This is a genomic window from Planococcus antarcticus DSM 14505 (genome assembly GCF_001687565.2).
GTDB classification, from domain to species: domain Bacteria; phylum Bacillota; class Bacilli; order Bacillales_A; family Planococcaceae; genus Planococcus; species Planococcus antarcticus.
The window spans coordinates 2,406,873-2,522,215 of the sequence record NZ_CP016534.2 but is presented as its reverse complement, the minus strand read 5'-3'; the positions used below and the strand labels follow the sequence as shown (position 1 = coordinate 2,522,215).

Annotated in this window: 118 protein-coding genes and 1 other annotated feature (2 of these 119 cut by a window edge); of the genes, 93 read left to right on the top strand and 25 right to left on the bottom strand. The window is 42.9% G+C overall.

From position 1 onward, the window contains the following. The 7 genes in view from BBH88_RS12645 to BBH88_RS12615 are tightly spaced (at most 14 nt apart) and all read left to right on the top strand, a layout consistent with a single transcriptional unit that may run on beyond the window. A protein-coding gene (locus tag BBH88_RS12645; RefSeq protein WP_065536728.1) for an ABC transporter ATP-binding protein crosses the window boundary here: on the top strand, positions 1-783 show its 3' portion. The gene continues 153 nt to the left of window position 1, outside the view; only the last 783 of its 936 coding nucleotides appear in the window; its start codon lies off the left edge, out of view; it ends in the stop codon at positions 781-783. Continuing rightward, positions 780-1,622 (top strand): ABC transporter permease, encoded by an 843-nt coding sequence (locus BBH88_RS12640; protein ID WP_006831029.1) that lies wholly within the window; start codon positions 780-782, stop codon positions 1,620-1,622. The genes BBH88_RS12645 and BBH88_RS12640 overlap by 4 nt, the downstream gene beginning before the upstream one ends. A gap of 12 nt (positions 1,623-1,634) precedes the next feature. After that, the gene (locus BBH88_RS19260) at positions 1,635-3,161 is read left to right on the top strand and encodes a hypothetical protein (protein WP_065536729.1); all 1,527 of its coding nucleotides are present in this window, start codon (positions 1,635-1,637) and stop codon (positions 3,159-3,161) included. 14 nt (positions 3,162-3,175) lie between these two features. Further along, on the top strand, positions 3,176-4,168 hold the full coding sequence (locus tag BBH88_RS12630; RefSeq protein ID WP_006831174.1) for an AAA family ATPase: 993 nt from the start codon (positions 3,176-3,178) through the stop codon (positions 4,166-4,168). Next, positions 4,165-5,025: a DUF58 domain-containing protein gene (locus BBH88_RS12625; RefSeq protein WP_006831175.1), complete on the top strand. Its 861-nt coding sequence runs from the start codon at positions 4,165-4,167 to the stop codon at positions 5,023-5,025. The genes BBH88_RS12630 and BBH88_RS12625 overlap by 4 nt, the downstream gene beginning before the upstream one ends. 11 nt (positions 5,026-5,036) lie before the next feature. Continuing rightward, on the top strand, positions 5,037-6,770 hold the full coding sequence (locus BBH88_RS12620) for a vWA domain-containing protein (RefSeq protein ID WP_065536730.1): 1,734 nt from the start codon (positions 5,037-5,039) through the stop codon (positions 6,768-6,770). Then, on the top strand, positions 6,751-9,324 hold the full coding sequence (locus BBH88_RS12615) for a VWA domain-containing protein (protein ID WP_065536731.1): 2,574 nt from the start codon (positions 6,751-6,753) through the stop codon (positions 9,322-9,324). Before BBH88_RS12620 ends, BBH88_RS12615 begins: the two co-directional genes overlap by 20 nt. 66 nt (positions 9,325-9,390) lie before the next feature. Here BBH88_RS12615 and BBH88_RS12610 read toward each other — a convergent pair whose 3' ends face one another. The 6 genes from BBH88_RS12610 to BBH88_RS12585 form a co-directional block, all read right to left on the bottom strand. Beyond that, entirely contained in the window at positions 9,391-10,581 is a 1,191-nt protein-coding gene (locus BBH88_RS12610) for an MFS transporter (RefSeq protein ID WP_006831178.1), read from the bottom strand. 106 nt (positions 10,582-10,687) lie between these two features. Further along, complete coding sequence (locus BBH88_RS12605) at positions 10,688-11,764, bottom strand: ABC transporter substrate-binding protein (RefSeq protein ID WP_006831179.1); 1,077 nt, start codon at positions 11,762-11,764, stop codon at positions 10,688-10,690. Next, on the bottom strand, positions 11,761-12,567 hold the full coding sequence (locus tag BBH88_RS12600) for an ABC transporter permease (protein WP_065536732.1): 807 nt from the start codon (positions 12,565-12,567) through the stop codon (positions 11,761-11,763). Before BBH88_RS12600 ends, BBH88_RS12605 begins: the two co-directional genes overlap by 4 nt. After that, complete coding sequence (locus BBH88_RS12595) at positions 12,551-13,375, bottom strand: ABC transporter permease (RefSeq protein ID WP_065536733.1); 825 nt, start codon at positions 13,373-13,375, stop codon at positions 12,551-12,553. Before BBH88_RS12595 ends, BBH88_RS12600 begins: the two co-directional genes overlap by 17 nt. Continuing rightward, the gene (locus tag BBH88_RS12590; RefSeq protein WP_006831182.1) at positions 13,365-14,471 is read right to left on the bottom strand and encodes an ABC transporter ATP-binding protein; all 1,107 of its coding nucleotides are present in this window, start codon (positions 14,469-14,471) and stop codon (positions 13,365-13,367) included. Before BBH88_RS12590 ends, BBH88_RS12595 begins: the two co-directional genes overlap by 11 nt. A gap of 15 nt (positions 14,472-14,486) precedes the next feature. Then, positions 14,487-15,026: a helix-turn-helix domain-containing protein gene (locus BBH88_RS12585; RefSeq protein ID WP_006831183.1), complete on the bottom strand. Its 540-nt coding sequence runs from the start codon at positions 15,024-15,026 to the stop codon at positions 14,487-14,489. A 444-nt stretch (positions 15,027-15,470) separates the two neighbouring features. Here BBH88_RS12585 and BBH88_RS12580 point away from each other — a divergent pair, with 444 nt between their 5' ends. Together BBH88_RS12580 and BBH88_RS12575 are read left to right on the top strand one after the other, a co-directional pair. Continuing rightward, positions 15,471-15,767 (top strand): hypothetical protein, encoded by a 297-nt coding sequence (locus tag BBH88_RS12580; RefSeq protein ID WP_006831184.1) that lies wholly within the window; start codon positions 15,471-15,473, stop codon positions 15,765-15,767. A gap of 184 nt (positions 15,768-15,951) precedes the next feature. Then, a complete protein-coding gene (locus BBH88_RS12575) occupies positions 15,952-16,611 on the top strand; it encodes a potassium channel family protein (protein ID WP_006831185.1) in 660 nt (219 codons plus the stop codon). A gap of 337 nt (positions 16,612-16,948) precedes the next feature. On the opposite strand, the gene rnjA is transcribed toward BBH88_RS12575, so the two are convergent. Further along, a complete protein-coding gene (gene rnjA / locus BBH88_RS12570; RefSeq protein WP_065536734.1) occupies positions 16,949-18,616 on the bottom strand; it encodes a ribonuclease J1 in 1,668 nt (555 codons plus the stop codon). Positions 18,617-18,618: 2 nt separating this feature from the next. Further along, positions 18,619-18,831, bottom strand: a complete 213-nt coding sequence (locus BBH88_RS12565; protein WP_006831187.1) for a DNA-dependent RNA polymerase subunit epsilon — start codon at positions 18,829-18,831, stop codon at positions 18,619-18,621. A gap of 284 nt (positions 18,832-19,115) precedes the next feature. Here BBH88_RS12565 and BBH88_RS12560 point away from each other — a divergent pair, with 284 nt between their 5' ends. After that, entirely contained in the window at positions 19,116-19,886 is a 771-nt protein-coding gene (locus tag BBH88_RS12560) for a Cof-type HAD-IIB family hydrolase (protein WP_006831188.1), read from the top strand. 315 nt (positions 19,887-20,201) lie between these two features. Here the strand turns inward: BBH88_RS12560 and def (BBH88_RS12555) are convergent, their stop codons facing one another. Then, a complete protein-coding gene (gene def / locus BBH88_RS12555; RefSeq protein ID WP_006828037.1) occupies positions 20,202-20,768 on the bottom strand; it encodes a peptide deformylase in 567 nt (188 codons plus the stop codon). A 146-nt stretch (positions 20,769-20,914) separates the two neighbouring features. Between def (BBH88_RS12555) and BBH88_RS12550 the strand changes: the two genes are divergently transcribed. From BBH88_RS12550 to BBH88_RS12525, 6 genes are all read left to right on the top strand, one after another. Beyond that, positions 20,915-21,559: a YkyA family protein gene (locus BBH88_RS12550; protein ID WP_006828036.1), complete on the top strand. Its 645-nt coding sequence runs from the start codon at positions 20,915-20,917 to the stop codon at positions 21,557-21,559. 254 nt (positions 21,560-21,813) lie between these two features. Then, complete coding sequence (gene pdhA / locus BBH88_RS12545) at positions 21,814-22,926, top strand: pyruvate dehydrogenase (acetyl-transferring) E1 component subunit alpha (protein ID WP_006828035.1); 1,113 nt, start codon at positions 21,814-21,816, stop codon at positions 22,924-22,926. A gap of 3 nt (positions 22,927-22,929) precedes the next feature. Next, complete coding sequence (locus BBH88_RS12540) at positions 22,930-23,907, top strand: alpha-ketoacid dehydrogenase subunit beta (RefSeq protein ID WP_006828034.1); 978 nt, start codon at positions 22,930-22,932, stop codon at positions 23,905-23,907. A 28-nt stretch (positions 23,908-23,935) separates the two neighbouring features. Then, the gene (locus BBH88_RS12535) at positions 23,936-25,318 is read left to right on the top strand and encodes a dihydrolipoamide acetyltransferase family protein (RefSeq protein ID WP_006828033.1); all 1,383 of its coding nucleotides are present in this window, start codon (positions 23,936-23,938) and stop codon (positions 25,316-25,318) included. A gap of 5 nt (positions 25,319-25,323) precedes the next feature. Then, the gene (gene lpdA, locus BBH88_RS12530) at positions 25,324-26,733 is read left to right on the top strand and encodes a dihydrolipoyl dehydrogenase (protein ID WP_006828032.1); all 1,410 of its coding nucleotides are present in this window, start codon (positions 25,324-25,326) and stop codon (positions 26,731-26,733) included. Between the two features lie 88 nt (positions 26,734-26,821). Then, positions 26,822-27,643, top strand: coding sequence for a polysaccharide deacetylase family protein (locus BBH88_RS12525; protein WP_006828031.1), 822 nt, complete (start codon positions 26,822-26,824; stop codon positions 27,641-27,643). Positions 27,644-27,989: 346 nt separating this feature from the next. Here BBH88_RS12525 and BBH88_RS12520 read toward each other — a convergent pair whose 3' ends face one another. Further along, on the bottom strand, positions 27,990-29,459 hold the full coding sequence (locus tag BBH88_RS12520) for an aminotransferase class I/II-fold pyridoxal phosphate-dependent enzyme (RefSeq protein ID WP_065536735.1): 1,470 nt from the start codon (positions 29,457-29,459) through the stop codon (positions 27,990-27,992). A gap of 135 nt (positions 29,460-29,594) precedes the next feature. Between BBH88_RS12520 and BBH88_RS12515 the strand changes: the two genes are divergently transcribed. Together BBH88_RS12515 and BBH88_RS12510 are read left to right on the top strand one after the other, a co-directional pair. Next, positions 29,595-30,560 carry an NAD(P)H-dependent flavin oxidoreductase gene (locus tag BBH88_RS12515; protein ID WP_065536736.1) on the top strand — a complete coding sequence of 322 codons (966 nt, stop codon included), beginning with the start codon at positions 29,595-29,597 and terminating at the stop codon, positions 30,558-30,560. Positions 30,561-30,575: 15 nt separating this feature from the next. Further along, complete coding sequence (locus BBH88_RS12510; protein ID WP_065536737.1) at positions 30,576-30,854, top strand: UPF0223 family protein; 279 nt, start codon at positions 30,576-30,578, stop codon at positions 30,852-30,854. A gap of 21 nt (positions 30,855-30,875) precedes the next feature. Here the strand turns inward: BBH88_RS12510 and BBH88_RS12505 are convergent, their stop codons facing one another. Then, a complete protein-coding gene (locus BBH88_RS12505) occupies positions 30,876-31,517 on the bottom strand; it encodes a YktB family protein (RefSeq protein ID WP_065536738.1) in 642 nt (213 codons plus the stop codon). 170 nt (positions 31,518-31,687) lie between these two features. Between BBH88_RS12505 and BBH88_RS12500 the strand changes: the two genes are divergently transcribed. Both BBH88_RS12500 and BBH88_RS12495 read left to right on the top strand, forming a co-directional pair. Next, the gene (locus BBH88_RS12500; RefSeq protein WP_006828879.1) at positions 31,688-31,882 is read left to right on the top strand and encodes a hypothetical protein; all 195 of its coding nucleotides are present in this window, start codon (positions 31,688-31,690) and stop codon (positions 31,880-31,882) included. A gap of 86 nt (positions 31,883-31,968) precedes the next feature. Continuing rightward, complete coding sequence (locus BBH88_RS12495; RefSeq protein WP_065536739.1) at positions 31,969-32,760, top strand: inositol monophosphatase family protein; 792 nt, start codon at positions 31,969-31,971, stop codon at positions 32,758-32,760. A gap of 34 nt (positions 32,761-32,794) precedes the next feature. Here the strand turns inward: BBH88_RS12495 and BBH88_RS12490 are convergent, their stop codons facing one another. Further along, positions 32,795-32,980, bottom strand: coding sequence for a YlaF family protein (locus tag BBH88_RS12490; protein ID WP_040851962.1), 186 nt, complete (start codon positions 32,978-32,980; stop codon positions 32,795-32,797). Between the two features lie 123 nt (positions 32,981-33,103). Here BBH88_RS12490 and typA point away from each other — a divergent pair, with 123 nt between their 5' ends. After that, on the top strand, positions 33,104-34,951 hold the full coding sequence (typA, locus tag BBH88_RS12485) for a translational GTPase TypA (protein ID WP_006828876.1): 1,848 nt from the start codon (positions 33,104-33,106) through the stop codon (positions 34,949-34,951). A 24-nt stretch (positions 34,952-34,975) separates the two neighbouring features. Next, complete coding sequence (locus BBH88_RS12480; RefSeq protein WP_006828875.1) at positions 34,976-35,305, top strand: YlaH-like family protein; 330 nt, start codon at positions 34,976-34,978, stop codon at positions 35,303-35,305. Here the strand turns inward: BBH88_RS12480 and BBH88_RS12475 are convergent. Genes BBH88_RS12475 through BBH88_RS12465 form a run of 3 tightly spaced genes read right to left on the bottom strand, consistent with a single transcriptional unit; the run spans position 35,299 to position 36,470 of the window. Beyond that, positions 35,299-35,748 carry a hypothetical protein gene (locus tag BBH88_RS12475; protein ID WP_006828874.1) on the bottom strand — a complete coding sequence of 150 codons (450 nt, stop codon included), beginning with the start codon at positions 35,746-35,748 and terminating at the stop codon, positions 35,299-35,301. The two genes, BBH88_RS12480 and BBH88_RS12475, sit on opposite strands and share 7 nt — an antisense overlap. Then, on the bottom strand, positions 35,748-35,951 hold the full coding sequence (locus BBH88_RS12470) for a YlaI family protein (protein ID WP_006828873.1): 204 nt from the start codon (positions 35,949-35,951) through the stop codon (positions 35,748-35,750). Before BBH88_RS12470 ends, BBH88_RS12475 begins: the two co-directional genes overlap by 1 nt. Before the next feature lie 12 nt (positions 35,952-35,963). After that, a complete protein-coding gene (locus BBH88_RS12465) occupies positions 35,964-36,470 on the bottom strand; it encodes a hypothetical protein (protein ID WP_006828872.1) in 507 nt (168 codons plus the stop codon). A gap of 169 nt (positions 36,471-36,639) precedes the next feature. Between BBH88_RS12465 and BBH88_RS12460 the strand changes: the two genes are divergently transcribed. From BBH88_RS12460 to pyc, 3 genes are all read left to right on the top strand, one after another. Then, positions 36,640-36,921, top strand: coding sequence for an Fpa/YlaN family protein (locus BBH88_RS12460; protein ID WP_006828871.1), 282 nt, complete (start codon positions 36,640-36,642; stop codon positions 36,919-36,921). A 72-nt stretch (positions 36,922-36,993) separates the two neighbouring features. Next, positions 36,994-38,160, top strand: a complete 1,167-nt coding sequence (locus BBH88_RS12455; protein WP_006828870.1) for an FtsW/RodA/SpoVE family cell cycle protein — start codon at positions 36,994-36,996, stop codon at positions 38,158-38,160. A 15-nt stretch (positions 38,161-38,175) separates the two neighbouring features. Then, positions 38,176-41,616 (top strand): pyruvate carboxylase, encoded by a 3,441-nt coding sequence (gene pyc, locus BBH88_RS12450; protein ID WP_065536740.1) that lies wholly within the window; start codon positions 38,176-38,178, stop codon positions 41,614-41,616. A gap of 37 nt (positions 41,617-41,653) precedes the next feature. Here pyc and BBH88_RS12445 read toward each other — a convergent pair whose 3' ends face one another. Then, positions 41,654-42,568: a COX15/CtaA family protein gene (locus BBH88_RS12445; protein ID WP_040851960.1), complete on the bottom strand. Its 915-nt coding sequence runs from the start codon at positions 42,566-42,568 to the stop codon at positions 41,654-41,656. Between the two features lie 345 nt (positions 42,569-42,913). Here BBH88_RS12445 and cyoE point away from each other — a divergent pair, with 345 nt between their 5' ends. The 7 genes from cyoE (at position 42,914) to BBH88_RS12410 (ending at position 49,674) form a co-directional block, all read left to right on the top strand. Continuing rightward, positions 42,914-43,831: a heme o synthase gene (gene cyoE, locus BBH88_RS12440; RefSeq protein WP_006828867.1), complete on the top strand. Its 918-nt coding sequence runs from the start codon at positions 42,914-42,916 to the stop codon at positions 43,829-43,831. 49 nt (positions 43,832-43,880) lie between these two features. Beyond that, entirely contained in the window at positions 43,881-44,975 is a 1,095-nt protein-coding gene (coxB, locus tag BBH88_RS12435; RefSeq protein WP_006828866.1) for a cytochrome c oxidase subunit II, read from the top strand. A gap of 30 nt (positions 44,976-45,005) precedes the next feature. Continuing rightward, positions 45,006-46,886 (top strand): cytochrome c oxidase subunit I, encoded by a 1,881-nt coding sequence (locus BBH88_RS12430; RefSeq protein WP_065536741.1) that lies wholly within the window; start codon positions 45,006-45,008, stop codon positions 46,884-46,886. Continuing rightward, positions 46,876-47,502, top strand: a complete 627-nt coding sequence (locus BBH88_RS12425; protein WP_065536742.1) for a cytochrome (ubi)quinol oxidase subunit III — start codon at positions 46,876-46,878, stop codon at positions 47,500-47,502. The genes BBH88_RS12430 and BBH88_RS12425 overlap by 11 nt, the downstream gene beginning before the upstream one ends. After that, positions 47,502-47,834 carry a cytochrome c oxidase subunit IVB gene (ctaF, locus tag BBH88_RS12420; protein WP_065536743.1) on the top strand — a complete coding sequence of 111 codons (333 nt, stop codon included), beginning with the start codon at positions 47,502-47,504 and terminating at the stop codon, positions 47,832-47,834. Before BBH88_RS12425 ends, ctaF begins: the two co-directional genes overlap by 1 nt. 429 nt (positions 47,835-48,263) lie before the next feature. After that, positions 48,264-49,187 carry a cytochrome c oxidase assembly factor CtaG gene (gene ctaG, locus BBH88_RS12415; protein WP_065536744.1) on the top strand — a complete coding sequence of 308 codons (924 nt, stop codon included), beginning with the start codon at positions 48,264-48,266 and terminating at the stop codon, positions 49,185-49,187. 25 nt (positions 49,188-49,212) lie between these two features. Next, positions 49,213-49,674, top strand: a complete 462-nt coding sequence (locus tag BBH88_RS12410; RefSeq protein ID WP_006828861.1) for a DUF420 domain-containing protein — start codon at positions 49,213-49,215, stop codon at positions 49,672-49,674. Between the two features lie 29 nt (positions 49,675-49,703). Here BBH88_RS12410 and ytvI read toward each other — a convergent pair whose 3' ends face one another. Beyond that, positions 49,704-50,759 carry a sporulation integral membrane protein YtvI gene (gene ytvI / locus BBH88_RS12405; RefSeq protein WP_006828860.1) on the bottom strand — a complete coding sequence of 352 codons (1,056 nt, stop codon included), beginning with the start codon at positions 50,757-50,759 and terminating at the stop codon, positions 49,704-49,706. A gap of 80 nt (positions 50,760-50,839) precedes the next feature. Next, entirely contained in the window at positions 50,840-51,205 is a 366-nt protein-coding gene (locus BBH88_RS12400) for a YugN family protein (protein WP_006828859.1), read from the bottom strand. A gap of 144 nt (positions 51,206-51,349) precedes the next feature. Between BBH88_RS12400 and BBH88_RS12395 the strand changes: the two genes are divergently transcribed. After that, on the top strand, positions 51,350-52,414 hold the full coding sequence (locus BBH88_RS12395) for a CAP domain-containing protein (RefSeq protein ID WP_006828858.1): 1,065 nt from the start codon (positions 51,350-51,352) through the stop codon (positions 52,412-52,414). On the opposite strand, the gene BBH88_RS12390 is transcribed toward BBH88_RS12395, so the two are convergent. Beyond that, positions 52,395-52,904 carry a PaaI family thioesterase gene (locus BBH88_RS12390; RefSeq protein WP_006828857.1) on the bottom strand — a complete coding sequence of 170 codons (510 nt, stop codon included), beginning with the start codon at positions 52,902-52,904 and terminating at the stop codon, positions 52,395-52,397. The genes BBH88_RS12395 and BBH88_RS12390 overlap by 20 nt on opposite strands. A 75-nt stretch (positions 52,905-52,979) precedes the next feature. On the opposite strand from BBH88_RS12390, the gene BBH88_RS12385 reads away from it, so the two are divergent. After that, positions 52,980-53,426, top strand: coding sequence for a YlbF/YmcA family competence regulator (locus BBH88_RS12385; RefSeq protein ID WP_006828856.1), 447 nt, complete (start codon positions 52,980-52,982; stop codon positions 53,424-53,426). Between the two features lie 65 nt (positions 53,427-53,491). On the opposite strand, the gene BBH88_RS12380 is transcribed toward BBH88_RS12385, so the two are convergent. Continuing rightward, a complete protein-coding gene (locus BBH88_RS12380; protein WP_006828855.1) occupies positions 53,492-54,400 on the bottom strand; it encodes a glycerophosphodiester phosphodiesterase family protein in 909 nt (302 codons plus the stop codon). Between the two features lie 131 nt (positions 54,401-54,531). Here BBH88_RS12380 and BBH88_RS12375 point away from each other — a divergent pair, with 131 nt between their 5' ends. Then, on the top strand, positions 54,532-54,804 hold the full coding sequence (locus tag BBH88_RS12375) for a YlbG family protein (RefSeq protein WP_006828854.1): 273 nt from the start codon (positions 54,532-54,534) through the stop codon (positions 54,802-54,804). Here BBH88_RS12375 and BBH88_RS12370 read toward each other — a convergent pair whose 3' ends face one another. Continuing rightward, positions 54,805-55,185 (bottom strand): DUF7147 family protein, encoded by a 381-nt coding sequence (locus tag BBH88_RS12370; RefSeq protein WP_006828853.1) that lies wholly within the window; start codon positions 55,183-55,185, stop codon positions 54,805-54,807. It abuts the gene before it with no gap. An 84-nt stretch (positions 55,186-55,269) separates the two neighbouring features. Here BBH88_RS12370 and rsmD point away from each other — a divergent pair, with 84 nt between their 5' ends. From rsmD to BBH88_RS12355, 3 genes are all read left to right on the top strand, one after another. Continuing rightward, positions 55,270-55,845, top strand: coding sequence for a 16S rRNA (guanine(966)-N(2))-methyltransferase RsmD (gene rsmD / locus BBH88_RS12365; protein ID WP_006828852.1), 576 nt, complete (start codon positions 55,270-55,272; stop codon positions 55,843-55,845). Continuing rightward, positions 55,838-56,317 carry a pantetheine-phosphate adenylyltransferase gene (gene coaD, locus BBH88_RS12360; RefSeq protein WP_006828851.1) on the top strand — a complete coding sequence of 160 codons (480 nt, stop codon included), beginning with the start codon at positions 55,838-55,840 and terminating at the stop codon, positions 56,315-56,317. Before rsmD ends, coaD begins: the two co-directional genes overlap by 8 nt. A 76-nt stretch (positions 56,318-56,393) precedes the next feature. Then, positions 56,394-57,419: a SepM family pheromone-processing serine protease gene (locus BBH88_RS12355; RefSeq protein ID WP_006828850.1), complete on the top strand. Its 1,026-nt coding sequence runs from the start codon at positions 56,394-56,396 to the stop codon at positions 57,417-57,419. On the opposite strand, the gene BBH88_RS12350 is transcribed toward BBH88_RS12355, so the two are convergent. Continuing rightward, the gene (locus BBH88_RS12350) at positions 57,407-58,606 is read right to left on the bottom strand and encodes a nucleotidyltransferase (RefSeq protein ID WP_006828849.1); all 1,200 of its coding nucleotides are present in this window, start codon (positions 58,604-58,606) and stop codon (positions 57,407-57,409) included. The genes BBH88_RS12355 and BBH88_RS12350 overlap by 13 nt on opposite strands. A gap of 126 nt (positions 58,607-58,732) precedes the next feature. Here BBH88_RS12350 and BBH88_RS12345 point away from each other — a divergent pair, with 126 nt between their 5' ends. The 45 genes from BBH88_RS12345 to BBH88_RS12130 all read left to right on the top strand — a co-directional run bounded on the left by BBH88_RS12345 (position 58,733) and on the right by BBH88_RS12130 (position 101,855). Then, complete coding sequence (locus BBH88_RS12345; RefSeq protein ID WP_006828848.1) at positions 58,733-59,266, top strand: YceD family protein; 534 nt, start codon at positions 58,733-58,735, stop codon at positions 59,264-59,266. 24 nt (positions 59,267-59,290) lie between these two features. After that, positions 59,291-59,467 carry a 50S ribosomal protein L32 gene (gene rpmF, locus BBH88_RS12340; protein WP_006828847.1) on the top strand — a complete coding sequence of 59 codons (177 nt, stop codon included), beginning with the start codon at positions 59,291-59,293 and terminating at the stop codon, positions 59,465-59,467. A gap of 283 nt (positions 59,468-59,750) precedes the next feature. After that, complete coding sequence (locus BBH88_RS12335; RefSeq protein WP_083387779.1) at positions 59,751-60,503, top strand: enoyl-CoA hydratase/isomerase family protein; 753 nt, start codon at positions 59,751-59,753, stop codon at positions 60,501-60,503. Between the two features lie 157 nt (positions 60,504-60,660). After that, the gene (locus BBH88_RS12330; RefSeq protein ID WP_065536745.1) at positions 60,661-62,010 is read left to right on the top strand and encodes an acetyl-CoA carboxylase biotin carboxylase subunit; all 1,350 of its coding nucleotides are present in this window, start codon (positions 60,661-60,663) and stop codon (positions 62,008-62,010) included. After that, positions 62,007-62,222, top strand: a complete 216-nt coding sequence (locus BBH88_RS12325) for a biotin/lipoyl-containing protein (protein WP_006828844.1) — start codon at positions 62,007-62,009, stop codon at positions 62,220-62,222. The genes BBH88_RS12330 and BBH88_RS12325 overlap by 4 nt, the downstream gene beginning before the upstream one ends. 28 nt (positions 62,223-62,250) lie before the next feature. After that, entirely contained in the window at positions 62,251-63,801 is a 1,551-nt protein-coding gene (locus BBH88_RS12320) for an acyl-CoA carboxylase subunit beta (RefSeq protein ID WP_006828843.1), read from the top strand. Between the two features lie 81 nt (positions 63,802-63,882). After that, positions 63,883-64,746, top strand: coding sequence for a ketopantoate reductase family protein (locus BBH88_RS12315; RefSeq protein ID WP_065536746.1), 864 nt, complete (start codon positions 63,883-63,885; stop codon positions 64,744-64,746). After that, on the top strand, positions 64,743-65,120 hold the full coding sequence (locus tag BBH88_RS12310) for a DUF3397 family protein (RefSeq protein ID WP_006828841.1): 378 nt from the start codon (positions 64,743-64,745) through the stop codon (positions 65,118-65,120). The genes BBH88_RS12315 and BBH88_RS12310 overlap by 4 nt, the downstream gene beginning before the upstream one ends. A 78-nt stretch (positions 65,121-65,198) precedes the next feature. Beyond that, complete coding sequence (gene bshC / locus BBH88_RS12305) at positions 65,199-66,818, top strand: bacillithiol biosynthesis cysteine-adding enzyme BshC (RefSeq protein ID WP_006828840.1); 1,620 nt, start codon at positions 65,199-65,201, stop codon at positions 66,816-66,818. Between the two features lie 147 nt (positions 66,819-66,965). Further along, complete coding sequence (gene mraZ, locus BBH88_RS12300) at positions 66,966-67,397, top strand: division/cell wall cluster transcriptional repressor MraZ (RefSeq protein WP_006828839.1); 432 nt, start codon at positions 66,966-66,968, stop codon at positions 67,395-67,397. A gap of 20 nt (positions 67,398-67,417) precedes the next feature. Beyond that, complete coding sequence (gene rsmH / locus BBH88_RS12295) at positions 67,418-68,356, top strand: 16S rRNA (cytosine(1402)-N(4))-methyltransferase RsmH (RefSeq protein ID WP_006828838.1); 939 nt, start codon at positions 67,418-67,420, stop codon at positions 68,354-68,356. Positions 68,357-68,368: 12 nt separating this feature from the next. Then, positions 68,369-68,728: a cell division protein FtsL gene (gene ftsL, locus BBH88_RS12290; RefSeq protein WP_006828837.1), complete on the top strand. Its 360-nt coding sequence runs from the start codon at positions 68,369-68,371 to the stop codon at positions 68,726-68,728. Further along, the gene (locus BBH88_RS12285; RefSeq protein WP_065536747.1) at positions 68,725-71,031 is read left to right on the top strand and encodes a penicillin-binding protein; all 2,307 of its coding nucleotides are present in this window, start codon (positions 68,725-68,727) and stop codon (positions 71,029-71,031) included. The genes ftsL and BBH88_RS12285 overlap by 4 nt, the downstream gene beginning before the upstream one ends. Before the next feature lie 25 nt (positions 71,032-71,056). Next, positions 71,057-72,025 carry a phospho-N-acetylmuramoyl-pentapeptide-transferase gene (gene mraY, locus BBH88_RS12280; protein WP_006828835.1) on the top strand — a complete coding sequence of 323 codons (969 nt, stop codon included), beginning with the start codon at positions 71,057-71,059 and terminating at the stop codon, positions 72,023-72,025. Continuing rightward, positions 72,026-73,390, top strand: coding sequence for a UDP-N-acetylmuramoyl-L-alanine--D-glutamate ligase (murD, locus tag BBH88_RS12275; protein ID WP_006828834.1), 1,365 nt, complete (start codon positions 72,026-72,028; stop codon positions 73,388-73,390). A gap of 19 nt (positions 73,391-73,409) precedes the next feature. After that, a complete protein-coding gene (locus BBH88_RS12270) occupies positions 73,410-74,195 on the top strand; it encodes a cell division protein FtsQ/DivIB (protein ID WP_006828833.1) in 786 nt (261 codons plus the stop codon). Further along, on the top strand, positions 74,173-74,898 hold the full coding sequence (locus BBH88_RS12265) for a DUF881 domain-containing protein (RefSeq protein WP_065536748.1): 726 nt from the start codon (positions 74,173-74,175) through the stop codon (positions 74,896-74,898). The genes BBH88_RS12270 and BBH88_RS12265 overlap by 23 nt, the downstream gene beginning before the upstream one ends. Positions 74,899-74,914: 16 nt before the next feature. Beyond that, the gene (locus BBH88_RS12260) at positions 74,915-75,631 is read left to right on the top strand and encodes a DUF881 domain-containing protein (protein ID WP_006828831.1); all 717 of its coding nucleotides are present in this window, start codon (positions 74,915-74,917) and stop codon (positions 75,629-75,631) included. Between the two features lie 2 nt (positions 75,632-75,633). Beyond that, positions 75,634-75,996: a small basic family protein gene (locus tag BBH88_RS12255; protein ID WP_006828830.1), complete on the top strand. Its 363-nt coding sequence runs from the start codon at positions 75,634-75,636 to the stop codon at positions 75,994-75,996. A 102-nt stretch (positions 75,997-76,098) separates the two neighbouring features. Further along, on the top strand, positions 76,099-77,382 hold the full coding sequence (ftsA, locus tag BBH88_RS12250; RefSeq protein ID WP_006828829.1) for a cell division protein FtsA: 1,284 nt from the start codon (positions 76,099-76,101) through the stop codon (positions 77,380-77,382). 58 nt (positions 77,383-77,440) lie between these two features. Then, positions 77,441-78,634, top strand: a complete 1,194-nt coding sequence (gene ftsZ, locus BBH88_RS12245) for a cell division protein FtsZ (RefSeq protein WP_006828828.1) — start codon at positions 77,441-77,443, stop codon at positions 78,632-78,634. Positions 78,635-78,743: 109 nt separating this feature from the next. After that, positions 78,744-79,415, top strand: coding sequence for a YggS family pyridoxal phosphate-dependent enzyme (locus tag BBH88_RS12240; protein WP_006828827.1), 672 nt, complete (start codon positions 78,744-78,746; stop codon positions 79,413-79,415). After that, positions 79,412-79,891, top strand: coding sequence for a cell division protein SepF (locus BBH88_RS12235; protein ID WP_006828826.1), 480 nt, complete (start codon positions 79,412-79,414; stop codon positions 79,889-79,891). The genes BBH88_RS12240 and BBH88_RS12235 overlap by 4 nt, the downstream gene beginning before the upstream one ends. A gap of 20 nt (positions 79,892-79,911) precedes the next feature. Beyond that, entirely contained in the window at positions 79,912-80,175 is a 264-nt protein-coding gene (locus BBH88_RS12230) for a YggT family protein (protein WP_006828825.1), read from the top strand. 66 nt (positions 80,176-80,241) lie between these two features. Beyond that, on the top strand, positions 80,242-81,027 hold the full coding sequence (locus tag BBH88_RS12225) for a YlmH family RNA-binding protein (RefSeq protein WP_006828824.1): 786 nt from the start codon (positions 80,242-80,244) through the stop codon (positions 81,025-81,027). 94 nt (positions 81,028-81,121) lie between these two features. Further along, positions 81,122-81,643: a DivIVA domain-containing protein gene (locus BBH88_RS12220; RefSeq protein ID WP_006828823.1), complete on the top strand. Its 522-nt coding sequence runs from the start codon at positions 81,122-81,124 to the stop codon at positions 81,641-81,643. A 37-nt stretch (positions 81,644-81,680) separates the two neighbouring features. After that, positions 81,681-81,896: a binding site (T-box leader), on the top strand. A 42-nt stretch (positions 81,897-81,938) separates the two neighbouring features. After that, the gene (ileS, locus tag BBH88_RS12215) at positions 81,939-84,701 is read left to right on the top strand and encodes an isoleucine--tRNA ligase (RefSeq protein ID WP_006828822.1); all 2,763 of its coding nucleotides are present in this window, start codon (positions 81,939-81,941) and stop codon (positions 84,699-84,701) included. A 124-nt stretch (positions 84,702-84,825) separates the two neighbouring features. After that, positions 84,826-85,302, top strand: coding sequence for a signal peptidase II (lspA, locus tag BBH88_RS12210; protein WP_006828821.1), 477 nt, complete (start codon positions 84,826-84,828; stop codon positions 85,300-85,302). A 2-nt stretch (positions 85,303-85,304) separates the two neighbouring features. Next, positions 85,305-86,216, top strand: coding sequence for an RluA family pseudouridine synthase (locus tag BBH88_RS12205; protein ID WP_006828820.1), 912 nt, complete (start codon positions 85,305-85,307; stop codon positions 86,214-86,216). Between the two features lie 193 nt (positions 86,217-86,409). Further along, on the top strand, positions 86,410-86,946 hold the full coding sequence (gene pyrR, locus BBH88_RS12200; RefSeq protein ID WP_269147298.1) for a bifunctional pyr operon transcriptional regulator/uracil phosphoribosyltransferase PyrR: 537 nt from the start codon (positions 86,410-86,412) through the stop codon (positions 86,944-86,946). A gap of 27 nt (positions 86,947-86,973) precedes the next feature. Continuing rightward, positions 86,974-88,239, top strand: a complete 1,266-nt coding sequence (locus tag BBH88_RS12195) for a solute carrier family 23 protein (RefSeq protein ID WP_065536749.1) — start codon at positions 86,974-86,976, stop codon at positions 88,237-88,239. A 153-nt stretch (positions 88,240-88,392) separates the two neighbouring features. Then, on the top strand, positions 88,393-89,262 hold the full coding sequence (locus tag BBH88_RS12190) for an aspartate carbamoyltransferase catalytic subunit (protein WP_065536750.1): 870 nt from the start codon (positions 88,393-88,395) through the stop codon (positions 89,260-89,262). A gap of 1 nt (position 89,263) precedes the next feature. After that, positions 89,264-90,541 carry a dihydroorotase gene (locus BBH88_RS12185; RefSeq protein ID WP_006828816.1) on the top strand — a complete coding sequence of 426 codons (1,278 nt, stop codon included), beginning with the start codon at positions 89,264-89,266 and terminating at the stop codon, positions 90,539-90,541. Next, positions 90,538-91,635: a carbamoyl phosphate synthase small subunit gene (locus BBH88_RS12180; RefSeq protein ID WP_006828815.1), complete on the top strand. Its 1,098-nt coding sequence runs from the start codon at positions 90,538-90,540 to the stop codon at positions 91,633-91,635. Before BBH88_RS12185 ends, BBH88_RS12180 begins: the two co-directional genes overlap by 4 nt. Then, positions 91,628-94,816 (top strand): carbamoyl-phosphate synthase large subunit, encoded by a 3,189-nt coding sequence (carB, locus tag BBH88_RS12175; RefSeq protein WP_006828814.1) that lies wholly within the window; start codon positions 91,628-91,630, stop codon positions 94,814-94,816. Before BBH88_RS12180 ends, carB begins: the two co-directional genes overlap by 8 nt. After that, entirely contained in the window at positions 94,813-95,580 is a 768-nt protein-coding gene (locus tag BBH88_RS12170) for a dihydroorotate dehydrogenase electron transfer subunit (protein WP_006828813.1), read from the top strand. Before carB ends, BBH88_RS12170 begins: the two co-directional genes overlap by 4 nt. Next, positions 95,577-96,491, top strand: a complete 915-nt coding sequence (locus BBH88_RS12165; RefSeq protein ID WP_006828812.1) for a dihydroorotate dehydrogenase — start codon at positions 95,577-95,579, stop codon at positions 96,489-96,491. Before BBH88_RS12170 ends, BBH88_RS12165 begins: the two co-directional genes overlap by 4 nt. Continuing rightward, a complete protein-coding gene (gene pyrF / locus BBH88_RS12160; RefSeq protein ID WP_006828811.1) occupies positions 96,488-97,177 on the top strand; it encodes an orotidine-5'-phosphate decarboxylase in 690 nt (229 codons plus the stop codon). The genes BBH88_RS12165 and pyrF overlap by 4 nt, the downstream gene beginning before the upstream one ends. Then, a complete protein-coding gene (pyrE, locus tag BBH88_RS12155) occupies positions 97,174-97,797 on the top strand; it encodes an orotate phosphoribosyltransferase (protein WP_006828810.1) in 624 nt (207 codons plus the stop codon). Before pyrF ends, pyrE begins: the two co-directional genes overlap by 4 nt. Positions 97,798-98,340: 543 nt before the next feature. Further along, positions 98,341-98,685, top strand: coding sequence for a PadR family transcriptional regulator (locus BBH88_RS12150; RefSeq protein ID WP_006828809.1), 345 nt, complete (start codon positions 98,341-98,343; stop codon positions 98,683-98,685). After that, positions 98,669-99,349 (top strand): DUF1129 family protein, encoded by a 681-nt coding sequence (locus BBH88_RS12145; protein WP_006828808.1) that lies wholly within the window; start codon positions 98,669-98,671, stop codon positions 99,347-99,349. Before BBH88_RS12150 ends, BBH88_RS12145 begins: the two co-directional genes overlap by 17 nt. A gap of 82 nt (positions 99,350-99,431) precedes the next feature. Continuing rightward, positions 99,432-100,763 (top strand): D-serine ammonia-lyase, encoded by a 1,332-nt coding sequence (locus BBH88_RS12140; protein ID WP_006828807.1) that lies wholly within the window; start codon positions 99,432-99,434, stop codon positions 100,761-100,763. Between the two features lie 4 nt (positions 100,764-100,767). After that, a complete protein-coding gene (locus BBH88_RS19255) occupies positions 100,768-100,938 on the top strand; it encodes a hypothetical protein (RefSeq protein ID WP_154669161.1) in 171 nt (56 codons plus the stop codon). A gap of 134 nt (positions 100,939-101,072) precedes the next feature. Then, the gene (locus BBH88_RS19250; protein ID WP_154669160.1) at positions 101,073-101,345 is read left to right on the top strand and encodes a hypothetical protein; all 273 of its coding nucleotides are present in this window, start codon (positions 101,073-101,075) and stop codon (positions 101,343-101,345) included. A gap of 99 nt (positions 101,346-101,444) precedes the next feature. After that, complete coding sequence (locus tag BBH88_RS12130; protein ID WP_006828805.1) at positions 101,445-101,855, top strand: VOC family protein; 411 nt, start codon at positions 101,445-101,447, stop codon at positions 101,853-101,855. Between the two features lie 43 nt (positions 101,856-101,898). Here BBH88_RS12130 and BBH88_RS12125 read toward each other — a convergent pair whose 3' ends face one another. From BBH88_RS12125 to BBH88_RS12110, 3 genes are all read right to left on the bottom strand, one after another. Continuing rightward, positions 101,899-102,579, bottom strand: a complete 681-nt coding sequence (locus tag BBH88_RS12125; protein WP_040851931.1) for an amino acid ABC transporter permease — start codon at positions 102,577-102,579, stop codon at positions 101,899-101,901. 12 nt (positions 102,580-102,591) lie between these two features. Next, positions 102,592-103,440 (bottom strand): transporter substrate-binding domain-containing protein, encoded by an 849-nt coding sequence (locus tag BBH88_RS12120; protein ID WP_065536752.1) that lies wholly within the window; start codon positions 103,438-103,440, stop codon positions 102,592-102,594. Positions 103,441-104,226: 786 nt separating this feature from the next. Further along, positions 104,227-105,891, bottom strand: a complete 1,665-nt coding sequence (locus BBH88_RS12110) for an Rqc2 family fibronectin-binding protein (protein ID WP_006828801.1) — start codon at positions 105,889-105,891, stop codon at positions 104,227-104,229. 113 nt (positions 105,892-106,004) lie between these two features. Here BBH88_RS12110 and BBH88_RS12105 point away from each other — a divergent pair, with 113 nt between their 5' ends. From BBH88_RS12105 to pknB, 10 genes are all read left to right on the top strand, one after another. Beyond that, complete coding sequence (locus tag BBH88_RS12105) at positions 106,005-106,193, top strand: extracellular matrix/biofilm biosynthesis regulator RemA family protein (protein ID WP_006828800.1); 189 nt, start codon at positions 106,005-106,007, stop codon at positions 106,191-106,193. Positions 106,194-106,265: 72 nt separating this feature from the next. Beyond that, complete coding sequence (gene gmk / locus BBH88_RS12100; RefSeq protein ID WP_006828799.1) at positions 106,266-106,886, top strand: guanylate kinase; 621 nt, start codon at positions 106,266-106,268, stop codon at positions 106,884-106,886. Next, positions 106,886-107,110 carry a DNA-directed RNA polymerase subunit omega gene (rpoZ, locus tag BBH88_RS12095; protein ID WP_006828798.1) on the top strand — a complete coding sequence of 75 codons (225 nt, stop codon included), beginning with the start codon at positions 106,886-106,888 and terminating at the stop codon, positions 107,108-107,110. The genes gmk and rpoZ overlap by 1 nt, the downstream gene beginning before the upstream one ends. A gap of 74 nt (positions 107,111-107,184) precedes the next feature. Then, complete coding sequence (gene coaBC / locus BBH88_RS12090; RefSeq protein ID WP_040851928.1) at positions 107,185-108,378, top strand: bifunctional phosphopantothenoylcysteine decarboxylase/phosphopantothenate--cysteine ligase CoaBC; 1,194 nt, start codon at positions 107,185-107,187, stop codon at positions 108,376-108,378. A 1-nt stretch (position 108,379) separates the two neighbouring features. Further along, positions 108,380-110,776, top strand: a complete 2,397-nt coding sequence (gene priA / locus BBH88_RS12085; RefSeq protein ID WP_065536753.1) for a primosomal protein N' — start codon at positions 108,380-108,382, stop codon at positions 110,774-110,776. A 19-nt stretch (positions 110,777-110,795) separates the two neighbouring features. After that, positions 110,796-111,305 (top strand): peptide deformylase, encoded by a 510-nt coding sequence (def, locus tag BBH88_RS12080; protein WP_065536754.1) that lies wholly within the window; start codon positions 110,796-110,798, stop codon positions 111,303-111,305. After that, complete coding sequence (gene fmt / locus BBH88_RS12075) at positions 111,302-112,234, top strand: methionyl-tRNA formyltransferase (protein WP_006828794.1); 933 nt, start codon at positions 111,302-111,304, stop codon at positions 112,232-112,234. The genes def (BBH88_RS12080) and fmt overlap by 4 nt, the downstream gene beginning before the upstream one ends. Further along, positions 112,231-113,583 (top strand): 16S rRNA (cytosine(967)-C(5))-methyltransferase RsmB, encoded by a 1,353-nt coding sequence (gene rsmB / locus BBH88_RS12070; protein ID WP_065536755.1) that lies wholly within the window; start codon positions 112,231-112,233, stop codon positions 113,581-113,583. The genes fmt and rsmB overlap by 4 nt, the downstream gene beginning before the upstream one ends. A 33-nt stretch (positions 113,584-113,616) precedes the next feature. Next, entirely contained in the window at positions 113,617-114,366 is a 750-nt protein-coding gene (locus BBH88_RS12065) for a Stp1/IreP family PP2C-type Ser/Thr phosphatase (RefSeq protein WP_006828792.1), read from the top strand. 2 nt (positions 114,367-114,368) lie between these two features. Further along, positions 114,369-115,343, top strand: partial view of a Stk1 family PASTA domain-containing Ser/Thr kinase gene (gene pknB / locus BBH88_RS12060; protein WP_065536756.1) — the start only. 1,014 nt of this gene lie beyond the right edge of the window; the window shows 975 of its 1,989 coding nt (coding positions 1-975); the start codon lies at positions 114,369-114,371; the stop codon falls past the right edge of the window.

The window sequence follows — 115,343 nt, the reverse complement described above, 5'->3', positions numbered from 1 at the left end:
CAACCAACGGCTGGAGATGCATTTATCAATGGAATAAGTGTGACGAAAAACCCTCAAGAAGTGCGGAAGCAAATTGGTTACATGCCCGATTTCTTTGGTGTTTATGACCAACTAAAAACAGATGAATATTTAGATTTTTACGGTGCTAGTTATGGGATCAAGCCAAAAGAACGCGCTGTATTAATCCCGAAGCTTTTGGAATTGGTTAATTTAGAACATAAGCGTTATGACTACGTCGATTTATTGTCTCGCGGCATGAAACAGCGTCTTTGTTTGGCAAGGGCGCTGATTCATGATCCGAAAATATTAATATTAGACGAACCTGCTTCAGGACTAGATCCACGTGCGCGTGTAGAAATGAGAGATATCTTGCGAGAGCTAAAAGTGATGGGCAAAACCATTTTGATTTCTTCTCACATTCTTCCGGAACTTGTTGAAATGTGCGATAGCATTGGCGTCATTGATAATGGCAAATTGATTGCACAAGGTTCTGTAACTGACATTCAAGCACAGCTTCAAAGCGAAAAAGTGCTTCGTGTCAAACTAGTAGGCGAAATGCAATCGGTCATTGCATTTTTTGAAATGGATCCGTTTGTTTCTCAAATAGAAGTACAACAAGACAAAAATAGCATTCAGTTTTTCTACCGGGGAACAGATGAAGATCAACTCCAGTTATTGCAACGTGCCATCCATCAAAAATTGCCGATTTTATCGTTCTCAGAAGAAGAGACAGATTTGGAAGATGTCTTTATGGCGATTACAAAAGGAGTGGAAATTGGATGAAAACCCTTTTTGCCAATCCGGTACTAGTAAAAGAACTTAAATTACGCTTTCGTAACTTAAAAAGCTTTACCGGTATTTTGTTTTATTTGATCGCGATGAGCGTCTTTGTTTTTGGTTTTATCTTTCTAGCCACATCCTTAACTGGTAATGGTTTTTTCCGTCCAGATGAAAGTTTCATGCTATTTAGCATCATGACGTATATTCAATTAGGATTGATTTTATTCATTACGCCAGCATTAACAGCAGGAACCATTAGTACAGAACGTGAAAAACAGACCTTGAATATTTTACTGACAACCTCTCAAACTTCTTTCCAAATTATTTTTGGGAAAATGACATCATCCATCGCCTTTTTGTTATTGATGATTGTGTCGGGGTTACCGATATACAGCTTAGTGTTTTTATACGGAGGCGTTTCGCCTAGTCAGCTATTTTATATTTTCTTGTTTTATATGCTGACCTTACTGGCAATTGCTAGTATAGGTGTCATGCTATCGACCTTGATTCGAAAAACCATTGTTGCCATTATCGCCACGTACGGAGCAATGATTTTCATCGCCGGTGTTACAGCATTTTTCTTACTGATTTCGGTTCAAGTTTCTCAAATGGGTACGACGGTGTCTTCAATTTCACCAATGGCTCATTTTTGGGCAACCATTAACCCGCCTGCAGTGTTGCTAACTTTGCTACAACCCTCGATGGAAGATCAATTGCAAAGCTTGACGATGGTTCCCATTCCATTATGGATTGGTTATGCCATTTTCTATGTTTTTGTATCAGCTGGCTGTCTTTTATTAGCTGTCAAAAAATTGCGTGTCAATATGAATAAATACAAATAAGGAGGGATTCTCATGAACAATCGTGATATACGCATCTATGTTAAAAAAGTTGAGCGGCTGTTAAAGACGCTTCATATCAGTCGTGTTTTTCAGTTTGCTTTATTTGCAGGTCTGGCTTTAGCTACAGCATTACTGTTAGTATCACGATTGTTCGTGCTTCCTTATTATGAATTTTATGCATATGTAGCAGGAATTGCTGTCGTGATAAGTTGGGTTGTGTTGTCTAGTAAAGGCTTGCCCAATGTGCAAAAAGCAGTGCAAGAACTGGACCGTTTTACACCTCATAATCAGTTGCTGACCGTGTGGAAGCTAACAGATCGCAACGCGTTGACTGAAGAATTGACTCGTGAAACAGCCAAGACCATTCCGTATAGCTACCAATTGTTCCGCAAAGAACGCAAAGTATGGCTACGTCCTAAGTGGTTAATTGGAGCGATCATTAGCGCGACGTTCATGGTCTTGCTTTTAGTCTTTCCTAGTAATTTGCAAAATCAAGCAACTGATGTGGAAAAAGAACTTGAATTGGTAGAAGATATTAAGAAAGAAATTGATGAAATCAAAAAACAAGCAGAAACAAAAGTAGTTAAAAAAGAATTGAATACATTACAAGCAACAATCGAAGACAAAGAAAATCCAGAAGCCATATTAAAAGAAATCGTCAAAAAACAAAAAGAATTGGATTTGAAAAAACGTCAGCTGGCAGAAGGCAAAAATCCAGATGCTAAAGAGATTAGCGAAGATATTGAAAAAGCTGCTGGGCAATTAGCTGAAAAGGCCGGAAACACACAAACAGCTTTAAGCAATATGGGGAAACCCGTAGCATTTCCATTGCAGCAAACCATCGCCAAGCGAGAGCAATTAACTAGTAGCAAAGAAAATGATTCTTCTGAAGGCCAATCTTCTGACACTGAAGGAAAATCCGGTGAATCTAATTCTACTGGGCAAGCATTAGAAAATGAAGAAAGTGAAACTACTGGAGAAGCTGGAGAGTCAGAATCGGAGTCAAAAAATAGCCAATCACAAAACCAAGGACAAGGACAAGGACAAGGGCAAGGGCAAGGGCAAGGGCAAGGACAAGGACAAGGACAAGGACAAGGACAAGGACAAGGACAAGGACAAGGACAAGGACAAGGACAAGGACAAGGACAAGGACAAGGACAAGGACAAGGACAAGGGCAAGGACAAGGACAAGGACAAGGACAAGGACAAGGACAAGGACAAGGACAAGGTCAGGGCCAAGGTGCAGGTCAAGGCGGTGGAGCTGGTAAAGGTCAAGGTAGCCGAGATCTGTTAACTGTACCTTCTCGAATTGGAGGGCAAAGTGACACGTCAGTCGTTAGCGGAAAAGTAGGAGAAGGAGAGGCGGCCGGCGAACAGTACGGCGCTGTTCCAGCGACAAAAGGAACGGTTCAGCCTTATGCGGACGTAGTGGGGGATTACTCGACTTCATATTTCTCTAGTGCGGATCGTCTGCAATTACCGCCTGATTTGCAAACCATTGTAGAACAGTACTTTACAGATATTGAAACCGACAAATAGAAAAGAGGGTTTTTATGACATACACAACCGATCAATTTACAGAAATGAGCCAATTGCTTCAAGAAGTCAAATCCGAAATTGGACGGTTTATCGTCGGGCAAGAAAGTGCGGTTGAGTTTTCCTTATACGCTATTTTAGCGGATGGTCATGCCTTACTAGAAGGATTACCTGGTCTTGGTAAAACAATGTTAATTCGAACCATTTCGGATGTGCTCGATTTGTCGTTTTCAAGAATTCAGTTTACACCCGATTTGATGCCTTCAGATATTACGGGAACCAGTCTTATTGAACGAGATACACAAGGGCGCCAGCAATTTACTTTTCGAGAAGGTCCGATTTTTCATCAAATGGTGCTAGCAGATGAAATCAACCGTGCTACACCGAAAACACAAAGTGCGTTGCTAGAGGCGATGGGTGAAAAGACAGTGACCATACTTGGTGATACGAAAAAAATGGCACGACCATTTTTCGTCTTGGCAACACAAAATCCCATTGAAATGGAAGGAACGTATCCTTTGCCAGAAGCACAAATGGACCGTTTTCTTTGCAAAATCCTTGTTGCTTATCCAAGCCGTAATGAACTTGCAGAAATTAGCCGCAGAACGACGGGCTCTCAAACCATTAATCTTAATAAGAAGATGAATACAACCAGCTTAATTGATGCACAAGATATGGTGAAAGAAGTGTTGATGGCAGAAGATATTTTGATGGTAGCTGTCGACATGATTCAAAGCACACATCCCGAGCATTCAGAACACGAAGCGATTCAACAATATGTTCAATACGGTAGCGGCCCGCGTGGTCTTCAAAGTTTGATTCGTCTTGCGAAAGCACGTGCGTTAATGGAAGGACGTTACCATGTGTCGATTGGGGACTTAAAACATGTGGCAAAACCTGTATTAAGACATCGCTTATTGTTAAATTACGAAGCTGAAGCGATGGGGAAAAACGCAGATGAGTTGATCGATAGTGTGCTAAGTGCTGCTGGTAAAGGCGTCTTGAAATGACTTTATTGAATTTGCCAGCTGATTGGGGCTCGCGTCTTAGTCGCTATGTCATTGGAACAAAAGCAAAAATTAAGGGACACCATAAAGGTTCTCACCGGTCGATGCGTTTTGGTAGTTCACTGGATTTTTCTGATTTTCGTGAATACCATCCGGGAGACGATGTCCGCCATATTGACTGGAACGTTTATGCACGAACTGAACGCGTCTACATTAAACGTTTTCTAGATGAACAAGAAATGCGTATCCACATCTTGCTTGATAGTTCAAAATCAATGGACAATAAATGGCTATTTGCGAAGCAATTGGCGTTTTCACTTGGCTTAATGGTGTTAGGAAGTGATGACCGCTTAACGGTGTCAGCTGGGCAAAAACAAATGATTCCTTTTCGTAAAAAAGGAAAATCAGCCAAAAAGCTGTTTGAACATTTTGTATCTGCTATGCCAGACCCTGAAAACGTGTCGTTTGCGAGTCAGGCAAGTTTTCATGCCGCAAAAGATTCTACGGTATTATTCATCGTGTCCGATGGCTTAGAACCGCTGGAAGATTGGCAGGTGTTTTTCAGACAGGCTCCGGCTTTTGCGCACGATATCCGGTTTATTCATTTGACTACACAAGACGAACGACTGCCGTCTTATAAAGGTGATTTGCGTTTTATCGACGATGAGACGCAGCAAGTAACGAGCGTGACGGTGACAGAAGAAGCACTTCGTGCATACCAAAAGCAAAGTGAGCTTCATAGTAAAGGTTTGGAATCTCTTTGTCGCACATATGGCATTGCTTATTTGCCAGTACACGTAGAAGACGGAATCGAGCAAGTGTTATTTCATCAAATGATACGCAAAAACTGGATTGGGTGAGGTGAAGCGGCATGGGAGCAGCAAATTGGGGAATGATTTGGACGGCAATTATGCCGCTAGCCGTCATTCTTTATTATTTCTTTAGAAAAAAATACAAAGATCAGTACGTTTCTTCAATCTTATTTTGGCAAGAACGAATGAAAGAGCTGCAAGCATCGCCTTATTTAAAAAAGTTACAGCATCATTTATTGTTTTATCTTCAATTGGCAGCACTTATTTTTTGTGTAATTGCGTTAATCGAGCCTTTTAGCGAATCAGAAACATTAGCTGGTAATGACTTTATTTTTATTGTGGATACGTCAGCAACGATGCTCGCAGGTTCTCCAACGCATTTTGAAAAACAGCAGGCCAAGATGAAGAAATTGGCGTCACAAGCAGGAGGCAAGCCCGTCACAATTGTTACGACCGGTAGTAGCCCAGAGGTCATCATTCGCAACGAGCAAGATTTTGAGCGAGTTGAAAACGCAATTGACCAACTAGCGGTAAGTTATGAAAATGCCGAAATCGAGCAAACGATTTTATTTGCGGATACGCTTGCGACCACTGACTCAACGATTATTCACATTTTCACCGATCATTTAGACCGCGCTATCCTTGCCAATAAAACCGGTCAAAGCTATCAAGTTCATGGCTATTCAGAAAAATTGAACAATGTAGCCATTCGCCAACTGGGTCTTTCGGAAACGGATAAAGACATGCGAGGTATCGTTCAAGTAGTCAATAATAGCGAAAAACCCATGAATGCTACTGTGCGTTTATCATCTGGCAGTTTCGAAAAAGCAGTAGAAGTAAAACTTGAAGCGGCGGAAGAATTGCTCGTTCCGTTTGAAGAGTTGCCAAACGACAAGCTATGGCAAGCAGAGCTAGAAGTGTCGGATGATTATGCCGCGGATAACACAATGGCAACATATTTAGCCCCGCCAGTTAACGCAGTTGTTATTGACTCGACTTTGCATGAATTAATCGCAAGTGGTTTTCGTTCACTCGCTTTAGATGTTAGTTTAGCCGAATCCACTCAATTGCAGCCAAACGCTGGATTGCCCCTAGTTACCAATCAACGTGATTTACTAGAAGCAACGACACCCATTTTAATGTTTGGGAGAAATGATGAAAATCCGTTTGAAGTGACCGGACAAATTGAGACAAAGCCACATCCACTTTTCACATATGCCTCATTGGATGAAGTTTATGTTTCACAACTGTATCCGCCTTTTGAAGGCTATGAAACCATCGCCACAATAGATGACCATCCCTTTATTCAAGTTTCTCCAAAAGGAGATATTGTCGTGCTGACAGATGTTCAATTGACCGACTGGCCGCTTTCTCCTTCTTTTCCTTTGTTTTTATGGAGCGCAATGGAAAGTTTATCAGGCGATGCGGAATTTCTTGGTTTTTTCCAACCGAACGAACATCGATCCGTTTCGTTAGCTTCACCAACAGGAGAATGGGAAATTTTTCGAGACGGTGCTTATCGCCATTCCTATATTGAAGGAAGCGGACCTTTTGTGGCACCTAACGAACCGGGTGTTTACCAAGTAGTGGGTGACGAAAAAGACATGACCATGATTGTACAGCTACCTTCTCAAGAAAAGGAGCTTTCTGCTGGGTCGTCTTATGCAATGGGGCAGGCGAAAGCTGCACAAGATACCGTTCGTTTTTCGTTTGTGCCATTTATTATAGGAATAATCTTACTGTTAGTGCTTCTGGAATGGGAGGTGTACCGTCGTGGAATTGCAACCCGATAAACCAATCTGGCTGTTGTTACTCATTCCGGCACTGTTTTATTTTGGCTGGTTTGCACTCAAGCATTCTTCAGCTAGCTCTAAAATGATAAAGGCTGTGTTTGTTTTTAGAACCGTGGCTGTCACGTTGTTGATTTTCGCTTTGGCAGCTCCTTCGTTATTCAGTCCTGTAAAAGAAGAGCAGGTTATTTTTCTTATGGACCGTTCTGCGTCTCTTGAAGGAATGCAAACAGCAATGACGGTGGCAATAGAAGAAGCATTAGAAGCCAAAAAAGATCATCAGTCTATCGCGGTCTATACATTTGCGGAGGATTTCCAAAGCTTGTTACCAATGACCAACGATCCGCAAACTTTACCGGCAGAACTAACCGTTGGAAACAGTAGCCACACCAATATCGCCCGGGCGTTAGAACTCGCTTCAAATAGTGGAGATACTGACTTAGCGACGCGACTTGTCATTTTAACGGATGGCAATGAAACACAATCATCTGCTATCGAAAGTTTAAATCGACTACAGTCTGAGCGTCTTCAAGTGGATATATGGCCGGTCGAACAAATCGCTAAAAATGATATGGCGATTAGCCGCTTTGAAACGCCATCACGTGCATTTTTAGGTGAATCGCAAACCTTTACTGTAGCCATTGACTCAGATGCTGAATCAATAGCTAAACTTATTTTTTCTGCCAATGATAAAGAGTTGGATAGTAAAGAGGTCAAAGTCGTAGAAGGTCAAAATGTCTATAGCTATTCGTATCCTGCCAATTCGGAAGGGCTTCAAAAGTATGAAGTCCGTTTAGAAACGGCGAAAGATGCGTACCTTGAAAACAATTCATTGTTTAGCATTACAGAAGTTTCTGGAAACCCAGAAGTGCTAGTCGTGAACGGCGGTGTTCCAAGTCCAATTCCAGGTTTATTGGATACGAATAATTTAGGCGTAACGGAACTAGCTGCTGACCAATTGCCGAGCAGTTTGTCTGCCGTACTTCGTTATGATTCGATTATTTTTGATAATGTCTCTGGAACATCTGTAGGAGAACAACAAATGGCCATTATTGAACAAGCGGTTCGTCAATTTGGTGTTGGGTTTATGATGGTTGGTGGTGATCAAAGCTTTGGTCTAGGCGGATATTTTAAAACGCCAATCGAGCGTTTATTGCCAGTCGAAATGGAAGTTAAAGGCAAGCATGAATTGCCTTCACTCGGCTTGATGATTGTTATGGACCGCTCGGGAAGCATGATGGGCATGAAAATGGAACTAGCGAAAGAAGCAGCTGCTCGTTCTGTTGAACTGTTACGACCCGATGATACATTAGGCGTAATCGCATTTGATGACAAACCGTGGGAAATTTTGCCGACAGCTAAAGTAGCCGATCCGGAAAAAGCAGTAGACAAAATTTTGAGTATTACACCAGGTGGTGGAACTGAAATCTATCGTTCGTTGCAGCAGGCCTATATGGAATTAGAAGATTTAAAACTGCAGCGCAAACATATTATCCTGTTAACAGATGGACAATCCGCGACATCCAATGATTATGATGCGTTAATCGAAAACGGGAAAGACAATAATATTACCTTATCGACCGTCTCCATTGGACAAGATGCAGATCGAAATTTATTAGAGCAACTAGCTAATACAGGTAGCGGGCGATTTTACGACGTCACAGATGCCACGACAATCCCCGCTATTTTATCCCGTGAGACGATTATGATGTCGCGAACTTACATTGTCGATAAGCCGTTTTATCCGGTGGTATACGACAGCAAATGGAATCCTTTATTTGCAGACGGTGTACCACAGCTGAATACCTATATTGCAACCACTGCGAAAAGCACAGCTTTAGTAGCACTTGAAAGTGAAGAAGAAGATCCCGTACTAGCGAGTTGGAATTATGGCCTTGGAAAAACGATTGCCTTTACATCTGGAAGCGGGGCATGGAGCGGAGATTTTCAGAGTTGGTCGAAGTGGCCAGATTTTTGGAATAAAACTGCAGCTGAATTGCAGCCTACGTTTGAAGAAATTCCTTTTTCAGTCGCGCGAAAAGAACAAGGCGTTTACACAGTCGAAGATCCTACTCATAGCTCGGCAATTTTAACGGTTGCGGCAGTGGATGAGCAAGGCAACGAGATTCCGTTGCAGACGGAACCGGTAGCACCTGGGAAAGTAGAAGTGAAAATCGATGCTGAGCCCGGATTAGTATTTTTTAGCATCAGTAACGAAACAGGAGCTGCCTACAAAACAGGCCTGACGATCCCTTATGGTGATGAATATCAAACGGCAGAGGCGAACATGTCTTTAATGACGACACTGGCTGAGCGGACAGGTGGACAGGTCTTAGAGACATTAGACGCAGCATTTCGGGATATGTCTTACGAGAGTGGCAGTATTCGGTCGATTCAACTGATTGTCCTGTTTATCGCAATGATCTTGTTTTTTACAGATATCACGCTTCGTCGTTTCGGACTTCCGGCACCTCTAGTTAAGAGAAAAGCTGCAAAAGAAGAAGATTCTTCGCCTACGGCAATTGATCAATTAATAAAAGCGAAAAGCAAAAAATAATTTTTCTTTACTACCCAAAAACAGTAGCCCAAACCTTTAAGGTCCGGGCTACTGTTTTTTAGTTTGTTAACTCCGGCTCGTAGCCAAAAGCTGCTGCTTTCGCATCGACCACGTATTGGCGATAAAGAAACATGTGATTAGAATAGCGGTTCCTAAAATATAGGGATAGCTCATATTGATATCAAAAAGAATACCGGCAAGTGCAGGACCAATCATATTGCCTAAACTCATATAAGCATTGTTCATGCCGGCAGCAAAGCCTTGCTCATCCCCCGCCAATTTGGAAATCAGCGTATTGATGGCTGGACGAAGCAGGGAGGCAGCGGTGAAAAATACCGCGGATACCATTAAAATCGCCCAGAAAGAACTAACAAACAAAATACTGATCATTGCGCCGGCAGACACTAGAAGATTGACTAGAATAACTTTCATTTCGCCAAAACGCTTAAAGAGTTTATCGATGACGAAAGTCTGGACGATTACTCCGACAAAGCCGCCGATTGTAATTAAAATCGCAATTTCTTTCGGTGTGAAACCAAACTTTTTATCAGCGTACAAAGCGATGGTCGACTGGAAGTTGGACAAACCGAAAGCGAAAATGAACATCACCAACAGCATGACAAAGTAAGGCGTATAGGTGGAGCGCTTCATCTGCTGGAGCAGATTTTCAGATTTTGCATCAGCAGCTTGAATCGTAGGCGCGACATCCGGCAGTACTGCAAAAGAAATGAAAGCTGCGATCAGCGCAACAGCAGTGGCAATATAGAACGGAAACTGAATGCTGACTTCCGCTAAAAATCCGCCGATACCGGGGCCAATCATAAAACCAAGGGACATGGAGGCGCCGAGCAGACCCATACCTTTTCCGCGTTCTTCATATGTGGTAATGTCTGCAACAAATGCCATCATCGGTGGAATCAGGAAAGCCGCGCCCAGTCCGCTGAAGAAGCGGGCAACGTAGAGTATCCACAAGTGAGAAGCGAGTCCGAATGCCAGCTGAGACAATCCGAAAACAATCAATCCGAAGATGATTAGTTTTTTGCGGCCATATTTATCGGAAAGCTGCCCGGAGAGAGGAGAGAATAGGAATTGGGCAAAAGCAAAAGTGGCAATCAATGTGCCAAGGGCTTGACCTGCCACACCGAATGTATCCAGATAAGCAGGCATGATTGGAATGATTAATCCGATGCCACTCATGGCAATAAACATATTGAACATCAGCACATAAAGTGCAAACTTATTTGATTTAACGGCCATAAAGAGACCTTCTTTCGTTGTTATTTCGCATTACTAAATTTTAGTCTTTAGAATCTACATACTATACCCCAAATTCCACAAAAAAAACAGGCAAAATTTTTGCCTGTTAATTTTCCATATCCATTTTAAATTCCAGAAATAACTCATTGTACGTTCCAAGCATTTCGAGTCCAAGGTTTTCATAGACTTCTAGGCGTTCTCGCAGTTCTTCCGGTGGATAGAAACGTTCATCTCTTGTAACCTCGGGATCCATTAGGGTTATTGCCTGTTCATTCGGTGTAGAGTAGCCGACATAATCCGCGTTTTGGGCAGCTACTTCAGGATCGAGCATGAAGTTAATGAAAGCATGAGCGCCTTCGACATTGTCAGCTGTTTTTGGAATAATCATATTATCAAACCATAAGTTTGAACCTTCTTCTGGAACCGAGTAGTCAATGTCTTCATTGATCCACATCATGTCAGCTGCTTGTCCAGACCAAGTTAAAGCGACAGCGGCTTCCTCACGGCGCATCATTTCGACGATTTCATCACCGATGATGGCTTTGACATTGGGACCAAGAGTTTTTAACTTATCTGTAGCTTCACGTAATTCGTCCATATCGGTCGAATTCAGAGAGTAGCCAAGACTGTTCAAGCCCATGCCGATAACTTCGCGTGCACTGTCGACAAGAATGACTTCCTGCTGGAGCGTTGGGTCCCACAAGTCGTCCCAGCTCTCAAAAGTCTGACCTTCTAGCAATGTCGGATTGAATGCAATGCCGACAGTTCCCCAGAAATAAGGAACCGAGTATTCATTGCCTGGATCAAAAGGGAGATCAAGAAAATAAGGATCGATATTCTGCAGATTCGGAATCAAATCGTGGTCAATCGGCTGAAGCAAGTTGTTTTCTTTCATTTTTTCAATAGCATATTCAGAAGGCACAGCCACATCATAGGTCGTACCGCCTTGCTCAATTTTGGTCATCATTGATTCGTTTGAATCGAATGTTTCATAAACCACTGAGATATTGGTTTCTTCTTCGAATTGGTCGATTAGTTCGGGATCAATATACTCACCCCAGTTGTAAACGGAAATGGTACCACCGCCAAATATTGCTGAACTCTTTTCCAACACATTGACGGTATATAACAGAATGGCCGATACAATAACAATAGCAATTGTGGCTCTTATAATTTCTTTCATGTTTTGGCGCCTCCAGTCCCAGGGGATTGTCCCGCACGTTGATTAAAGAAGTAATAGCCGAGGACCAGTCCGAGCGTTACCACGAATATTAATGCGGAAAGAGCATTGATGGTCAATGTGATTCCAGCTCTTGCCATTGAGTAGATTTCGATGGATAAAGTCGAGAATCCATTCCCTGTGACGAAAAAAGTCACAGCGAAATCGTCCAGCGAATAAGTCAGGGCCAGGAAAAATCCAGCAAAAATTCCCGGTTTGATATACGGAATAATCACGCGCGTCAGAATATCACGTTTGGATGCACCAAGATCAGTTGCAGCATCAATCAATGAACTGCTCATTTCCTGAAGTTTCGGCAAAACCATAATTACTACAATTGGAATACTAAAAGCGATGTGTGAAATCAGAACAGACGCAAAGCCCAATTTAACGCCGATCATAGTGAACAAAATAAGAAACGACGCACCGATAATGACATCCGGACTGACAATCAAGATAGTGTTCAATGATAGAACCGTTTTACGTGTTTTGCGGTTTCGCAAAAATACGATACCAATAGCACCTAGGACACCGACTGCTGTTGAAATAAGAGAAGACAGCAAAGCAATAATTACAGTATTCATCAAGATGATCAATAGCCGTGTATCATTGAAGACAGCGCCGTAATGTTCCCAAGTAAATCCTTCGAAACTCGACATGGTGCCGCCGCTGTTAAATGAATAAAAGATCAAATAGAAAATGGGCGCATAGAGAATGGCAAAGACGAGAACCAAATAGATTTTTGCCAGCTTACTTAGTTTTGCCATTATATGAGCCTCCTTTTTCTTTCTGACCTGTCAGCATCATGATGATGATCATAAACAGGATCAAGAACACAGCAATGGTTGAACCCATGCCCCAATTCTGGGTCACCAGAAATTGCTGCTCAATAGCCGTACCAAGTGTGATGACCTTGTTTCCCGCAATCAGGCGGGTGATGACAAAAAGCGACAGAGCAGGGATAAATACCGCTTGTACACCTGATTTCACACCGTTAATGGCTAATGGAAAGACGATACGTCTGAAGGTGGTGAAAGACGATGCACCCAAGTCCCGTGAAGCGTCAACCAATGCCGGATTAATTTTGTCTAGTGAATTGAAAATCGGCAGCACCATGAACGGAATAAAAATATAAACAGAAACAAAGATAAAGCTGAAATCAGTAAACAAAATTTGCCACGGTCCTGCACCCAGCGTCTGCAGAAGTTTGTTGGCAGGTCCGTATAATCCGAAAATCCCAATAAAGGCATAGGCTTTCAGCAACAGGTTGATCCATGAAGGAATGATGATCAGCAACAGCCATAGCTGCTTATGCTTGGTCTTAGTCAGCCAATAAGCTGTTGGATAAGCAATCACAATGGTGATCAAGGTAATCAGGAAGGCATACCAGAAAGAACTTAAGGTCATCCGCAGATAAACAGAGGAAAAAAAGTTTTGATAGTTTTCCAGCGTGAATGCACCGGTCAAATCCAAGAAGGAAAAATAGAAGATTAACGCAATCGGAACAATGACAAACAAGGCAATCCATATATAATAAGGAACAAGGTATAACGGGCGTGACGGATTATCTTTCATTGACGGACGCTCCGTAGGACTCTAGACGTGCATCAAACGCCTCTTCCGATTCGTTTAAGCGCATAACATGAATCGCTTCAGGCGAAAAATCCAAGCCGATGTGAGAACCGACCTCCACTTTTTTCGTGGAATGGACCAGCCACTCATTGCCCGCTTCATCAATTGTAGAAATTTCAAAATGGACACCTCTGAACAATTGGGTATCAACCGTAACGGCCATTTTTCCGGCACCAGTAGGCGTAATTTCCAGATCTTCCGGACGGATGACGATTTCCACTTGTTCATGGGGATTCAATCCGGCATCGACGCATTCAAAATCCTTATTAGCAAAACGAACCTGGTAATCCGCAGTCATTTCACCGCTGACGATATTCGATTCTCCGATAAAGTCAGCGACAAAACGGTTGATTGGTTCGTCGTAAATATCCATAGGAGTGCCGCTTTGTTGGATTTGTCCAGCGTTCATGACGAAAATCTCATCAGACATCGCAAGTGCCTCTTCTTGGTCATGCGTAACAAAGACAAAGGTTTTGCCGAGCCGCTGTTGCAGTTCACGCAATTCATATTGCATTTCAGTCCGTAATTTCAAATCCAAGGCAGCAAGCGGCTCGTCGAGCAAAATAACTTCCGGATCGTTGACAATGGCTCTGGCAATTGCGACGCGTTGGCGCTGGCCGCCAGACATTTCGGCTATCTCGCGTTTCTCATAGCCTTGAAGATTGACGAAAGCCAGGGCTTCTCTTACACGCCTCTCGACTTTAGGGCCTTTGATTTTCTTGATGCGTAGCCCGAATGCAATATTTTCAAAGACATTCAAATGAGGAAACAGTGCATAATCCTGAAATACCGTATTGACCTGGCGCTGATTGGCCGGTACTGTGTTCACTTTTTTGCCATCTATATAAATATCTCCGCTGGTTGGTTTAGTGAAGCCGGCAATCAGGCGCAATATAGTCGTTTTCCCGCAGCCTGAAGGACCAAGTAGCGTGTAGAATTTTCCTTTTTCAAGTTCGAAGCTGACGTTGTTCAAGACATTGCCAACACCTTCAAATGTCTGAGTGACATTTTCAAATCGTATAATGGATGTTTCGGTCATAAGATCCCTCCTGAATTATAAATAAGATTGCGTCGTGACGATAATCATTTCGGATACCCCATCAAAATCATTAATCAGCTGATGATGATCGGAAGCTTCGTAATAAATGGAGTCACCAGCAGCTGCCGTATAGTGATGAATGCCAATTTTGAGCAGGAGCTGACCTTCCAGAACATAGATGAATGTTTCGGCAGAAGACGGTTCGAAGCTCTTAAATTGACCCTTTACCTGCAAGGTTAGGTAGACAGGCTCCATTTCTTTCTCATTGGAGGTAGGAATAAGCCATTCAATCTCATAACCCGCTATTTCATCAATATGGGCCATATGGTCAGCTGTAGAATAAACGATTTTCACATCGTGGTCATCGGCGAAAAAATCCTTTGGGGTAGTGCCTAGCACTTCCAGTAAGGTGAAGAAGGTTTCAATGGAAGGTGAGTTCATATCCCGCTCCAGCTGGGATATGAATCCTTTGCTCAAGTCCGTTCGCTTTCCCAGCTCTTCCTGAGTCAATCCGTTCTTTAATCGAAGCCGTTTGATTTTAGTTCCGATCTCCATCAGAATTCTCCTCGATTCCTTTTAACTAACTGTTTGCAGAAAGTTTAGTTAAAATATACTTTTAGTTTACTAATAGCATATATTCATTATACGAAACGATTTAAATTTTTCAAGTCGGAAATTATTTTCAATAAGGGATTGTTATCTATTGCAATTTACCGGTTGTTTTTACTATCATAGAGAAAGTGTGAAATAAATAATGGTTTACTAATTTTTTAACAAGCCAGTTGAATCTTTGATATGAACGATTACAAAATAAATCAAAATGATACAAACAAACAAACAAACAAACAAGCTCCATGCATCTCATACAAATGGTTAAATGCGATTGGCCCGTGAACATTCCGGTGCTGAGCAAGCCAATGAAGATGGGAAAGTTGATTTCCGGCTGGAACAGGAAAGTCCTTTTTTTACTGCTCGACCAAAACCCTAGGAGTGATCAATGTGAACGGCAAAATGAATTTCTTTCTCGATCCAAAAAACCGGGTCATTCAAAAACCTTCAATTATGAATTACAAACAAGACCAGCAAGGATTGTATCTCGTGGCTGACAAGCGGTTCATCAACTGGATGGATGTCCACACTTATTGCCATACTTGCTTGGCGGCATTGACTTTTGATGATGAATTTGACGCAAGTTATTGCGCCAGCTGTAACGAATGGCGGGAAGAGCCCTGCACGGACATCAGCTGCGAGTATTGTGAAAACCGGCCGAAACGCCCACTGGATCCCCGCCGATAAGCGGGGTTTTTTACTGCCGCGAATAGCGTTCTTAGTGGAATTAAAGAATTCAGCTTTTGAAAATAGCAAACCTCTGGATGCGCAGATGTTGGTGAAGTTATTATGCGAAATATCGATAGGTGCAGATTTTTAGTTCAGGTCATATATGATAGAATAAAGCCACATGATTATTTGGAGGATGCATATGAAAAAGGAATTTGTAGTCATTGGACTTGGCCGTTTCGGCGGCAGCATAGTACGTGAATTGATTGAACAGGATGCGGATGTAATGGCAATCGACAAGGACTCTGAACGAGTAGATGAGTATGCTTCCATCGCAACACAGGCTGTTGTGGCGGACACGACAGACGAGGCAGTTTTAAAATCGCTGGGCATCCGGAATTTTGAGCATGTCATTGTCGCAATCGGTGAAAATATCCAAGCCAGTATTTTAACAACCCTGATGCTGAAGGAAATTGGCGTGAAGAAAATTACAGTAAAGGCGCAAAATGATTACCATGCTAAAGTATTGAACAAAATAGGTGCGGATAAAGTGGTCCATCCAGAACGTGATATGGGTATACGGATCGCCCATAACATTCTTTCCAATAACGTGCTGGATTATTTGGAGCTGTCCGATGAACATTCCATCATAGAAATTAAGGTAAATCAGAAGCTGGCTGGCTATACATTGATTGGTCTCGACATCCGGGCACGCTATGGCATTAACATCGTGGCGATAAAAAGGGGAGATGACATCATCGTTTCTCCACAGGCAGATATGGAAATTGAACAAGAGGATATCTTGATCATCATTGGTTCAGACGCAGACATCAATCGTTTCGAGAAGAAAATGATGAATTAATGAGAAAAATACTGTTGGGACTTCTCCAGCATCCCAAAAGACCTAAAAAGGATAATCATTCTTTTCAGGTCTTTTTCTGTTTTTGATAAAAAATGGACGGAACTTGTTTCTATAAAAGTTGAACTAAAGAAATAATTTTTTAACTCGATAATCAGTGGATAAACGAAAAAGTCGCTTCAGACGGCCGCTTTGGTCCACAGTATGCGGGCCCAAAGCGGAGCTGGTTTGCGGAATATCGACAGGCTGAAATCATTCGTTCAACTTATATAGATCAAAATAAAAAGGTGCACTGGGTTAAACCCGAGTGCACCTCTTATAACTTAAATAGCCTTGATTTTTATACTTCCATGATTACTGGCAAAATCATTGGACGGCGTTTTGTTTTTTCATACAGATACGGTCCAAGAACGTCAGAAATATCATTTTTCAATTCTGCCCATTCTGTGTTTTTGCCATGTATTTTCTTATTAAGGTGGCGATTCAACATTTGTTGCGCCTCATAGATCATGGTGCCTGACTCGCGCATATAGACAAATCCACGTGAAATGATGTCGGGGCCAGAAACCATTTTATTCTTTTGCATATCAACGCTTACAACAACGATGACTAAACCTTCTTCAGAAAGCACGCGACGGTCACGCAAAACGATGTTACCGATGTCGCCAATACCGCTGCCGTCGATGTAAACATCGCCCGAAGGAACGCGACCTGCGATAGAAGCTTCTTCTTGCCCTAAAGCAAGAACCTCGCCATTTTCCATGATAAAGGTGTTTTCCAAAGGTACATCACATTCAACCGCCAAACCTGCATGCGTTTTTAACATACGATATTCACCGTGAATCGGCATGAAGAATTTTGGCTTGATCAAACGGAGCATCAATTTATTTTCAGGCTCTGAGCCGTGGCCGGATGTATGGATGTTGTTAAGCGATCCATGAATCACGTCTGCTCCCGCTCGGAACAACAAATTGATTGTCCGATTGACGCTGCTCGTATTGCCCGGAATCGGGGAAGACGAGAAGACAACCGTATCATTTGGCTGAATCTGGATTTGGCGATGAGTGCCGTTGGCAATTCTTGAAAGAGCGGCCATTGGTTCGCCTTGTGAACCGGTACAAAGGATTAGTACTTCATTTGCAGGTAAGCGATTTAAGGTTTGAGTATCCACAAATGCATCTTCTGGAGCATTGATATAACCGAGTTCACGACCAATTGTCATGGCATTATCCATGCTGCGTCCGAAAACTGCGATTTTGCGTCCCTGTGCAACGGCTTCATCAGTTACTTGCTGCAAACGATAAATGTTTGAAGCGAAAGTAGCGAAAATCAAGCGGCCATCGACTTTTCTCATAATGTCTTTGATCGTTTCGCCGACTTTGCGTTCAGACATCGTAAAGTCAGGAACTTCTGCATTGGTGCTGTCTGATAGCAGGCATAATACGCCTTCGCTTCCGATTTGAGCCATTTTCAATAAGTTGGCAGGCTCGCCTACTGGAGTGAAATCGAATTTAAAATCGCCTGTATGGACAATATTGCCTGGTGGAGTTTTTACAACTACACCAAAAGCGTCGGGGATACTGTGTGTTGTGCTAAAAAAGCTGACGGCTGTCTTACGAAACTTGATGACGTCATCTTCACCGATTTCAGTCATTTTTGTTTGACGTAACAAACCGTGTTCTTCCAATTTTTTACGCAAAAGGCCAAGTGCCAATTTGCCTCCGTAAACTGGAATATTAATCTTTTTAAGCAAGTAGGGAATGCCACCGATATGGTCTTCATGACCATGTGTAATAAAAAGGCCTTTAATTTTATCGACGTTTTTGACTAAATACGTGTAATCCGGAATAACATAATCGATTCCGAGCAAATCGTCTTCCGGGAATTTAATGCCTGCATCTATCAGAATGATTTCATCCTGGAATTGGACACCGTACGTATTTTTGCCGATTTCACCCAGTCCGCCTAGGGCGAAAACAGCTGTTTGGTCGTTCTTAACAAATTTCATCGTTATTCGATGCTCTCAACTTCGTAATATTGGCTCGCCTGTTCATACTCGAGGTGGTTGCCTTCGAGTAGTTGGATAAGTTCAACATTGTAGTTGCGGTCTTTTAAGTGGTGTCGGACTTCACGCTCGGATGCTGCTTCCACATAAAGGCTTTGGGTATTTTCGCGAACTGGTACTTCAAAACGGTTTTCCTGGTAATATACTTTAAAAATCATTGTTTGCTCTCCTTTTTCCACGCTCAAATAAATGCACTTCCTTTATATTATCATGTCATTAGACTAAAATAAAGAATAGCCCTCCTTATTTATAAAGAAGGGCTAAAACGTTTATGCAATTTTCTTTTTGTTCATGATGCCATTGAGTTGTCTGAGAAGTTTTCTTTTCAAACGTTTCAACATGGCTAACCACTCCTTAAAGCGATTATACTGCGTTTTCTGACAATTGTAAAGAAGTCACGCTTTGATTTAAAAGACTTATCAAACAGAATGGAGACTAAAAAATGCCTAAATTATTATTGCTGGATATTGATGGAACCTTGTTGGATTCCCATAAGAAATTGCCAGCTTCTGCAAAAGAAGCCTTGGAACAGGCACGGCTGAATGGCCACGATTTGGCCATTGCTACAGGACGTGGACCGTTCATGATCACTAAGATTTTAAAGGAACTGAACATTGATACTTATATTACATTTAACGGTCAATATATTGTCCACAAAGGACAAGCTATCCATAAAGAGGCAATTGATTCAAGCACGCTGAACGATATCTTTGAATATGCAGAACAGCGTAATCATCCAATCGTTTTCATGAATGAGAAGAAAATGGTATCCTCTATTGATTTTCATCCGGACATCGATGAAAGCATCAAAACCTTAAAAATGCCTCATCCTGAGGTGCATAAAGATTTTCACTTAAACAATGAAGTGTATCAGGCGTTGGTTTTCTGTGAAAAAGAAGAAGAGCAACAATACCATGATACGTTCAAGCAAGTAGACTTTGTCCGATGGCACCGCGTGTCATGCGACATTACGCCAAAAGGAGGTACCAAGGCAAGCGGTATTGAGAATTTGATTCGTGCTACCGGACACTCAATCGAAGAAACAATCGCATTTGGAGACGGTCTGAACGACCTGCAGATGATGGATATTGCCGGTTACAGCGTAGCGATGGAGAACGGCCACGAAGAAACAAAAAAACGCGCATCATACGTCACTGATCACGTCGACAACGACGGTTTGGCAAAGGCGTTCAAGCATCTGAAATTGATTTGAAAAAGAAAAGCGCAAGCGCCTGTTAAGCTCTGACAGGCATAAGACAGACCAGCAGTGTGGCGGACTTTGCCACGCAGCTGGGTTGACTTATGACCCGAAGAGATAGGCGCTGGAGTCTAGACAAAAAGAAAAGCGCAAGCGCCTGTTAAGCTCTGACAGGCATAAGACAGACCAGCAGTGTGGCGGACTTTGCCACGCAGCTGGGTTGACTTATGACCCGAAGAGATAGGCGCTGGAGTCTGGACAACCAGAAAAGCGCAAGCGCCTGTGTAGAACCAAAGACGAATATTTACAACTATAAAAAAGAGACTCGGCTTACTCAGCCGAGTCTCTTTCGATTGCAATGGCATTTTCAATTTCAGCGAATGGGTTTTTTGAATCGATATGGTCAAAGAACATGACGCCATTCAAATGATCGAGTTCGTGTTGGAACGCGATGGCAGGAAGGCCTTTCAAACGCATTTTGATTTCTTCTCCATCTAAGTTAAAAGCTTTGACGGTAACCCGGGCATATCTCGGGACATAGCCAGGAATTACACGATCAACAGACAAACAACCTTCTCCAGCAGCTAAATAAGATTTTTCTACAGAATGGCTGACGATTTTGGGGTTGACGGCGACCATGCTGAGATTTTCTCCTGTACTGTCATCAAAATGCAGGACAAAAATCCGTTGCGCTCTATTTATTTGAGGCGCTGCAATTCCAACGCCGGGACGCAAATCGTGTTTTTCAGCCAGTTCGTCGTCCTGACTGTTTACTACATATTCCAGAAGGTCTCCACCCAATTTACGGATTTCTTCAGATAACGGGAATTTCACTTCTTCTGAACGTTTTCTGAGGGTAGGATGACCTTCACGTATAATGTCTTTCATTCGTATCAAGTGATTTCATCCTTTCAAATGGCTTGCTATATATTTTAGTATAACTCAACTCAGCAATTTTGAAAAAAGAAAAAGCTGTAGGCCGAGTTGTATTTTGCCCTTTCACATACTATAGTTAATTCATGGAAATTAAGGAGTGAATTATAATGAAAAAAGTATGGATGGCAGCTACAATATCTAGCCTTCTGTTGTTAACTGCCTGTTCAGGGTCCGGCATTCGTGAAGATTTGGATCAGATATTGAATGACACCTTCAACGAAGAAAAGGATTATCGTGCAGTGCAGGACGATCTTGAAGAACGTGAAAAAGCAGAACAGCAATTGTTCGAAGAAATAATGGCCTTGACAAAAGAACAACAAGATCTGGTGGCGGAACAGGCGCAGGAAGCGCTTGATTCAGCAAACGAACGGCTTGAATTCCTTCAGGCCGAGAAGGAATCGATGCAGTCGGCTGAAGTAAATTTTGCTGAAATCGATGGAGTGATTGAATCAGCCGAAGAGGAATCCGTCAAAGCAGATTTGGAGGCGCTAAAAGCAGGGATGCTGGAGCGCTTTACAGCGCATGACCGATTTGCAGAAGCTTATGAGGAATTGATTGTTCGTCAGAAAGAATTATATGAAATGCTGAAGAACGATGAAAGTACATTGCAAATGCTTCAGGAAAAGGCTGCGGAAGTGAATAAACAAAATGAGCAGGTGCAGTTGGCTGTTACAGAGTTTAATGAATTAACGCAACAGGTAAATGATTTGAAGGATACTACACTGGAAAGACTAAGTAAAAGTGAAGAATAAACGGCCTATAGGGCCGTTTTTTCTGTGCTATAAAAGATGTTTGTTATTGCGCCTGTATTATAATACAGAGATCAAAATTAACTAATACAGTTTGAGAAAAAGAGAATTATCTTGCAATTACTATTGTCCAAAAATGTCAGATTGTCTATGATTGACCGAGTTATTCTTGTGACGTATACTGAAAAGGAATGCGAAATTGTATCATAAATTGTATGTAATTATTTTAATACAGATGAAAAAGGAGAGTTGCTTTTATGGCTGCGAAAAAATCACAGCAGTTCGATCCAGTGGAAACACTTAACGCAATCGAAGAGAAGTTTGAAATGGTTCAGATCTTGAACGAAGAAGGCGAAATCGTCAACAAAGAAGCTGATCCGAAGCTTTCTGATGAGGATCTCCAGGAATTGATGAGAAGAATGGTTTATACACGAATTTTGGATCAGCGTTCTATTTCTCTGAACCGCCAAGGTCGTTTAGGGTTCTATGCTCCAACTGCAGGGCAAGAAGCTTCACAATTAGCTTCACATTTTGCGTTGGAAAAAGAAGATTTTATCCTTCCTGGCTATCGCGATGTCCCTCAGTTGATTTGGCATGGCTGGCCTTTGCATCAAGCATTCCTATTTTCTCGCGGACATTTCATGGGCAATCAGATGCCTGAAGGATTGAATGTTTTACCTCCTCAAATCATCATCGGCGCTCAGTTTATCCAAGCTACCGGTGTGGCACTTGGGATGCAGAAACGTAAAAAAGAGACAGTTGCCGTTACTTATACAGGAGAAGGCGGTTCTTCACAAGGCGATTTCTACGAAGGAATCAACTTTGCTGGGTCTTTCCGAGCACCGGCTATTTTTATCGTTCAAAATAACCAATACGCAATTTCCACACCACGTGAGGTTCAAACTGCGGCAAAAACAATTGCTCAAAAAGCAGTAGCAGCCGGCATTCCAGGAGTTTTTGTTGACGGAATGGATCCACTAGCTGTATATGCTGTAACACGCGATGCACGCGAACGCGCAATTAAAGGCGACGGACCGACACTTATTGAAACGTTTTGCTATCGATATGGTCCACATACAATGGCAGGCGATGATCCGACGCGTTACCGTACTTCTGACATCGACAGCGAATGGGAAAAGAAAGATCCACTCGTTCGTTTCCGTAAGTATTTGGAAGCTAAAAATTTATGGAGCGAAGAAAAAGAAAAGGAAGTAATGGAACAAGCTAAAGACGAAATCAAAGCTGCAATCAAAAAAGCAGATGCTGCACCAAAACAGAAAGTGACTGATTTGCTCGGATTTATGTATGAAGAAATGCCGTTCAACATACAAGAGCAAATGGATATTTATAAAGCAAAGGAGTCGAAGTAAGCCATGGCACAATTAACAATGATCCAAGCGATTACGGACGCCCTGAAAACAGAGCTGAAAAACGATGAAAATGTCCTTGTTTTCGGCGAAGATGTTGGAAACAACGGTGGAGTTTTCCGAGCAACAGAAGGTCTCCAAAAAGAATTTGGCGAAGATCGGGTATTTGATACACCTCTAGCAGAATCAGGTATTGGCGGACTCGCGATTGGTTTGTCTTTACAAGGTTATCGTCCAGTGCCGGAAATTCAGTTTTTCGGTTTTGTTTTTGAAGTAATGGATTCGATTAGTGGACAGATGGCACGTATGCGTTACCGTAGTGGTGGCAGCCAAAATGCACCTGTAACGATTCGTGCTCCATTTGGCGGGGGTGTTCATACTCCTGAAATGCATGCTGACTCACTTGAAGGGCTGATGGCGGCTTCACCGGGTTTGAAAGTAGTCATTCCATCTACACCGTATGATGCAAAAGGCTTGCTCATTTCAGCCATCCGCGACAATGACCCAGTTATTTTTCTTGAGCATATGAAACTTTATCGATCGTTTCGCCAGGAAGTTCCCGAAGAAGAATACACGATTCCATTAGGCAAAGCTGAAGTGAAGCGTGAAGGCAAAGATTTATCAATTATCACGTACGGTGCAATGGTACAAGAAAGTATAAAAGCTGCTGAAGAACTTGAAAAAGAAAATTATTCGGTAGAAGTCGTTGACTTACGGACGATTCAGCCACTTGATATTGAAGCAATCATCGCTTCGGTAGAAAAAACCGGTCGTGCTATGGTTGTTCAAGAAGCACAAAAGCAAGCAGGTATCGCAGCTAATGTCGTAGCTGAAATTACAGAACGTGCCATTTTAAGTTTGGACGCACCCGTTCTTCGTGTAACAGCCCCGGACACAGTATTCGCGTTCTCACAAGCAGAAGAAGTTTGGCTTCCAAATGCGAAAGATATAGTAGAAACAGCGAAAAAAATTCTTACTTTTTAAAATAGATAGAGAAGAAAGGGTGAAACTGATGGCTTATAAATTTCGTTTGCCGGATATTGGAGAAGGTATCCATGAAGGTGAAATTGTAAAGTGGTTTGTCAAAGCAGGAGATAAAATCGAAGAAGACGATGTGCTTGTTGAAGTGCAAAATGATAAAGCTGTCGTTGAAATTCCATCACCAGTATCTGGAACAATTGAAGAAGTACTGGTTGAGGAAGGAACAGTAGCCGTAGTTGGCGATATATTGATCCGGATCGATGCACCTGATGCCGATGAAGACGAGGACGAGGGTGCTAAAGAAGAAGCAACTCCTGAAGTGAAAGAAGAAACCGAAGAGCAAGTACAAGCGGGTACTGCTGAATCTGGTGGAGATGTTGATAAAGCACCTGTTAAAGAAGAACCGAAAAAACAGACTGGTGCTGGCTCACAAACACAGACTGATTCAACAACAGAGTCTGACCCAACTGCTCGTGTGATTTCAATGCCATCTGTCCGCAAATTTGCGCGCGACAGTGATATAGACATTAAACAAGTAACGGGTTCTGGTAATAATGGTCGCGTATTAAGAGAAGATATTGAAGCGTTCATGAACGGTGACCAAAAAGCAGCAACACCAACAGATTCTGAAGAAGCACCACAGGAAGTAGCAGAAGAAAGCACTGATCAAGCAGCAGCTGCACCAAAAGCAACAGCAGCTCCTGAAGGTGAATTCCCTGAAACGCGTGAGAAAATGTCCGGAATACGTAAAGCAATTGCTAAAGCAATGGTTCATTCTAAACAAACTGCTCCGCACGTAACATTAATGGACGAAGTGGATGTTACTGAACTCGTAGCACACCGCAAAAAGTTCAAAGATATTGCAGCAGAAAAAGAAATCAAGCTGACTTATCTACCATACGTAGTAAAAGCTTTGGTCAGCACATTGCGTGAATTCCCAGCTTTGAATACATCATTTGATGATGAAACAAGCGAAATTATCCAAAAGCATTATTTCAATATCGGAATTGCAGCAGATACAGAAAAAGGCTTAATGGTTCCAGTTATCAAAAACGCAGACCGTAAATCAGTATTTACGATTTCAGATGAAATCAATGGGTTAGCAACAAAAGCGCGCGATGGTAAATTATCCGCTGCTGAAATGAAAGGCGCTTCATGCTCGATTACAAATATCGGTTCTGCCGGCGGGCAATGGTTCACACCGGTCATTAACCATCCAGAAGTGGCGATTCTTGGAATTGGCCGCATCGCAGAGAAACCTGTAATTAAAAATGGTGAAATTGTAGCAGCACCTGTGTTAGCATTATCATTGAGCTTCGATCACAGAATGATCGATGGTGCAACGGCACAACATGCATTAAATCATATTAAACGTTTATTAAGTCAACCTGAATTACTATTAATGGAGGCGTAAAACTTATGGTAGTAGGAGATTTTCCAATTGAAACAGATACGCTTGTAATCGGCTCAGGCCCTGGCGGTTATGTTGCGGCTATTCGCGCAGCACAAACGGGCCAAAAAGTAACAATCGTTGAAAAAGAGTATATTGGCGGCGTTTGTTTGAACGTCGGTTGTATCCCTTCTAAAGCGATGATTTCTGTTGGTCACCGTTTTGAAGAAGCTCAGCATTCGGAAGATATGGGCATTGTTGCGAAAGAAGTTACGATTAACTTTGAAAAAGCACAAGCATTTAAAGACAGCGTCGTGAAGAAATTGACTAGCGGTGTTGAATCTCTTCTGAAAGGCAATAAAGTCGAAATCTTGCGCGGCGAAGCTTATTTCGTCGACGAAAATACAGTTCGCATCATGGATGATAATTCAGCACAAACGTATAAATTCAAAAATGCAATTATTGCTACTGGATCTCGTCCAGTTGAAATCCCGACTTTCAAATTTACCGATCGTGTCATTAATTCTACAGGCGCATTGGCTCTTAAGGAAATCCCGAAAAAAATGGTCGTTATCGGTGGTGGCTATATTGGTATAGAACTAGGAACAGCATATGCTAATCTAGGCTCTGAAGTAACCATCCTTGAAGGCGCACCTGACATTCTTGCTGGATTCGAAAAGCAAATGACAGCAATCGTCAAAAAAGGATTAAAGAAAAAAGGTGTCGAAGTCATCACTAAAGCATCTGCTAAAGGTGTAGAAGAAAGTGATTCTGGCGTTAAAGTAACTTATGAAGCAGGCGGAGAAGAAAAAACGCTGGAAGCTGATTATGCGCTTGTAACAGTTGGCCGTCGTCCAAATACAGACGAAATGGGCCTTGAAGAATTGAATCTGACAATGTCCGATCGGGGCTTGATTGAAGTGGACAAGCAATGCCGTACAAACATCCCGAACATCTATGCAATTGGCGATGTTGTAGCTGGATTGCAATTGGCTCACAAAGCTTCTTACGAAGGCAAAGTTGTTGCTGAAGCAATCGCTGGCGAAAAATCAGAGGTTGATTATTTGGCAATTCCGGCTGTTTGCTTTACAGATCCTGAACTCGCAAGCGTCGGGTTAACCGAAGAGCTGGCCAAAACAGAAGGATTTGAAGCAAGCGCTGCTAAATTTCCATTCGGAGCTAACGGCCGTGCGCTTTCATTAAACGCATCTGAAGGGTTCGTGAAACTGGTTTCACGCAAATCTGATGGCTTATTGTTAGGCGCACAAATTGTTGGTGCGGGTGCATCAGACATGATCGCCGAACTTGGTCTTGCAATCGAAGCTGGAATGACAGTGGAAGATATCGCAATGACAATTCACGCTCATCCAACGCTCGCTGAAGTTACAATGGAAGCAGCAGAAGTAGCTCTTGGAACACCGATTCATACCATGAAATAATTGATAAGAAGTCGCCCCTGCGGCTTCTTTTTTTTGGGAAATAAATTGTTTCTTGTGGTAAGATTTGTATAGTGAAGGGGTGTTTAGATTGGTACATAAAAAATGGATAGCTATTGTAGCGGCGACGTTTTTACTGACGGCGTGTGGGGAAAAAACTAAAACTTCTTCGAGTGAAGCTGAAGAAATAGAAAATATCGAAAAAAATGCTGAAACAAAAAAACAAGAAGTGAAAGAAGAAGAGGTAACAAAAGAAGCAATGGAAGAAGAAGGTGTGGTTGAAGCTCAATATCGAATCAATACAGCCAATTGGTCCGTCCAGCCTATAGCAGATGCTGCTGAAAAAGTCGTATTGGTGACCATTGATGATGCACCTGACCAACATTCAATGGAAATGGCGGAAACCTTGAAAAGTCTAGAAATCCCAGCAATTTTCTTTGTTAATGGACATTTTTTAGATACAGATGAAAAAAAGGAACAAGTGAAGAAAATCCATGAAATGGGCTTCGTGATTGGCAATCATACTGAAAGTCATCAAAATTTAAAAGATCTTACCGAGCAGCAACAAGAAGAAGAAATTTTACGAGTAAACAAAGCAGTAGAAGAGATTATTGGTGAAAAACCGAAATTTTTCCGCGCTCCCTTTGGCTCAAATACTGATTTTAGTAAACAGCTTGTCAAAGACCAAGAGATGGTTTTGATGAATTGGACATACGGCTATGACTGGGAAAAGCAGTATCAAGATGCTCAGGCGTTAACGGGAATTATGATTGATACCGAGTACTTAAATAATGGTGCCAATTTATTGATGCACGATCGAGATTGGACTGCAGAAGCTCTTCCAGATATTATCCAAGGCTTAGAAGACAAAGGGTATGGTTTTGTAGATCCAAAAACAATCGAAGGTATTTAAAAAAACGATCCACAGGTTTTTTTCTGTGGATCGTTTTTTCATGGCTATCAATACAAGCTTATGCCTGTCGGAGCTGAACAGGCACTTTCACTTTTCGTGATGTCTAGCGCAAGCAGCCAGCCCCTCGAGTCGCTTCAGCTCTGCCGTTAATGGCTGAAAACCGCCATTAACGGCAAGGCTTCCAGCGCTTGTCGGGTCTACATGGCTGCTTGCGCTTTTTGTGCTGTCCAGTTGCAAGTGCCTAGCTCCTCGGGTCATAAGTCAACCCAGCTGCGTGGCAAAGAACGCCACACTGCTGGTCTGCCTTATGCCTGTCGGAGCTGAACAGGCACTTTCACTTTTCTAATTACCTAATCGCTTGTTGTTCTTTAATTACGCGCAGCATTTGCAGCGTATCGTCTTCTGGTCCTTGTACGGGTAATCCGGCGGCTACGTTCATATGAATATAGTTAATATTTTCTTCGGTTATGATTTCACCAGGAATGAAAATAGGAATGCCGGGTGGGTAGACCATTATGAATTCAGCGGAAATGCGTCCGACGGCATCATTGATTGAAATGACTTCGGTTGTTGCATAAAAAGCGTCGCGCGGTGTCATGGCAAGCCTTGGGATATCCGGAAGCAGTACGACTGGTTCAACTACAACGGCCTCACTTTCCAATGCCCCAGTCATACGTTGAAGAGCATTGATTAATAAATTCAATTCTTTGCGGCTATCGCCAATTGTGACGAGGCACAGAATATTATACAAATCGGAAAGTTCGATTTCAATGTTGGCGTTTTCTCTCAGCCATTCTTCAGCCTGATGACCAGTAATGCCAAGGTTTTTGACACTAATCAACAACTTTGTTGGGTCCAAATCAAAAGTAGCTGATGAATTCAACAATTCTTTGCCTACACAGTGCAGGTGAGGAATTTTATTGATGCGTTTTCGAGCATCCTGAGACAAGCGGATCGTCCGGTCAATTAAGTCGTAACCATTGATTGCTAATTGACGGCGTGCGGTATCAAGAGATGCCAAGATTGGATACGACGTCGATGTTGTGGTCAGCATGGATAGAGTCGACTGTACACGTTTTGGTGATACTAGTCCTTCTCGCACATTGAGCACGGAACTTTGTGTCATGGAACCGCCTAGTTTATGAACAGAAGTCGCGGCCATATCCGCACCTGCTGCCATCGCTGAAATAGGCAAAGATTTGTGGAAATGGATGTGAACGCCGTGTGCTTCATCAACTAAAACAGGCACATTCCGTGCATGGGCAATGTCGACAATCCGTTTTAAATCAGCGGCTATGCCAAAATAAGTCGGATTTATGACTAGCACTGCTTTAGTGTCCGGATATTCAATCAATGCTTTTTCTACTGCTTCTGCTGAAATTCCATGAGATATTCCAAGTTCGGGATCTACTTCAGGATGGATGAAAATCGGGATGGCGCCAGCGAAAACAATAGCAGACATAATAGACTTATGGACATTTCGTGGTACCAAGATCTTGTCATTGGGACCAACGACGCTAAGAATCATGGTCATAATCGCACCACTTGTCCCTTGTACAGAAAAGAATGTATGATCTGCTCCAAAAGCTTCGGCAGCTAGCTCTTGAGCTTTTTTAATCGCGCCTTTTGGTGAATGTAAATCGTCCAGAGGAGCGATATTAATTAAATCAATGGAAAGAATATTATCCCCGACAAATTCTCGGAATGCGGGATCTACGCCCTGTCCTTTTTTATGGCCAGGTATATGGAATTGGATCGGGTGCCGGTTTCGATGCTTTAAAAGTGCATCAAATAACGGAGTTTCTAATTGAGACAATGATAAGCCCACCTCGCTAATTAAAATGAAAACAAAAAGAATTATAGCATGATGCAACTCACTATAGTATAAAATAAAAGGATTTTCCATTGTGGAAGCGAATACATGAAGTGTAGAGAGAAAAGGAGTGAGTTCATGGAATTCAAAACAAAAGTGACTGAACTATTGGGAATCCGTTATCCTATTATACAGGGGGGGTTGGCTTATTTGGCCTATGCGGAACTAGCTGCAGCGGTTTCAAACGCTGGAGGACTTGGTCAAATCACGGCGATGAGTCTTTCAACGCCTGAAGAATTGAGAAGAGAAATTCAAAAAGTAAGAGCATTGACGGACAAGCCTTTTGGTGTTAATTTTGCGATTGGTGACCACGACCGTTCGTTTTCTCATATGCTGGATATAGCAATTGAAGAAAGAGTGCCGGTTGTTTCGATGACGGGCGGCAACCCAACTCCGATATTCGAACAGCTGAAAGGGACAGATATCAAAAAATTGGTCCTAGTAGCTGCTAGAAGACAGGCCGAAAAAGCAGAGAGCCTTGGTGCTGACGCTGTCATGGTCGTGGGTCAAGAAGGTGGCGGCCATTTAGGGCGTGATGACATCGGAACGATGGTGCTAATTCCACAAGTGGTTGATGCTGTGCAAATCCCAGTTATTGCTTCAGGTGGAATCGGCGACGGACGCGGCTGGATGGCAGCGCATGCGTTAGGTGCTGAAGGTATTGAAATGGGCACACGTTTTATTGCCACAAAAGAATGCGTTCATGCCTCAGAAGCTTATAAACAACAGCTGATCAATAGCTCCGAGAACGATACGGTCATTATCAAACGTAGCATTGGTGCTCCTGCGCGGACGTTGCGAAGTAGCTGGACCGATAAAATTCTTGAGATTGAAAGTCAAACGCCGACTTATGAAGCCTTAAAAGAATATATTAGTGGTGAAGCCAACAAGCGTTTCATCTATCATGGAGAAACAGATGGGGGCTTTGGTTGGGCGGGGCAAGTGACTGGAATGATCAAAGATGTGCCAACAGTTCAAGAACTGATTGAGGGCATGGTTAAACAGGCTGGAGAAATCCGAGGCAAATGGTCAATTTCTAGATGAAAAGAGGGATAACTAATGGATTATTCTTATCCATTTTCAATTGAGTGGTCAACAGAAGAAATTATTGACGTTGTCAGTTTTTTTGAAGCAATCGAAATAGCTTATGAAAAAGGTATTAACAGACAAGAGTTATTAACACGCTACCGCAAATTCAAGCAAGTTGTTCCTTCGATATCAGAAGAAAAAACTTATTTCCGTGAATTTGAAGAAGAAAGTGGCTATGTTAGCTTTCGGGTTATTAAAGAAATGAAAGCTAAAACAGGCGACGAAACCATCAAACTAAAAAACAAGTAAGCAAAAAAAGAACCTGTAGCCTCAGCGGCTAACAGGTTCTTTTTTTGGTTGCAGCAAATCATTGTAAACAGGAAGTAGGGCATCGAAGGTTTCTCCGGCAAATTGAAGAAATTGTTCTTTGTTCAAAGAGGCAGCCTGTTCTCTTGTTAAATGACGACCAATCACAAATTCGCCTTTTTTTACATCGCGTAAACGAATCAGTAATTTTTCAATGCCCTCATCACCTAATTGACTTAAAGCGTCGGACTGTGGCTTCATATGGTCTCCAGAAACAACAAAGTTTCCCGGTAAATTTTCTAGTACATCTGAATGCAATAAATTTCCAGCCATTGTTGTTTTGTTGGGAGCTTCGTAAATAACAGCTAATATGACGAATATGTGACTTTCCCACATGCCGATTTGAAAATGTGGAACAGCTTTATAGCCTCTTTTATACGGTGCAAAGGCAACCCAGCTGTCATTTGGTGGGTTTACAGTTCTGCGCATATGTTTAGCAACATGGGGGAAAAACTCATCTCCTGTTTTTCCGGAGAAAAATAAAGAGAATTCTGTTCCTAATTCTTCGAACTTCGGACGGATGAATTCAGCAAGCGCAGACATCCTTGCATCGAGGCCAGGAGTGTTGAAAACTTCAAAATCTTGTTCGTTCCAATAAGGCTTCAAATAAATATCCTCCTTTAATTTAGGCAATCAGGTTTCATTTTAACGAAGTTCGGGAAAAAAGAATATAAATACGGTTTTGCTAATAGATTTCATTTGAATAAAGTGGTATTATAAAGTTGTAACATGATTAGTCAGAATTTTCGGAGTATGGTGAGAAAGGGGTGCTCATTATGAAACAGATGATTCAGATAATCCGCAAAGCGGATGTAGAGAAAGAATACGTACACGTGCTGAAACTGGAACTCGATTATGAACTTGCTTCATTATTTGACGCGATACAGCAGAAAGACGAACATCAAATGTCTAAAAGCAAGCAGCGGCTTCAAGAAATTCACGTAGAACTGGAGGCCCTCCATGCGCTCTAATCCATCTATACATTAAAGGCATCTGCTAGAGTAAGACAGCAGATGCCTTTTTCGTTATACTGAAACAAATGAGGAGGGATACATACATGGACTTACATGCTATGGATAGATACATAAAATCATTGATCAAAGAAGCTGGACATCGGATTCGCAATTCTTTTTTGACTGATATCACCATTGAATCAAAATCAAATGCGAATGACCTGGTGACGAATATGGACAAAGAGATTGAACAATTCTTCATCGGCCGTATCCGCAGAGACTTTCCGGGTCATCGGATTTTTGGAGAAGAAGGCTTCGGGGATGATATTCAAAGTTCGGAAGGGGTCATTTGGCTACTAGATCCGATTGATGGCACAATGAATTTTGTTCACCAGAAACGCAATTTTGCTATCTCAATTGGCATATATCTAGATGGAGTCGGCAAACTTGGTTATATTTACGATGTCGTCAATGATGATTTGTACCACGGAGTTAAAGACGGTGGGGCATATTACAATGATGAGCAAATGAAGCCACTCCTAGAAATGGAGATAACCGAATCGATTGTGGCTATGAACGCCACGTGGACAATCCCGAATCGGTATCTGGATAACGATGCGATCATCCAGTTGATACGTGATGTCCGTGGTACACGTTCTTATGGTTCAGCAGCACTCGAACTTGCTTATCTGGCGAGCGGACGTGTCGATGCTTATATTTCCATGAGATTGTCACCTTGGGACATTGCAGGGGGCATGGTAATTGCACAAGAAGTTGGAGCAGTGACGACGAATTTCAAAGGCGATCCTGCGAACTTATTGAAACAAGATACGTTTATCGCAGCCAATCCAGCTATCCACAGCGAGTTGTTAAAAAAATATATAAAATTCAAGTAAAAAAAGATGCGGAATTCCGCATCTTTTTTTATAATTATAGTAATCCGGCTTCCCGCATTTCTTTTTTCTTTTTAAAGCCCATGCCCATGATCAAACAAAGTACTAATATTGCTGCAAATATACCTAGTACACTACGCAGGCCAACAGCTAAGCCAATTCCAACCATTGCTAATAATGCTGCTAAGGAATACAGTACAAAGACCCATTTTGTATTTTTCATTAAGCTTATCACTCGATTTTCCTCCTGTAGCTTACTGCCTGAAATAAAATCTTAGGGTTTTAAACCTATATGTGCTATACTAGCACAGTTATAGACATGAAAAAAGAATATTGGAGTGAAAATATGACTAACCTACGTAACGACTTAAGAAACATTGCAATTATTGCCCACGTTGACCACGGTAAAACAACTTTGGTGGATCAACTTCTTCAGCAATCTGGGATTTTCCGTTCAAATGAGCATATGGATGAACGAGCTATGGACTCTAATGATATTGAAAGAGAACGCGGAATCACAATTCTTGCGAAAAACACTGCGATTCAATACAAAGATGCCAAAATCAATATCTTGGATACTCCTGGACACGCCGATTTCGGCGGAGAAGTTGAACGTATCATGAAAATGGTTGATGGTGTCCTATTAGTAGTGGATGCTTATGAAGGCTGTATGCCACAAACACGCTTTGTGTTGAAAAAAGCACTTGAGCAGAATTTGAAACCAATCGTTGTCGTTAACAAAATTGACCGCGACTTCGCACGTCCTGAAGAAGTGGTTGACGAGGTCATCGAATTGTTCATCGAGCTTGAAGCGAATGACGAGCAATTAGAATTCCCGGTTATCTTTGCATCGGGTATGAATGGTACAGCAAGTCTTTCTTCTGATCCTGCTGATCAACAAGAAAACATGCAAGTTGTTTATGATGCCATCATGGAACATGTGCCAGCGCCTATCGATAACAGAGATGAGCCACTTCAATTCCAGGTTGCTCTTCTTGACTACAATGATTACGTTGGACGTATCGGAATCGGCCGCGTATTCCGCGGAACAATTGAAGTAGGACAATCAGTAGCATTGATGAAACTCGATGGTACTGTGAAAAACTTCCGTGTCACTAAAATTCATGGTTTCATGGGTCTTAAGCGGATTGAGATCCAAAAAGCTGAAGCTGGCGACTTGATTGCCGTATCGGGTATGGAAGATATCAACGTCGGAGAAACTGTATGTCCGCAGACACATCAGGAAGCTTTACCGATTCTACGCATTGATGAACCAACTCTTCAAATGACTTTCCTTGTCAATAACAGCCCGTTTGCAGGTAAAGAAGGGAAATTTATTACATCAAGAAAAATTCAGGAACGTTTGGATGCTCAATTGGAAACTGATGTTTCATTGCGTGTGGATCCTACAGATTCACCAGACGCTTGGGTTGTATCCGGACGCGGAGAATTGCATTTGTCGATTTTAATTGAAAACATGCGCCGTGAAGGTTTCGAAATTCAAGTATCAAAACCAGAAGTAATTGTACGCATGGTTGATGGAGTTCGTTGTGAGCCAGTTGAACGCGTACAAGTAGATGTGCCAGAAGAATATACGGGTGCGATCATCGAATCTCTTGGAGAACGTAAAGGCGAAATGCTTGATATGATAAACAATGGCAGCGGACAAGTCCGTATGGTGTTTAACGTACCGGCTCGTGGATTGATCGGTTATACAACCGAATTCTTGACACAAACTCGCGGTTACGGAATTATTAACCACACATTCGATAGCTACCAGCCAGTTGCTTCTGGCCGTGTTGGCGGACGTCGCGAAGGTGTATTGGTCTCTATGGAGCGTGGAAAAGTTTCGACTTACGGCTTGATGGGGATCGAAGACCGCGGAACTTCATTTGTTGAAGTTGGCGCTGAAATTTACGAAGGCATGATCGTTGGGCAGCATAACCGCGACAGCGACTTGACAGTAAATATCGTAAAAATCAAAGCTGCAACGAACATCCGTTCAGCTAACAAAGACCAAACAACAACGATGAAAAAAGCACGTTTGATGAGTCTTGAAGAAGCCCTTGAATACTTGAACGATGATGAGTATTGCGAAATTACACCACAAACGATTCGTTTGCGCAAAAAAATTCTTGATAAAAACGAACGTGAGCGTATGGCCAAGAAAAAGAAAGTTGCAATCGAAGAATAAGCGAATGGGAAGGATGTATAGCCCGTGGACGAACAAGCTTTTGTCTATGACAATATGTATCCGGTAGCCCGAATTTTATATCAGAATCTGCCGAGTTACGAAATGGCGGGATACGCATTGTTTGCGGTAATTCTCTTGCTTTCGGCATTCGTTTATAAACTTGGGTTTGCTAAAAAGTTATCATTTGGAAAAAATGCAATGATTGGCCTATTTCTGGCAATCGGTGGTTTGGGGCTTACGTTTCTTGCCTTTTTCCTACCGGTTGTTGAAGGGCTAGTTATCGCAGCGCTTATACTGATTCTTTATAAAATCCGCTTATGGCGCGAAAAACGCGAAAACGCTGTATCTCATTGAGATACAGCGTTTTTGCGTTCAAAGGTTTTATACAGAATTGGCACCAACAAAGAGTACGTGAGATGGGCGAAAACCCAATAAAGAAACGCTCCCCAGTCCGTGATGGCTGGCACATCAGCATTGATAGCAAGCCAAGACAACAGAAAATAGAGGAAAGGAAAAGGTGCGGACATTAGTAAACTAATAATTACCAATTGGCCAAATGAGTAATTGCGCCTTTTTGCTAGATAGACAAAAACTACTCCGATGATTAGCGAGATGATCATATGAAAAACGAATTCTGTAATCTCAGACCATTGTACATCGCCAATCACTGGTATGAAATCAACATTCAATAAAAGAGTATATACTTGTTCACCAGTGACAGATTGAATCCATTTCAGTAAAAGCCCCAAAACCAACCCACTCCAGAATCCAATCCAGATGCCTTTTAAGAGCTTCATCAGAAATCATCCTCAATGCTGCGGGAGCTACGGTAAAAGCGGAAAGAACCGGTCGCTAAGCGCTCTTTGGTCCTTTGTGTGATTCGATCATGGCATTCATTGCACATATGGGTGTGGATGGGTCTGTTGCGCAGGCGCTTTGCCTGGAGTGTATCATCTACTAGTTCTTCAATTTTATCGCAGATTACGCATTGTACGCGCATACTGAATCACTCCTATTCGACTCGGATAGCTTGGATATCGGTAATGGGATTTTCCTGATTGGAGCCATCTGGAAGAAGGACATGGACGGGACCATTTTCCTTCAATGGCTTGCCATGGTCGCTGAACTTGAAAATCAACTGTTCTGCGTGTTCAATCGGAAACTCGAATTCTCCGTTCAATGTTTCAAAAACTACACGCTTTGCATGTTCACGCGGTTCTGCATTCAAGAGGAAGGGCTTGAACAAAATGCCGAAAGTTCCTGTCAGCATTTCTTTCTTTTCTTTACTCTTGTAAGTTTTTTCTGAATTCAAAGTTGGTGGAACTGTACTGCCTTCCATGATTTCACGAGACCAATGTTCGCCCATTCCGCGCTTGTACTCCTCGAGCTCATCTTTCGCGATCCGTTCTTCTTGGAAATACGTTTCAAGGTTCAATTTGCGGTCGTCGAAAATCCAGACGGTCGGATCCAATATCAACTTAAATTTCACTTCACCTTTAAAAGGTACGATAAATTCCATGGGTAAACCCTCCATTTAGATAGTTACTCTTTTAATAGTATACCTTTTTGTGTCAAGTTCCTAAAGGGATTTATCTCTTTCACCACAGAGGCTTGCATTTTCTCTTTTTAAAAGATACACTTTAAACAGTAAAATAGAGAAGAAAACTCATGAAATGGGGGGAGTCCTCATGGAACATACAGAAGAACAAACATACCATCTGAAGGCTTTGGAACTCCTCAGAGCTGATGCAGAAAAAATTGAGCAGTTGATCAAGGTGCAAATGGATCATTTAACATTGCCATCTTGTCCTTTATATGAAGAGGTGCTTGACACCCAAATGTTCGGCCTATCACGTGAAATCGATTTTGCGGTTAAACTGGGGCTTATCGAACGTGAGGCTGGGAAAAATTTAATGGATACGCTGGAGAAAAAACTTTCCATTCTTCATGAAGCGTATACAAATAAATGATCTAAAACTCAAACGATTCTTGTTTGAGTTTTTTTACTAATATGGCACCTATCAAAGTAAAAGAGGTATAAAATGAAATCTTACATCAAGAAATACGCAAAGTTTTTCGACTATCCTTTATTTTTCACTTATTTGGCCTTAACGATTTTCGGCTTGATCATGATTTACAGTTCAAGCATGGCCTGGTCGGTCAATTACTACGGTTCTGAGCCGGATCGGTTTTACATACAGCAATTAATAAATTTGGCAATTGCGTTCCCTGTTTTCGCGATTGCAGCAGTTTTCCCGTACAAGCATTTTAAAAAACGGTGGATGATGATGACGATCCTGGCAGTAGTCTTTGCGGGCTTGATTGCCGTCCACTTTGTCGGTTTCGCAGCCGGAGGCGCCAAAAGCTGGATTAACTTAGGTTTTGCCAACATACAGCCTTCTGAAGTGGCAAAAGTCGGCATCATTCTTTATTTAGCCGGTGTTTTTTCAAATAAATACCATAACGGAACTATCAATAAATTAAATGAATCCATCATTCCACCAGTCATTATTTTAACGCTTGTGCTGTTTTCTGTATTTCTTGAACCAGATCTTGGTTCCATGCTGATCATTGGAGCTGTTGGCTTATCCGTTATGTCAGCAAGCGGTGTTCGTTTGAAAGCGTTTATACGGCTTGCCGGTGTCTTTGTCGCGGCAGCATCCATCATCATTGTGCCCTTCATGATTTTTGCAGGAGATATGATTTTTACAGAAAAACGTCTTGGAAGGCTCGACGCTTTCTTTAATCCATTTTCGGATGAATTGGGATTTGGCTTTCAGATTGTCAATGGCTATTTGGCTATCGGTTCTGGTGGGTTAAGTGGTTTGGGGCTTGGACAATCTATTCAGAAATTGGGCTATCTACCTGAACCTCATACTGATTTCATCATGTCAGTCATTGCCGAAGAGCTTGGCGTGCTGGGTGTTGTATTTGTTCTAGGGGGATTAGGATTTATTGTGTTACGGGGTCTTTGGATTGCAATGACAACCCATGATCCGTTAGCTAGAATGCTTGCAGCAGGAATTGCCAGCATGATTGGAATCCAATCTTTCGTTAATTTGGGCGGTTTAACTGGTATCATTCCATTGACTGGAGTCACACTTCCATTTATAAGCTATGGCGGAACCTCTGTAATTTTGTTATCTTTAGCTATGGGAGTATTAATGAATGTTTCCATGTTCAACAAATACGAAAAAACGATAAAGTAAAGGGTGTGCTGCGGTGTGAAGGAGATCAACAAAATCTTGGTGGCCAACCGCGGAGAAATCGCTATTCGGGTTTTCCGCGCTTGTACAGAACTGAAAATTCAAACAGTTGCAATTTACTCACAGGAAGACAGTGGTTCATACCACCGTTACAAGGCGGATGAATCCTATTTGGTGGGTAAAGGCAAAAAACCGATTGATGCTTACTTAGATATTGAAGACATCATCCGCATCGCAAAAGATTCCAATGTAGATGCAGTCCATCCAGGTTACGGATTTTTGTCCGAAAACGTCCATTTTGCAAGACGTTGCGAAGAAGAAGGTATTGTTTTCATCGGCCCGACTTCTCAGCACTTGGACATGTTTGGTGACAAAGTAAAGGCGCGTTCGCAGGCGATTGCTGCTGGTATACCGGTTATTCCAGGCACAGATGGGCCCGTTGAGTCATTGGAAGAAGTTGAAGAATTCAGTAAAAAAGCAGGGTTTCCGTTAATGGTCAAAGCTTCTCTTGGCGGTGGCGGACGTGGAATGCGAATCGTTAGATCACACGAAGAATTAGCATCTTCCTACGAACGCGCAAAATCTGAGGCAAAAGCGGCTTTTGGTTCGGATGAGATGTATGTTGAAAAGTTTGTCGAAAAGCCTAAGCATATCGAAGTCCAAATTTTAGGCGATTCAGAAGGCAATATCATTCATCTGTATGAAAGAGATTGTTCAATTCAGCGTCGTCATCAAAAAGTTGTAGAAATCGCACCTTCCAACTCAATCAGCAATGAATTGCGCAATGAAATTTGTGATGCCGCAGTCAAATTGATGAAAAACATTAACTACATAAACGCGGGCACGGTTGAATTTCTTGTTGCCAATGATGAGTTTTACTTTATCGAAGTAAATCCACGCATTCAGGTGGAACATACAATTACGGAAATGATTACCGGAATCGATATTGTCCACGCGCAGATCCATATTGCCAGAGGGCATATGATACACAGTGAAGAAGTGGGCATTCCAGAACAGGACAAAATTCCGTTATTCGGCTATGCAATTCAATCCCGTGTCACGACAGAAGATCCATTGAACGACTTTATGCCGGATGCTGGAAAATTGATGGTTTATCGCTCCGGTGGCGGATTTGGCGTACGTTTGGATGCGGGTAACGGCTTCCAAGGGGCAGTCATTTCACCTTATTATGACTCTCTTTTGGTTAAAGTTTCTACGTGGGCAGTGACATTTAAGGAAGCTGCCGCTAAAATGGATCGCAACCTGCAGGAATTTCGGATTCGTGGAATTAAAACAAATATCCCTTTCTTGGAAAATGTTGTTAAACACAAAAACTTCATCAAAGGTGATTTTGATACCAGCTTTATCGATACGACTCCGGAATTATTTATCTTCCCTGTGCGTCAAGACCGTGGGACAAAGTTACTGAGCTATATCGGCAATGTAACGGTCAACGGCTTCCCGGGCATCGAAAAGAAAAAGAAACCGATTTTTGCAGCGCCGCGGAAACCAGAAGTGGATTTGCTAGCTCCAGCACCAAATGGCACAAAACAAATTTTTGATCTGCAAGGTGCTGAAGGGTTAACGAAATGGATCCATGAGCAGAAAGATGTCTTGTTGACGGACACAACATTCCGCGATGCCCATCAATCGTTATTGGCAACACGCGTCCGTTCTCATGATTTATTTGAGATTGCTAAAGAAACTGCACGTTTGCAAAACGATTTGTTTTCTTTGGAGATGTGGGGAGGCGCGACTTTTGACGTATCCTACAGGTTCCTTAAAGAAGATCCGTGGGAACGACTCATTAAGCTTCGCCAGGAAATTCCGAACGTCTTGTTCCAAATGTTGTTCCGCGGTGCTAATGCCGTCGGCTACAAAAATTATCCAGACAATGTGATTCGTGAGTTTGTCCAGAAATCAGGAGATGCTGGAATCGACGTATTCCGTATCTTTGATAGCTTGAACTGGATCAAAGGAATGGAAGTGGCGATTGACGAAGTCCGCCAATCCGGGAAGATCGCGGAAGCGGCGATCTGTTATACAGGGGATATTTTAGACCCAACCCGCGATAAGTACACGGTTCAATATTACAAGGATATGGCCAAAGAATTAGAAGCGGCAGGTGCCCATATTCTGGCAATCAAAGATATGGCAGGACTGTTGAAACCTGAAGCGGCCTACCGATTAGTATCTGAATTAAAAGACACGGTTTCGTTGCCAATCCACCTTCACACGCATGACACCAGCGGTAATGGTATCTATTTATATTCAAAAGCCATTGAAGCGGGAGTGGACATCGTGGATACGGCTCTTGGATCCATGGCAGGCTTGACTTCTCAGCCAAGCGCCAATTCACTTTATTATGCGACGAGCGGCAGTGGTCGTGAAGTCAGAGCAAATGTTAAAGGACTCGAAAAAATGTCCCATTACTGGGAAGATGTCCGCAAATACTATGTCGACTTTGAAAGCGGCATGAACAGCCCACATTCTGAGGTCTATGTACATGAGATGCCGGGTGGACAATACAGCAATCTTCAGCAGCAAGCTAAAGCAGTAGGTCTTGGCATGCGCTGGGAAGAAGTTAAAACCATGTATTCACGCGTTAACCTATTGTTCGGTGATGTCGTAAAAGTGACGCCTTCTTCCAAAGTAGTAGGGGACATGGCCTTATTCATGGTTCAAAATGAATTGAATGAAGAAACGGTTATTTCCCGAGGGAAAACGATCGACTTCCCGGAATCAGTCATTGAATTCTTTGAAGGCTATATCGGCCAGCCGCATGGTGGATTCCCGAAAGAGCTTCAAAAAGTCATCTTGAAAGAGCGGGAGCCGATTACAGTTCGTCCTGGCGAACTTTTGGAGCCTGTAGACTTCGATAAAATTGAGAAAACTTTGTATGATAAACTGAAGCGCCCGGTGACTAGTCATGAAACCCTAGCTCATGCACTTTATCCAAAAGTATTCGAAGAATACACGACAACCAATATCCAATTCGGAAAAGTATCGGTTCTCGACACCTTGACTTTCCTATACGGGATGAGGCTGGGCGAAGAAATCGAAGTGGAAATTGAAAAAGGTAAAACGTTGATGATCAAACTGGTTTCAATTGGCGAACCGCAAAAAGATGGAACGCGGATCATTTATTTTGAATTAAATGGCCAGCCACGAGAAGTTAGCATCCAAGATATGACGGTGGAAGCAGATAGCACAGCGAAGCCGAAAGCCAATCCGACAAATGAAAGCCACATTGCAGCAACAATGCCTGGTACTGTATTAAAAGTGCTGACAGAAAAAGGGGCCAAAGTGAAACGCGGAGATCATTTGCTTGTGACCGAAGCGATGAAAATGGAAACAACCGTCCAAGCTCCATTTGATGGAACAATTCAGGACATCCATGTTATTGCCAGCGACGGCATTTCTACAGGTGACCTTTTGATCGAAATGGAGAAAAAATAAAAAAATGGCTGACGCAAAAGCGCCAGCCATTTTTTTATTAGGATTTTTTAATGCGGCTGCGTGAAACGAGCAGCACCATATAACACAGTAAACCGAAAAGCATGGAAATTAAGAGCGAGTGAAGAAGTGCGACAACCAAGTTTAATTTTGTCAGTACGACCAGCATTCCTGTGGACGCTTGAAGAAGAACAATGATGAAAGCGATGCTCCAACCCCAGTAGATAACGCGCTGATCTTTGTAATGCTTAATTGCGTGCCAGGCAATGTAACCGAGCCAGATAACAATCAAGCCGGCTGCCGTGCGATGACCCATTTGAACCCATTCATACATATTGCTCGGCAATGCGAAACTGTCGTTTCGACATAGAGGCCAATCTGAACAGATGAGACTCGACTCGGTATGACGGACCAGCGCCCCAGTATAAACCACAATATAAGAGTACAAGGTGACACCAATCGTGTGAAAACGCAATTTCTTGCCGATCTGCAAGCGATCTGCATCAAACTTCCGGTCGACTTCAAAAATCAACAAAGTCAGCAACAGTATGGAAGCGAACGATAGCAAGGAAATTCCAAAGTGAAGAGCGAGGATAAAATCACCTTGGCCCCAAAGCACCTGTGCGGCTCCAATCAATGCCTGAAGCACTAAAAAGAAGACAGCCATAACGGCTAGGAACTTTGTTTCTCGTACATGTCCGAATTTTCTCCACGCCCAAACTGCCAGGATGATGATCAAGATGCCGACAACACCGGTTACTAAACGGTGGGAAAATTCAATCAAAACTTCAGTCGTTATATCATCTGGAATCAATTTGCCATTGCAGTCCGGCCAATTTCGGCCACAACCTAACCCGCTGTCAGTCTTAGTGACAAGGGCCCCGCCCAGAAGAATCAATAACATGCCTATGGTAGCCGCAACGGCGAACCATTTTATATATCTATTTTGCTGCAAAATACCACCTACTTTTTTTATAGAAAACTTTTCAACGTCCATCTACCTGCATACTCGATAATAGCGAATGTTTCTGCAAAATACAACGAGAAATCAACAATAGAGGAAACTTTCAAGATTTGGACATAATAAATGACGCTTCACAAACTGTTCAAAAACTATTATTTTTCTATCTTAAAATAGTGTGACCTTTAATGTATGATAAGAGATGAATATAAGTGAGGACAATTGCGTAAAATCATCTCTTTTATCAGGAAATTTCAGTTATATGTAGAAAAGCGACTGGATTTTAGATATAGTTATGGTTAGCGGAATATGCTTACAACTTTGAAAGGAGGGACTTATATGTCAAATGGCCGGGCAATGTCTGCAGAAACTCATGAAGCACCGGAAGCGACCACATTCCTGAAAGACTTTCTAGCACTTATCAAAATTGGAATCGTCAATTCTAATTTGATCACTGTCTTCACAGGGCTGTGGCTTGCATTTCAGTTTTCCGACAGACATTTTCTGAACGAGCTGGATATTCTTGTCTATACTATCGTCGGTTCAGCACTGATCATCGCGGGTTCTGCAGCCATGAATAACTACATTGATACAGATATAGATCCTTTGATGGAAAGTAAAAAAGCACGTCCGACAGTGACAGGAAGGTTCAAGCCATCAGCTGTATTGGCACTTGCTGTTTCTTTCATCGTTATAGGCGAATTATTCTTGTTTTCCGCTTCTGTATCAGCTGGTATGTTTGGAATTGCCGGTGTTTTAGCTTATGTCGTCTTATATTCCATGTGGTCAAAAAGGCGCCATGTCAGCAACACGATTGTGGGAAGCATCTCTGGAGCCATTCCTCCGCTAATCGGTTGGGCAGCCGTGGAACCTACGCTCGGCACGGGCGCCTGGGCATTATTTCTGATTATGTTCATTTGGCAACCGCCGCATTTTTATGCATTGGCTATGAAGCGGACAGAAGAGTATCGGGCAGCGAATATTCCAATGCTACCGGTAGTCAAAGGTTTTCACCGAACAAAAAAATCGATGCTTGCATGGATTGTAATGCTTTTCCCTCTGCCATTCCTGTTAATGGAACTCGGGACGGGCTTCATCATCTTAGCGACACTTTTGAACATCGGCTGGCTTGTATTGGCAATTCGAGGATTTAAAGTAGCTGATGACTTGAAATGGGCGAAGACAATGTTTATCTATTCATTGAACTATATGACCATCTTGTTTGTTTCAATGATCATTTTTGCTGTCTTCATCTAATGACCATTTTTAAAGTGTAATTATTTAAATGAGAGGGGTATGAAAAGCTATGATGAAAGGTATTAAGAAATGGCGTCTTTTCGCATTGATGACCGCATTGTTGGTTTTTCTTGCGGGATGTGGACGCGAAGAAATTTCGACTTTGATACCAGCGGGCGAAGTTGCTCAGGATCAATTTAATTTATTGATTTTATCATCTATTGTTATGCTATTTGTAATCATTGTGGTATCGATTATTTTCGTTTTAGCGATTGTTAAGTTCCGCCGTTCTAAAATGGGGGAAGACATGATTCCTGAGCAAGTTGAAGGAAGCGCAAGGTTAGAATTTTTGTGGACAGCTGTTCCGATTGTTCTTCTTTTAATTCTTGCTGTTCCAACAGTTTATTCGACATTCGATTTGGCTGACGTTTCTACGATGGACGTTCAGGAAGAGGATGGCACCTCATCGAATCTTACAGTCAACGTAACTGGAAATCTTTACTGGTGGGAATTTGAATACCCTGAACAGGGAATCGTAACTTCTCAAGAGTTGGTCGTGCCGACTGATGAACGCGTTTACTTTAACCTGATTTCTGCGGACATCAAGCACTCGTTCTGGATTCCATCTATTGGCGGTAAATTGGATGTAAATCCTGAAAACGTCAACACTTTTTACTTAACATTCGATCAGGAATCATCAGAACTTGAAGATGGTGTATTCTATGGTAAATGTGCTGAACTTTGCGGAGCTTCTCACGCATTAATGGATTTCAAAGTGAAATCTGTGGATCGCGAAGAGTTTGACCAATGGGTAACAGCCATGCAATCAGAAGAGCCAGCGGCAGCTGAAGGAGATCTGGCACAGCAAGGTGAAGAATTATTTGGTGCTGACGGATTAGCTTGTATTCAATGCCACGCTGTTTCTGGTGCTGGTGGAACTGGTGGAGTCGGACCTAACTTGGCGACATTTGGAGATCGTAACCGTGTTGCTGGATACTTGGAACACAACGAAGAAAATCTTAAAAACTGGATTCAAAATCCGCAGGAATACAAGCCTGGCAACTTAATGCCAGAGGCAGCTTCATTGAATAATGGAGAAGCACTGTCAGATCAAGAACTCGATGCTCTTGCAGCCTATTTGATGGGCTTATCGGTTGAAGAGTAGAAATAAAGCTTAAAAAGGGAGGTTTACAGTGTGAGTTCTATTGCTCAAAAAAAGGGCTTCGGTGCTACTATATGGGACTTCATGACAACGGTCGACCATAAGAAGATCGCAATCCTTTATCTCATCTCAGGTGGTTTCTTCTTCCTTGTTGGTGGTTTGGAAGCGATGTTGATTCGTGTCCAGTTGGCTAAAGCAGGAAATGATTTCCTAAGTGCCGGAACATATAATGAAATTATAACAATGCACGGTACTACCATGATCTTCTTGGCAGCAATGCCAATTTTACTGGCTTTCATGAACGCTATAATGCCTTTGCAGATTGGCGCGCGTGATGTAGCCTTCCCATTCTTGAATTCACTTGGTTTCTGGTTATTTTTCTTTGGTGGTATTTTCCTTAACCTTTCTTGGTTCTTGGGGGGCGCACCAGATGCAGGCTGGACGAACTATGCTTCGTTGGCATTGGCATCAGAAGGCCACGGAATCGACTTTTATTCACTAGGATTGACCATATCCGGTTTTGGTACATTGATTGCAGGGATTAACTTCCTGGTAACGATTATCAATATGCGTGCGCCGGGTATGACATATATGAGAATGCCATTGTTCACGTGGACAACTTTTGTTGCTTCCGCATTAATTCTATTGGCATTTCCGCCACTTACAGTCGGACTTTTCTTCATGATTTTTGACCGTATGTTCGGTGCTAGCTTTTTTGCAGTCGAAATGGGCGGAAACACGATCATCTGGGAACATTTATTCTGGATCTTTGGTCACCCTGAAGTTTACATCCTAATTTTGCCAGCTTTCGGTATCTTCTCTGAAATCTTTGCAATCTTTTCTCGTAAACGCCTTTTCGGATACACGGCACTTGTTTTCGCGACAATCCTGATTGGTTTCTACGGATTCATGGTTTGGGCTCACCACATGTTCACAGTTGGTTTAGGGCCAACAGCTAATGCTGTGTTCGCCTTGGCAACAATGATCATCGCAGTACCAACAGGAATCAAAATCTTTAACTGGCTGCTAACGATCTGGGGAGGAAGCATTTCCTTTACAGTTCCAATGATTTACGCTATCGCGTTTATTCCTTCATTTGTAGCAGGTGGGGTAACAGGAGTCATGCAAGCAATTGCGCCTTTGGATTATCAGTTGCACGATTCTTACTTTATCGTAGCCCACTTCCACTATGTTATTGTCGGTGGTGTTGTATTGGGGATTTTAGCAGGTACACATTTGTACTGGCCGAAAATGTTTGGAACAATGCTAAGTGAAAAATTAGGGAAATGGACATTCTGGTTCTTCTTCATCGGATTCCATTTAACGTTCTTCATCCAGCATTTCTTAGGCTTGATGGGTATGCCGCGACGTGTTTACACGTTCGGAGCAGACCAGGGCTGGGATCTATTCAATGCAATTAGTTCGGCGGGTGCTGCACTGATGGCAATTGGTGTCATTATTCTTCTGGTCAATGTTGTATTGACAACGGTCAAGAACGAGCGTGTCGGCAACGATCCATGGGGCGATGGCCGTACTTTGGAATGGGCTATACCATCTCCACCGCCATTCTACAACTTTGCGCAAACTCCATTAGTTCGTGGTCTTGATACTTACTGGATCGAAAAAATGGACGGCAATAAAGAAGGAATGATTTTCGCTGAACCTCTCGAAGATATTCATATGCCGAACAGTTCAATCATTCCGTTCATTATGTCTTTTGGCATGTTTGTTGCTTCGTTCGGAGCTCTATATTTCTTAGACGATAAAGTTTGGGCACTTCCAGTATTAATTATTGGAATGGTCATTCTGTTCGGTTCCATGTTAGTTCGTTCATTGAAAGATGATTTAGGTTTCCATGTTACAAAAGCAGAATTACTAGAAGATGCGAAAGGAGGCAACACCGATGGACATTAATCAACGATATACACCTCAATCCTGGCCGGAGCACCCTGAAACGGCTACGATGGAAGGTAAAAATAAGTTTATTGGTTTCTGGTTGCTTCTTGCTGCAGAGACAGTAACGTTTGCTTCTCTTTTCGCAACTTACCTTGCTTTGAAAGATAAAGGACCAAGCGGCATGGAATTTTCTGCCGCTGGACTTTTTGAACTGCCACTGGTCTTTGCAATGACAATGATTCTTTTGACATCTTCATTGACAAGTGTTTATGCTATGTATCACATGAAAAATCATAATTTTAAAGCCATGCAGGCTTGGCTGGGTATTACAGTATTGCTTGGTGCAACATTCCTTGGCTTAGAAATTTATGAGTTTAATCATTATGTTCACTTAGGATTCGGCTTTACGAACAGTGCATTCAGTTCTGCTTTTTATACGTTAGTTGGAACGCACGGAGCACACGTACTATTTGGTCTCAGCTGGTTTATTGCATTAATGCTGCGCAACGCTAAACGCGGATTGAACATGTACAATGCACCAAAATTCTATCTAGCTTCTCTATACTGGCATTTTATTGACGTCGTATGGGTCTTCATCTTTACTGTCGTTTATTTGATGGGAGTGATCGGATAATGTCAAACGATACACATATTTATGTTAGATCTCAGGCAGAATTTGAATACGCGAAGAAAAAAAGAGCAGAAGAAATGCGTGGCCATTTGGCAACATTCGCAATTATGATTTTTTTGACATTAATTGCATTTACAATGGTTGCTGCTGGATTCTCAGTTTACTTGATCGTTCCAATCATTCTATTGTTGGCGGGGATTCAAGTAGTTCTTCAACTTTATTATTTCATGCACTTGAGTGGTAAAGGGCATGGCATGGTAGCCTTCTTCCTGTTCTGTGGAATTTTTGTAGCTTTCATCACAATTCTTACGTTTGTAACAATTATTTGGTGGTAGGTTGCTTTTAAAACCCCTTACCTTTCGAGGTAGGGGGTTTTTCTGTGGCTTGTTGGTGTGCATAAGAAATATGATGGCATAGAGGTCTTAAATCGCTTTGTGAAGAGAATTCCGAGCATGGTGACAAGCGCGAGACAGAAAAAGGGGAGAGTCAAGTAGGTCATTAGTGCATATCTTGTAGTCCAGCTGCAGCGCCCAGATTCTAGGGTCATAAGTGAGGCAAAGAACACCGCTTCACCAGACTGTCTTATGCCCGTCGAGGGCCCGCAGGATGCGGGTCAGCTAACCGTTGCGACAGGAAGTCGCGATTTTAGGTTAGCTTCTGCTTTTGGACGCTTTCGCATTTCATATTGTTCATAGTTCGTTCATTGATATAGTTTGCAAGCCGCTATATAATGAGGGTACTTGAAGAAAAGGAGGTCTCATTACATGCCAATCAGTATCTTCGGGTTTCAAGCTTTATGGAGTCCCGTTTACTTAGCAGTCCTCGTATTGGTGACGATTCTATATTTTTTGGCTACGACAAAGTGGCGCGGAAAATTTAAAGGAAGTCAGCCGCTTAGCATAAAGGAAGCTGCACTTTTTGTTTCGGGCATGGTTCTGCTTTATATTATTAAAGGTTCACCAGTAGATTTGTACGGGCATATCCTCTTTACAATGCATATGGTCCAGATGGCGCTATTGCTGTTGTTGATTCCGCCATTATTAATTATGGGTATTCCGACTTATATCTGGAGAGCATTTATTAGCCTGCCAGTCATTAAGCCCCTGTTCAACTTTTTCACTAAACCGATGTTAGCATTGATCCTTTTCGGAATGGTTTTTTCGTTTTATCATATTCCAATGGTTTTTGATTTTGTTAAACAAGATGCATGGATTCACGGTGCTGTAAACATTGTGTTATTCACCTCCGCCATATTTTACTGGTGGCCGGTAGTCAATAACCTGGAAGGTATGCATAGGTTTCACGGCTTGAGTAAACTGGCGTACTTATTTGGACTAAGCGTCTTAATGACTCCCGCGTGTGCATTGATTATTTTTAGTGGTACTCCTTTTTATGCGACTTATACCGATGGTGAGGCATGGCTGCAAGCGATGGCATTATGTGTGCCTGCTGGAACGCTGTCGCAATTGAATTTGTCGGGACCGGAACTGTTCTCGACCATGTCAGCGATTGAAGACCAGCGTACGGGCGGTATTACGATGAAGGTACTTCAGGAACTTGTCTTTACAGTGTTCTTATGGCTTGTTTTCTACGAATGGCTGCGCAACGAAACAGAACAGGCAGATGAGATTACGGAAAAAGTTTTAAAGGATCGCAAGGATATGGCTTATCACAGACATAATGCTTAATGAAACATAAAGGAGAATAACTTAAATGAATTTGCCGCTATTGCCGACTATCAGTACATTTTTTATCGTATTAAGCGCAATTTTGGTTGCGATTGGCTGGAACTTGGTCCTTCGCCGCAAAATTGAGGCACACAAGAAAGTGATGGTGGGAGCAGGTGCCGCAGCACTGACTTTCTTCATTATTTACATGTCACGCACCATCTTTGTTGGGAATACTGCTTTTGGTGGACCTGATGAATTAAAAATTTTCTATACAGTTTTCTTGATTTTCCACATCACTTTGGCGACAACAGGCGGCATCATGGGCTTGATCACTATATATTGGGGATGGAAAAACCAATTGGTAAAACACCGTAAAATCGGTCCAATTACCAGTATCGTCTGGTTTTCGACTGCTATAACGGGTGTAATGGTCTACATGTTGCTTTATGTATTTTACGAAGGCGGCCACACAACTTCCGTATTCAAAGCTATTTTAGGCGGATAAAAAAAGGAACCCAGCGAGGGTTCCTTTTTTTATACTTTAAAATCGATTTTTATCATGCCAGCTTCACGTGCCGATGTGAAGAGAATAACAATTAACGGTCCAACGAAGAATCCGAGGAAGCCGATTAGTTGAAGCCCAATGAACATTGCAATCAAAGTTGCTAACGGAGAAAGTCCGATTTGCGTGCCCATGACTTTTGGCTCTACGGTCCGTCGAATGATCAGCAATACGAGCGCCAGGATCGCCAATTGGGTTCCTTGAACAACATCACCCGTGATGAACTCATAAATAAACCATGGCGTTAAAACGATAATCGACCCCAAAATCGGAATAAAGTCAATCAACCATATTAGCAGAGACATGACGATAGCATATTCAGGTGTGATAAAGGCCAGGGAAATGAGTGAAACAACAAAAATAATACAGCTCACAAGAAATTGAGCTTTTAAAAACCCAAAAATCACTTTGTTCAAGCGAGCAAACATGAACCGGACTTTCTCGGCCGTAGAGTCTTTCAAACGCTTGAAAAGCATGATTTTCAATCCAGGCAAATCCAACATGAATAAGAATAAGGCAATGAGGAACACAATAAAACTTACTAGAAAAGAAGGAATGCCGGTCAATAAATTAGAGACGGTATCGTAATTGACGATTGTCATCACCCAATTACGAATTCCTTCCATAAACCCTGCCAGCTCAGTTTCAAAAGAAGAAACGACTTCGACGGGCATGTCTTCCGTCGAACGGAAAAAAAATCGTTGAAATTCATCCCACATGATCGAAAGGGAATTGGTGTATTCAGGAACCATTTTTGAGAATTGAATAATCTGGCCAATTAATTGAGTGACAATCCAGTAAAGTAAACTAGAAACCACTACCAAAAAAAGAATGAATACAGATATGACTGCAGATTTCCTATGCCATTTGAACCTTTTATGTATAAAATTAACAAGTGGTTCTAAAAAAATAGCAGTGATCAAAGCAATGATCAATGGAATGGAAACTGGCAATATGTATATTGAAATTAAAATTAAAGCTGCCATGACAACAGCGATTGTTATAGTCTTCTTCGTCAACCACTTCACTGATTGAATCCTCCTTATGAAGTTGAAATATTCGTCAAATGTTTAAAAAACCGCAGTTCAATTGCTGAACTGCGGGATTTTTATACGTTGATCTCGAAAGCCTGAACGTCTTTCTTGATAGAGTCCAATAATCCGATACAAGTTTTGATCAAATGTTCCGGGAATTCTTCATCTTCACCATATTCAATACCATGCGGATAATAATGTTTGCCAAGTACCGGCTTCAAAACGCGCATAGTAGCATCGTTTGAATCAACATCTCCGTCAGTAGCATATGCGAATACGCGCAAATAGTAAGTACCTTCGCGAATGATGAATTTGCGGTCATAAGTGACGCGCTCGTAATCCCACTGTCCTTCTTTAGTCAAGCCGTGCTTGTTCATCATGCTTTCAAGTAATGAAATATCTACGTGAATGTTTTCAAGTCCTGTATTTTCAAAATACATAGGATCTCTCCTCCTCTATAACAAAAAAGACTAAATACTCCTCTAATAATAGATCATATTTTGAGATGATGCAATGACTAGATTGTGTCAGTGTAGAGGCGGCTGTTATAATAATGAAGATAAAATAGTAAAGGAGCTGTTCGGTTGAAAGACTTATTGCGAATTATGATTTTTCTATCGATAGTTCTAATCGGCTTATTTTATTTGGATCCGTCAATAAATGAAAATGACGTTCTAGAAGCGCCGCGTACAGTAGATCCTCTGCCGAGTGAAAATATCACAGATGAATCTTTGAACATTGATCGCCCTTCCACTGGAATCTCAAGCTATATCGGCAAGTCAATTGATAAATGGGTTGAGCAGTATGGAGAACCCGAGAGGATTGACCCATCTGCTTATGGCTATGAATGGTGGGTCTACAACGAAAGCTATGCTCACTTTATCATGACAGGGGTAAAAGACGGCAAGGTGGTCCAGGTCTATACAGCAGGGGTTGCTGCTGATGCCGCTCCTTATACGATTGGTCAGAGTCTTGACGATTTGTATCGCTTCACCATTCTTGAGAATGAAGTTACAGTTAAATATGGCACGAATATTTATACATTTAATGTTACTGCTGAAGACATGGACAAGCGCATCCTAGTGAAATTTGACGGTGTCTATGCACAGTTGTATATCGATTCAATGGATCGTACTTTAGAGGCTGTCCGTTTTATGGATGCGGAAACATTGATTCGCCATCAGCCATACGATCTTATGTATTCCGGTGAGCTATTGCCGGTGCAGTCGCCTTCGTCCACTCTTCAGCAATCAATTGATGAAGCGAGCGCAAAACAGATTGTCGATCTGGTAAATGTCTATCGGATTCACCATCAAATAAATCCTTTAGTTGTCAATCCGCGAGCAAGTATGGTTGCAGAAACAAATAGTGAGGATATGGCTAAGCAGAATTTTTCTTCTGAAGAGATGGAAATTAAAGATCTGCATGGCCAGTTGGGAGAAGCCAATATCGTTTTTGACCAAGCGGCTGTCAATACTGCTAAGCGCTACTATGACGCAGCGGAGACTGTTCATGGCTGGATCAATTCAGATGTCCACCGAAAGACACTACTCAGTGATCAATATAACCAGACGGGCGTTGGGGCGTTCGGTAAATACTATACACAAATTTTTCTCGAAAGAGAGCCTGCTACTGCTTTAAAGCAATAACAGGCTCAGCTTTTTTAGGAATGATAAAAAAAGATCCAGTGGCAGTTGCTATATGTTTTCCATCCTGCTGAAAAATATTGCCTTCCAGCACCATGGTATGTCTTCCGTTCCGAATGATGCTGGCTTGTGCGCTTATTTTGTCTTCATCCGCCACAGTTAAGTAATGGATCGTCAAATTTGTGGTCACGGCACTGAAGCCAGGCTGGCACTTGCTGTTGGCGAGCGTTCCCATGGCTGTATCAAGAAGAACAGCGAGAATGCCACCATGCGGGATGTCGACGTTATTATGGATGAATGGGGTGTTCGGTATGGTGACAACCGAAGCGTTTTTATCTGTCACACGTGTCATATTCAGTCCGGCACTCAAATAAGTAGAAAATTCACCTTGCTGCTTTTTCTCGAAATTCGTCAAATAATTAGTTAGAATCTCAAGGTCTCCGATACTGGATTTTTCTAAGATGCGCGTAAATTGATCGGTTAAGGGGTTCATAGTAACAATCCTTTCAAGTCTATAGTGAAATACAAAAATATCTGCTATGATTAAAGCGTAAAGGAGGAAATTGCTATGATTATGACCTATGAATGGGCTGAAATAACTGACTTTGCAGATGAGCTAAGCCAAATGATCCTACAATCGGAGCAAGCTGATCTTTACCGAGAAGCTTATACCTTTGTCTATAACGATAAAGATCTTGCGAATGAAATACTTGCTTTCGCCAGATTAAAAGAGCAATACGAAGAAGTTCAGCGTTTTGGTAAATACCATCCGGAATACTCGCGGGTGATGAAGCAAATCCGTGTAGATAAACGCCGCTTGGATCTGAATGAAAAAGTGGCTAATCTACGTCTGATGGAAAATGAACTGCAGGATTTGATGGACCAAGTAAGCTTTATCCTTGGTAGATCAGTATCAGAGGCAGTAAAAATTCCATCCACCAATCCGTTCTTTTCGTCAGAGTCTTCCTGTGGAGGAAGTTGTGGTACAGGTGGCGGCTGTTCTTGCTCAGCGTAACCATTTTGAACCAAATAGTTCCATAAAAAAAGTGCAACGCTTGCGTTGCACTTTTTTTATATGAATTACTCTTCCATTTCTGAAATGAGTGCCACAGCAAGATCAGGTCGATCAGTGATGATGCCTTTTGCGCCTGCAGCAATCAATGTGCGCATGGCTTCTGGTTCATCGATAACCCAATAATGTACTGGAATGTTCAAGTTCTCCAGAAAAGCAATAAAACGGGAAGAATCCAACCGGAACAAAGATGACTTGATAGGAATCTGGAAAACGTCTGCACGCGGCTGATACAAATGGCCGAACTGGCTGTTAAAAGATGCGTAGGCTTTTCTAACTTCATTTTCACCGGCACCAATGGCTACTCGGTTTTGAGCATATAAATTAAAACGGTCGATTTGTTCATCATAAAAAGACGTTACGGCTACGCGGTCGTGTATACTGAGCGAATCAATCAGACGCCACAGCTTCGAGGGCACTAAGCTACCTTCGTAAGTCTCAGGATCGTCCTTGATATCGATATTGATGTACATTTGTGGGAATTTTTCGATCAGCTCACGCAGCAGGACGACACGTTCATTTTTGCCTCGGTACGAATGCTGACCTTCTGTATCGATGAAGTGATAGCCAAGATCGAAAGCTTTTAATTGGTCAAGTGACATATCTGCCACTCTGCCGGCTCCATCTGTAGTGCGATCGATGTATTCGTCGTGAAAGACAAGGAGCTCTTCGTCTTTGGTCATCCGGATATCGATTTCAAAACCGTGTACACCGAGTTCGGCGGACCGGTTAAACGCAGCCAAGGTATTTTCGGGTGCCAATTTCGCGCCTCCGCGATGTGCAAGAACGATTGGGTGTTCGTAATTTAATACTTCTTTAGCAGGGCGCACCAATGGATTAGCCAAAGCTTTAGATCCTGCCCAAGCGGCTGCTCCGACAGCAGCTGCTGTCAAACCGATTTTAGTTTTTTTTCCCATATTGTATATTACCTCCCTGGATTTCTATATTAAAAACAGTATAGCGAATAGAGAGCCGGACTGTCAGTTTATTCGGTTGCGGCTTTTTTCTTTCCTATGGTATTCTAGAAGCTAAGAAAAGAGGGATAGTTATGCATGATCGCCAAGGTCTCATTGTCTATGTGCATCATTTAAAACAAGCCAAATCGTTGCGGAAGTTCGGGCACGTCCATTATATTTCACGTAAATTGAAATATGTAGTTCTTTATATGGATCAAGATATCATTGAAGCAACCAAAACAAAGCTGAACAAATTACCTTACGTAAAACAAGTGCTCGAGTCTTATCGCCCATTCCTTAAAACAGAATATGAAAATGCCAAGCCGGATAAAGCTAAGGAATACGATTATAAAATTGGCCTGTGATTATTGCATTGGTGGAATATAATGATTTAGCCTTAAAACTGAAATTAGATGGTTGTAATAGAATTTTCTATCGGCATAGACGGATGAATGCTTCACTTCCATCTTGATGGGAGTGTGCTCTATTTGTGCGACTGCTTGCTCGAAAACTTTTAGCCGCTTGGAATCGACGGGAATTCCTTCTCGGCAAATATAAATCGGCATGAAATTACCCTCTGAAGCCGGTTTGAATGCAGCCGCAATGGATAATACATCCTGACCTTGCGGATTCGTTGAAATAAAGACAAATCCATACGTAAAGCGTTGTTGATTGCTTGTGATGAGTTCACGGAGCTCATAAATATCTCCGTACCCTTCTCCGAGTTCAATAAAACGTTGATTCACTATTTCACGTCCTTTCCAGTCTTCATTTTACCATTATGCAATTAAAATGCATCAAGAAAATTAATTAAGTTAGAGGCGATTACTATGCGTGTTGTAGCAGGCTCAGTTAAAGGGATTCCGTTGAAGGCGGTGACTGGCAATTCTACCAGACCGACCACGGACAAAGTGAAGGAATCTATTTTCAATATGATCGGCCCATTTTTTGACGGGGGCTATGCTTTGGATTTATTTGCAGGAAGCGGTGGATTGGGCATCGAAGCCCTTAGCCGTGGTATCGATCGGGTCATTTTCACCGACAAAGACAAACGAGCTGTAGAGACGATTCAGGCAAACCTAGAGAAGACGCGCCTGTCAGATCGCGCAGAGATTTACCGCGCAGATGCAGAACGTGCAGTCAAAGCGATTAAAAAAAATGGGATACAAGCGAGACTAGTGTTTCTGGATCCGCCCTACCACATGACAAAATCCTACGATCTTATGGACAAAGCGGGAGAATTGGAAATTGTCACGAAAGATGCCATTATAGTCTGTGAACATGATCGGGAGGTAGAGCTTCCGGATCGCACCCGGTATTTTGAGCGTTACAAAAAAGAGCTATATGGAAGCACCATTATTTCAATTTACCGCTATCAGGGGGAAGAAGGAGAACGTATTGACTAAAATTGCTGTAGTTCCGGGAAGCTTTGACCCGATTACCATGGGGCACTTGGATATTATTAAACGAGCTTCCACTATTTTCGATGAAGTAAAAGTGGTCGTCATGAATAATTCTTCAAAAAATCCGTTGTTCAATGTTGATGAGCGCATGGAACTAATCGCTGAAGTGACGCAATCTTTTCCGAATGTCAAAGTGGATTCATTCTCGGGTTTACTGATCGATTATTCAGTTGAAGTCCAAGCTAATGCTATTGTTCGTGGTTTGCGCGCAGTCAGTGATTTTGAATACGAAATGCAAATTACGTCCATGAACCGGTTTTTAAATGAAAACATTGAAACTTTGTTTATGATATCAAATAACCAATACTCATTCCTCAGCTCTAGTATTGTAAAAGAAGTGGCTAAATATAAAGGGAATATTACCGGTCTGGTTCCGGAGGCAGTTGAAAAAGCTCTTCATTTAAAATTTCAGTAAGTCACGAATTTCGTGGCTTTTTTTATTATGTAAATCTGGGAATGTCAAGATCTCAACTGATGAAAGGAAGAACCGCATGAAAAAAAAACGATTGTTTATTTTTGTCATCGTGATGGCGCTTGTAGTCTTTTTGTCCTCTTACCAACTGGATGCTTACATTACAAGACCGGGTGGTGCTTATGAACTGTCGCCATTGGTTGAAGTAGTCGGGGGCGATGATGATGACGCAGGAAGCCTCAGCCTAATGACGGTTTCGATGCTGACTGCCACCCCGGCTCTTTACGTTTGGGCGAAACTTCAAGGTGGTTATAAAGTCTTGCCACCAGAACAGGTACGGAGCCCTCACGAGAGCGATGAAGAATACAATGTGCGCCAGTTGAAGCTCATGTCCGATTCACAGGTGAATGCCCTGAAAGTCGCTTTCGAACAGGCAGAGCTACCATATGAAATAAGCAATGACGGTGTTTTTGTCTTAAATGTGCTAACAGGCGGAGCGGCGGATGGCCTGCTGGCGCCAGGTGACCGTGTACTTGAAGTGGATGGTAATAAGTTCAAGGAAATGCAGGAATTCATCGATTATTTAAGCGGTAAAGAAGGCGGAGAAACGGTAGAGGTGCTCTATGAGCGGAAAGATCGTGAAATTAGCACCGAGATTGAATTAGCTCCGTTGCCGACTGATCCAGAACGGGTTGGTCTGGGAATTTCCTTTGTTGAAGATAAAAGCATTGAAACGACGCCTGAGGTAGAAATCGATTCTGAAGCAATTGGTGGCCCTTCAGCCGGACTGATGTTTACGCTTGAGATCCTCAATCAATTGATGGACGAGGATATTACGAAAGGCTATGACATCGCTGGCACAGGAACCATGGAAAGCGATGGTTCTGTCGGAAGGATTGGAGGCATCGACCAAAAAATCATGGCGGCCGACTCTGCTGACATCGAAATTTTCTTTGCGCCGAATGAACCGGTGGAGGGTGGAGGCGACAGCAATTACGAAATCGCCGTTAGAACCGCAGAAAAGATCGGAACATCGATGGAAATCGTTCCTGTAGACACTGTTGAAGATGCTCTGGCTTTTTTAGGAGAGCTTCAGCCCCAGTAAATCGGAGGCGTTGTGAATTCTTTTTTCAAATTCGTTGAGCCCATTCCTTGCAAGTACATGACAGTGGCGTGAATATCAAGTTTCCCCATCGAGTTGTTCAGATCTGCTGCGCGGCTTACCAGGGGAAGCGTGGTATTCTTTTTTTTATGGTTTAAATAGTTTCTCCCCGTTCGAGACATGCCGAGAAGTCTGATATATTCAGGACCCTCAAAAGAACGTAGTTGTTGCCATGTGAAACCTGTATAAATATGCGTCAGCATCCGCTGAATCCGCGTCCGTGTAAAACGCTTTGATTTGATGAGTGAAATGAAGGATTCAAAGCTGTCTTCAGTTTTTGCTGACTGATAGATTAGGTTTTCGATGCCCTCGGTTACTTCAGCATACTGTTTTAGGCGGTGTGGGCCTTCCCGCAGCACAGTAAAACGCAGCAATGGATAAAACTTTTCCCAGCTGCCGAATTTACCATATTCTTTTTCTGTTTTTTTTAATGACGCGATTGAACCTTCTGGCATATAAGCCGACAATTGCTCGATAGAATCACCCTTAAAGAAAGCCTCCCGGATGCCGGTTGCGCTGGCAATCGGCATCCCCGCTTGAATAGAGTCATGGAAATTAGCCCCAATTCGTTGAATGGTCAGCGGATCCATAGCAGAACTCAGATTTTGAGCCGCTTCCAAATAATGAAACCCCAAAATATTATTTGGTTGCGTCAGGTCGGCAAAACCTGGTCGATTGCCTGTCAGGGATAGATAAGCATTGTTCAACGCTTTTGGATAGCTGATGCCGGTTTGCACAGCCTCGTGGATAAGGTGCTGATATTCAGCCCAATGCTCGGTCAGCAAATGCCGGGAATTCAGGAAAGGGTTAATCTCTCCTTGTTCACTGCCAAAGCAAAAAGAAGAGCAGCCAATCGCATCAAGCAAGGCAATTCCGCCTTTAGCAAAATCGGAGGCCTGGGCAGTTGCATAAACGTAAGGAAGTTCAATCACCAAATCGATTCCGGCATCCAGCGCCATTTGTGTCCGGGCCCATTTATCGGCAAATGCAGGTTCTCCGCGCTGCAGAAACTGACCGCTCATAACTGCGATGACGAGGTCTGCACCTGACTCTTGGCGCGCTTGCTTAGCATGATGAAGATGTCCATTATGAAAAGGATTATATTCAACAATAATTCCTACAGCTTTCAATCCGCTCACCTCTTTGGTAGAATTAACACTAGTATACCGATGTTTGAAATAGAGTGACAAGATTTTTTCTTGACATCTTTTTCTGTGCATTATATAATCAACTTTGTTGTCTTGAGGTGATTACTTATGAAAATAGCGATTCAACAGCTTCAAAAGCATCGCAAAGACGGACTGCCAATTGACCAAATGGTTCATTTGGATGCAGTGAAATCACGGAATAGCGATATTCGGGAAATTTCACCTGTACATGTTACAGGACATTGCACAATTGGTTCGCAACAATTAACGTGTCAACTCCATCTCGAAGGTATGCTTACGCTGCCTTGTGCTAGAACTTGGGAGGATGTTGAATTTCCGATAAACGTCGATTCGGTTGAAGTTTTCGACTGGTCTGAAAAAGGCCAAGAAGATAAGTTTAGTGACGTTCACGCTGTAGAAACTGAAGTCATAGATCTTCAGCCGATACTTGAAGAACTCATTTTGCTAGAGATTCCGATTCAGGTGTTTAAGGAAGACGCTGATCAGTCTGTTATAAAAGGCGGAAATGATTGGTCGTATTCAACAGACGAAGAGTTCGAAGCCGAGAAAGAAGAGGCACCACCAAAACCAGATCCAAGACTTGCTGATTTAGCAAAGTATTTTGATCAGTCAGATGAATAGAATTAGTGTAAGGAGGTGTCACCAATGGCTGTACCAGCTAGAAGAACGTCCAAAACCGCTAAAAGAAAACGCCGTACACATTTTAAATTGTCAGTGCCGGGCATGGTAATTTGCCCAAGCTGTGGCGAAAGTAAATTGGCTCACCACGTCTGCAAAGCATGTGGATCATACAAAGGGAAAGAAGTAGTAGCAAGCAAATAAAACAGTATTTGCTGCTGAAAGACTATTGAGAGGCCATGGCTCTCGATAGTCTTTTTCTCTATACATATGTAAGTGAAGAAAATGAGTTGCTACATAAGTTGAACTACTGATTTCAGCTTGTCGCTATTCCACAAACCAGCACCGCTTTCAGGCCCACAGGATGTGGGTCCAAAGCGTCCGTTTGGAGCGATTTATTCGTTTATCCACTCTTAATTGAGCTTAAAAAGCCACTTCTTTAATTCAACTTATATAGCAGGTAAATCGGCAGAAGAGAGGGATTCTATTGGCTTATACGATCAACCTGACGGATGGCATTATGACATTTACAATTGATCGTCCCCATGTCCGGAATGCCATCAATGATAGCGTGACAACGGGACTAGAAGAATTGGCGTTGAAGGCACAAAACTCTTCTGTCCGTTTGGTCGTCATTACGGCATCAGGCAAACAAGCTTTTTGCTCAGGTGGCGATCTTTCGGTATTCCATGCTCTTCGAACAGAAGAACAAGCCTATGGTATGCTGAAGCGAATGAGTGATGTGCTATATTCGATCAAAACACTCTCTGTACCGGTAGTGGCGATCGTTAATGGTGCTGCTGTCGGTGGCGGCTGTGAAATCGCTACAGCGTGTGATTACAGGCTTGTATGGGACCATGCGAAATGCGGATTCATACAAGGCACTCTCGCCATTACAAGCGGCTGGGGCGGCGGGACCTATCTGCTGGAAACTTTGCAGCATGATAAAGCGCTAAAAATGCTCAGTGAAGCCAAAGTCTATACGGCAGTTGAACTAGAGAACATCGGCTGGGCATCGGCTGTTATTCGCGATGAGCAGGATATCGAGGCGTTTTTTGAACAGATAAAAAAAATCCATCCGGATGTCCACCGTGCTTACAAAGAAATGGCCATCCGCAAATGGCAGAAAACAGATTTGCAAGAGCGCGTTGAACAAGAAGTTAGAAAATGTGCAGTTTTGTGGGAACGAGAAGCGCACCATGGAGCAGTCGACCGCTTCCTTAATAAAACGAAAAAATGAAATCCTTCTTCTTGAAGGGTTTCATTTTTTTACTCAAACAACAAATGAGAAGAGTCATTTTTAACAAGATAAAAGAAATATTTCAACCAATAGTTGAAATCGCTTACAAAATTCGTATATGCTATAGAAGGGAGAAAACATAGGGGGTATTTTAAATATGAAGAAAATCCTGATCGCAAACCGGGCAGAAATCGCACGTCGAATTATTCGGACATGCAATCGCCTTGGAATCGAAACGGTCGCTATTCACTCTGAAGCAGATGGGGATCTGCCTTACGTCAGTGAAGCGACTGAAGCTGTACTGATCGGTCCAAATCCAGTCGTCCAGTCTTATTTACAAATCGAAAAAATTGTCGAAGAAGCCAAAAAACGTGGAGTCGATGCTATTCACCCGGGATATGGCCTGCTGTCGGAAAATGCCGATTTTGCACGCAAAGTGGCAGAAGCCGGAATGACCTTTATCGGCCCTTCAAGCGACATCATCGAAAAGATGGGAGATAAGATCGAATCTCGCAGAACCATGATTCAAGCTGGAGTACCAGTTGTTCCAGGTACGGAAGAAGGCGTGACGACGCTTGAAGAAGCTTTGCAAGAAGCTGCAGGAATTGGTTACCCATTAATGCTAAAAGCAAGTGCAGGCGGTGGTGGAATTGGCATGGTACGTTGTGAAAGTGAGCAAGCGCTCACTCAACAGTTTGTGTCAGTCAAAAATCGTGCTAAAGCCTATTTCGGTGATGATGTTGTCTACCTAGAGAAGTTTATCGCGGATGCTAGACACATCGAAGTACAGATTTTTGGCGATCACCATGGCAATGTTGTTCATTTATATGAACGGAATTGTTCGGTTCAGCGTCGCAATCAGAAAGTGATTGAAGAATCACCTTCACCGGATCTGCCACAGGATGTGCGCGAACGTCTTTACGAAGCCGCGCTACAAGCAGGAAAAGCAGTAAATTATACGAATGCCGGAACTGTTGAATTTATCGTCGATCCGAATAATGAATTTTATTTTTTAGAAATGAATACGCGTTTGCAGGTGGAGCATCCGGTTACTGAAGAAGTAACCGGACTGGATTTGGTCGAATGGCAGCTGACTGTAGCTGACGGCGGAGAATTACCGCCTCAGGATAGTATACAAACTAAAGGACATGCCATAGAGTATCGTGTTTATGCTGAAGATCCTAAAACCTTTTTCCCTTCTCCAGGAACGCTTGAAAAGCTTCAATGGGGAGAAGGGGCTCGTATTGAAACGGGTTATGAAGAAGGCAATCAAGTGACGCCTTTCTATGACCCGATGATTTCGAAAGTTATCATTCACGGAACCGATCGTATCGATGCGCTTTCGAAATCACAGACTTTTTTCGATCATGTTACAATTGAAGGCGTAAAAACCAATATTCCGTTATTTAAAGAATTTATTAGGTCGGAAGAATTTATTTCAGGTGACTATGCAACAGCAGTATTGCCAGAGTGGATGGAAAAAACAAAGGAGGAACACACATTATGAAAGAACTAAAAGCATCTATGGCAGGAACAGTATTAAATGTATTAGCAGCTGAAGGGCAAGCTGTAACACCCGGACAGGCTGTTTTGACAATCGAATCTATGAAAATGGAAATCCCAGTAGAAGCTGAATTTGGCGGCAAAGTAGAAAAAATTCATGTGGAAGTCGGCGGCTTTGTTAACGAAGGCGATCTGCTGATGACTGTCGGCGAATAATCACTTTTAAAGCAAAGGGGGCAGCGAAATGACAAAAACGACTGAAACAACAGGGTATAACGAACGTCTGGAACAAAAACTTTCGAAAATTTTTGCTGGAGGACAGCAAAAATACCATGACAAAATGAAAGAAAGCAATAAACTATTTGTGCGTGACCGTTTGAAATTATTATTTGATGATGAAAACTATGCGGAAGACGGACGTTTTGCCAATGTAGAAGCAGAAGATCTGCCGGCTGATGGCGTTGTTACAGCTATCGGGAAAGTAAACGGGGAAACAGTTTGTGTTATGGCGAACGATTCAACTGTAAAAGCAGGATCATGGGGTTCGCGTACAGTTGAAAAAATCATCCGTATCCAGGAAACGGCGGAAAAAATGCAGGTGCCGATGCTGTACTTGGTGGATTCTGCCGGAGCCCGTATTACCGATCAGCTCGACATGTTCCCGAACCGTCGCGGAGCAGGTAAAATTTTTCACAACCAAGTAAGAATGTCCGGCATGGTGCCGCAAGTATGCTTATTGTTTGGTCCGTCTGCTGCAGGCGGCGCTTATATTCCTGCTTTTTGTGATATTGTCATTATGGTTGATGGCAATGCTTCAATGTATCTTGGTTCTCCGCGAATGGCGGAAAAAGTTATCGGCGAAAAAGTGACGCTAGAAGAAATGGGCGGTGCTCGCATGCATTGTACAGTTAGTGGTGTTGGTGATGTATTGGTGGCAACTGAAGAAGAAGCCATTTCAGAAGCACGCCGCTACTTGACGAACTTTCCAGCTAACTTCGCGATCAAGCCTGAAAAAATTGAGGCAAAAGCTGCGAAGGCAGGACGTTCGTTAGAAGCGATTATTCCCGAAAACCAGAATGCGCCGTTTGATATGTATGAACTGATTGATCAATTAGTCGATGAAGGTAGCTTCTTTGATATCAAGAAACTATTTGCTGGTGAATTGATTACGGGAATTGCGCGCATTGACGGCCAAGTAATGGGTATTCTTGCCAACCAGCCAAAGGTCAAGGGTGGTGTCTTATTCGGTGATTCAGCCGATAAAGGAGCGAAATTCATTAACCTTTGTGACGCTTTCTCGATTCCTTTGTTGTTCCTTGCCGACGTACCAGGCTTTATGATTGGAACGAAAGTAGAACGTGCCGGTATTATCCGTCACGGAGCGAAGTTTATCGCAGCAATGAGTTCAGCAACAGTGCCGAAGATTTCTGTCATTGTCCGTAAAGCCTATGGTGCTGGCTTGTACGCGATGGCAGGCCCTGCATTTGAGCCGGATGTCTGCATTGCCTTGCCGACAGCACAAATTGCGGTAATGGGTCCTGAAGCAGCGGTAAATGCCGTCTATTCAAACAAGATTGAAGCGATTGAAGATCCGAAAGAACGTCTTCAGTATGTGCAGCAAAAGCATCAGGAATACAAAGAGGAAATCGATATTTATCGTTTGGCATCTGAATTGATCATCGATGAAATTGTAGCGCCTCACCAATTGCGTTCTGTTCTTTCTCAGCGTCTATCTTTTTACGAAACAAAAGATTTGCCGTTGCCATATCGAAAACATCCGATTTATCCTGTATAATGAAAACTATTGTTGGAAGTCTGCCTAATATAGGCAGGCTTCTTTTTTAAGAAAAATTGTGACACTGTAAGGAGTGATTTTATGAAATATGCAATTATCGGAGCTGGCGCCACTGGACTGCTGACAGCTTATCTATTGAAAAAAGCGGGTCATGAAGTGCAAGTGATTGCGCAACATCAAGAACAATCTTCATTGATTAACAAGCGTGGAATCATACATGGTAAAAATCGTCAACAACTGACAGCCTACACGGACGTTGAGCAAATCGATCCGGATGCTTTTATCATGTTAACGATCAATTACGAAGAGTTGCAGCCGATTTTAAGACTCTTAAAAATTCGCTGTCCCAGCAACAGAATTATTTTTTTGCAGCAAGGTATGCTATTTTTGGAAAAAGCGAGAAATTTACCACATCGCCATATCGCGGCAGCCCTATTGGAAACGGATTGTGTTAAGTGGAGCGGTAATGAAATCAGCTTCAGCAAAGCTGCTCAGCTGACAGTAGGATCGCTGAAGGGCAATTCCGAGGAATTTCAGTCTCTTCTTGAGACAACTGCCTGGAAAAGCGTGTGGGTGGATCAGATTGAAGAACAGCTTTTTGAGAGTCAGTTGTTCAACAGTCTGATCGATCCATTGACGGCAATGATGAAAATACGCAACGGTGAGCTAATCACCAACCCGCATGCCTATGAGCTGTTCAGAAATCTGTACAATGAACTTTATCTGGCATTTCCGGAAATTGAGCGGCTGCAGCCGATTGAAAAGGTAGCCGCTGCGTGTGCAGCAGAGCCGGATAGAATGTCCACAATGCTGGCTGATCGTCTAGCAGATGACGCGATGGAGATAGATGGGCTGATGTTGTATATGTTGAACCGATCCAAGCTTGAATTACCTTTATACAAGGCTTTCTATCACCTTCTAAAAACTATTGAGGTACAACAATGACCCTATTACAAACAATTGGAGCTATTTTTCTCTATATTCCTTTTCTCCTTTTTATTTTTATATATTTTATTTTATTGAAAAGAAAAAAACGAAAAGCATTAGGTCTGGCATCTGATGGCACCACATTTTTATTGTTCTTTTCCGTGCCGGCATCAGTGGAATTTCTCTGGGGTTACTCAGTCTCGGCGTTAATTTATTTTGTAGCGCTTATATTGGCAATCGTCTATTTAATTGTAGAATGGAAAACTGTCAAAGAAATAGAAATCATTCCATTTTTCCGGAAACTATGGCGAACCTACTTTCTGCTATTGGCCACCATTTATGCCTTTGTGTGGCTAGTGGGCCTTGTGAGTGTCATCATCAAATCAGTTTAGCAGGCGTATTTTTTTCTTTAACAGAGGCCGTTTGATATAGTTGATTCTAAATGTAAAGGGAAAAGGGGACTTTTTTTCATGAAGGTAGAGGAACAATACGTAGAACCATCCAGTAAATTGATGAGTGATTATGTAAATGGCAGACAGGCTATCCGCCAATATTTCACATATGATCCACAGATGCAGTCATTTGAGAGAAGATTGGAGAAGCTCCAAAGCCATGCTGTTGACCGCCGAAAAGTGGCAAGCATACTGCGCAACTACATGGAGCACAACGGGGTACCAAAAGCTGCTGAAAGCAATTTAATGAGTTTTGAAGAAGGTGCCCCCGTAGTCGTAACGGGACAACAGGCAGGCATTCTAACCGGTCCCTTGTACACAGTACATAAAGCGATATCAGTCATCGTTCTGGCGAAACAGGCTGCTGAGCAGTTGAACACTAAAGTGGTTCCAGTTTTCTGGATTGCCGGTGAAGACCATGATTTGGCTGAAATCAGCCATCTTTACCGTGAAGTAGATGGGCGTGTGGACAAACTGAACATACCACATGCTGAATACGGTAAGCACTCAGCTTCTTCAGCAACACTCAATAAGCCGAAAATCGCGTCTTTTCTAGAAGAGTATTTCCGCAGCTTGCCTGAAACCGAACATTCCAAAGAAATTCACGATTTGGCTTTCAGCTTGTTGGAACAATCCCGGTCGTTTACCGATTTCTTTTCTTCCCTTCTACACTTTTTTTTCCAGGAGGAAGGATTGCTGTATATTGATGCAGCAGATGCAGAGCTTCGTAAATACGAGTCTCCATATTTCGTGGAAATGATCGAACGCGCAGAAGAAATTGCAGATACCGTCACAACTGCTGAAGAGGCGCTGCTGAAGGATGGCTATAACGCGGTGATCGGAGCGGAGAAAACGGCAGCTAATCTTTTTATCACGGTAAAAGGTGAGCGATTATTGCTGGAGCGTCAAGGAACAGAGTTTGTGGCCAATAACGGTGCTATCCGCTATACCAAACAGCAGCTCCTCGAAATCGCTGAAAAAACTCCAGAACTCCTCAGCAATAATGTTGTCACACGCCCGTTGATGCAAGAAATGGTATTTCCAGTCCTCGCCTTTGTCGGAGGGCCGGGTGAAATTGCTTATTGGGCAGCTCTTAAAGGTGCTTTCGAATTAGTTGGCATGGAACTTCCAGTTATTATGCCACGTTTAAGCCTTACGTTAGTGAATCGGCAAACTCAGCTGTTACTGAATAAATACAATCTGGATTTTTCGGCTGTAGTGAATGAGCGTCAAGTGGCAGCGATGAGAAACGAATTGATGGAATCGATTCGTGAACAGCAAGCTGAGGTCATGATTGATAATCTGCAGCACCAAATAGAACGAACATACGACAATATCCAACAACAGTTTTCTTCCATAAGCAAAGGACTTTTGCCGCTCGCTGAAAAGAACTTACAGCTACACATTAAGCAATTAAATTTTTTGAAGAATAAATTGCAAGATGAAGTTGTGCTTCAAAATAGCATAGAATTCGGCCATTATGCCTCTATTGAAAATGAATTGTTGCCAAATGGCGGTTTTCAAGAACGCGTCTATAGTCCTTTTGTTTACATGAATCAGTTTGGAATAGATCTGGTCAAGGAGCTATTGGCACTGCCGTTGCAATATGACAAAAACCATAAAATAATATGTTTATAATTGGTAAAAGCCTGCATATGCAGGCTTTTTTTATGTCAAAATAACTTGTTGAGATGTTTTCTTGTAACAAATATGAAATATTTCAAAAACAAGTGGTGACAAGTGGGGGATTGTGGTACATTTATTACAATAAGTGGGGTGAAGGGCATGTTCATGGGCGAATATCAACATAGCGTTGATGCAAAGGGTCGGTTGATCGTTCCGGCTAAGTTTCGTGAACTGCTAGGTGACAACTTCGTCATTACCCGAGGCTTGGATCAGTGCTTATTTGGCTACACGATGGAAGAATGGCAGAAAATTGAAGTAAAGCTGAAAGAGTTGCCGGTTACAAAAAAAGACGCTCGTGCTTTTACACGTTTCTTTTTTTCTGGAGCCACAGAAGTGGAACTTGATAAGCAGGGACGCGTCAATATACCGACGACATTAATTTCTTATGCGAAACTTGAAAAAGAATGCATCATCTTGGGTGTGTCCAACCGTTTTGAAATATGGGCAAAAGATTCATGGGAAAGCTATTTTGCAGCATCTGAAGATTCCTTTAATGAACTTGCAGAAAATTTAACTGATTTTGACTTTTAAAAGTGAACGGGGGGAATGGATTGTTCAATCACACCACGGTTTTACTGCATGAAACTGTCGATAGTCTGAACATTCGTCCTGACGGCATATATGTGGATTGTACGCTGGGCGGAGCAGGACACAGCGAATATTTGGTTCAGCAATTATCTGACCAAGGTCATTTATATTGTTTCGATCAAGACGCGACAGCAATAGCTCATGCAAAAGAAAAACTACATGATTACTTACATAGAATTACATTTATCCATGCCAACTTTAAATATTTAAAGGAAGAATTGGAAATGTACGGAGTGGAGAAAGTGGACGGCATATTATATGACCTTGGCGTTTCTTCTCCACAATTGGATACACCAGAACGGGGCTTCAGTTACCATAATGATGCGCCTCTGGATATGCGAATGGACCAAAGTGCCGAGTTAAGCGCCTATCATGTAGTAAATGAATGGTCATTTGAAGATTTAGTAAGGATCTTTTATCGCTATGGAGAAGAAAAATTCTCTAAACAAATTGTCCGAAAAATCGAAGCTGCAAGAGAAAAGCATCCTATTGAAACGACAGGACAACTGGTCGAATGCATCAAAGACGGTATTCCGGCTTTTGCTCGCCGAAAAGGCGGCCATCCGGCAAAACGGGTGTTCCAAGCCATTCGAATCGCTGTAAATGATGAACTTGGTTCAGCTGAGACATCTCTGCAGGATGCCATCGATCTTTTGGCAATCGGAGGAAGAATTAGTGTCATCACCTTCCATTCACTTGAAGATCGGCTTTGCAAAGCGATATTCAAAGAAGCTTCATCGCTTCCGGAATTGCCGCCGAATTTACCGGTAATTCCAGAAGGAATGGAACCCATCCTAAAATTGATTACAAGAAAACCAATCCTAGCTTCAGAAGAAGAGCTGGCACATAATAATCGGTCAAGGTCCGCCAAACTGCGGATTGCAGAAAAAATAAACGAATAAGGACGTGTTCAGATGGCGTTGAATGCAAGAACTGAAACCTACATCCAACAGCCGGCCGTTCCTCAAAATCCGAGTCGGCAGCCGGTAAGAAAAAAAGGGTTAATCACTAAAGGCGAAAAAATATTGTATTTAACTTTTGTTGCAGTTTGTATTATGTGCGCATTGCTGGTTCTGCAGAATCAATCGACGATTCAGGCATCTACTCAGGAAATTCAAACAATTGAACAATCGGTTAATGAAAAAGCGAAGCAAAATACAGATTTGTCGGTACAGGTGAGTGAACTTTCTTCATATGAGCGCATTTGGTCAAAAGCAAAAGAGCTTGGCCTGAAATTAAATGAGCAAAATGTAAAGGTAGTGCCTGGACAATGAAAAAAAAGTTTCGATTTCAAGGGGGAGCCTTTCTGCTATTTTTGTTATTTGCAGGGCTCTTTTTCCTTTTATTGACTAGAATTGTGACCATACAAGCCACGGGAGAAGTCGAAGGACAGCAACTTGCTGCCAGAGCGGCGGCCAAATACAGTCAAGAAGAAGTGCTGACTGCTGAGCGGGGACGCATCATCGATCGCAAGGGAGAAGTAATAGCTGAAGATACATTGACGTATAAACTGGTTGCTGTCCTCGATGAATCAGCCACCCAAAAGGTTAGTGATCCCCGGCATGTAGTGGATATAGAAGAAACTGCTTCAAAATTGGCGGGTTACTTGGGTGCTTCTGAAGAAAGTATTTTGGAAACACTGAAAACGGGTGTAGAAAAAGACCGCTATCAAGTTGAATTCGGCTCTGCCGGGCGCGAAATCAACCATACCCAAATGCTGGAAATGAAAGAGGCGGAAATTCCAGGTTTGTTATTTGTACGTGATTTAAAGAGATTATATCCAAATGGCGTTTTCGCTTCCCATCTAATTGGCTATGCCATGAAAGAAGAAATGAAAGATGGAGTAACAAAAACAACGGGAAGAATGGGGCTTGAATCCATACACAACGAGGTCTTGACTGGCCAAAACGGCAAAATCGAATTCGATACAGATAAATGGGGCTTTTTACTGCCAAACAGCGAATCTGCAGTCACTCCGGCTGTTGATGGTTCAGACGTTCAACTGACTTTGGACAAAACGTTACAGAATTTCCTTGAAGACGCAATGTCTGGCGTGCAGGAAGAATATGACCCGACACGGATGATTGCCGTAATCGCAGATCCAAAAACAGGAGAAATCCTGGCGATGTCGCAGCGTCCGACATTTAATCCAAATACGCGGGAAGGTCTGTCTGACAACTGGCTGAACGAAAGTATCGAATTGACGATTGAACCTGGCTCTCCGATGAAGATGTTTACACTAGCAGCAGCAATCGAAGAAGGTAAGTGGGATGCGAATGCCACCTATAATTCCGGTACCTATACCTTACTAGACAGTACGATCGGTGACCACAACAGCGGACGCGGCTGGGGAACCATTTCGTATCTGGAAGGTTTCCAGCGTTCCTCCAACGTCTCAATGGCGTACTTATTGGAACGTCTTGGAGCAGATACCTTCATGACCTATATTGATGCTTTTGGATTCGGCGAACAGACAGGAATTGATTTACCGAAAGAAGCAACAGGCAAAATACTTGATCAATATCCGATAAACAAATTAACGACAGCATATGGACAAGGTTCCACAGTCACTCCAATTCAAATGATACAGGCTGCCTCAGCGATTGCGAATGGCGGCGTGATGATGAAACCGTATGTTATCGATCAAATTAAGAATACCGATACAGGAAAAGTTACCGTTAAAAGTGAACCCGAAAAAGCAGGTCAGCCTATTTCTGCTGAAACCGCCGAAAAAGTAAAAGAAGTACTGGCTTCAACTGTCACTTCCGAAGTTGGCTCAGCGAAAGGATTTGCATTACAGGATTATAAAATAGCCGGAAAGACTGGTACTGCACAAGTGCCGAAAGAAGGCGGCGGCTACCTGGAAGGCAGTAACAATTATTTGTTCTCGTTTCTGGGAATGGCTCCTGCTGACGACCCCGAGCTACTGATCTATATTGGCGTGCAGCAGCCAAATTTGCCGGCTAACGAATACGGCTCTGTGCCGGTTGCAAAAATATTCACTTCTGTCATGGAAAATAGTTTGAAGTATATGAACATCGAACCAGAAAATATGGTGGAAGCAACAACAATGCCTGTTGAAGATTATACGGGGCAGTCGGCAACTGCAGCGGCTGAAGCATTACGGGAGCTGGGGCTTGAAACTGTGGTTATCGGTGATTCTAAAGAAGTTGTCTCCCAATACCCTGAGACTGGCAGCACCGTATTGGATGGTGGACGGGTTATCTTGAAGGCAGCAGGAAAAACAACACTACCTGATTTTACTGGATGGTCCAAGCGTGAATTGCTTGCTTATCAATCCTTAAGTGGGTTGTCATTGGAAATTGCAGGACAAGGCTATGTTTTGACGCAAAGCATAGCAGAAGGTGAAGTAGTGACAGTCAATGATCCTGTAGTAATCGAACTTCATCCACCTGAAATCTACTATCCTGCTCGGGCAGAGGCCGAAGATAAGGAAGAACAAGAGCAGACTGAGCAGGGGGCATTGGAAGACACTGCCCCTGAAGTCAATAAAGAAGAAACAGAAACAGAAACAGAAACAGAAACAGAAACACAAACAGAAGAAACAACCGAGTAATCTCGTGTTTAAAGGAGCTCTCTAAATGAACGTTTATGCAGTAATGGGTCTTGGAATTGCTTTATTTTTGACGGTCGTGTTAATGCCGATTTTTATTCCGTTGTTGAAGCGGATGAAATTCGGGCAAAGTATCCGTGAAGAAGGACCTGAATCACATATGAAGAAGACAGGTACCCCTACTATGGGTGGACTGGTTTTCTCGATTTCTATCATTATCACCGTATTATTGGTTGCCTGGCTTGCAGATTTACTGACTGCAAAAGTCCTGATTTTATTGCTGGTGCTTTTCGGATATGGATTAATCGGATTTTTGGATGACTTTATAAAAGTTGTTTTGAAGCGGAATCTGGGATTGACTTCTTTGCAGAAATTGATAGCGCAAATTGTCATAGCTGTTATTTCGTTCGTAGTTCTGAGTAGCGTTGATTTTGAGACGGGTCTTAGCATTCCCTTTACAGATATTTCAATCGAGTTATCATGGCTCTATGTATTCTTTATTGTTTTTTGGCTGGTTGGATTTTCTAACGCAGTAAATTTAACGGACGGACTAGATGGACTGGTAGCGGGCACAGCATCAATCGCCTTTGCTGCATTTGGTCTACTGGCGATATATCAAGATGAAATCGGAATTGCGATTTTCACTTTTTCCGTCACAGGCGGATTAATCGGATTTTTGGTTTTCAACAAATACCCTGCAAAAGTCTTTATGGGCGATACAGGTTCATTAGCTTTAGGTGGCGCATTGGCAATGGTGTCAATCTTATTGAAACAGGAATTATTGCTGCTGCTGATTGGACTTGTATTCGTTATTGAAACAGCTTCGGTTATTTTGCAGGTAGGGAGCTTCAAACTGCGTCAAAAACGAATTTTTAAAATGAGCCCAATTCACCATCATTTCGAATTGAGCGGTTGGTCAGAATGGAAAGTAGTACTTGTATTCTGGTCAGTCGGTCTTATCAGTGCGGCAATCGCCGTCTTTTTGGAGGTAATGTAAATGAAAGAGGCGCCACAATTATATCAAAAGAAAATTCTGGTTCTTGGGCTGGCTAAAAGTGGATTTACAGCTGCCCGAATCCTTCATAAGCTTGGAGCATTTGTTACCGTTAATGATTCCAAGCCTTTTGAAGAAAATCCAGAAGCACAGGAATTATTGAATATGGGCGTTACCGTTATTTGCGGCAGACATCCTGAAGATCTATTGGAAGAGGGCTTCGAACTGGTTGTCAAAAATCCAGGAATTCCTTATACCAATGTCTTGATTGAATCGGCTTTTGAGAAAAATATTCCAGTCTGGACTGAAATTGAGCTAGCTTATTTGATCAGTGAAGCACCATTTATCGGAATCACTGGTTCAAATGGAAAAACCACAACTACGACCTTATTATTCCATATGCTTAATCAAGACAATAAACATCCATTGATTGCTGGAAACATCGGAACAGTGGCGAGTGGAGTTGCAGAAAAAGCGAAAGCAAAAAATGTTATTGTGACTGAGTTGTCTTCATTCCAGCTGAAAGGGACAGCCGCTTTTCGCCCTGAAATCGCGATTATCACGAATTTATATGAAGCGCATTTGGATTATCATGGATCGATCGAAGACTATCGTGCTTCCAAAATGAAGCTTACTGAAAATCAGACGACAGAAGACTATTTCATCTACAATGCAGACCAGCCATTATTAGTGGAACATGCGAAAGACTGCAAAGCTCAGCTGGTGCCGTTTACACTAAAGGGCCGGACAACAACGAGCATCAGTGCAGACAATGAATTTGTCTACTGGCAAGGCGAGAAATTGATTGAACGTTCGAAAATTATATTGGCAGGCCAGCATAATCTGGAAAACATTCTAGCTGCTACAGCAGCAACTTTGCTTTCAGGCGGAACAAAAGAAACCATTATCCGTGTTCTGACATCATTTACAGGCGTAAAGCACCGCTCCCAATTTATTGTTGAGTGGGAGGGCCGAAAATTCTACAACGATTCAAAAGCAACGAATGCTTTAGCAACAAAAAGCGCGTTGGAAGCTTTTCCTGAAAACATTATTTTGTTGGCGGGCGGTTTAGAGCGAAACCACTCTCTTGAGGAAATCCGTCCATATATGGACCGTGTCAAAGCATTGATCACTTTTGGAGAAACTGCACAACGATTTACAGCGTTCGCGGAAGACTGTGGTGTACCGATAATTGTCCAAGCGAGAAAAATGGACGATGCAGTTGAAAAAGCCATCAAGCAGTCCGACAGCGGGGATACGATCTTGTTATCTCCAGCTTGTGCAAGCTGGGATCAATATGACAGTTTTGAAATTCGCGGAGATGCTTTCATTACCGCAGTTCAGCACATGACGGAAGCAAACGAATAAAAGATAAGGAGCAGCAATTATGGACAAAGTGATTGACATCGAAGAACGCATCCCGACGCTTCGTGAGCGTCGGAAAAAAAGAACCAATCGCAAGTTCGTGGCGCTGCTGTTCATTTTTCTCACTTTGCTTGCCGTACTTTTATACAGCCAGTCGAAGTACAGTGAAATCCGGGCCATCACCATTGAAGGAACTGTTCTTTTTGACCAGGAAAGCTACCAGGAAGCAAGTGAATTAAATATCGGAGATTCGATGTGGTCTTTCGATGCTGGAGCTGTATCGCAGCAGCTGGAAAGTCTGGAATGGGTTGAAGAAGCATCTGTCAAAAAAAAATGGTTGACCGGAGTAGAAATTAATTTAAAGGAATATGTTCAAATGGGGTATCTGGACAACGGCAACAGTTACCAAGTTGTTCTGTCGAACAGCCTGGCCCTGGACCAACCAGTTACTACTGTTGACGGTCCAATTTACTCGAATTTTGAAAAAGAAGAAAAAAGAGAAAAGCTAATCGACCAATTGACTCAAATTGACTCTGAAGTTCTTCAATTGATTTCACAAGTGATTTTGGATCCGGAAGAAAAAGATGCCGATTACGTGACTCTTTATATGAATGATGGAAACGAAATTCGGGGAATTTTAAGTACCCTAGCTGAAAAAATGAATTATTACCCGTCAGTCATTGCCCAATTAAAAGAAGGACAACAAGGGGTAATTGATATGGAAGTGGGTATTTTCTTCCGCTCCTATGCAGATGTTTACGGTTTTGCGAAGGAAGGTGCCGAAGATGAAGCCACCGAAGCAGAATAGTCGCAAGAGTTTTAGTAAATCGATTGTGTTTTCATTGGTTTTCTTGGTTTTGGGGTTTATCATGGCCTATTCCTATAGTTTATCGAGTGCCAACAAAGAAACAGAAGAATTTACTGGAGGCGCATTTTTCGAGCAGGAAGAAGGGTATCGTAAAGAACTGATTGATCAACAGGAACGCAATAAAGACTTACGGGACGAGTTACAAAAAAAACAAAGCGAGGTTCAGGAATACGAGAGATCCTTCGCTGATGGGGAAAATCGCTATACCGAATATGCCGCAGAAGCAGAAGAGCTGCGAAGGTTTCTTGGACTAGTACCAGTGCAAGGAAACGGTCTGAAAGTGACGCTGCAAGATGGAGACTATCATTCTGATTCCGTTAACCCGAATGATTATATTGTTCACGAAAGTCACGTTTTCCAAGTGATCAACGAATTGTATATTTCAGGTGCGCAAGCCATTTCTATTAATGGCCAACGCATTGATGGAAATTCGTATATCGTCTGTACGGGGCCGGTTATCACTGTAGATGGTATACAATATCCAGCTCCTTTTGTCATTGAAGCTATCGGTGAGCCTGAAGTATTAACATCTTCAATGGAATTGACTGGTGGAATTATGGATCAATTGGTTAATGACAATATCATTGTCACATTGGATGAGGGGCAGGTTATCGAAATGCCTGCTTTGCTAACAGAATCATGAGTAAAGGGGGAGACGTATGAAGAAAAGGATCCTCACCCGATTTACGGCGATACTGTTTATCATCGGCTTGATGGCGGCCATCCAATATAACACGATCAATGAACCAAATCTCCGAGATACGCGGGATGTATGGGAAATCAGACAGGAACTGGCGCGCGAAAAACAGCTTCATTCTCAATTGTTGTCTGAAATTGCTTCTCTTGAAGATACTTTAGATAAATACGGAGCGGCTGCGAACGCCAGTCCGGAGCAAGCTTTGCGGGAAACCGCTGGGGAACTGAGAAATGCTGCAGGCTTGTCCGAGACAACCGGACCTGGAATTGAAGTTTTTGTCGAACCTTCGTTGGAAGCGGTTGCGATGGGACTTGAAATTGCAGGGATTTCACCCGATCTGCTTATACGTCTCAACAACGAAATTAATCGCTATAATGGCCTCTATGTATCCATCGACGGCAAAAGAATCATCAATACAACAGCCATCCGAGATATCAATGGTCAAACAACTGTTAATACCAAACCGTTAGAAACACCGCCGTTTTCGATAAAAATCATCTCTGAGACGATGGAAGACTCAGAAAAGCTTTATAATCATTTATTAGCGTCCCGTATTCTAGATGATTTTTATATCGATAACTTGACGATGACCGTTTCGGAGCCACAAAACGAGCTAGTCATAGAGGCATACGACGGCGCTGTAGACAGCAACTATTTACAGGCATCAGAGGGGGAATAGCGATGTGGCTGTCCATTTTAGGTTTAATACTCGGAATATCGCTCGGGCTTCTAACGGATATTCAAATTCCTCCAGAATACGCCAATTATTTATCAATTGCTGTATTGGCCTCACTCGATACGCTTTTTGGTGGAATCCGAGCTCATTTGCAGCAAGTATATGATGATAAAGTATTCGTCTCCGGATTTTTCTTTAATATTGCTTTAGCAGCCGGTCTTGCTTTTCTTGGCGTCCATTTAGGGGTAGATTTATACTTAGCCGCAATTTTCGCGTTCGGTGTTCGGCTATTTCAGAACATTGCGGTCATTCGCCGCATAATTTTGGCGAAATGGGCTGAAAAGAAAGATGTTAGAGAAACAATTTGAACAATCAAAGGAAATTTTTCTAAGTTTTGCGATTTTCTTAGACAAGGTGCACAATTTACAATAGAATATAAGTATAGCAGTTTAATAAGGAGGTGCCACGAATTGAGTCAATCAGAATTATACGTTAGTCTAGATATCGGTTCGTCATCCGTTAAAGTTTTAATCGGGGAAATGGCCAACAAGTCACTGAATGTAATCGGCGTCGGAAATGTAAAATCCAATGGGATTAAAAAAGGTGCGATTGTTGACATAGATGCAACGGTGCAGTCCATTAAAAAAGCTGTCGATCAAGCAGAACGCATGATTGGCAAATCGATTCATGAAGTTGTATTAGGAATTCCTGCAAACAAAGCAGTGCTACAGCCTGTTAAAGGAATTGTGGCAGTGAATAGTGAAAATCGGGAAATTACCGACGACGATTTAGATCGTGTTCTAGAAGCTGCTCAAGTAATGTCAATTCCACCAGAACGAGAATTAGTAAACATCATTCCTGAGCAGTACATTGTCGATCATTTGGGTGAAATCAAAGATCCACGGGGCATGATTGGTATCCGTCTCGAAATGGATGGTACAATGGTGACAACTTCAAAAACTATTTTACACAACGTCTTGCGCTGTGTAGAAAGAGCTGGACTTGAAATTCGTGATATTTACGTACAGCCACTTGCTGCAGGAAGCTATGCATTGACTGAAGACGAGAAAAGTCATGGTACAGCGTGTATCGATATCGGTGGAGGTTCCACATCTATTGCCATCTTCCAAGAAGGCCACTTGACTGCTTCTTCTGTAATTCCAGTTGGAGGCGACCACGTTACAAAAGATTTGTCCATCATTTTAAAGACACCGACAGATCAAGCTGAAAAAATCAAACTCGAACATGGTCATGCATTTTTTGAAGATGCTTCAGAAGATGAAGTTTTTGAGGTACCGGTCATCGGATCGGATTCAACCGAACAATATAACCAAAAATACATATCTGAAATAATCGGAGTTCGCCTGGAAGAACTTTTCGAACTGATTTTAGATGAATTTTATCGTCTGGGTGTCCAAGACCTGCCAGGAGGAGTCGTTTTAACTGGTGGTATGGCCAAATTAGATGGTTTGCCTGAACTTGCACGGAATATCCTACAGACACGTGTCCGTTTGTTTACTCCAGAATTCATTGGAGTTCGCGAACCTCAATACACGACGGCAGTTGGCCTGATTCAATATGCGTACATGGAAGATGTCTTCTATGGCCGTGTAGGGAATGGCGGAGCTGTTTCAGGAGCTGCAAAAATGGAGCATCAGGAAGTACAGCAGCCTAAGAAACAAAAACAGCCAAAACAAAATTCCGAAGGTGTCGTAACTAAAGCCAAGAAGATGTTTGATCGATTCTTTGAATAAAATCAACATTGTATCTAGCTTGCATCATAAAAGCTAAGCAATTTTAGGAGGAAAAAGAATGTTGGAATTTGATACAAATATTGACGCACTGGCCGTAATTAAAGTTATCGGTGTAGGTGGTGGCGGTAATAACGCTGTAAACCGCATGATCGAGCATGGAGTTCAAGGTGTAGAATTTATTGCAGTAAACACGGATGCACAAGCTTTGAACCTTTCAAAAGCAGAAGTACGCCTTCAAATCGGCGGGAAATTAACGCGCGGACTTGGTGCTGGAGCTAATCCTGATGTAGGTAAAAAAGCAGCAGAAGAAAGCAAAGAACAAATCGAAGAAGCTTTGCGCGGAGCCGACATGGTTTTCGTAACAGCAGGTATGGGCGGCGGAACGGGTACTGGAGCAGCACCTGTTATTGCCGGGATTGCCAAAGAACTTGGTGCGTTAACTGTTGGTGTTGTAACACGTCCATTTACTTTCGAGGGCCGTAAACGTTCAACACAAGCAATCGGCGGGATTTCTACTATGAAAGAATCTGTTGATACATTAATCGTCATCCCGAATGATCGACTTCTTGAAATCGTCGACAAAAATACACCAATGCTTGAAGCATTCCGTGAAGCGGACAACGTGCTTCGCCAAGGAGTATCTGGTATTTCCGATTTGATCGCCGTTCCCGGACTGATCAACTTGGATTTTGCCGATGTAAAAACAATTATGTCCAACAAAGGTTCTGCATTAATGGGAATCGGAGTATCTTCAGGAGAAAATCGTGCTTCAGAAGCTGCTAAAAAAGCTGTTTCTAGCCCGTTGCTTGAAGTTTCTGTTGATGGTGCAAAAGGCGTCCTGATGAATATTACGGGGGGATCGAACCTTAGCCTATATGAAGTACAAGAAGCAGCTGATATTGTAGCTTCAGCTTCTGACGAAGAAGTAAATATGATTTTCGGTTCTGTTATCAACGATAATTTGAAAGATGAAATCATTGTGACGGTTATTGCTACTGGTTTTAATGAAGAGCAGTTGCAACCAAGAACGCCAAGAGGATCCGGATTAAATTCAAGTCGCGTACAATCGATTCAGCAACAGTCTCCGGCTCCTTCAATCCGTGATGCTCGTCGTGAAGATCAACGCCGCGACGAGCAGCGCCGTGAAGAACAGCCTCCTTATTACAATCAAGAACCGCAAAGACAGGAAAAAAATAACGATGACGCATTGGATATTCCAACATTTTTACGCAATCGTCAAAAGAGACGTTAATCCAAACAGCTGCCGGTTGGGCAGCTGTTTTTTTGGTGTCAGGCTTAATTGATAAATCAGCCAAATCTTGTTATAATAGATTGACCACCTATAGAAAAGTTGTGAATGTATGAAACCTATGAAACCAGTCTTTGAAGAAATAAGCGAACAGCTAAACGCCGTTAAGCACGGCATACAAATTATTGCAGTTACAAAACAAGTAGGCGTGGAACGCACGAAGGAAGCGATCCGAGCGGGAATTTGTCATTTAGGTGAAAATCGTCCTGAAGGATTATCGCAAAAACTTGAAGCAATAGATGAAAGTGTGTCTTGGCATTATATTGGCAATCTGCAAACTAGAAAAGTAAAAGACGTCATCAATGAAATTGATTATCTACATTCCTTGGACCGCTCGAGCTTGGCGAAAGAAATCCAAAAACGGGCAAGCAACCAAGTCAAGTGTTTTGTTCAGGTGAATGTTTCTGGCGAAGAGTCAAAAAGCGGGATTGCACCTAACGAAACAATTGATTTCATCAAATCACTTGAGATTTATGACAAAATCCAGGTAGTTGGGTTAATGACGATGGCGCCGAATACGACGGATGAGCTTGCTATTCGCGAGGCATTTAAAGGATTAAAATCACTCCAACTCCAAGTGTCAGAAAAACAATGGACCCATGCACCATGCACAGAATGCTCCATGGGCATGTCCAATGATTACTTAATTGCTGCTCAGGAAGGGGCAAGTTTCGTCCGGATTGGAACAGCGTTGGTGGGGGCAGAAAGTGAGGCAAAGCGATGAGTGTGAAAAATAAATTCAAAAATTTCTTTTATTTAGATGAGTACGAAGAAGAACAAGCGCAGGAACAATCTGCAACACAACAAAAGCCAGCACCGCGGTATGAAAAACCGGCTGCAATGCAAGAGCCGAAAAAAGTACCGAAAGAACGGCGCCAGAAAGTGGAGGAGACCATTGTGCCTAATTTAGTCAGTTTGCAGAGTGCTTCAAAATCTTCAAAAGTCAGCTTGGCAGAACCAAGAGTTTATGCTGAAGCACAGGATATTGCAGAAAGCTTGAAAAGCAAGCAAGCTGTAGTTGTCAATCTGCAGCGTATCGAAAAAGATCAGGGTCTTCGAATCATCGACTTTTTAAGTGGAACAGTTTATGCCCTTGGCGGAGATATTCAACGCATCGGAACTGACATCTTCCTGTGTGTACCAGACACTGTAGAAGTGGATGGCGCTATTTCAGATTATTATTACGATGATCAACAATAAGAGAGGTGCCTTAAAATAATATGACAGTATTTGTGGATTTATTGCTTTCGGCAATTAACATCTATTTCTATATCCTGATTGTCAGCGTCTTCATGAGTTGGGTGCCAAGCATCAAGGAATCGGGATTCGGCCAAATGATTTCCAAAATCACGGATCCGTATTTGGATATATTCAGACGCTTTATTCCGCCAATCGGCATGATCGACATTTCACCGATTGTTGCGATTTTCACTTTAAGTTTAGCAAGCCAAGGTATTCTTGTACTGGCTGGTTACCTCATTTAATTCAAAACCTCACGTCACGTGAGGTTTTTCTCTTGAAAAACGGATCAAACGTGAAGGAGCATTTGCATGGAAGAGATATTTCAACATTTCAGAAAAGAAGAGCAGCAGTTTATCGAACAGGTATCAGGATGGCTTCGTGAAGTGGAAGATCGTTATTCACCAAAGCTAACTGACTTTCTGGATCCTCGCCAGCGTTTTATCGTCGAGGCCGTGATGGGATCGAGTGATGTGGAAATGATGTCTTCGGGGGTTTTTAAAAATGCAGAAAGACAGCGGGTATTGCTGTATCCTTCTTATTTTGAACCGCAACAAGAAGATTTCAGTATTACAGTTTTTGAATTGAAATATCCGTCAAAATTTGTCAATTTGCGCCATCCAGATATTTTAGGATCATTGATGTCACTCGGGCTCGATCGCAGCAAATTCGGAGATATCCGTATCGACAATGAACGTGTCCAACTCGCTGTTATGAATGAAATCAGTCCGTATCTGGAAAGTAATTTTATCAGCGCTGCGAAGGTGAAAATTCAATTAAATGAAGTAACAGAAATAGAGCAATTGATCGATACGAGCGAAGAATGGACAGAAGAATCGTATACGGTCAGCTCGATGCGACTGGATACGGTTATGAGTTCGGTCTATAATATTTCCCGCCAGAAAGCGTCTGCACTGATTCATGGAGGAAAAGTAAAAGTCAACTGGACTCTCCAGGAGCAGCCATCATTCGAACTGCACGAATCGGATATGATTTCTTCAAGAGGCTACGGACGTGTGCGGTTGATTATGATCGAAGGCCGCACTAAAAAGGACAAAGTACGATTGCAGGTTGGCCGCCTGGAAGCTAAAAACTAGGCAGCTTTGAGAAAATGCAAAATAATACTGAAATTTAATGTCATGAACTGTATAATAGAAAGATAAGATGACAAGTTAAGGAGAGGTTTACTCAATGCCATTATCCCCGTTAGATATACATAACAAAGAATTCAGCCGAGCATTCCGAGGATATCAGGAAGATGAAGTAAATGAATTCCTGGAACAAGTTATGAGAGATTATGAAATCCTACTGAAAGATAAGTCAACACTTGAAGAACGTTTGCGTACTACCGATGAGCGGGTTGGTCATTTCAATACAATTGAATCGACATTACAAAAATCGATTTTTGTGGCCCAAGAAGCTTCAGAAGAAGTGCGTCGCAACTCGCAGAAAGAAGCCGAATTGATTATCAAGGAAGCAGAGAAGAATGCGGACCGCATCGTCAATGAGTCGTTGACTAAAGCACGCCGCATCGCGACAGAAATTGAAGAGTTGAAAAAGCAATCACGTATTTTCAAAAATCGCTTTAAAATGCTAGTCGAAGCCCAATTGGATTTGATCGAAACAGATGATTGGGAAACCTTATTAGAATACGATATCGATACTCAGAACTTAGAGAAAATCGAGAAGGACAAAGAAGAGTCGAACTCTTGACTCTGAGACTTTCTACTTCTATAATTACGACATACAAAAAAACGCGCTGATAGAGACAGTAGGCTATGCAAGGACGATTTAGCGAATCAGGGATAGTGAAAGCCTGATACGGACGCATGGATGAAAATCACTCTTGAGCAGAATTGGTGAACGACAGTACCCAATTTCGTCTACGCCACGTTACGGTGATCGAGTGGCAGCCATCTAGCTGCAACAAGGGTGGTACCGCGAGTCAAAGCTTCTCGTCCCTTTCCAGGGATGAGGGCTTTTTATTATGCCTACAGGAGGAATAGAAATGGAATACAAAGATACGTTATTAATGCCGAAAACCGATTTTCCAATGCGCGGCAATTTGCCAAACCGGGAACCGGAAATGCAACAAAAGTGGGAAGAGATGGACATTTACAAAAAAGTATTAGACCGGACGAAAGACCGTCCTTTCTTTATTCTTCACGATGGACCTCCCTATGCGAACGGCGATTTGCATATGGGTCATGCGTTAAACAAAGTATTAAAAGATATGGTCGTCCGTTCTCGTTCTATGATGGGCTTTCATGCGCCATATGTTCCAGGCTGGGATACGCACGGATTGCCGATTGAACAAGCGTTAACAAACAAAGGCGTTAACCGTAAAGAAATGTCGTTAGCGGAATTCCGTAAGCTATGCGAAGAATATGCGTATCAACAAATCGATAGTCAGCGTTCTCAGTTCAAACGCATCGGTGTACGCGGTGATTGGGACAATCCTTACGTCACATTAAAACCGGCATACGAAGCGCGTCAAATTGAAGTGTTCGGTAAAATGGCCAATAAAGGCTATATCTATAAAGGATTAAAACCCGTTTATTGGTCCCCGTCAAGTGAATCATCACTTGCTGAAGCAGAAATTGAGTATCACGATAAAAAATCTCCTTCGATTTACGTGTCTTTCCCTGTTACTGACGGTAAAGGTGTATTAGCGGAAGGTACAAAATTAGTAATCTGGACAACAACACCGTGGACAATCCCAGCAAACCTTGGGATTTCTGTGCATGCCAAATTGAATTACGCGGAAGTTTCCGTAAATGGCTCTCTTTATATCGTCGCACAAGAGCTATTAAAAGAAGTCGCCGAAGAATTGGAATGGACAGACTACGAAGTTATTCGCGTATTACAAGGAGCTGAATTGGAACATATCCTGACAAAACATCCATTATACGACCGCGCTTCACTGGTGATGCTTGGAGAACATGTTACAACAGATTCGGGTACAGGCTGTGTCCATACAGCTCCTGGCCACGGGGAAGATGACTTCTTAATCGGCAAGAAATACGGATTGGATGTTCTTTGTCCAGTTGATGAGCGCGGAGTTATGACAGATGAAGCGCCTGGATTTGAAGGCGAATTCTACGACAAAGCCAACAAATCCATCACGGAAGCGTTGGATAATGCTGGCGCTCTTGAGAAACTTTCTTTTATCACACACTCGTACCCACATGACTGGCGGACGAAAAAGCCGGTAATCTATCGTGCAACGGCTCAATGGTTTGTATCGATTGATGCGTTCCGTGACCAAATCCTAAAAGCTATCAGAGAAACTTCGTTCACTCCAGCATGGGGCGAAACGCGTCTTTACAATATGCTGCGCGACCGTGGCGATTGGAATATCTCGCGCCAACGTGTATGGGGCGTTCCGATTCCAGTATTCTATGCTGAAAATGGCGATCCGATCATCACAGAAGAAACGATTGCCCATATTGCTGATTTGTTCCGTGAAAACGGATCGAACATTTGGTTTGAGCGTTCGGCCGCAGAATTATTACCGCCAGGATTTACTCATCCAAGCAGCCCGAACGGCTTGTTCACTAGAGAAACGGATATCATGGATGTTTGGTTTGATTCTGGATCGTCCCACCAAGGTGTTCTTGTAGAGCGTGAAGACTTGCAGTATCCAGCAGATCTTTATCTTGAAGGATCTGACCAATACCGCGGCTGGTTCAACTCTTCACTAACGACAAGTGTCGCTATCAATGGCATCGCACCGTATAAAGGCATCTTGAGCCATGGTTTTACTCTGGATGGCAATGGCCGTAAAATGAGTAAATCGCTTGGGAATGTCATTGTACCGTCAAAAGTAATGAACCAAATGGGAGCGGATATTCTGCGTCTTTGGGTTGCTTCTGTAGATTATACGGCAGATGTTCGTGTTTCTGATGAAAACTTCAAGCAAGTTTCAGAAGTTTACCGGAAAATCCGCAACACGCTGAAATTCCTTCACGGAAATTTAGCTGACTTTAGCGAAAAAGAGCACCGCGTTGCATTTGAAGACATGCGTGAAATGGATCAATACATGGTGATGAAATTGCAAAAAATGGTAGAAACAGTACGGAAATCGTATGAAACATACGAATTCTCGACAATCTATCACGCCTTGAACAATTACTGTGCTAACGATCTAAGCTCGTTCTACTTAGACGTAGCGAAAGATGTTGTCTATATCGAAAGTGCAGATCATCCTCACCGTCGTGCCATGCAAACGGTTATGTTTGATTCGTTGATGGCAATTTTGAAATTGTCTGCACCAATCATTCCTCATACAGCGGATGAACTATGGTCTTACTTGAGCTTTGTAGAAGAAGAAAGTGTTCAATTGACTGACTTCCCAGAAGCTGTTTCGAATGCGGCATTTGAAGGGCTTGATGAAAAGTGGAGCCGCTTTATGGACGTTCGCGACGATGTGTTGAAAGCATTAGAAGAAGCACGTGCAGCTAAAACAATCGGTAAATCTCTGGAAGCGAAAGTGACCGTTTACGGCAATGAAGAACTTGCGACATTACTGGCTTCAATTGATGAAAATCTTGCTCAATTGTTTATCGTATCGAAATATGAATACGGCGGTACACAAGATAATGCTCCGGAACATGCTGTTCAACTAAATGAAGTTTCTGTAACAGTCGAAAAAGCTGAAGGCGAAAAATGTCAACGTTGCTGGACAATTTCTGAAGAAATTGGCCAAAGCAAAGCACATCCAGCCCTATGCCCTCGCTGCGCAAGTGTTGTAGAAACGCAGTACGCTTAAGCAAAACCATAGATTAATAAACAGAAGAGGTCTGGAGAACCGGGTATCCGGTTTTTCAGACCTTTACTTTTTTCCTCAACATTGTGTTAAAATAGATTGACTGATGAATTGACGGAGGATATGGATGTTTATTTATTATGGAATCGCATTAGTGATAATTGCAGTAGACCAATGGACCAAATGGCTGGTCCTGAAAAATATGGAACTGGGTGAACGGATTTCGGTAATTGATCCTTACCTCGGCTGGCTGTCGCACCGTAACCGCGGGGCTGCGTGGGGAATGCTTGAGGGGCAGATGTGGTTGTTTGCCATCATTACCGTGGCGGTCATCACCGGAATTCTTTACTATTTTCATAAACATGCACAAGGACAGCCTTTGTTTCAGCTAAGCCTGATGGTTCTCTTAGGTGGAGCTGTTGGCAATTTTATCGATCGGATGCTGCGCGGAGAAGTCGTCGATTTTGTCGATGTGCTGATTCCGGTGATCAAATACGATTTTCCGATATTTAATGTTGCAGATGCTGCTTTAACAATCGGTGTTGTGTTGATGATTATCTTTATTATTTATGACGAAAAACAACAAAAGAAAAAGGTGTCTTAATGATGGAAGATTTAACAATTGAAATTACAGAAGAAATGGCAGGCGAACGAGTAGATAAAGCCGTGTCATCGATAGATGAAGATTGGTCACGCTCGCAGATCGCCAACTGGGTCAAAGAAGGCGCAGTAAAAGTCAACGGCATTATCGTAAAACCAAATTACAAAGTACGGTTACAGGATATCATTATTGTTACGCCTCCAGAGCTTGAAGAGCTGGATGTAGTGCCAGAGGACTTGAATTTGGAGATTGTCTATGAAGACGAAGACGTACTCGTCGTTAATAAACCAAAAGGGATGGTTGTTCATCCGGCTCCAGGACACGCCGATGGAACGTTGGTAAATGGCTTGATGCATCACTGTACAGATCTTTCAGGAATCAATGGCGTTGTGCGTCCTGGAATTGTTCATCGAATCGACAAAGATACATCTGGCTTGTTAATGGTAGCGAAAAATGACGTTGCTCATACTTCATTAGTTGATCAATTAGTGAAAAAGACCGTTACCCGCAAATACGTAGCATTGGTACATGGTCACATTCCTCATGATAAAGGAACAATTCAGGCACCGATAGCGCGCGATCCAAAAGAACGCCAGAATATGGCAATTGTGGATAAAGGAAAGCATGCCGTAACACATTTCCGAGTATTGGAACGTTTTGGTGATTTCACATTAGTAGAATGCCGCTTGGAAACAGGCAGAACTCATCAAATCCGTGTTCACATGAAATACATTGGTTATCCGCTTGTTGGAGATCCAAAGTATGGACCGAAGAAAACAATGGATGTTGGTGGCCAAGCTCTTCACGCGGAAGTCATCGGATTTGTTCATCCGAAAACCAATGAATACATGGAGTTTTCTGCAGAGCCACCAGCTGAATTTTCAGAACTTCTAGAATCTCTTCGCGACAAGGATTGACAAAAGGGATCTTCTTTCTTTATACTTAAAAAAACGAATCGAATAATGAACACCTTTAAAAACAGTCCAGAGAGGCTGAAAAGGTATTTACGCAAGCCGGAAGTCTGTCTTCCGTGTTGAATTTTCTGCGCATCTATCCTCTTGCCTCTCAGGCAAGAGGTTTTTTATTTGCAAAAAAGGAGCGGATCTCATGGTGGAAAAAGCAGATATTCTAGACGAACAGGCAATTAGCCGAGCGATAACGCGTATTGCACATGAAATCATCGAACGCAATAAAGGCATCGATGATTGTATATTAGTCGGCATTAAAACGCGCGGCGCGTTTATCGCTAAGCGACTGGCTGAAAAAATCGAAAAAATCGAAGGGCGCCCAATCATGAAAGGCGAACTTGATATTACGCTTTACAGAGATGACTTGAGCATCAAAACAAAAAACCAAGAACCGTTAGTGCAGCAAGTCGACATTGAACACAGCATACTCGATAAAAAAGTCATCTTAGTAGATGATGTGCTCTATACAGGACGCACTGTGCGCGCAGCTATGGATGCCGTTATGGACCTAGGACGACCGGCACAAATTCAACTAGCAGTATTGATTGACCGAGGACATCGCGAATTGCCAATACGCGCAGATTTTGTCGGAAAAAACATTCCAACTTCAAGTGATGAACGAATCATTGTTCAAATGGTTGAAAGCGATCAAGTGGACCGCGTTGCCATTCACGAATAAAGAGTCGGAAACAAAGGAGAATGGAAATTGAGCGGAGCAATTTTAGACGTACAAGATAAACCAAAAACAGGACAATGGATCTCGCTAAGCTTACAGCATATGTTTGCAATGTTTGGAGCGACAATTCTAGTGCCTCAACTAGTCGGATTGAGCCCAGCTATCGCATTGCTAACAAGTGGAATTGCAACAATCATCTTTATCCTCATCACACAGTTTAAAGTACCGGCATATCTGGGGTCTTCATTCGCCTTTATCGTGCCGATCACGATTGCCACTGAAACCGGTGGTATTGGCTCGGCAATGATTGGCGCTATGTTTGTTTCATTGGTCTACGCCATCGTCGCTTTGATTATCTGGAAGACCGGCTACCAATGGCTGATGAAGCTGCTGCCGCCGATTGTGGTGGGACCGGTTATCATTGTTATCGGACTTGCCTTATCGGGTACAGCGGTGGATATGGCGATGAATATTCCAATAGGGAACGGATCGGAATACAGCTTGATCCATTTCTCAGCTGCTATTGTAACCTTACTGACAGCGATTATCTGCAACATTTATTTCAAGAACATCATTTCATTGATGCCGATCCTGATTGGCATCATCGTAGGCTATGCCTACTCGGCCACCATCGGCATCATCGACTTTACAGCAATTGGAGAAGCGAGCTGGTTTGCAGTACCGGAGTTCCTAATTCCGGGAGTGGATTATTCGTTTCAAGTAACACCGACGCTGTTGTTCGTCATGGTCCCAATTGCCATCGTTACAATTTCTGAACATATCGGTCATCAATTGGTACTTGGCAAGATTGTCAATCGAAATTACATAAAAGACCCGGGATTGCACCGCTCAATACTAGGTGACGGTATCGGAACCTTTATCTCTTCACTGGTCGGCGGTCCGCCAAAGACGACATACGGTGAAAACATCGGCGTCCTGGCCATTACGAAAGTATTCTCAGTTTACGTCATATTTGGAGCGGCAGTGTTCGCCATCGCATTTTCCTTCTTTGGCAAATTGATGGCCGTCATCGAGACGATTCCAACGGCTGTTCTCGGCGGAATTTCCATCCTGCTGTTCGGCATCATTGCTTCTTCCGGACTACGCATGCTAGTGGACAACAACATCGACTTTGGCAACAACCGCAACTTGGTTATTTCCTCAGTCATCTTGGTCATCGGCATCGGCGGGGCTAAACTTGAATTCAGCGAATCCTTCTCGATCGAGGGAATGGCGCTCGCCGCTATCGTCGGAGTCATCTTAAACCTGGTACTGCCAGGCTTAAATAAAAAATAACTGGACGACGGAACTGAATAATTACCTTTTAATGAATGTCCAGAGAGGCATGGAAAGGGTTGAAGATTGGGGTGGACTCTGCCCTTTTTTCCTCACACCTTCCTGCCCCTGGGAAGGTGTTTTTTTGTCTGAAAGATGAAAGGATGAAGGATTTTGCCGAACTTACTATCCATGAACAACTTAGAAAATGACACAATCATGAGCTTACTGGATCGTGCAGGAGAATTTCAGCGCGGTGAAAAAGCACCAATTGATGGCACAGTCGTTAATCTGTTTTTTGAACCGAGTACACGGACGAAGATGAGTTTTGAAATGGCTGAGCATAAATTGGGACTAGCAGTTCTGCCGTTTGAAACAGCCTTTTCCAGCATCTTAAAAGGAGAGACGCTGTATGACACCGTTAAGACGATGGAAGCAATCGGTGTGGGTGCAGTGATTATTCGCCACGAAGAAGAAGCGTATTACCAGCAACTTGAAGGCTGCAACGTCGCAGTCATCAACGGCGGAGACGGTTCAGGACAGCATCCGACGCAGTCTCTGCTGGACTTGTTGACAATCTACCAAGAGTTCGGACGCGTGGAAGAGATTCATGTCACCATCGTCGGAGACATTGCGCATAGCCGTGTGGCAAAATCAAATGCTGCGGCACTCCAGCAATTAGGAGCGAAAGTGAGTTTTGTGTGCCCGGAGGAGTGGAGCGGAGACTATGAATCTTCAGAGCATTTAGATGATTTTATTGAACACACGGATGTCGTCATGATGCTCCGAGTGCAGCATGAACGGCACGCAGTGTCAGCTCTTTTCTCGAAAGAAAACTACCATGAGCAATACGGCTTAACGATTGAACGAGAAAAGAAAATGAAAGACGGTGCCATCATCATGCATCCAGCGCCGATCAATCGTGGTGTGGAAATTGCAGATTGCTTAGTTGAATGCGAACGCTCACGAATTTTTAAACAAATGGCAAACGGAGTTTTTATCCGGATGGCAGTACTTGAATACGCATTGAAAGGGAGAGATTAACTTGAATTTATTCATGAAAAACGTAAACATGCTGCAAAATGGAGAATTGTCACCAACCAATATCCGCATTGTGAACGGCAAGATCGATGAAATTGGTAAAGACTTGACAGTAAAAGATGAAACAGAAATTGACGGCAAAGGCCGAATGATCGCACCAGGGTTTGTCGATATCCACGTGCATTTGCGTGAACCGGGGGGGGAGCAGAAAGAAACAATCGAAAGCGGAACACATTCAGCAGCAAAAGGCGGATTCACCACAATTTGTGCGATGCCGAACACGCGTCCTGTTCCGGATACGAAAGAAAATCTGCAGCTAGTCAACGGATTGATTGAAAAAAATGCGCTTATCCGAGTTTTGCCGTATGCTTCGATCACCATTAGAGAAGCAGGAAAAGAACGCACGAACTTACAGGAACTAAAAGAAAACGGTGCTTTCGCTTTCACGGATGACGGTGTCGGCATTCAAGAAGCGGGAATGATGTACGAAACGATGCAAGAAGCAGCGGAAATCGACATGGCAGTAGTCGCGCATTGCGAAGACAATAGCTTGATCTATGACGGTGTTATGCACGAAGGTAAGCGCAGCAAAGAATTGGGATTAAAAGGCATTCCTTCGATTGCTGAATCGGTGCATATTGCACGCGACATGTTACTTGCAGAAGCAGCAGGCGCACATTATCACGTCTGCCACGTCAGCACAAAAGAATCAGTTCGCGTCATTCGCGACGCAAAACGTGCAGGAGTTCGAGTAACGGCTGAAGTAACACCTCACCATTTGCTGTTAATGGAAGACGATATTCCAGCAGACGATGCAAACTACAAAATGAACCCGCCACTGCGTGCGAAAGAAGATTGGCAGGCACTTCACGAAGGCTTACTTGATGGCACACTAGACTTTATCGCAACAGATCATGCTCCTCATACAGCGGCAGAAAAAACCAATGGCATGAACGGTTCGATGTTTGGAATTGTCGGTTTTGAAACGGCGTTTCCACTGCTTTACAGCAAATTTGTTGAAACAGGTACATGGACATTGCAACAATTAATCGACTGGTTGACGATTAAACCGAGCAGAACGTTCAACTTGCCATATGGCAAAATAGAAACTGGTCAAACAGCAGATTTGGTGTTGCTGGATCTGGAAAAAGAACAAGCAATCCAAGTAAATACATTTTTATCGAAAGGTCGCAATACACCATTTGATGGTTGGAAGTGCACAGGATGGCCGGTAATGACTATTTTCGGTGGAGAAATCGTATGGCAGGAGGAGAAAAATTGATGAAACGTTATTTAATTTTACAAGACGGTACGGTATTTGAAGGAACAGCATTCGGAAGTGACGGTGCTTCTGTCGGGGAAATCGTTTTTAATACCAGTATGACCGGTTATCAGGAAATTTTATCGGATCCTTCTTACTGCGGACAAATTGTAACGATGACCTACCCATTGATCGGCAACTACGGCATCAACAGTGATGATTTCGAATCGATTGAACCCGCAGTTAAAGGAATGGTGGTTCGTGAACTTGCTGAGTTCCCATCTAATTTCAGAAATAATTCGACTTTGGACGAATTATTCAAAACGAAAGACATTCCTGGAATATCAGGCATTGATACGCGAAAACTGACTCGCTTAATCCGCGCAAAAGGTGCCATCAAAGGTGTTTTAACAGCAGCAGGCGAAGATGTTCAAATAGAAGAAGTAGTGAAGATGCTTCAAGAAACCGTTCTGCCAAGAAATCAAGTGGCGCAAGTTTCAACTGCACGCCCTTATCCAAGTCCAGGCCGCGGCAAACGTGTCATACTAATCGATTATGGCATGAAGCACGGCATCTTGCGGGAACTGAATAACCGCGATTGTGACGTGATTGTTGTTCCTTATAACACGTCGTCAAAAGAGATTCTTGCATGGGGACCGGACGGCGTTATGCTATCAAACGGCCCTGGAGATCCAAAAGACGTAGAGGAATGTGTAGAAGTGGTACGCGAACTGCTCGGTCAAGTTCCAGTTTTCGGTATCTGTCTCGGTCACCAATTATTTGCTAGAGCATGCGGAGCAGATACCTTCAAGTTGAAGTTCGGACATCGCGGAGGCAACCATCCAGTCCGTGATCTGGTTACCGGAAAAATTGAAATCACTTCTCAGAATCACGGCTACGCTGTAGATGAAGATACATTGCAAGGAACGCGCTTGAAAGTGACGCATAGTGCATTAAACGATGGAACGAACGAAGGACTGGCTCATTTAGATTATCCGGCTTTCACGGTCCAGTACCATCCAGAATCGTCACCGGGACCAGAAGACTCAAACTACTTATTTGACCGCTTTATCGACGTAATGAACGCAACTCGAAAGGAGCAACAACATGCCTAAAAGACAAGATATTCAAAGTATACTGGTAATCGGATCAGGACCTATCGTTATTGGACAAGCAGCTGAGTTTGACTATGCAGGAACACAAGCATGTCTAGCATTAAAAGAAGAAGGTTACCGTGTTATCTTGATCAACTCGAATCCAGCGACGATTATGACAGACACTGAAATTGCAGATAAAGTCTATATCGAGCCGATTACACTTGAATTCGTCAGCCGCATCTTGCGCAAAGAGCGTCCGGATGCACTGCTTCCAACACTTGGCGGACAAACTGGATTGAACATGGCAATCGAACTTGATGAGTCAGGCATTCTAGACGAGTTAAATATCGAAATCTTAGGCACGAAGCTTGAAGCTATCCATAAAGCGGAAGACCGCGACTTGTTCAGAACCTTGATGAATGAACTTGGCGAGCCGGTTCCGGATTCGGATATTATTCATAATATGGCAGAGGCTGAAAATTTCGTTAATCGTATCGGTTATCCGGTTATCGTTCGTCCAGCTTTTACACTAGGCGGAACGGGCGGAGGCATTTGCGAAAATTACGAACAGCTGAAAGAAATTGTGGCGAGTGGCTTAAAATACAGCCCGGTTACACAATGTTTGCTAGAAAAATCAATTGCGGGCTTTAAAGAAATCGAGTATGAAGTAATGCGCGATAAAAACGATACGGCGATTGTTGTTTGTAACATGGAAAACATCGACCCAGTCGGTATCCACACAGGCGATTCAATCGTTGTTGCACCAAGTCAAACTTTATCCGACCGCGAATACCAAATGCTGCGCAATGTATCGCTAAAAATTATTCGCGCGTTGAAAATCGAAGGTGGCTGCAACGTTCAGTTGGCATTAGATCCATTTAGTTTTAACTACTACATTATCGAAGTAAATCCGCGTGTTAGCCGCTCTTCAGCACTGGCATCAAAAGCGACAGGCTACCCAATCGCTAAACTGGCAGCAAAAATTGCAGTCGGTTTGACATTAGATGAAATGATGAACCCGGTCACTGGACGCACGTATGCCGCATTCGAGCCTGCACTAGATTATGTCGTAACGAAAATTCCACGCTGGCCGTTTGATAAATTCGAATCTGCCAAACGCAATTTAGGAACGCAGATGAAAGCGACTGGTGAAGTAATGGCTATGGGCCGAACATTCGAGGAATCGATTTTAAAAGCGGTGCGGTCACTGGAGACAGGGCAATTTCACTTGGAGTTAAAAAATGCCGACGCCATGAGCGACGAATGGATACAAAAACGTATTTGCCGCGCAGGAGATGAGCGGTTGTTCTTTATCGGTGAAGCACTTCGCCGCGGTGTAACAATTGAAACCATCAATGAATGGAGCCAAATCGATTTATTCTTCTTGAAGAAGTTCGAGAATATTGTGAAGTACGAAGAAAATTTGAAAAATGCACCATTTGATTACGAGACGGCGAAACATGCAAAACGTTTAGGCTTTGCTGACCGGACAATCGCGAAACTTTGGAACACTACTGAACAGCAAGTGTATAACTGGCGCAAAGAACAAAAATTAATACCGGTTTACAAAATGGTCGATACGTGTGCGGCAGAGTTTGAATCCGAGACACCTTATTTCTACGGCACGTATGAAGATGAAAACGAATCAGTGAAAACAGACAAGGAATCAGTCATCGTTCTCGGTTCAGGTCCAATCCGCATCGGTCAAGGCGTTGAATTCGACTATGCAACGGTACACTCTGTATGGGCCATTAAAGAAGCAGGCTACGAAGCGATTATCGTCAACAACAATCCAGAAACGGTTTCAACAGATTTCTCGATCTCCGATAAATTGTATTTCGAACCATTGACGATCGAAGATGTTATGCACATTGTCGACCTCGAGCAACCAAAAGGAGTTGTCGTTCAATTCGGCGGACAGACAGCAATCAACTTGGCTGAGAAACTCGAACAAAACGGCGTTAAAATTTTAGGAACTTCATTAGAAGATACAGACAGAGCAGAAAATCGCAATAAATTCGAAGCAGCTTTGCACGAAATCGGCATTCCACAACCTTTAGGAAAAACCGCTGTCAATTCAGATGAAGCTATCATCATCGCAACGGACATCGGTTACCCAGTACTGGTTCGTCCTTCGTATGTCCTTGGTGGACGTGCAATGGAAATCGTCTACAACGAAGAAGACTTAAAATATTATATGGAACACGCGGTAGAAGCAAGCCCGGAACATCCGGTGCTGGTCGATCGTTACTTAACCGGAATCGAAATCGAAGTAGATGCCATCTCAGACGGTGAACATGTCTTGATTCCGGGAATTATGGAGCATATTGAACGTGCTGGAGTTCACTCAGGCGACTCGATTGCGGTTTACCCAACGCAAAACATTTCAACAGAATTACTGGATACACTTGTCGATTACACGACGCGCCTGGCAAAAGGATTGAACATCATCGGCCTGCTAAATATCCAGTATGTCATCTCTAAAGGTGAAGTCTTCGTGATCGAAGTCAATCCACGGTCAAGCCGGACGGTGCCATTCATGAGTAAAATTACATCAATCCCAATGGCCAATATCGCGACAAAAGCAATTCTGGGGCAAAGCATCGTCGACCAAGGCTTTACACCAGGACTTGCGCCGATTTCAAAAGGTGTCTTCGTTAAAGTACCGGTCTTCTCTTTTGCGAAGCTTCGCCGTGTTGATATTACACTCGGGCCAGAAATGAAATCTACTGGAGAAGTTATGGGCAAAGATACGACACTTGAAAAAGCTTTGTATAAAGGATTAGCAGCAGCGGGCATGGAAGTGAAAGATCACGGTACTGTGTTATTAACAGTCGCAGATAAAGACAAAGAAGAAGCGATTGGGTTAGCCAAACGCTTTAAAGCAATCGGTTATCAAATCATGGCGACCGGTGGTACAGCCAAAGCTTTCGAAGAAGCGGGAATCATCGTTGCACCGGTCGGTAAAATTGGTTCTGAAGGCAAAACTTTACTCGATGTGATTCAAAATGGCGACACGCAAATCGTCATCAATACCTTAACAAAAGGCAAACAACCAGAACGTGACGGTTTCCGTATCCGCCGTGAATCGGTTGAGAACGGCATTCCTTGTCTAACTTCACTGGATACAGCAGAAGCGATGTTACGCGTTATCGAATCAATGACTTTCTCAGCGGAGGAAATGGGGGCAGGCATATGATCAAACAAGAACGCATGCAGATTATCAAGCAGCAGGAAATCGCCAAACATATCTTTGAATTGACTGTACAAGGTGAACTGGCCAATGAAATGGCAGAGCCAGGGCAATTCGTCCATATCCGAGTTGCAGATAGCTTTGAACCTTTGTTGCGTCGCCCAATTTCAGTAGCTTCCATTGATTTGGAAGCTTCACAATTCACGATGATTTACCGGGCAGAAGGTCGCGGTACACAGTTATTGGCTGAAAAAAGACCTGGTGATACATTGGATGTGTTGGGGCCACTCGGGCACGGCTTTCCGGTAGAAGAAGCACAGAAAAAAGCGTATTTGATTGGTGGAGGAATCGGTGTTCCGCCTCTATACGAACTTGCCAAACAGTTAAACGCACGTGGCATCGAAACCGTTCATATACTTGGATTTGAAAGCAAACAAGCGGTTTTCTACGAAGACAAATTCCGCGACCTTGGTGATACACACATTGCGACGGTTGATGGATCTCATGGTACACAAGGTTTTGTGACGCATATTCTCAACGAGTTACCGACAGATTTTGATACCTATTATAGCTGTGGGCCAACTGCGATGCTTGAAGCGGTGCAATGGGCATATCCGCAGAAAAAAGGATTCTTGTCGTATGAACAACGCATGGGCTGCGGCATCGGGGCATGTTTTGCTTGTGTTTGCCGAACAACGAAAAGCGAAACGGATTACATCAAAGTGTGTTCAGATGGACCGGTATTTCCAGCAGGAGTGGTGATTTCATGACGGATTTAACAGTTAAACTTCCAGGACTTGACTTAAAAAACCCGATTATGCCGGCTTCCGGCTGTTTTGGTTTCGGTAAAGAGTATGCGCAGTTGTATGACTTGTCGCAGCTCGGCGCCATCATGATTAAAGCAACGACCGTTGAAACACGTCTTGGCAATCCGACTCCGCGAGTTGCAGAAACAGCGTCGGGCATGCTAAACGCTATCGGTTTACAAAACCCTGGCCTTGAAAAAGTAACCGGTCAAGAGTTGCCATGGTTAGAACAATACGATGTACCAATTATTGCCAATGTAGCTGGAACGACGATGGAAGACTATGTCGAAGTCGCAAAAGCGATTTCACAAGCACCAAACGTTCGTGCGCTGGAAATCAATATTTCTTGTCCAAACGTCAAGCAAGGCGGCATCACATTCGGAACGGATCCCGATGTCGCGCGTGAGTTGACGCGTGCCGTAAAGGAAGTTTCTTCAGTACCGGTTTATATCAAATTGTCACCGAATGTCACCAACATCGTGTCAATCGCTAAAGCGGTCGAAGAAGGCGGAGCGGATGGCATCACGATGATCAATACGCTGCTCGGCATGCGCATGGATACCAAAACTGGACGTCCCATCATCGCCAATATTACGGGTGGCTTGTCAGGCCCTGCTATTAAACCAGTTGCTTTACGAATGGTTTACGAAGTTAGCCAACATACGAAACTGCCAATTATCGGTATGGGCGGCGTGACCAATGTAGATGATGTCATCGACTTTTTGTCAGCTGGTGCGAGTGCTGTAGCTGTCGGCACAGCCAATTTCGTCAATCCTTTTGTCTGTCCAGAAATCATTGGTCAACTACCCGAACGGTTGCATGAACTTGGATTTGATTCAGTAGAACAACTTGTCGGAAGGAGCCATCGTCTGTGAATAAACCCATTATCGCTTTAGATTTCGCATCAAAACAGCAAGTAGAAGAATTTTTAGCACAGTTTTCTGAGCCACTTTTTGTCAAAGTAGGCATGGAGCTTTATTTTCAAGAAGGGCCAGAGCTGGTTCGTTACATCAAATCGCTCGGTCATGAAATCTTCTTGGACTTGAAACTGCACGACATTCCAAATACCGTCGAATCTGCTATGCGCGGCTTGTCTAAACTGGGTGTGGACATGGTCAATGTTCATGCTGCAGGAGGACTTGAAATGATGAAAGCAGCTAAACGCGGATTAGCGGATAGTGATGCGAAACTTATTGCTGTGACGCAATTAACTTCGACCAGCGAAGAAGAGATGCATGAAGATCAATTGGTTTATGTCAGCCTTGAAGAGTCTGTGTTGCATTACGCGAAACGTGCCATGCATGCAGGGTTGGACGGTGTGGTTTGTTCGGTGCTAGAAGCAGAGGCTATAGGAGATGCATGCGGTCAAGAATTTCTGCGTGTCACGCCTGGCATTCGTCCGGCTGCGGTTTCAGCTGATGATCAAAAACGCGTCGCGACTCCAGCACAAGCGCGCGAAAAAGGCTCTAGTCATATTGTCGTCGGGCGAGCCATTACAAAAGCTGACAACCCATCAGAAAGTTACGCACAGATTGCAGCAGAATGGAGTGGGGAATTTTGAAATCTGAAATAGCGAATCATTTATTATCCATTGGAGCGGTCGAGTTGCGTCCGCAAGATCCCTTTATATGGGCGTCAGGCGTCAAATCGCCGATATACTGTGATAACCGCTTGACGATGTCTTATCCAGCTGTACGTAAAGACATTGCTGCAAGTCTAGCAGAAACCATAAACGAATATTATCCCGAGTGCGAAGTGGTAGCCGGTACCGCAACGGCAGGCATCCCGCATGCAGCTTGGGTCAGCGATCTGCTCGACTTGCCAATGGTCTATGTTCGTTCGAAAGCAAAAGAACATGGCCAAACAAATATGATTGAAGGCAAAATCGAAAAAGGTCAAAAAGTAGTGGTTGTAGAAGATTTGATTTCTAAAGGCGGCTCTGTCTTACAAGCAGCACAAGCGTTAGACGCGGCCGGCTTTGAGGTGCTCGGAATTGTTGCCATCTTTACTTATGATTTGCCACAGTCGATCGAAGCCATCACAGGCGCAGGCTATACGTTCCATACGCTGACGGATTTTCCAGCACTTGTTGAACAGGCATTGAGCACAGGCGCTATTAGCGAAGAAGATATGCCGATGCTTGCCGATTGGCATGAAAAGTTAAAAGAGGGAACATTGTAAAGCCGGCCAATTGGTCGGTTTTTTTCTATGTTGGTTTCTGCGTTGGATGTGTTTTAGATAAGTTGAATTAAGGTTTCCTGCTGATCGTTATTCAAAGATGTTGAGAAAGAAAGGTTTAGGTAGGAAAAAATCAACTGCTCTTCCATCGCTTCTTCACTCGGACCAAGTTGGAAAGCGATTTCTTTCTTTCAACAGCGCGACTCAAGACGATTTACACAAAAAGAGACGGCGCGACCAAGGGCTAGGGGAGCGATGAGACGGGTGTTCTTCCCGGCTTATCGTGTGAGCCATGCCTGAAGCGGCCGAAGCGATATAAGAAAGTAAAGACAATGTCTTTCTTGTCCACATCAAAGTGATATGAAAAAGTAACCAAAGCAAAAGATAGCAATTAATTACTTCCTAGCTCGCAATATAAATTGCAATATAAATGATTGACAAAATAAAAATAATTGAATACAATGAAAATAACTAGTTGGTAATGCAAGGTAGTTATTTTTTTAAGACACTATCTTGCATTACCAAGTACCGAAGGGAGAGACTGATATGGCTCTTAGAAGTCAATTGCTAAAAGGGGTTTTAGAAGCTTGTGTAATGGCCGTAGTGGAAGAGAAGCCGGTCTATGGCTATGAACTTTCGCAAAAGCTGCAAGAGATCGGTTTGCCGGACATTAGCGATGGCACCATTTATCCAGTCCTGCTTCGGTTACAGAAAAATGGCTTTATCCGCGGTGAAATGAGACCTTCTGCAGCCGGGCCGAACCGTAAGTATTATTTTTTGACCGATGAAGGAAAAGTGGAGTTAGAACAAATGGCTCTTGAATGGCTTCAAATCGCCAAGCCGGTCAGCCAATTACTGAAAAGGGGTGGACAAGATGAGAGGACCGACTGAACTGATTAAGGAAAATAACGATAAAAGAGAGCTTTTGAATACTGAAAATGAACGAGTTTATGAAGACCTGTTAGTATATATTCGAACGGACCTCCGCGTTGATGAGCATGCAAGTGAAGAAATTTTAATGGACTTACTGGATCATTTATTAGAAGCACAGGAATATAAGAAAAATGCAGCAGACCTCTTCGGGGATTCACCACAAGCCTATGCAGATGAGTTGATTGCAAATCTGCCTAGCCAAAAGCGAAGAAATATTTATTGGCTTGCGGCTTCAGGATTGGCTGGATTAGTGGGCTGGTTTGCCATTACTTACGGGATTATAAATGTTGTTTTTTCTACTTTTACTGCATGGAGCAATGAGGTGGCGCTTGGCAGTATCTTGTTGATTTTATTAACAGTCAGTTTGTTTGGTACGTTGAGCATCAGATTAATTTTTAAGATTATTCGTTCTTCTATCTTCAAACCAAAAAATCAGCAATGGAAGTTTTACGTGAAGAGCGGATTATATGGCATGGTAATATTTGCTTTTATGCTAGGGATTGCCTTTCTCTTTGATGGAATTGGTCCAGTCGTTCATGTGGCATGGTGGGCATTTCTATTGATTGGAATTGTCATGTTGGGCTTAAGCAAAGGTTTTGGCAAGCTATCAAGCGGACAATAGACCCTTCCAGTATAAGGATGAATTTTCTTCGATTGTCCTGTATGATGAAATGAACAAGCCAATCGAACGGAAGGGGATTTGTATGACCATGCAGCAACAACTAAACAGCTGGGTTGCAAAATATCCATTACTTGAAAACATTGTAAGTTTAAAACCAGTTGTCTGGCTAAATCCGAAGCTTCAAAAAAAGAATGACATGTCCGGATTGCCAGTAAGTTTCGCGGATATGAAAGAGGCAGAGCTTCTTTGGCAGCGATTCGCACCATATTTAGCAGCAGAATTTCCAGAAACTGCAGCAGCCAAAGGTATTGTGGAATCACCGCTGCGCGAGATTTCTGGTATGAAACAGCAACTCAACGACCATTACGATGCAAAAATTGAAGGAAAACTATTTTTGAAATGCGATAACGAATTACCGATTGCTGGATCTATTAAAGCACGTGGTGGTGTTTATGAAGTACTGCATCACGCAGAAAAACTAGCCATTGATGCAGGAATGCTGACAACCGAACAATCTTACGAGCAGTTTTCTTCTGACGGGTTCAAGCACTTTTTCAGTCGTTATTCTATTGGTGTCGGTTCTACTGGAAATCTAGGACTGAGTATCGGCATCATCAGCGCTAAACTCGGTTTCCAAGTATCCGTTTATATGTCTTCAGACGCTAAACAATGGAAAAAAGACTTGCTACGTGAAAAAGGAGCAACTGTAGTGGAATTCGAAGGAGATTTCAGTGAAGCTATTTGGGCGGGGCGAGAGACAACACTTGCAAAGTCCGATGCTTATTTTGTCGATGACGAAAAGTCCAAACACTTATTTTTAGGGTATAGCGTCGCTGCTTTTCGGCTCAAGCAGCAACTAGACGATGCAGACATTCCAGTAGATGCCAACCATCCACTTTTTGTCTATTTACCTTGTGGAGTAGGCGGGGCTCCCGGTGGCATTGCTTTCGGCCTTAAGCAAGTTTTAGGTGATGCAGTTCATTGCTTTTTTGTTGAACCGACTCATTCTCCTGCAGTGTTAATCGGATTAATGACGGGTGAAAAAGAAAAGCTCAGCGTCCAGGATTTCGGTATAGACAATGTTACAGAAGGTGATGGACTAGCTGTCGGCAGGCCATCGAGCTTTGCTTCGGGCATCAGTGAAAAAACCGTAAGCGGCATCTATACCATTGAAGATCAGGAGTTATTTAAATTATTGACTCTTTTAGCAGATAGTGAAGCAATCTTCGTTGAACCCTCTGCTACAGCAGGATTGCTGGGTCCTTTGAGAATCAAGGCTTCTAGTTATGCTGAAACCAATCAAATTCCGATGGCTACTGCTACTCATATTGGATGGTCAACTGGTGGCGCTTTAGTGCCGGAAGAAGAAATGGACGGATTTTACCACCGTGGAAAAACTTATTTAGGAGGCTGAAAAAATGGATTTAACTTGGATTATTATCATAATCGGTACTATTTTTATAGCTGGCTATATTTTATATACCGCCTCGGAAAAACGAATTGAAGCGCTGGGGAAAAAGAGTCAGACATGTCGAAAAATTGCTCAAACAAACAACACAGGGCATAGATTTAGCAGAAAGGGACGTTGATGAAGTGCTTCTGGAACTTCTACAAAAAGGAAAAACAGTTGAAGCTGTCAAGCGTACACGACAGGAATTTGGTTGGTCACTGCTCGAAGCAAAGCAATACGTAGATTAGCTGAAAGCAGGCAAATGATGCAGCAATGTGTAATATGCCACGCGCGATTTACCTGGAAACAAGTCAGCAAATCCTTGTGGCTGCCTATAAGCCGATTGCTTGCACGAATTGCGGAAAGCTTCATAAAGTCCAATTTCTGTCACGCATTCTAGCGTCTTTACTATTAGTAGGATCAATTTTTGCTTTTAATCTTGTATCTTATCCAACTAGCACGCAAGCATTTATATTGGCTGTGTTAGTGATCATCCCTGCCAACATTCTTGTACTGCCGTATTTGATGCGGTATCGTCTAGCCTAAAGATCATTTCTGAGGATCTTTTTCTCTTAGCAGGAGGATCAGAAAGCTGCGGCGAATAGATGGTGGTGAACAGAAAAAGAAAAAAGGGGGGCAAAAAGCATGAGTGTCCAAGCGAGCCATATTTTCGTCAATTTGCCGGTGAAGAAGCTGGAACGCTCCAAAGCTTTTTTTGAAGAAATCGGATTTGGATTTGAGGAAGAGATGACGGACCAGAATGCGGCCTGTATGATCATTGGACCAACGATTTATGCGATGTTACTGACAGAGGATTATTTCAAGAGCTTTTCAAAAAGGGAAATTGCAGACACGACAAACTATGCGGAAGTCATTACAGCCATTTCTGTCAGCAGTAAAGCAGATGTTGATGAATTGGTAAACGATGCGTTTAAAGCGGGCGGCCAGTCAGCCAATGAAAAAATGGACAATGAATACATGTATGCCTGGAGTTTCAAAGACCTGGATGGTCATATGTGTGGAGTTCTCTATATGCCTCAGAATGAGAGCGAATAAATATAAAAATGCATCCTAGAGAAAAATCTCCGGATGCATTTTCTTATAAATAATCTGCGTAGCGTTTTTCAAGATAATTTTGTAAAATGGTCATTACCGAACAAATAGCCCAGTAAATCAGCGCCACCAAAATCAGCATGGTTAATAAATCGTATTCACGTGCACCTACAATGCGCGCTTTTTGAAAAATCTCTGGAACGGTAATCATGGCAGCTAATGAAGAGGCTTTGATTAAGTCCAGATAAACATTTGATAAAGGCGGAATTGCAATACGAATAGATTGAGGAAGAATAATGCGGCGCATAGATTGCCAGTAGGTCAATCCAAGTGCAGTCGAGGATTCCCATTGCCCTTTATCAACCGATGCCAAAGAAGAACGGAAAACCTCAGCAATATAAGCGGCACTGTTAATGGTGAAGCCGATTAAAGCCGCTTGTACAGCAGTAAATTCGATGCCGACGACCGGCAATGCAAAATACAGCAAGAACAGGATAACAAGAATCGGCACGCCTCTCATAAAGGAAATATAAAGACGTGCAGGAAATTGTAGAATTTTTACTCTAGACGTTCTGGCAAGAGACAGGAAAAAGCCAATAACCATACCGATAATCATACTGACAATAGATATCAGCAACGTGTATCCAATGCCTTCTAATACATAAGGCAGAGATTCGATCGCTAAGGCAGGATCAAACAACAGTCCCCATTCAATATCATTCATCAGACGACCTCCTGTTTAATTCTCTTCAATATCAGGTTTGACAGAGACATCTGCACCACCGAAAAACTCTTCGGAAATTTCCGTAATGGTGCCGTCTTCCAGCATTTCTTCCAAAGCTTTATTGACGTTATCGGCAAGCTCTGTATTGTCTTTGTTCATAACAAGCCCAACTTCTGATGGTGCATATTTAATATCTGGGTGAATGGTGATATTCAACTCAGGAAAAGCAGCAACGCCAAATGTTGATAAATAATAGTCATTGAGAATGACATCTGTGCGTCCAATTGAAACGTCACGTAAATACACTTCGTTCGTTGCATTGTCATACGTCACTTCTTCTGCACCGTAGTCACGAGCAATTTCCATATAAATTGATGTAGAAGCACCCGCTGCTTTTTTTCCTGCTAAGTCTTCCAGAGTCGCAATACCGGACAAATCATCTTTCCGAACAACTGCAGTACCATAAGAATATTTAATCGGAGTCGAAAAAACAAACTGTTCAGCACGGTCCTCGGTAATTTCAATGTCGTTCGCGGCAAGGTCAATTTGACCGGTATTGACACTTGTCAGCATTTCATCAAATCCAAGCTCAGTAAAATCGATGTCTAAATCGAGTCGTTCGCCAAGTTCTCGTACAACTTCAACTTCAAAACCAGTTAACTCATCAGACTCTGCATCGCGAAAAGAAGTGGCCAGTAAAGTACCAGAAGTGGCTACAGTCATGGATCCTTTTTCTTGAATTTCAGCCCACGCTGTTTTTTCTTCTTCCGCTGTATTTTCCTCATTACTACACCCTGTTAACAATAACGCAACGACCGCTCCTGTGGTTAAAACCGTCTTTTTCTTCGAAAAATATGTACTCATGCAATAAAGCCCCCTTAAATTTGAATCCTTTAAGAACATAGCATTTCTTCTTGTGTAGGGCAATGTCCCAGGCTTCAATTAAAAGAAAACTCTTTTTAAAAAATATTTTTATTATGTAAACTAAAATAATGCCTTCTTTCTACAAAAGAAAGAACCCACTCATTCAAATCTCAAGCGCCGGCGCGTCCACGGGCTAGGCGAAGCGAAAAGACGAGTGCTCTTCTCGGCTTATCGCGAAAGCCATGCCCATAGCGCCCGAAGTGATTATAAAGAAAAATTTTTCAGAACTATATTAAGTTGAATTAATGATTCCGGCCTGCTAATGTTCCGCAAATCAGCTGCTAAGAGCTGGTGCCGAACGAAATCGGGCTGTTCTGAGTGGATTTCTTTCCATGTCATTTACGCTGCTCTGATAAGAGTCTCCGCTGATTTGCTCCGTATCCGGATGACTTGTTACTCAAGGATGCTTAGAAGAAAGAGCGCAAGACGGCGAAGATGTGCTCCTGCCGCAAAGCCATTGCCCGAACTCTCTTTGTTCAATGCCTGTCCTGCTGGAGCAGTGAAGCGACATCCAGGAGACCCCGCAGGAGCTTGCGATGAGGGGGCTGGGGCGACGTCCTGTCGTGCCAGTTGCATGACCCGCATCCTGTGGTCCCAAAGCGTCCATCTGGAGCGATTTTTTCGTTTCCCTACCTCGTTGAGTTGAAAAAGCTATTTTTTTAATGCAACTTATATAATTCTTACTGTAAAAAAACCGGAAAGCAAAAAGCTTTCCGGCACCCAAAACTATTTCTTTAATTTGATTACCAGTTCTTCGTCAGGCGTCACAAATACCGTTTTCTGTTCGAAATAAATGACGAAACCTGGCTTTGAACCATTTGGTTTTTTCACTTGTCGCACCTCGGTGTAGTCGACGGGAACAGAAGACGACTCTCGCGCTTTGCTAAAGTATGCGGCAATGGTGGCTGCTTCAAGTATAGTCGTCTCATCCGGATCGGTGTCATGAATGATGACATGAGATCCAGGGATATCCTTAGTGTGCAGCCATGTATCGGATTTTGATGCTACTTTGAACGTTACATAATCGTTTTGCTTGTTGTTTTTACCGACTGAAATCGGTGTACCGGTAGAGGATACATAGGGTTCCACAGAAGGCTTTGTCGGTTTTTTCTTTTTCTTTGATTTCTGTACTTTCATATAGCCTTGTTCAGCTAGTTCTTCACGAATTTCCTCGATATCGGAAATACCAGCTTGTTGGACTTGAGACATTAAAGTTTCGAAATACTCGATATCTTCTTCAGTTTTGCTGATTTGTTCTTGCGTTTTGACAACGGCTGTTTTTGCTTTCTGATAGCGCGAGTAATAGCGTTGCGAATTATCAATCGGCGTTTTCCGCGGATCTAATGTGATGGTCACTTTTTCGTCATTGTAATAATTATCGACTTCAATTTCCTTCATGCCTTTAGTCATGCGGTGAAGGTTGGCCATAATTAATTCACCATTTAACTGAAGAACATCGCGCTTTTCAGCTTGGTCTTGTTCTTTTTTTAACTTTTTCAGTTTGAGTTTCAGCTTGGAAATTTCATTCTGCAGCCATCTTTCCAAATCACCAGCTTGTTGTTTCACACGGTCGCGTTCAGCTTTGGCGTAATACATTCGGTCGAGTAGCTCACCGAGTGTTGGGAATTCAAGTCCGTTTTCCTCGATATGAGTCAAGGGACTGGCAGAAAAGAAGCTTTTGCCCTGGTGCTCGACATAATAGCCGGTCGGATTGTCCTTCAAGAAATCAGCAAGAAATGCTTTAGTGGTTTCTGACTTGTCATCGGAAGTTTCCAGACGAAACGCAAGCTCACGGGCATTGAGTGGAGAAAAGCCAGAAAATTGGCCGACAATTTCAGTCGGCTCGACTTTGCTCAATTCGTCGATCGCTTCAAATGGATCTTTTTTCTCTTGTGATGGTGGGAAAATATAGGGTTGTCCAGGAAGAATAGTCCGAAACGAATTGACGCTCGGCGGCAAATGCTTCAGGCTGTCAAGAATCATAGTTCTCTCGGCATCGATTAAAATAACGTTCGAATGTCGTCCCATCATTTCGACGTGCAACTCACGTTCAATATCATCACCAATTTCATTTTTCGCTTTGATTTTCAGCATGATGAGGCGGTCCATCCCATACTGGGAAATCTCAGTGATGACGCCACCTTCGATATGCTTACGCAGTAACATACAAAACATTGGTGGCTCGGAAGGATTGACGTTCGCCGCAGCCGTCAAATGAATCCGTGAATACGAAGGGTGAATCGAAATTAATAGTTTATGATTTTTTCCTTGAGCACGTATATGTAAAAGCAGTTCAAGCTGGTTGGGCTGATGAACTTTTGAAATCCTGCCGGTGACCAGTTGTTGAAGTTCGCCAGTCATCGATTTTGTGAATAATCCATCAAATGCCATTAAATATCCCTCTTTCAAATCGTTTTGTTCCATCTTATCATTTTCCGGGTGTATTATGATATAATAAGACAGTTAGTTCGAAAACGAAGAATTGGGATCAGCAGCGAACGACGGTGAAGAGTTTGGCGAAAAACGTAAAGTTTATTTCCATCGGCGGCAATGCTATTTCGGTTAGCCGGATTGTGGCAGTTGCTGCACCGGCAAAGCGGTTGATCCAGCAATCGCGCAGTAAAGGGCTGCTGGTTGACGCCACCAGCAAAAAAACAGGTCAATTTCCATTATGGACAGTGACCATATGGTGATTTCTGCGGTATCTGCAGAGACGAGGCTTCCTCGATTGGAAGAAAATGATGACGAGGCAAATGAGGGATAAAATGAGAAACCAACGTGGACTGCTGATAGTCCTATCGGGGCCTTCGGGTGTTGGCAAAGGCACGGTACGAAAAGAGCTGTTCTCACAGCCAGATACAAATTACGAATACTCCATCTCGATGACGACCAGGTCGCCGCGGGAAGGGGAAGTTGATGAAGTCGATTATTTCTTCAAGACTCGTAGTGAGTTTGAAGAGTTGATCCAACTAGATCAGCTCCTTGAATACGCGGAATTTGTCGGGAATTATTACGGCACTCCGCTTGCGTACGTTAACAAAATGCGCGATGCGGGTCGCGATGTGTTTTTAGAAATTGAAGTACAAGGCGCTGCACAGGTCCGTTCGAAAGTTCCGGATGGCTTGTTTATCTTTTTGGCACCGCCGAGCTTATCAGAATTAGAAGAACGGTTGGTTGGTCGAGGCACAGAATCGGATGAAGTTATTGCTTCCCGGTTGCAAGCCGCTCGCCAAGAGTTGGAAATGATGAACCTATACGATTATGTTGTGGAAAACGATGAAGTTGAAAACGCCTGTGACCGAATCAATGCCATCATTATTGCAGAACATTGCAAGCGTGAACGTGTTGAAAAACGATATTTTGATATGCTAAAGGAGAATGTCTGATGTTATACCCATCCGTTGATAAACTAAAAAGCCGAATTGATTCAAAATACTCGTTGGTGGCACTTGCTTCTAAGCGTGCTCGCCAATTACACGAACACGGTGATGAAAAATTGGATTCATATGTTTCAGTTAAATCGGTTGGAAAAGCGCTTGAAGAAGTAGCAGCCGGCGTTTTGACACAAGAAAAACAAGACGAATTTGCAATATATGAAGACGAAATTTAACCATTAATCGCAACAGACGACTCCCAGAGCAAATTTGTTCTTTGGGAGTTTGTTGTTTAGAAAGGGTGTTTGAGTTGTTGGAGAATCGCAAAATCCTATTATGTGTCAGTGGAGGAATCGCCGTCTATAAGGCCGTTGCACTGGTCAGTAAGCTGTCACAAGCCGGCGCTTCCGTAAAAGTGATTATGACGGGGTCAGCGCAGCAATTTGTGCAGCCACTGACTTTTCAGGTCATGTCCAGAAACGATGTCTATACGGATACATTTGATGAAAAGGATTCTTCTGTCATTGCGCATATTGATCTTGCGGATTGGGCAGACCTGATTATCGTAGCTCCGGGAACGGCTAATGTTATCGGCAAGCTAGCCTGCGGCATCGGTGACGACATGGTGACGACAACTTTGCTTGCTGCAACCGCCCCTATTTGGATTGCACCCGCAATGAATGTCCACATGTACGACCATCCGGCGGTGAAACGCAACATTCAACAGCTTCATGAAGATGGAATTCGTTTTATCGAACCATCTGAAGGGTTTTTGGCTTGCGGTTATGTCGGCAAAGGCCGTTTGGAAGAACCGGAAAAAATTACAGAATTGGTCAAAGGCTATTTTTCACGCGAGCATAAAATGGCCGGCAAAAAAGTAGTTGTGACAGCTGGTCCGACTCGTGAACGAATTGATCCAGTCCGTTTTTTGACTAATTTCTCAAGCGGCAAAATGGGCTATGCCATGGCTGCAGCTGCAGCTGAGATGGGTGCCGAAACGATTTTGATTAGTGGTCCGGTATCATTGTCAGTACCAACTGGTGTAACACTAGTTCAAGTAGAAAGCGCAGAAGACATGTTGCAGGCAGTAGAAGCTCATTATGAGACGGCAGATTATGTCGTCAAGACGGCAGCAGTAGCCGATTATAGACCTGAAGCAATGGCTAATCAAAAGATAAAAAAACAAGAAGGTAATTCAACGATCGTTCTGGAGCGGACAGTCGATATCCTCAAGCAACTTGGTCAGCATAAAAAAAATCAAGTATTAATTGGTTTTGCAGCTGAAACGAATAATGTTAGTCAATATGCCAAAGATAAACTAACGCGCAAAAATGCGGATTATATTGTAGCGAATGATGTATCAGAAGCACAAGCGGGATTTGAATCGGATACCAACCGGGTGACGATTTACGGAAAACATGGCTTTGAGCAGGCTTTCGAAATGATGACCAAACAGCAATTGGCACGCCAATTGCTGGAATTAATCACGGATAAAGAAGCGTAGCATGATAGCTGAAGTTATCGTAGACGTCGCTGCACATCCGATCGACCGGCCTTTTGATTACGCCATTCCATCAGCAGTGGAAGTCTTGGCAGAGCCAGGAATGCGTGTCAAAGTACCGTTTGGTAACCGTAAAGTACTTGGGTTTATCACTAAAATTAAACCATTTTCAGAGTTTGATCCGAAACGCCTAAAGCCTATCCATGAGTTGATGGATGTCATGCCTGTGTTAAATGGAGAATTATTGAAAATGGCTCATTGGATGAAAGAACAGACAGTGTGCTTTGAAATTGATGCGCTGCAAGTCATGGTACCTGCAGCTTTGCGTGCAAAATACGAAAAGCGTTTCGTGCTAAACGCGGCGCTTGAAGAAATTGCGTCTCCTTTACGTCCTTATTTTGAGAAGCGACCCTTTATTCGGTTGCAAGATGCAGTTGATGTGTACGGGTTACTAAAAAAAGAAATGGAAAAAGGGACCATTATAGCGGATACGGACATTCAGCAGCAAACCGCTGTAAAAAAAGTGCGAATGATTCACGTCACTGATAGTTTAGAAGCGTTAGAAGCTATAGACATCCGTGCAAATGCGAAACAGCAATTAAAGCTAATGGAGTATTTCTTGAAAAATGCAGGACGGACCATTGAATCTTCTCAACTGCAAAAAGAAACCGGGGTTACATTGCCAACTATTTACAGCTTGGTTGAAAAAGGCGCAGCTCAGATTTCCAATATGGAATCTTACCGCGATCCAAAGCTATTAACAGCAATTGAACAGAAATCTTTCTTAAAATTGACCGAAGCGCAGCAAACGGCTTTTGATTCCATTGACAGTGCGTTAAATACACCGAAAACCTTCTTATTGCACGGCATTACGGGTAGTGGGAAAACGGAAATCTATTTACAGACTATCGACAAAGTGCTGAAGCAAGGCAAAGAAGCGATTATGTTAGTGCCTGAGATCTCACTGACACCTCAAATGACGGTTCGCTTTAAAGAACGGTTCGGCGATCAAGTTGCAGTTCTTCACAGCGGTTTGTCAGCTGGGGAGAAATACGACGAATGGCGTAAAATCCAACGAGCTGAAGTAAAAGTTGTCGTCGGTGCACGTTCGGCCATTTTTGCACCATTCCAGAACTTAGGATTAATTATTCTAGATGAAGAGCATGAATCCAGTTATAAGCAAGACGACTCTCCGCGCTATCACGCACGAGACATGGCGATTTGGCGCAGTGAATATCATAATTGTCCAGTTGTTTTGGGCAGTGCTACACCTTCACTCGAATCATACGCGCGTGCACAAAAAGGCGTCTATGAACTGTTAGTACTGGAAAAACGGGCAAAAAATCAACCATTGCCAGCTGTTCATATTGTTGACATGCGTGAAGAATTGCGGAACGGCAATCGTTCCATGTTCTCTGTTCAATTGGCAGATGCTATTCGCGATCGTTTAGAGAAAAAACAACAAACTGTGTTGTTTCTCAACAAACGCGGTTATTCAGCGTTTGTGCTGTGTCGTGATTGTGGTACGGTCATGCAATGTCCGAATTGCGATATTTCGCTGACTTACCACCGGTCGAGCGAAACGATGAAATGCCATTATTGCGGCTATGACGAACGTGTACCGAAAACCTGTCCGGAATGTGAAAGTGAGCATATCCGGTTTTTTGGAACCGGCACACAGAAAGTTGAAGAAGAGCTGGCAAAAGTAGTGCCGGAAGCGCGAGTATTACGAATGGATGTTGATACGACACGTACCAAAGGCGCACACGAAAAAATTCTTTCTGCGTTTGGCGAAGGCAAGGCAGACATCCTACTGGGCACACAAATGATCGCCAAAGGACTGGACTTTCCGAATATCACATTGGTTGGAGTCTTGTCTGCGGATACCACTCTTCACCTGCCTGATTTTCGGGCTGCGGAAAAAACGTATCAGCTGCTGACACAGGTTAGTGGACGGGCCGGGCGTGATATTCTCCCCGGTACGGTCTTCGTTCAGTCGTATACGCCAGAACATTACGCCATCACTCTAGCAAAAGACCAATTGTATGAGCCATTCTACGAACAGGAAATGGCTATGCGCAGAGTGAGCGGCTACCCGCCGTATTATTACGTCGTTAATATCCAGTTTACACATGAAGACTTGATGACAGTAGCTGAATACGCCGACCAAACGGTTCGTTATTTGAACAGTCATCTGTCCCCGGGAACTTTGATCATCGGACCTTCAGCGTCGTTGATTGCTCGTGTCAACAATAGATATCGCTATCAATGTTTGATAAAATACAAAAAAGAACCGAAACTGACCGATGCGATGCAGCAGTTGATCAAAATGCATCGTACCGAGTGGCTGAAAAAAGGCGCTACCTTGTCGATTGACATGAATCCGACATCGGTTATGTAAGAGAAAAGAGGAAACGAATATGTCAATTAGAATGGTAATAAAGCACCCGAACAGAGTATTAGAGAAAAAATGTTTGGCCGTGACTACTTTTGATAAGAACTTAGCGGTTCTTTTAGATGATATGCATGAAACTATGGTTGAATCTGATGGAGTTGGCATTGCTGCCCCTCAAGTAGGCGTTGCAGTACGTGCGGCCCTTGTCGATTTTCGTGAAGGTCAAGAGCCGATTGAACTGATCAATCCGGAATTGATGCTATTCGAAGGCGCTGAAACCGATATTGAAGGTTGCTTAAGTTTCCCAGGAACATTCGGTGAAGTTGAACGTTACGACCACATCAAAATCAAAGCACAAGAACGTGACGGATCATGGTACGAACTAGAAGCGGAAGGCTACGAAGCCCGCGCCATCCAACACGAAATGGATCATTTAGATGGCATCTTGTTTACTAGAAAAATCACGAAGTATGTTACACAAGAAGAGTTAGATGAAATGATCCGCCAGCAAGAAGAAGAGGAGGAGCAGGTTTGACCAAAATTGTATTTATGGGGACTCCAGCTTTTTCTGCACCGATTTTACGCATGCTCGTCGAAGAAGGGTATAGAGTCATTTCTGTCGTGACACAACCGGACAGACCTGTCGGGCGCAAAAAAGTAATGACTGCAACGCCAGTAAAAGAAGAGGCTCTGCGTCTTGGGTTGCCGGTATATCAGCCAGAAAAACTGAAAAATCCGGAAGAACTTCAGCATGTCCTGGATATGGGCGCTGATTTGATTGTCACGGCAGCATTTGGTCAAATTTTGCCAACTGAATTATTAGAAGCACCAAAACTCGGCGCTATCAATGTGCATGCTTCTTTGCTTCCGGCATATCGTGGAGGCGCACCGATTCATCAAGCCATTATAGATGGCCAGCCTGAAACCGGCGTCACCATCATGTACATGGTAGACCGCCTGGATGCGGGCGATATGATTTCCCAAGTAACTGTTCCGATTGAAGAACAGGATCACACCGGTAGCATGTTTGAAAAATTGAGCATTGGCGGACGTGACCTTCTAAAAGAAACAATGCCCGCAATTATTGCCGGTACCAACGAACGGATACCGCAGGATGAACAGGCTGTTACCTACGCACGTAATATTTCACGCGAACAGGAGCGCATTGACTGGTCGAAATCAGCTAGAGCTATCTATAACCAAGTGCGTGGACTCTATCCATGGCCGGTCGCCTATACAAGTTTCAACAGCGCCAACATGAAAATCTGGTGGACGGAAAAAACTTCTTCGATCGCTAGCGGCCAAGCTGGTCAAGTAGTCGGCTTGACCGAAGATTCGATTTTAGTGCAAACCGGCGAAGGCGTTTTGGCAATTACTGAATTGCAACCTTCCGGAAAAAAACGCATGACAGCAAGAGACTATTTAAAAGGACCTAAAATCCAGGTAGGAGATTTATTCGAATGAAAAACAAAAAACTTCAAGGCAATGTCCGCGACGCTGCATTTTCGATTCTGTGGGCAGTTGAAAACAAGCAAGCCTACAGCAATCTTTTGCTTCACCAAATCATCGAAAACTACGGCATCGCAGCGAAAAATAGAGGCTTACTGACAGAGATTACGTATGGCACGCTGCAACACCAAATGACGTTAGACTATTATTTGGAACCTTACTTAAAAGGGGAAATCGAACCATGGGTTAAAACTTTACTGAGATTGTCTCTATATCAGATTGTTTATTTAGACCGGATTCCAGCACATGCAGTTGTTCACGAAGCAGTCGAAATTGCTAAGCGCCGCGGGCACGGGGGAGTTGCGTCTGTTGTCAACGGTGTATTGCGTTCAGTGCAGCGTAACGGTGTTCGTTCGTTTAATACAATTAGCGATCCATATGAGAAAATTTCCATCGAAACAAGTCACCCGATATGGATGATCAGACGCTGGGCAGAGCAGTTTGGTTTGGAAAAAACGCGAGAAATGGCATTGGAAAATAACAAGACACCTTTACAGACGGTGCGAGTTAATACTGCTCGGGCAACGGTTGAAGAAGTGATTGAGATGCTCGAGTCTGAAGAGGTAGAAGCTGTGTCAAGTAAATTAATTCCTGAATGTTTAGTTATCACAAATGGTCAGCCTGCAAGAACGGCCACTTTCGAAAAAGGCTTTATTACCATCCAAGATGAAAGTTCCATGTTTCCTGCTTACGCTTTGCAAGTCAAGCCAGGTATGACAGTGCTTGATATGTGTGCAGCACCAGGCGGAAAAACCACCCATATCGCTGAAAAAATGAACAATAACGGGACTTTATATGCGCTTGATTTGCATCAGCACAAAGTAAAACTAATCGATGAAAACGCTGTACGACTGGGTCATTCAGTTATTGAAACAATAGTTGGCGATGGCAAACAAAGCGTTGATCGTTTTGGCGAAGAGAAGTTCGATCGCATTCTGGTGGATGCACCTTGCAGTGGATTAGGTGTCATTAAACGCAAACCTGATATTAAATACACGAAAAAAGAAGAAGATTTTGCACGTTTGCAGGAAATCCAAATTGAACTGCTTGACCAGGCCGCGCGTTCACTAAAGCAAGAGGGCATTCTGATCTACAGCACCTGTACAGTAGATGCAGTCGAAAACAGAGGCACAGCTGAACGATTTCTGAAAGAGCATCCTGAAATGGAGAAAATCCAGGTGGCATTGCCAGCATCTTTAGGCATCAAATATACCGGCTTTGTTCAGGTATTTCCGCAGGATTACGGAAGTGATGGCTTTTTCATCGCAGCTTTCAAAAAGTCCAAAAAGACAGCACCAGCTTAAAGCAGGCAAAGACTAGAATCGGGGTGTCATGATTTGTTCCAGTATGTGGTAGAAAGTGATACGGGTAAAATCCGTGAAGTGAACGAAGACAGCGTGGCTGTACTGAAGCGGCCAGACGGTTTGCTTCTGGCTATAGTAGCAGATGGAATGGGCGGACACAAAGCTGGAGATGTTGCCAGTAAAATGACGGTTGATCAACTAAGTCGCTATTTTTTAGATGACGAGGCAAAGGCTTTTTCAACACTCGACAACAAGAAGAGATGGCTTTCTGAGCGTATACAGACGATCAACCGTTTGGTGTTTGACCATTCGATGGCAAATTTGGAGTGCAAGGGTATGGGAACTACGCTGGTTGCGGCTTTGATTGAGGGCGATGAAGGGATTTTATGTCACATTGGAGACAGTCGTGCTTATCTTATAAATGGGGGCATCGAGCAGATTACACGGGACCATTCCTATGTCAATGTACTGGTGGACAGTGGAGAAATTAGCCAAGAAGAAGCGGAAGAGCATCCGAAGAAAAATTGGATTGTTCGTGCGCTTGGCACCGAAGCAAGTATTGAAAGAGAACTGATTCATTTTTCATTTATGACTGCTCCATACTTACTGATTTGTTCAGATGGTCTCAGCAATAAGATCCCGAAAGAAGAACTTGCCTCTATCGTTCGCTCAACGGCTCCTTTATCTCAAAAGGGCCAGGAGCTGGTAACTCTGGCCAACGATCTTGGAGGAGAAGATAATATTTCATTCATTCTTCTGTCCTCTATGGATAAGGAGGTATAAACATGCTGATTGGCAAGAGCATAAACGGCCGTTACAAGATCAAGGAATTGATCGGCGGCGGTGGAATGTCTAATGTGTATTTGGCACATGACATGATTTTGGACCGGGATATCGCTATTAAGATTTTGCGCTATGATTTCTCCAATGAAGAAGAACTGCGCAGGCGATTCCAAAGAGAAGCCTTGTCTACAACCAGTTTGGCGCATCCGAACATTGTCAATATTTTCGATGTCGGCGAAGATGGCTCTGTGCATTATCTGGTGATGGAATATGTTCCAGGAAAAACCTTGAAGGAATACATAATGGAACATTCACCAGTATCTCCTGAGCGGGCTGTTGAAATTATGAAACAACTGACATCGGCTTTGGCGCACGCTCATCACAACCAGATTGTCCACAGAGACATCAAACCGCAAAATATTTTGATGGATGCGGAAGGCAATGTGAAAATATCCGATTTCGGTATTGCGATGGCATTAAGTGCGACTTCCTATACCCAAACGAATTCGGTGTTGGGAACTGTCCACTATTTATCGCCTGAACAAGCGCGTGGCGGTATGGCCAATAAAAAATCCGATATCTATTCACTCGGAATCGTCATGTACGAATTGATCACAGGAAAGTTACCGTTTTCAGGTGAATCGGCCGTGTCTATCGCATTAAAGCACCTGCAGACAGAAACACCCTCTTTACGTGATTCCGTTCCCGACCTGCCGCAAAGCTTGGAGAACGTCGTCTTGAAGGCGACTGCAAAAAACATCCAGCACCGCTATCAGTCTGCTGATGAAATGGAAGCGGATCTGGTTACAGTGTTGTTACCAGAACGGTTGAATGAACTGAAATTCATGGTACCTGTCGACCAGGATGAAACACGTGCCATGCCCGTCATTAAAGACTCAGCTGCTTATACTAGCGCTACAGATACCAAAACGATGCCGTTGCCACTGAGCGGGTCAAAAAAAGAGCCAAAAGCTTCT

Bases quoted from the DNA above. Each gene is read 5' to 3' on its own strand.
- BBH88_RS12640 (WP_006831029.1), top strand. From the start codon at position 780: ATGAAAACCCTTTTTGCCAATCCGGTACTAGTAAAAGAACTTAAATTA.
- BBH88_RS19260 (WP_065536729.1), top strand. From the start codon at position 1,635: ATGAACAATCGTGATATACGCATCTATGTTAAAAAAGTTGAGCGGCTG.
- BBH88_RS12630 (WP_006831174.1), top strand. From the start codon at position 3,176: ATGACATACACAACCGATCAATTTACAGAAATGAGCCAATTGCTTCAA.
- BBH88_RS12625 (WP_006831175.1), top strand. From the start codon at position 4,165: ATGACTTTATTGAATTTGCCAGCTGATTGGGGCTCGCGTCTTAGTCGC.
- BBH88_RS12620 (WP_065536730.1), top strand. From the start codon at position 5,037: ATGGGAGCAGCAAATTGGGGAATGATTTGGACGGCAATTATGCCGCTA.
- BBH88_RS12610 (WP_006831178.1), bottom strand. From the start codon at position 10,581: ATGGCCGTTAAATCAAATAAGTTTGCACTTTATGTGCTGATGTTCAAT.
- BBH88_RS12605 (WP_006831179.1), bottom strand. From the start codon at position 11,764: ATGAAAGAAATTATAAGAGCCACAATTGCTATTGTTATTGTATCGGCC.
- BBH88_RS12600 (WP_065536732.1), bottom strand. From the start codon at position 12,567: ATGGCAAAACTAAGTAAGCTGGCAAAAATCTATTTGGTTCTCGTCTTT.
- BBH88_RS12595 (WP_065536733.1), bottom strand. From the start codon at position 13,375: ATGAAAGATAATCCGTCACGCCCGTTATACCTTGTTCCTTATTATATA.
- BBH88_RS12590 (WP_006831182.1), bottom strand. From the start codon at position 14,471: ATGACCGAAACATCCATTATACGATTTGAAAATGTCACTCAGACATTT.
- BBH88_RS12585 (WP_006831183.1), bottom strand. From the start codon at position 15,026: ATGGAGATCGGAACTAAAATCAAACGGCTTCGATTAAAGAACGGATTG.
- BBH88_RS12575 (WP_006831185.1), top strand. From the start codon at position 15,952: ATGAAAAAGGAATTTGTAGTCATTGGACTTGGCCGTTTCGGCGGCAGC.
- rnjA (WP_065536734.1), bottom strand. From the start codon at position 18,616: ATGAAATTTGTTAAGAACGACCAAACAGCTGTTTTCGCCCTAGGCGGA.
- BBH88_RS12565 (WP_006831187.1), bottom strand. From the start codon at position 18,831: ATGATTTTTAAAGTATATTACCAGGAAAACCGTTTTGAAGTACCAGTT.
- BBH88_RS12560 (WP_006831188.1), top strand. From the start codon at position 19,116: ATGCCTAAATTATTATTGCTGGATATTGATGGAACCTTGTTGGATTCC.
- BBH88_RS12550 (WP_006828036.1), top strand. From the start codon at position 20,915: ATGAAAAAAGTATGGATGGCAGCTACAATATCTAGCCTTCTGTTGTTA.
- pdhA (WP_006828035.1), top strand. From the start codon at position 21,814: ATGGCTGCGAAAAAATCACAGCAGTTCGATCCAGTGGAAACACTTAAC.
- BBH88_RS12540 (WP_006828034.1), top strand. From the start codon at position 22,930: ATGGCACAATTAACAATGATCCAAGCGATTACGGACGCCCTGAAAACA.
- BBH88_RS12535 (WP_006828033.1), top strand. From the start codon at position 23,936: ATGGCTTATAAATTTCGTTTGCCGGATATTGGAGAAGGTATCCATGAA.
- lpdA (WP_006828032.1), top strand. From the start codon at position 25,324: ATGGTAGTAGGAGATTTTCCAATTGAAACAGATACGCTTGTAATCGGC.
- BBH88_RS12515 (WP_065536736.1), top strand. From the start codon at position 29,595: ATGGAATTCAAAACAAAAGTGACTGAACTATTGGGAATCCGTTATCCT.
- BBH88_RS12510 (WP_065536737.1), top strand. From the start codon at position 30,576: ATGGATTATTCTTATCCATTTTCAATTGAGTGGTCAACAGAAGAAATT.
- BBH88_RS12500 (WP_006828879.1), top strand. From the start codon at position 31,688: ATGAAACAGATGATTCAGATAATCCGCAAAGCGGATGTAGAGAAAGAA.
- BBH88_RS12495 (WP_065536739.1), top strand. From the start codon at position 31,969: ATGGACTTACATGCTATGGATAGATACATAAAATCATTGATCAAAGAA.
- BBH88_RS12490 (WP_040851962.1), bottom strand. From the start codon at position 32,980: ATGAAAAATACAAAATGGGTCTTTGTACTGTATTCCTTAGCAGCATTA.
- typA (WP_006828876.1), top strand. From the start codon at position 33,104: ATGACTAACCTACGTAACGACTTAAGAAACATTGCAATTATTGCCCAC.
- BBH88_RS12475 (WP_006828874.1), bottom strand. From the start codon at position 35,748: ATGAAGCTCTTAAAAGGCATCTGGATTGGATTCTGGAGTGGGTTGGTT.
- BBH88_RS12470 (WP_006828873.1), bottom strand. From the start codon at position 35,951: ATGCGCGTACAATGCGTAATCTGCGATAAAATTGAAGAACTAGTAGAT.
- BBH88_RS12465 (WP_006828872.1), bottom strand. From the start codon at position 36,470: ATGGAATTTATCGTACCTTTTAAAGGTGAAGTGAAATTTAAGTTGATA.
- BBH88_RS12460 (WP_006828871.1), top strand. From the start codon at position 36,640: ATGGAACATACAGAAGAACAAACATACCATCTGAAGGCTTTGGAACTC.
- BBH88_RS12455 (WP_006828870.1), top strand. From the start codon at position 36,994: ATGAAATCTTACATCAAGAAATACGCAAAGTTTTTCGACTATCCTTTA.
- cyoE (WP_006828867.1), top strand. From the start codon at position 42,914: ATGTCAAATGGCCGGGCAATGTCTGCAGAAACTCATGAAGCACCGGAA.
- coxB (WP_006828866.1), top strand. From the start codon at position 43,881: ATGATGAAAGGTATTAAGAAATGGCGTCTTTTCGCATTGATGACCGCA.
- BBH88_RS12425 (WP_065536742.1), top strand. From the start codon at position 46,876: ATGGACATTAATCAACGATATACACCTCAATCCTGGCCGGAGCACCCT.
- ctaF (WP_065536743.1), top strand. From the start codon at position 47,502: ATGTCAAACGATACACATATTTATGTTAGATCTCAGGCAGAATTTGAA.
- ctaG (WP_065536744.1), top strand. From the start codon at position 48,264: ATGCCAATCAGTATCTTCGGGTTTCAAGCTTTATGGAGTCCCGTTTAC.
- BBH88_RS12410 (WP_006828861.1), top strand. From the start codon at position 49,213: ATGAATTTGCCGCTATTGCCGACTATCAGTACATTTTTTATCGTATTA.
- BBH88_RS12400 (WP_006828859.1), bottom strand. From the start codon at position 51,205: ATGTATTTTGAAAATACAGGACTTGAAAACATTCACGTAGATATTTCA.
- BBH88_RS12390 (WP_006828857.1), bottom strand. From the start codon at position 52,904: ATGAACCCCTTAACCGATCAATTTACGCGCATCTTAGAAAAATCCAGT.
- BBH88_RS12385 (WP_006828856.1), top strand. From the start codon at position 52,980: ATGATTATGACCTATGAATGGGCTGAAATAACTGACTTTGCAGATGAG.
- BBH88_RS12380 (WP_006828855.1), bottom strand. From the start codon at position 54,400: ATGGGAAAAAAAACTAAAATCGGTTTGACAGCAGCTGCTGTCGGAGCA.
- BBH88_RS12375 (WP_006828854.1), top strand. From the start codon at position 54,532: ATGCATGATCGCCAAGGTCTCATTGTCTATGTGCATCATTTAAAACAA.
- rsmD (WP_006828852.1), top strand. From the start codon at position 55,270: ATGCGTGTTGTAGCAGGCTCAGTTAAAGGGATTCCGTTGAAGGCGGTG.
- BBH88_RS12355 (WP_006828850.1), top strand. From the start codon at position 56,394: ATGAAAAAAAAACGATTGTTTATTTTTGTCATCGTGATGGCGCTTGTA.
- BBH88_RS12345 (WP_006828848.1), top strand. From the start codon at position 58,733: ATGAAAATAGCGATTCAACAGCTTCAAAAGCATCGCAAAGACGGACTG.
- rpmF (WP_006828847.1), top strand. From the start codon at position 59,291: ATGGCTGTACCAGCTAGAAGAACGTCCAAAACCGCTAAAAGAAAACGC.
- BBH88_RS12330 (WP_065536745.1), top strand. From the start codon at position 60,661: ATGAAGAAAATCCTGATCGCAAACCGGGCAGAAATCGCACGTCGAATT.
- BBH88_RS12325 (WP_006828844.1), top strand. From the start codon at position 62,007: ATGAAAGAACTAAAAGCATCTATGGCAGGAACAGTATTAAATGTATTA.
- BBH88_RS12320 (WP_006828843.1), top strand. From the start codon at position 62,251: ATGACAAAAACGACTGAAACAACAGGGTATAACGAACGTCTGGAACAA.
- BBH88_RS12315 (WP_065536746.1), top strand. From the start codon at position 63,883: ATGAAATATGCAATTATCGGAGCTGGCGCCACTGGACTGCTGACAGCT.
- BBH88_RS12310 (WP_006828841.1), top strand. From the start codon at position 64,743: ATGACCCTATTACAAACAATTGGAGCTATTTTTCTCTATATTCCTTTT.
- bshC (WP_006828840.1), top strand. From the start codon at position 65,199: ATGAAGGTAGAGGAACAATACGTAGAACCATCCAGTAAATTGATGAGT.
- mraZ (WP_006828839.1), top strand. From the start codon at position 66,966: ATGTTCATGGGCGAATATCAACATAGCGTTGATGCAAAGGGTCGGTTG.
- ftsL (WP_006828837.1), top strand. From the start codon at position 68,369: ATGGCGTTGAATGCAAGAACTGAAACCTACATCCAACAGCCGGCCGTT.
- BBH88_RS12285 (WP_065536747.1), top strand. From the start codon at position 68,725: ATGAAAAAAAAGTTTCGATTTCAAGGGGGAGCCTTTCTGCTATTTTTG.
- mraY (WP_006828835.1), top strand. From the start codon at position 71,057: ATGAACGTTTATGCAGTAATGGGTCTTGGAATTGCTTTATTTTTGACG.
- murD (WP_006828834.1), top strand. From the start codon at position 72,026: ATGAAAGAGGCGCCACAATTATATCAAAAGAAAATTCTGGTTCTTGGG.
- BBH88_RS12270 (WP_006828833.1), top strand. From the start codon at position 73,410: ATGGACAAAGTGATTGACATCGAAGAACGCATCCCGACGCTTCGTGAG.
- BBH88_RS12265 (WP_065536748.1), top strand. From the start codon at position 74,173: ATGAAGCCACCGAAGCAGAATAGTCGCAAGAGTTTTAGTAAATCGATT.
- BBH88_RS12260 (WP_006828831.1), top strand. From the start codon at position 74,915: ATGAAGAAAAGGATCCTCACCCGATTTACGGCGATACTGTTTATCATC.
- BBH88_RS12255 (WP_006828830.1), top strand. From the start codon at position 75,634: ATGTGGCTGTCCATTTTAGGTTTAATACTCGGAATATCGCTCGGGCTT.
- ftsZ (WP_006828828.1), top strand. From the start codon at position 77,441: ATGTTGGAATTTGATACAAATATTGACGCACTGGCCGTAATTAAAGTT.
- BBH88_RS12240 (WP_006828827.1), top strand. From the start codon at position 78,744: ATGAAACCTATGAAACCAGTCTTTGAAGAAATAAGCGAACAGCTAAAC.
- BBH88_RS12235 (WP_006828826.1), top strand. From the start codon at position 79,412: ATGAGTGTGAAAAATAAATTCAAAAATTTCTTTTATTTAGATGAGTAC.
- BBH88_RS12230 (WP_006828825.1), top strand. From the start codon at position 79,912: ATGACAGTATTTGTGGATTTATTGCTTTCGGCAATTAACATCTATTTC.
- BBH88_RS12225 (WP_006828824.1), top strand. From the start codon at position 80,242: ATGGAAGAGATATTTCAACATTTCAGAAAAGAAGAGCAGCAGTTTATC.
- BBH88_RS12220 (WP_006828823.1), top strand. From the start codon at position 81,122: ATGCCATTATCCCCGTTAGATATACATAACAAAGAATTCAGCCGAGCA.
- ileS (WP_006828822.1), top strand. From the start codon at position 81,939: ATGGAATACAAAGATACGTTATTAATGCCGAAAACCGATTTTCCAATG.
- lspA (WP_006828821.1), top strand. From the start codon at position 84,826: ATGTTTATTTATTATGGAATCGCATTAGTGATAATTGCAGTAGACCAA.
- BBH88_RS12205 (WP_006828820.1), top strand. From the start codon at position 85,305: ATGGAAGATTTAACAATTGAAATTACAGAAGAAATGGCAGGCGAACGA.
- carB (WP_006828814.1), top strand. From the start codon at position 91,628: ATGCCTAAAAGACAAGATATTCAAAGTATACTGGTAATCGGATCAGGA.
- BBH88_RS12170 (WP_006828813.1), top strand. From the start codon at position 94,813: ATGATCAAACAAGAACGCATGCAGATTATCAAGCAGCAGGAAATCGCC.
- BBH88_RS12165 (WP_006828812.1), top strand. From the start codon at position 95,577: ATGACGGATTTAACAGTTAAACTTCCAGGACTTGACTTAAAAAACCCG.
- BBH88_RS12150 (WP_006828809.1), top strand. From the start codon at position 98,341: ATGGCTCTTAGAAGTCAATTGCTAAAAGGGGTTTTAGAAGCTTGTGTA.
- BBH88_RS12145 (WP_006828808.1), top strand. From the start codon at position 98,669: ATGAGAGGACCGACTGAACTGATTAAGGAAAATAACGATAAAAGAGAG.
- BBH88_RS12140 (WP_006828807.1), top strand. From the start codon at position 99,432: ATGACCATGCAGCAACAACTAAACAGCTGGGTTGCAAAATATCCATTA.
- BBH88_RS19255 (WP_154669161.1), top strand. From the start codon at position 100,768: ATGGATTTAACTTGGATTATTATCATAATCGGTACTATTTTTATAGCT.
- BBH88_RS19250 (WP_154669160.1), top strand. From the start codon at position 101,073: ATGTGTAATATGCCACGCGCGATTTACCTGGAAACAAGTCAGCAAATC.
- BBH88_RS12130 (WP_006828805.1), top strand. From the start codon at position 101,445: ATGAGTGTCCAAGCGAGCCATATTTTCGTCAATTTGCCGGTGAAGAAG.
- BBH88_RS12120 (WP_065536752.1), bottom strand. From the start codon at position 103,440: ATGAGTACATATTTTTCGAAGAAAAAGACGGTTTTAACCACAGGAGCG.
- BBH88_RS12110 (WP_006828801.1), bottom strand. From the start codon at position 105,891: ATGGCATTTGATGGATTATTCACAAAATCGATGACTGGCGAACTTCAA.
- gmk (WP_006828799.1), top strand. From the start codon at position 106,266: ATGAGAAACCAACGTGGACTGCTGATAGTCCTATCGGGGCCTTCGGGT.
- rpoZ (WP_006828798.1), top strand. From the start codon at position 106,886: ATGTTATACCCATCCGTTGATAAACTAAAAAGCCGAATTGATTCAAAA.
- priA (WP_065536753.1), top strand. From the start codon at position 108,380: ATGATAGCTGAAGTTATCGTAGACGTCGCTGCACATCCGATCGACCGG.
- def (WP_065536754.1), top strand. From the start codon at position 110,796: ATGTCAATTAGAATGGTAATAAAGCACCCGAACAGAGTATTAGAGAAA.
- rsmB (WP_065536755.1), top strand. From the start codon at position 112,231: ATGAAAAACAAAAAACTTCAAGGCAATGTCCGCGACGCTGCATTTTCG.